This is a genomic window from Ramlibacter sp. (assembly GCF_035548915.1).
GTDB lineage: Bacteria > Pseudomonadota > Gammaproteobacteria > Burkholderiales > Burkholderiaceae_C > Ramlibacter.
Map to the genome: position 1 here is coordinate 1 of NZ_DASZSE010000005.1, position 105,525 is coordinate 105,525.

Consider the following 105,525-nt stretch of genomic DNA (forward strand, 5'->3'; position numbering starts at 1 on the left):
GCCGCGCTCATCGCGCAGCCCTACCGGATTCCTGTCGCCGAACGGTCTCGCGGCCCCGCGCCGCAACTTGCTGCGTGTTTGGCGCGCACGCCAAACACTCCGCGCGAACAAGCGGCGCGAGCATGTCCACGTACGCCCGGCGCGATACGCGCTGCGCGCTCTCGTCGCCGTGCTGGCCGCAAGACCGTTCACCGACAGCGCCTGTGCTTTATTGCGCGCCGCAGCCCGGCCGCACGCGGCGTTGCAGATGCACAGGGGCATGCCACCGGTGGTGTGCCACGGTCTCACAGCAAAGCTGCGTGTGGGCGGGCTGCGGCGCGCGATACAGCACAGGCGCCTGCGGCGGGGGTGCCCCGCGCCCCCGCGCGGCGGCGCGAGCGCTGCAGGCGCGTATCGCGCGGCGCGTACGTGTTCTGATTCGCGGCGCTTGTTCGAACGGAGAGTTTGGCGTGCGCGCCAAACTCGCAGAGAGTTGCGCCGCGGGGGCGCGGGGTCGCCCGGCGCAGGGGATCGAGAGTGTGGCGCGCAGCGCCGCACGAGCGACGCCGTAGCGCGCGCCGCGGCCCGCCCACACGCAGCTTTGCCGCGAGGTGGTGGAGAGCGAACGAGCCGAACGAGCCCAACGAGCCGAACGAACCGAACGAGCCGAACGAACCGAACGAGCCGCTACTTCCCCTGCTCGTTCCCGTACGTCTTCACCAGGTAGTCGACGATCTCGGGCATGTCCGCATCGTCGATCGGCGCCTTGAACACCGCCTTCATGCGCTTCACCATCGCATCCCAGTAAGGACGCGCCGCGGTCGGCGGCTGGTAGAGCATGTATTCCGCCGAGTGGCACGCAACGCAGTTGCCCTGCGCCTTCACGTAGCCGGGCAAAGGACTCGCCTTCAGCTGCGCTCCGTCCGGCGGCAACTGGATCGTCTTGGCAGCAGGCACCGCCGCGACACTGAACGAGAAAGCAGCCGCGAAAAGAAGGTGCTTCTTCATCGTCATCCCCCTCACGCCGCCGTCACCTTCACCGACTCCACCACATTGCGCATGTAGCCCGCCGGCTGCCACAACGCCTCCATCGGCTGGCTCTGGCCCGAGCGGTTCCACGCGCGCACGCGCAAGTCGTGCGTGCCTCGCTCGGGCGTGAACCCGAACGTGAATTCGCGAAACGAATAGCGCCCCAAGTCCTGCCCAAGGCTCGCGCCACGCCAGGTCCGCCCGCCGTCGGCGGACCAGGCGACCTCGCGGATGCCCTGTCCGCCGTCGAAAGCGATGCCGCGCACGGTGTACACGCGCCCCGCATCGACGCGCTGCCCGTCGGCCAGCGACGTGATGAACGAACGCACGTTGAACCGTCCGATCGGCCGGGTGCGCGCGGGCGCGGTGCCGGGATCGATGCACGCGCAATCGTTGTCCGGGACGCGGTACGCCGGGTTCATCCAGAAACCGTCGAACACCTTGTCGACCACGTCGATCTGCGACAGATGCTTCACCCAGTAGGTGCCGTAGTAGCCCGGCACGACCAGCACCACCGGATAGCCGTTGAGCATCGGCAGATCGGCGCCATTCATCTGCCACGCGATCATCACTTCGCCATCCATCGCGTGATTCACCTCGAGGGCCTTCACGAAGTCGCCTCCACCCATCACGCCGTTGTCGAGACCGTCGAAGGTGACTTGCCGCGCGCTTTCCTTCAGCTCGGCGCGCGCGAGCACGTCCTTCAGCGGCACGCCGAGCCAGCGCGCATTGCCCATCGCGCCGTTGCCGAGCTGGCCGCCCGTCACCCGCGGCGCGAAGAGGCCCCGGCTGTTGCCCGAACACTGCTTGACCGCGACGTACTCCACCGGCTTGAACTGCGTCTTCAGCTGCTCCAGCGTCAGGTCGAACGACTTGCCGGCGGCCGGGCCTCCCACCTTGATCACATGGCGGTCGGCATCGACCGACGTCGGAATCGCGGCGTTGTGATACCGCACGAAGAACGCATCGTTGGGCGTGAGGAGGCCTTCGTTGAACACCTCGAACGGCGTTTCGAGCTGCGGCGGCCGCGAGGTAAGCACGATGAGCGGCCGCTTCTCGGGAAACGCGACGAGCCTGCGATGGCCGTTCACCATCGGCAAGTCGGTCTCCTGCGCCGCCGCGCGTGTTGCGAGTAAGAACGGCCCGCCGAGCGTGAGGAAGGCGGCCGACGAGCCGACGATGCGGCGGCGAACGGAATCGACGGATCCGGTGCGGTCCATGAAAGTCTCCTCCTGCAGTGCGTGCGTGCGTGCGATGCGAAGCGTTGCACCGCGCGCGCCCGCGCAGGTGAGGACTTACCCGAACCCGCCCGGAAACCAGTGGATCAGGGCCGACGTCAAGAGCACGTACCTCAGGAACTTCCCCACGAGCATGTAGGCCGTGCACGGCCAGAAGGCGAGCTTCAGCCAGCCCGCCACCGCGCACAGCGGGTCGCCAATGATGGGCACCCAGGCAAGCAGGCAGGCCTTCGGCCCCAGACGCTCCAGCCATTCGAGCGCCTTCGCGTGCGACTTCGAATGCCGGTACTTGTCGACGATGGCGTGCGCTTCGTAGCCCATCCACCAGTCGAGCATGCCGCCGAGCGTGTTGCCCGCCGTGGCCACCAGCACGGCGGGCCAGAAGAGGCCGGGGTTGAGCTGCAGCAGGCCGAAGAGCGCGGGCTCCGAGCCGATCGGCAGCAGCGTCGCGGAAATGAAGGCGGCGACGAAGAGCGTGCTCAGGCCGTATTCGGGCAGCGCGAGCAGCACGAAGAGCGACGTCATCCAGTTCGGCATCGGTTTGCGCAGTGTGCGGGAGTCAAGCCCCGCGAATATGTAGTCGCATACGCAATTTTTTATTTCAACGGCTGAAATCGCCCGGGCCTACAATCGTGCCTCATTTTTCAGCACAGAGGGATTCGAGGGCCATGCAGATCGGCGCGCACACTGCGACGAACAATCTGTTCGTCGCGCCGATGGCCGGCGTCACCGATCGTCCGTTCCGGCGGCTGTGCCGCTTGCTCGGCGCGGGCTACGCGGTGAGCGAGATGGTCACGTCGCGCCGCGACCTGTGGAATTCGCTCAAGACCTCCCGCCGCGCCAACCACGACGGCGAGCCGGGCCCCATCGCCGTGCAGATCGCGGGCACCGACGCGCCGATGATGGCCGAAGCCGCGCTCTACAACATCGATCGCGGCGCGCAGATCATCGACATCAACATGGGCTGTCCGGCCAAGAAGGTCTGCAGCAAATGGGCCGGCTCCGCGCTCATGCGCGACGAGCCGCTCGCACTCGCGATCGCCGAAGCGGTGGTGCGCGCATGCGAGCCGCACGGCGTGCCGGTGACGCTCAAGATGCGAACCGGCTGGTCGTGCGAACACCGCAATGCGGTCGCGCTCGCGCGCGCCTTCGAGTCCGCCGGCGTGCGCATGCTGGCCGTGCACGGCCGCACACGCGAGCAGGGCTACGGCGGCTGCGCCGAGTACGGGACCATCGCGGAAGTCAAGCATGCCGTGAGCATCCCGGTGGTGGCCAACGGCGACATCGATTCACCTCAAAAAGCGCGTGAAGTGCTGGCCGCGACCGGCGCCGACGCGATCATGATCGGCCGTGCCGCGCAGGGACGGCCGTGGATCTTCCGGGAAATCGCGCATTTCCTCGCGACCGGCACCGAGCTCGCACCGCCGCTCGTGGCCGAGGTGCGGAGACTGCTGCTCGATCACCTGGAGGACCACTACAGCCTGTACGGCGAATTCACCGGTGTGCGCAGCGCCCGCAAGCACATCGGCTGGTACGTGAAGGGGTTGCCCGGTGCGGCGCAATTCCGTGCACGCATGAACGCGATCGAGGACGCCGCGTCGCAGTGGGAGGCTGTGGCCGCGTTCTTCGATGCGCTCGGCACCGGATGCGACCGCATGCCGCGACCCGATCCCGGTGAGGAGACCGGGCAGCGAGAAGAAGAGGTAGCAGTATGAACAACGCAAAACCGCCGCAAGTTGCAAGGGCCCCCTCCGGGGGCGCCGCCGTACACGCAGTGACAAGCGTGGGGGCTCTATGAGCAAAAGGCACATCGAGGAATGCGTGAGGACGAGCCTGGAGGGCTACTTCAAGGACCTCCGCGGCACCGAGCCCGACGGCATGTACGAAATGCTCGTGAAGGTGGTCGAGCGGCCGCTGCTGGAAGTCGTGATGGCCAAGGCCGAGAACAACCAGTCGCGCGCCGCCGAATGGCTCGGCCTCAACCGCAACACGCTGCGCAAGAAACTGGTCGAACACAAACTCATCAAATGAACGCACTCCTTTCGGTCTCCGACAAAACCGGCATCGTCGACTTCGCGCGCGCGCTGCATGCGCTCGGCATCCGCCTCATCTCCACCGGCGGGACGGCAAAGCTGCTGGCCGAGCACGACCTGCCCGTCACGGAGGTCGCGGAGCTCACCGCGTTCCCCGAAATGCTCGACGGCCGCGTGAAGACGCTGCATCCCAAGGTGCATGGCGGCCTGCTCGCCCGGCGCGACCACCCGGACCACATGGCCGCGCTGCATCGCCACGCCATCTCCACCATCGACATCCTCGTCGTGAATCTCTATCCGTTCGAAGCCACGGTGGCCAAGCCCGGGTGCACGCTCGAGGACGCGATCGAGAACATCGACATCGGCGGGCCCGCGATGGTGAGAAGCGGCGCGAAGAACTGGAAAGACGTCGCCGTGCTCACCGACGCGTCGCAATACGACCGGGTGCTCGCGGAGCTGAAGACGGCGGGCGCCGTCTCGCGGACCACGAAGTTCGCGCTCGCCGTGGCCGCCTTCAACCGCATCAGCAACTACGACGGCGCGATCAGCGACTATCTCTCGTCGCTGCAGGAAGACGGCACGCGCGCGCTCTTCGCGGGCCAGTCGAACGGGCGCTTCGTGAAGCTGCAGGACCTGCGCTACGGCGAGAACCCGCACCAGCAGGCCGCGTTCTACCGCGACCTGTATCCGGCGCCCGGCTCGCTCGTGACGGCCAGGCAATTGCAGGGCAAGGAGCTCTCGTACAACAACATCGCCGACGCGGATGCGGCATGGGAATGCGTGAAGGGCTTCGATGCGCCCGCGTGCGTGATCGTGAAGCACGCCAATCCCTGCGGCGTTGCGGTGGGCCGCGATGCGCTCGACGCGTATTCGAAAGCCTTCAGGACCGATCCCACTTCCGCCTTCGGCGGGATCATCGCGTTCAACCGCACGGTGGACGCTGCGGCGGCGCAGGCGGTGGGCAAGCAGTTCGTCGAGGTGCTGATGGCGCCGGACTTCAGCGACGAAGCGCTCGAGGTGTTCAAGGCGAAGGCGAACGTGCGCGTGCTGCAGATTGCCTTGCCCGATGCGAACGGTGTCACCGACTGGGAGCGCGGCCGCAATGCGATCGATGTGAAGCGCGTGGGCTCGGGTCTTCTGATGCAGACCGCGGACAACCGCGAGATCACGCTCGCCGAGCTGAAGGTCGTGACGAAGAAGCAGCCCACGCGTGAACAGATGGAAGACCTGCTCTTTGCGTGGAAGGTCGCGAAGTACGTGAAGTCGAACGCGATCGTGTTCTGCAAGGACGGCATGACGCTGGGCGTGGGCGCGGGGCAGATGAGCCGCATCGATTCGGCACGAATCGCGAGCATCAAGGCGCACAACGCCGGCCTCACGCTTGAAGGATCGGCCGCTGCGAGTGACGCGTTCTTTCCGTTTCGTGACGGCCTGGACGTGGTGATCGACCACGGCGCGGGCTGCGTGATCCAGCCGGGCGGGAGCATGCGCGATGCGGAGGTGATCGCGGCGGCGGACGAGCGCGGCATCGCGATGGTGTTTACCGGGGTGCGGCACTTCCGGCATTGAGCCGTCATTCGCGCGTGACGCGTGCGCGCGGAGAGGATCTGAACTTTCAGTCAGATGCGTTGGATCGGCACGAGGCTCATACCTTCGTATGAATCGATAAGCCCATCAGAGCCCCTAGCATCGCGCCTTCCGATCAAAGGGGAGGCGACTCGTGCAACAACGAGCGAAGAGCGGCAGCGCCGCCGCATGGGCAGTTGCGTTCGCGTCGATGCTGTGGACGTGCGCGGCACACGGCCAGCAATGCCATCCGTATCAGGCGAGCGTTTCGTCGGGCTACTTCGGCGCTTGGGGTAACACGCCCGCGCAGGCTTGCCAATCCATCGTGGCGGCGATGCCGCATCCGAAGCTCACGAATGGAGGCGCAGTCTCGTCGGACGTGAGCTTCGCAGGCGTGCAGCAGACCGGCGCCACCTCGTACAACTGTCTGCTGCACGAGGAGTCGCACCGCGTGAGCGACGGGGCGGTGTTTCCGGGCGTGGACTTCGCACTCGATGGCGTGAGCGGGCCCGCGTGCAGCCTGAAGACGGCGGTCATCTCACTGGCAGGCGCCACGCGGACGAAGGCGCTCGCGGCGGGCCCCGTGCTGCCGCAGGTAGCCACCGTCACGCAGGACGGCGCGCCCGCGGTGGGCAAGACGGTGAGCATCGGCGTGCAATCGGGCGGCACCGTGACGGGCCTCACCGACGGCGCGGGCCAGATGCGCTTCACCTACATCCCGCCGCAGCGCCGCGCGCGGCTGGACCTGCTCACCGCCACGTGCGACTCGTGCGTGAACGTCGCGCAAGAGGCGATCGTGGTGGACAGCCCCGACATGTGCGAGCGCGGCGTGGGCAACCCGATCCAGCCGGGAAGTGGCGAGAAAGTGCAGACCGAGGAAGACTGGACGGATAACGCTGCGCATCCGCTCACCTTCATCCGCACGTATCGCAGCGGCGGCAACGTGACGGGGGCGGGCATCGCGAGCGCGCCGCTTTATCCCTCGCAGCTCAACGCAAGCATGGGCGGCGCACCTTGGAGCCACAACTTCGCGGGCCGGCTGGAGCTGAACGACCCCGATGCGGCGGTGCGGCTGGGCGACGGCAGCAAAGTGCTCTTGCGCCGCGACACGGCCGGGCTCTGGCGCGCGGACAACGTCCGGGACTTGCTCGTTCCAAACGATGCGGGCTACGCGTACGTGCGCGCCTCGGACGACACGCGCTGGCAGTTCGACCGCTTCGGTGTCCTGCAGGCGATCGTCGAGCGCAACGGCTGGACGATGGCGCTTTCGTACAACCCCTCGGGCCAGCTCGTCTCGGTCACCAACGCCGCCGGCCGCCAGCTCACGTTCGAGTACAACCCGCTTGGCCTACTCACCTTCGTGCACCCGCCCGATGGCGCCACGCTGCAGTACGGCTACGACAGCAGCCTGCGCTTGCGCGACGTGGTCTACATCGATGCACGCTCGCGCCAGTACGGCTACGACGACCGGCGCTGGCCCAACGCGCTCACCGGCATCGTCGACGAGAACAACAAGGCCTATGCCACCTTCACGTACGACGCGCAGGGCCGCGCGGTGAGCACGCAGCATGCCGGGGGAGCCTTCGGCTACACGGTGGACTACGGTGCATCGTCCGCTCCCACGGCGGTGGGCAGCCTCGCGCTGGGCACCTCGATCGATGCGAGCGTCTACCGAAGCGGCGCGCAAGTGACCGACCCGCTGGGCAACGTGCAGAGCTTCGGCTGGACCGGCGGCAGCGGCCGCATGGTCCTCACATCGGGCAGCGGCGCCTACGAAGGCAACACGGTCGCTTCGCGCACGCTCGACACCACGGGCCTGCCCACGCTGGAGAGCGACTACCTCAACGTCCAGACCCTTTACGGCTGGGACACCGCGCGGCAGTTGCCAGTCTCGACGACCGAAGCGGCCAACACGCCGCAGGCGCGCACCACGCAAATCCAGTGGCATCCCACCTATCGGTTGCCGCTACTCGTGAGCGAGGCGGGGCGCAGCGCGGCGTATCGATACGACGAGCGCGGCAACGAACTCGAACGCACGGTCACCGACACGGCCACGGGCCGGACACGCCGCTGGCGCTGGACGTACCACGCCAGCGGCCTCGTCGAGACCCTGACCGACCCGAGACAGGGCACCTGGTCCTATGGCTACGACGCAGCGGGCAATCGCACGAGCGTGAAGGACCCGATGGGCCGCGTGACGCTCGCCGAATACGACACGGCGGGTCGGGTCGTGAAGCAGACCGATGCGGACGGCCTCGTGACCGCCTACGGCTACGACCTGCGCGGCCGGCTGATCGCGCAGCAGCGCGCGGGCGAACTCACCCGATTCACCTACACGCCCGCCGGCCTGCTCGAAAGCGTGACGCAGCCCGATGGCTATCAGGTCGTCTACAGCTGGGACGACGCGCATCGCCTCGTCGCCGCCGCGGACAACCGCGATTCGGTCGTCGCCTACACCCTGGACGCCGCGGGCAACCGCGTGCACGAGGAAGTGCGCGATGCGGCGGGCAACATCGCGCTTGCCACGAGCCGAACCATCAACGCCTTGAACAAGGTGGCGATGCTCAAAGGCAGCCGGGGCTCCGGCGTGCAATTCGCCTACGACGCCAACGGCGAGCTCACCGGCGAAACCGACGCGCTGAATCATTCCACCATCGACACGCTCGATGCGCTGCGCCGCCCCGCGGCCACCCAGTATGCCGATGCTGGCACGACCCGTGCGCAGTGGAACGCGCTGGATCAGCTGGAGCAGTTCACCGATGCGCGCGGAGTCGCCACGCGCTACACGCGCAACGCATTCGGCGAAGTCCTCACCGAATCGAGCCCCGACATCGGCACGGTGCGATACACCCGAGACGATGCGGGTGACATCATCGCCATCGAAGATGCCGCCCACCAGACGACGCGCATCCAGCGCGACGCGCTGGGCCGACCCACGCGCCTCACCTACGGCGCCGACAACGAAATCCTGATCGGCTACGACGCGATGGGCCGCGCGGGCGGCTTCGACGATGCTTCGGGCAGCACGCGCTTCACCCGCGATGCGCTCGGGCGCATCACCTTCAAGTCGCAGACCGTGGCGGGCGACTCGCGGCAGTACGCGCTCGGCTACAGCTACGACCGAGGCGACTTGGCTAGCGTGACGTATCCGAGCGGGATGGTGGTGCTGTATCGCCGCGGCGCCGGGCGCATCGGCGGCATCGACGTGCAGATACCCGAACAGCAAGGGCGCAAGCGCTTTGTGCAGACGAGTGCGTTCGTCTCCGGCCTGGCCTACACGGCGTTGGGGCAGCCCAGGAGCTGGAGCTGGGCGAGTGGCGACAGCGCGACGCGGACGTTCGATGCCGATGGCCGGATGACGACGAGCGAGGTCGCCACGTTCGGCTACGACGATGCGGGGCGCATCACCTCGCTCACGCAGAACCTCTGGGCCACGCGCCCCACCGACACCACGCCGCAGCTGTATGAGCAGCCCGTGACCTGGAGCGTGGGCTACGACAGCCGCGACCGCATCACCAGCTTCACGCGCGCCGGGGCATCGAGCACCTACACCTACGACGCCAACGCCAACCGCCTGACGAGCGAGGAGATCACGGGCAGCGAAGTCGACCTGGAGGGCACCTTCGATCAGCCCGGCGTGGCGCGCATGGCCGGCCAGACGCTTGCGATCGAGCCCACGAGCAACCGGCTGCTGGGCTTCACACAGACGCTCACCACGATTCGCAACGGCCAGAGCACGGCCAGTTCCAAGACGAGCGTGGCCTACGGCATCGACGAGAACGGCTCGATCACGAGCGACGGGCTGCGCGGCTTCGGCTACGACGAACTGGGGCGCCTGAGCCAGGTGACAGCCATGCACGACGGCGAAGTGGCCGCGGTCGAGTACCTGTACAACGCGGCGAGCCAGCGCGTCTTCAAGAGCGAGCCGCGGGCCGAGCAGGCCAAGCCGGGCAAGGAGACGCTCGGGCGGCAGTTCATCAAGTGGGTGCAGTCCCATCTGGGATGGGTGTTCCCCGCGAGCGCAAAGAAGGCGGCGCTGGGCCGCGTGTTCGTCTATGGCGACGAACAGCTTCCGGGCTGGGCGCTCCTGGGCGAGTACGACAACGGCGGGGCCAACGCGAAGGACAGCATCGAGTACATCTGGCTGCCCACCGAAGATGGCGGCGCGCTGCCGGTGGGACTTGTCACGGGAGGCAAGCTGTACGCGATCCATCCGGACCATCTGGGAACGCCGCGGCTCATCACCGATGCGAAGAACAAGGCGGTGTGGCAGTGGCCTTACAGCGCGTTCGGCAGCAACCGGCCAACGGGGCCGCTTGCGAGAGCAGCGGGGGGCGAGCGCGGGGAGACGAGACTGAAGGCGACGTCACCCGGCGTGGAAACGAACCTGAGATTGCCGGGGCAGTACGGTGACTCGGAGAGCAATCTGTTCTACAACGGGTTCCGCTACTATCAGCAAACACAGGGGAGATATTCGCAGGCGGACCCGGCGGGTCTGAATGGTGGGAAGAATCGCTTCATCTACGCAGGTGGGAATTCGATCTCGTATATCGATCCTACTGGGAAAAATGCCGTAGCCGGCGCGGAATTCGGAGCAGAGACTGGATTCGCTATTGCTGGTCCGCCAGGCGCGGTTGCGGGGGGAATTCTTGGAGCGATAGGCGGCTATGTGGTTGCCGATCATCTTGGCAATCTGATCTTCAATCGTCCGAAGAATCCACCTGACATTGGGCCTCCCAATGGTTGGATTCAAGGTCCGAGGCGAGGCCGGCAATACTGTCCTGATGGAACACCCCAATTCGACATCGACAAGCCGCACCAAGGCAATGAACAAGATCACGTCCACCAATGGCCGGGCGGTATTCGAGAGGAGCCGGGGCGGCCGGTGTCGCCGTGGCCACGTCAGCCGGCATCTGGTGCTGGAGGCTGACTCTGAATCGATGGAGGATGTATGAGATTTATCGAAAGCCGGCTGTTGGGAATCCAAATTGACGAAGCGGGTCGCGAGGTTGTGTTGTCATTCATCGACTCACAGGGCCGCAGGTTCGCTGTGCAGCTGCATGGCGTGGAAAGGCTGCTTGTCAGCGAGATGCGCCAGCAAAACGTCGTCGAGGCGGTGACGCAATGGAAGCGTGGAGGAAGCCCCGTCGGCTTGCGGGAGGCTGCCTTTTCCTTGATGACGGGTGTTGATGAGAAGGACTGTGCTCCGGAACTGGCGATGGTCGCTCGCGAGGTCGCAGACAGAGTGGTACGCGGCGACCTGGAGTTGATGGAGGTCAATGCAATATTCGGAGCACAAGTTCTAGCCTCGTTTGCTTCAATGCAGACTATCTGGTGCTGACGAGGGCGGAACCAGAGCGCCTTCAACAGCCAGCCGCGGGCGCATCGGGCCAAGGGCGGCCAGCTGTATGCGATCTACCCGGACCATCTGGGAACGCCGCGGCTCATCACCGATGCGAAGAAAAAGGCGGTGTGGCAGTGGCCTTGCAGCGCGTTCGGCGGCAACAGGCCAACGGGGCCGCTTGCGAGAGCAGCGGGTGGCGAGCGAGGAGAGACGAGGCTGAAAGCGACGTCACCCGGCGTGGAGACGAACCTGAGATTCCCCGGGCAGTACGGTGACTCGGAGAGCAATCTGTTCTACAACGGGTTCCGCTACTACCAGCAAGGGCTGGGACGCTTTCCGCAAGCCGATCCGACGGGCTTGGACGCTGGATTGAACCGTTTTGTCGCGTCATCGCGCTCCCAAACCGACCCATCCTCGCATTGCTTTCCTCGACTCCCCTTGATCGGCCGAAACTTGTCCGGCGCCGTGTCCGCATTGTCCGGATACGAGGCCTCACCACTGCTCTCGGAAAGCAACGGACCCACAATGGACCAACCGAGCCATCCTCCAATACCCGCCCCCGCGATGCCACCGACGATGGGAATCCGGTGACGGGTGCAATGGCTGGGGCTAGTGCGGGGGTCGTGTTCGACCCATTGGGTACCTGTCCAGCCATGGCGGAGATCAGTGGAAGCGCTGGCCAGACAAGAAATCCTGGGAACGTGGCAAAAGTCCCAACAGCGTTTGGCCTGATGGTCGTGTGAGGAAATAGCAATGACGCAGCTTAAGTTCGACGCCCTCTTCCGTGCCGCGTTGAAGGACTGGCCCGAGGCTCTGGACCTGACCGTCATCGAGACGGCCGACACTGAGCTCAGTCGTTACTCGATAAGAGGGCTCGGCCGGCAGGCCGAGGACATCGAGAGGCGCTACTTTGGGAAGAAAGACGAAGTGATTCGACGTGAGCTGCATTGGGCGTTGTATACCGTCATCCATGCGGCCGCGAGAAACATCACTAGCTTGCGCGTTACGGCCATACGAGCGGAGACGGTGCGTTCGACGTTTGAACGACGCCTGCGTACGGCTGCCGATGCCAAAGATGGTGAGTGGGAGGCAGCGGACTTCGCGCTCGTGAATCGATACTTCGAGGAGAACGCGCGATAGAAGACGATCATGTATTCGCCGATGGCGACGACCAGCGTCCGGCCGGGCTCTGCTGGGCGAATACGACAACTGCCCCGGCCTCTCCTGTGGACCACCCGGATCGAACTGGGTGGGATTCCGATTCGTCGCGAGCGAGGTCGCCAAGCTTGGCTACGACGACGCGGCGCGCATCACCGTGGCAAGATTCGACCTATGCCTAAATGGGAAGGTGCAAGACGAAGATTCGCACTCGCATACCCTCCGCTGCCAATGTTGATCAATATGGCAAATGAGATTGATCGCTTCGGCTCTCCCGTGCTCAAGCATCCCGAACTATTCCTGACGGCCAGCGCCCACGCAGGAATGACAACCCGACAGCTCAAATCGCCTTGAAGGCCTCGCGCGCCGCAGCGATGGTCGCTTTGGACTGAATCCTGTAGCGGGTGCGTGGGCTGGAACAGGCGCTGGCTCTGCATTTGGCCCCGTCGGAACGGTCGTTGGCGGCGTCGTTGGCGCCGGAATCGGCGCATGGATCGGCTGGAATGTGGTTGGCCCAATGCTTGCCAAGCCGCCTGACAATGCATATGACCCGAACGGATCGAAGGCGCCTGGTAAACCCGGTGAAGCTGAAGGCTTCAAAGACCCCAAGGCCGGAGAGAACTAGGTCCGAAATCCAAATGGACGCGGCTGGGGATGGCAAAGCGCGAATGGAGGCGTGTTGTGTCCCACCGGACCCGATTCGGGCTCGACCGGTGACGCGCATGGCGGGCCACACTGGGATGTCCAGTACCCAGGTGGCCGTTACGATAACATTTATCCAGGCGGACGTCGCCGTTTGGAAGACATGTGATCTTGAAGGTCGCGCTAACCAGCTTCTACTCGCGAGGGGATGAGCGCCGGTTGTTTTCGGGCTTCGAAGAGATACCTGCGATACGCAGCGTGCACGGAGTGGGCCGAGAACTGCTTCTCGAAATAGATTTGTCTCTACTTGGCAAGGAGGCTCTTCGCGAATTGGTTGCATTGCTTTGGCGTTATGGAATTCCACTGGCACCTCTGCGGGTTCTCTCGAGCAAAAAGAAGTTCAGTTGGCTCAACGATCATCAGGGGTATTGGTACGGCACGATGTTCGACGAAGCTGCAACCCGGCCTTTGCATGAAAAGGTCGCGGGCAAGTCTCGCGCGACCGCTCACGCTCGCAGTCGCTGAAAAGCAGGCCCCGCGGGCGCATCGGGCCAAGGGCGGCCAGCTGTATGCGATCTACCCGGACCATCTGGGAACGCCGCGGCTCTTGCATGCGCGCTATCACCGAGGAGCAGATCGGCGAGGAACCCTCTCAGCGCGGCGCGTCCTTGGACTGAGACTGATAGAACATGCAACACATACGTGATCTACCCTCAGGTGGCTGGGATTTGAACGGTTACTTCGCATACCTCGAAGCCATCAAGCAGCAATTGCCCGAAGAGGTGTACGCGTTCGCGTCGTACAGAGGAAATTACGACCTGACCAATCATCAGAGTCTGCACGATGCATGGCTTCAGAGCATCTGTGTGCTGGAGCCAGCCGAGGGGGAGCGTGCTGAGATTCGTCGCTTGGAGATTCAATGTCGCTTTCTTGGTCCTTATCACGACAGGATCATTGAACTGACATATTCGGATGTGCGCTGGTATTCCTTGAGGCATTCGTTGGGTGGGGAAGCGAGGTCCGCGAATTCCAGAGGGCACGGCGATATGCTCATTCACGAGATCAGGCTTGGACAAGACTGCATCGTTCACGAAATGAACTTCTCCGACGGTGCGGTGTTCGAAATCGGCTTCGCCGGCTTCGAGCACACCGTAACCCCTCGTGTATGACCCTACCCGGACCATTTGGGAAGATCCCGATTACGAAAATCTCATCAACTCAATCAGTCCGACCTGTGCGTGGTACTCGAATGCCACGTCGCCTGCCTGGGATGCCGGGAACTAGAAGTTGATTGTCGACTCGTTGGAGCCGATCCCCGCGATGGATCGCCTGAAGCATCTGGAGCTGGATCACATGCGCCCCCCACGCAGGAATGACAACCCGACAGCTCAAATCGCCTTGAACGCCTCGCGCGCCGCCGCGATGGTCGCTTCGACATCCGCATCCGAATGCGCGGCGCTCACGAACCCCGCTTCGTACAGCGCCGGCGCGATGTACACGCCTCGATCGAGCAGGCCGTGGAAGAAGCGCCCGAATCCCGCCGCGTCGCTCTTCATCACCTGCCCATAGTTCTGCGGCAGCTCCTGCAGCAGGAAGAAGCCGAACATCCCGCCTTCCGAGTCACCGCTGAACGCAACGCCCGCTTCGGCCGCCGCGGCTTTCAAACCGGCCATCAGGGCTTGCGTGCGAATTCCAAGCGCGTGAAAAAATCCTGCTTTGCCGATTTCTTTCAGAGTGGCCAGCCCGCAGGCCGTCGCAACGGGATTGCCGCTCAAGGTGCCCGCCTGGTACACCGGCCCCGTGGGCGAGAGCTGCTCCATGATCGCGCGCGGCCCGCCGAACGCGGCAAGCGGCATGCCCCCGCCGATCACCTTGCCGAGCACCGTGAGGTCGGGCCGGAAGCCCGGGAGTTGCGCGGCGTACACACTCGCGGCGCCGCCCATCGCCACACGGAAACCGGTCATCACCTCGTCGAGCACCAGCAGCGCGCCATGCTGCGTGCACAGTTCGCGGCAGCGCTGCATGAAAGGCAGGCTCGCGCGCACGAAATTCATGTTGCCCGCGATCGGCTCGATCACGACGCAAGCGATTTCGCGGCCGTACGCCGAGAACGCCTCCTCCAGCTGGCCCACGTTGTTGTATTCGAGGACGGCCGTGTGCTGCACCACCTCCGCCGGCACGCCCGCCGACGTCGGATGGCCGAAGGTCGCGAGTCCCGAGCCGGCCTTCACGAGCAGCGCATCGGCGTGCCCGTGGTAGCAGCCTTCGAACTTCACGATGCGGCTGCGCCCGGTCGCGCCGCGCGCGAGACGGATCGCGCTCATCGCCGCCTCGGTGCCCGAACTCACGAGCCGCACCATCTCCACCGCAGGCAGATGCCGCACGATTTCCTCGGCGAGTTCGATCTCGCGCTCGGTCGGCGCGCCGAACGAAAATCCCTCGGCCGCGGCGCGCTGCACGGCGTCGAGCACCGCCGGATGCCCATGGCCGAGGATCATCGGCCCCCAGGAGCCGATGTAGTCGATGTAGCGCTTGCCGTTCGCATCCCAGATGTAGGGGCCGGCCGCGCTCGCGATGAAGCGGGGCGTGCCGCCCACCGCGCGAAAGGCGCGCACGGGCGAGTTCACGCCGCCCGGGATGAGAGCGCGCGCGCGTTCGAAGAGGGCGGCGTTGCGATCAGTGCTTGGTGTCATGGGCAGGCAGGTCGAAGCTTGCGGGGGTGGCGTCCGTCGCGGCGGATTCGCCTGCTGAGTCCTCGTCGTTGCTTTCGGGCTGGGCCCAGAACATGCGGTCGGGGATCACGTGGCCCATGCCCGGGCGGAACCCACCGTCGAGGCAGCGATCGAGATACGCGAGCGCTTCGGTCGCGGCGGCGGCGAGGTCGGTGCCGCCCGCAAGCAGCGCCGCGAGCGCCGCCGACAGCGTGTCGCCCGCGCCGGAGAACATCGCATCGAAGCGTTCGAACTTCTGGCCGCCCATCACGGCCTGCGGCGTGGCGAGCACGTTGTCCACGAACTGGTCGGGCAGGGGCACGCCGGTCACGAGCGTATAGGGCACGCCCATTTCGGACGCGGCCTTCGCGATGTCGCGTGGCGTCGGGCTGCGCTCGGCGCTCCACTCGGGCAGGAGCCACCGCCAGAGCGTGCTGTGGTTGCCCACGAGTACCGTGGTCTGCGGCAGCATGAGTTCGCGAAACGCGTCGAGATAGAGATCGGCGAGGCCCTCGTCCCACCACGAGAGGGCGGGCATGTAGGCGATGAGGGGCACGTCCGCATAGTCGGCCGCGATCTCGGCCACCGTGCTCACCGCCTCGGGGCTGCCGAGAAAGCCGATCTTGAACACCTGGATCGGCACGTCCTCGAGGATCGTGCGGGCCTGCTGCGCCACGGCTTCCTCGTCGAGCGCGAAATGATCGAACGCTTCGGCCGTGTCGCGCACGTAGGCGCCTGTTGCAATCGGCAACGGATGCGCGCCGACCGACGCGACCGCGGTGATGTCGGCGGCGAGGCCGCCCGCGCCGCTCGGGTCGTTCGCGTTGAAGACCATGACGCATGCCGGCCCCGAAGGCTCGGATGCGTCGTCATCGGGATCCAGCGTTTCGGTGGGAATATTGGGGTTTGCCATGAGGGCCTGGAGTCGCTCTCGCCCGCGGGATGGCGGTGCGGCAATCGTGGCGCAGGGGGCCCGATACAATCGTTGCATTCTATGCGAAGGCCCTTTAAGCTGTGACCGAAACCAAGACCAAGACCTGGATGTGTCTGATTTGCGGGTGGATCTACGATGAGGCCGCCGGCGCTCCCGAGCATGGCATCGCGCCCGGGACCCCATGGGAGCAGGTGCCGATGAACTGGACATGCCCCGAATGCGGCGCCCGCAAGGAAGATTTCGAGATGGTTGAGATTTGACGCGTGGGGGTCGCGAAGAAGCCGGACGCCTCCCCGCGCACGAGCGGCACTGAATCGAGGAGCAGCGTCAAGTGGGCACGACAGGATTGAAGGTGTTGGTGATCGACGACAGCAACACCATCCGGCGTAGCGCGGAAATCTTCCTGAAGCAAGGCGGCCACGAGGTCATGCTGGCCGAGGACGGTTTCGATGCCCTCGCCAAGGTGAACGATTACCAGCCCAACCTCATCTTCTGCGACATCCTGATGCCGCGTCTGGACGGCTATCAGACCTGCGCGATCATCAAGCGCAACGCGAAATTCGCGAACACTCCCGTGGTGATGCTGTCGTCCAAGGACGGCGTGTTCGACAAGGCGCGCGGACGCATGGTGGGCTCGCAGGATTACCTGACGAAGCCGTTCACCAAGGACCAGCTCCTGCAGACGGTGCAGCAGTTCGGCGCTGCGAAGTAGGCGCGCACAAAGAAATGGAAGGAGTGAAGAAGATGGCGATCAAGAAGGTGCTCGTCGTGGACGATTCGAAGACGGAGCTCATGTTCATGACGGACCTGCTGCAGAAAAACGGGTTCGCCGTGCGCACGGCCGAAAACGCCGACGACGCGTTCAAGCGCCTGGCCGAGGACAAGCCCGACCTCATCCTCATGGACGTGGTGATGCCCGGGCAGAACGGCTTTCAGCTCACGCGCGCGATCACGCGCGACCCGAAGTTCTCGGACGTGCCGATCATCATGTGCACGAGCAAGAACCAGGAGACCGACCGCGTGTGGGGCATGCGCCAGGGCGCGCGCGACTACATCACGAAGCCGGTCGACGCCGACGAGCTGATGGCGAAGATCAAGGCGCTCGGCTGACCGCCGCCCCGCCCGTCGACGCCGATCCCCGCCGCAAGCAGTACCCCGACGACACCATGGCCAACCGCGAAGCGCTTCGAGAACTCCAGAGCCGGCTCGCGAGCCGGCTGCAGGCGGCTCGCGCCGAGGGCGTGCAGGCCTCCTGGCTCGCCGTCGAGGCGGCCGGCCGCAAGTACCTGTTTCCGCTCACGCAGTCCGGCGAGATCTTCCCGTTCACCTCGACCCTGCCCGTGCCCTATACGCGCGACTGGTTCCTGGGCGTGGCCAACCTGCGCGGCGGCCTCTACGGCGTCGTGGATCTGGCGAGCTTCGTGGGCGGCCGCGCTCCGGTGCAGCGTTCCGATGCCGGCCGCGCCGAGTCGCGGCTCGTCGCGCTCAACGCGATGCTCGAAGTCAACTGCGCGCTCCTGATCGACCGCCTCGCGGGGCTGCGCAATCTCGACGCTTTCACCGCCTCGGGCGAGCCGCCCGAGGGTTCACCCGAATACTTCGGCAGCGGCTACACCGATGCCCATGGCGCTTACTGGCAGGAAATCAATCTGCAGGCGCTCGCGCAGCAACCCCGCTTTCTCGCCATCAGCGCTGCATCGTGACCGCGGCAGCGCGCATCCGCATTCGTCCCCGTTGAGGCTTGCATCATGTCCGTCGTTGATTCATTGAAGAACCTGTTCTCGAAGAAGCGTACCGAGCCCGACACGCAGGACGGGCTCAGCATGGCTTCGCCCGATGCCTCGATGCTCGATCCGCACGGGGTCGCGCAGATGGGCAGCACGCAGGGCATCGCCGCGCTCCCCGAGGCCTCGCCCGGTGCGGACGGCATGAGCGACGATTCGCTCTCGCCGGAGGTCGACGAGGCCGAGCTCATCTCGTTTCCGCTCCTTGGGCGGCGCAGCATCGCGACGCACCAGCGCATCCTCTTCACGCTGCTTGCCCTCTCGCTCGGTGTGCTGGGGTCGGTCGCCATCCTCGCGATCAACCAGGCCGACAAGGTGGCGCACGAGCTCGGCGGCACCGGCCAGTCGCTCATGCAGTCCCAGCGTCTCGCGAAGTCGGTGTCGCAGGCCCTCGTGGGCTCGCCCCAGGCCTTCCCCGACGTGCGCGAAGCGTCCGACGTGCTCGCGAAGACGGTGCGCGGCCTGAAGACCGGCGACGAGGCGCTCCAGCTGCAGCCCGTGGCGCCGGAACTGCAGGAAGACGTCGACAAGATCATGCCCATGATGGAGCGCGCGGAGAAGAACGCGAACACCGTGATGGGCCAGCAGAAGATCCTGACGCAGGTGGGCAGCGCCCTGCGCACGATCAACCGGCAGTCGTCGGACCTGCTGGAAATCGCGGAGACGGTTTCGTCTCTGAAGCTCCAGCAAAACGCCGCGCCGGCCGAGATTTCCGCGGCGGGCCAGCTCGTGATGCTCACGCAGCGCATCGGCAAGTCGGCCAACGAATTCCTCACGATGGAAGGCGTGTCGCCCGAGGCGGTGTTCCTGCTCGGCAAGGACTTGAACTCGTTCAAGGAAATCGCGCAGGGCCTGCAGGACGGCAGCCCCGAGCTGCGCCTCACGGGCTCCAAGGACCCGCAGACGCGCGAGCGGCTCGATGCGCTCATGAAGCTCTACGAGCAGACCCGCACGCAGGCCGGCGCCATCCTCGGCAACCTGCAGGGTCTCGTCTCCGCGCGCGAAGCGCAGTCGGCGATCATCCAGGACAGCGAGCCGCTGCGAAAGGCGCTGGAAGACCTGCAGGCGAAGCTCTCGCTGCAAACGGGCCTCGGCGCCGGCTCGCTGATTGCCCTCATCGTGTCCTCCGCGTTCGCGATCCTCTGCGCCGTGGGCCTCGCCTACGTGCAGCTGCAGGACTCGCGCAAGCGCCAGGAAGTGGCCGAGCAGCAGCGGCTGGAAGCCGAGCGGCAGGAGCAGGAAGCCAAGCGCGTGAACGACGCGAACCAGGCGGCCATTCTGCGGCTGATGAACGAACTGCAGTCGGTGGCCGAGGGCGACCTCACGCAGGAAGCCACCGTGACCGAAGACATCACCGGCGCCATCGCCGACTCGGTGAACTACACGGTGGAGGAACTGCGGCAGCTCGTGGGCGCGGTGCAGACCACGGCCACCAAGGTGGCGCAGACGACGGCGCAGGTGGAGTCGACCTCCACCGAACTGCTCGCGGCGTCCACCGAACAGCTGCGCGAGATTCGCGAAACCGGCCAGTCGGTGCTCGACATGGCGACCCGGATCAACCAGGTGTCGGGGCAGGCGCAGGAATCGGCCCAGGTGGCGCGGCAATCGCTGAAGGCCGCCGAAACCGGCCTGCAGGCGGTGCAGAACGCCATCGGCGGCATGAACGCGATCCGCGACCAGATCCAGGAAACTTCCAAGCGCATCAAGCGCCTCGGCGAATCGTCGCAGGAGATCGGCGAAATCACGGAGCTGATTTCCGACATTACCGAACAGACCAACGTGCTCGCCCTGAACGCCGCCATTCAGGCGGCGTCGGCGGGTGAAGCGGGACGCGGCTTCTCGGTGGTGGCCGAGGAAGTGCAGCGCCTCGCCGAACGCTCCGCGGATGCGACGCGCCAGATCTCGGCGCTCGTGAAGGCGATTCAGACCGACACGCAGGATGCGGTGGCCGCCATGGAGCGCTCCACGCAGGGCGTGGTGGAAGGAGCCAAGCTCTCCGACAACGCGGGCACGGCGCTCACCGAGATCGACCAGGTGTCCAGACGCCTTGCCGACCTCATCGAACAGATTTCGAGCACCGCGGCGAAGGAAGCCGAATCGGCGAACGTGGTGGCGGGCAACATCCAGCACATCTTCGCCGTGACGGAGCAAACGGGTGAAGGCACGCGCTCGACGGCGCAGCAGGTGCGCGAGCTCACGCGCATGGCCGAGGAACTGCGTCAATCCGTGGCCCGTTTCAAGATCGCCTGATCCCTCCAGTCGCGGGGAAAGATTCATGGAAGCAGCCCAAGACCTCGATCTCGCGACCAACGACCTCGGGCCGCTCGCCTGGGTGCTGGAGGAGTTGCGCAAGTCGCTCGAGTCGGCTTCGTCGGCGCTCAGGCGCTTCGTGCGCGACGCCGCGCTCGCGCGCGGGCAGGACATGGCCTCGGTGGACGCGGGGCAGTTGCGCATCGCGCGCCAGCACATGCACCAGGCGGTGGGTGCGCTCGAAATGGTGGGCCTCGCCGCGCCCGCGCACGTGCTGCGCTGCATGGAAGCGGCGGTGCAGAAGTTCGTCGAACGCCCCGAGCTGTGCACCGAGCCCGCCGCGCAGAAGGTGGAGCGCGCGGGCTTCGCCCTCACCGAATACCTGGAAGCCCTGCTGCTCGGCAAGCCCGTGTCGCCCGTGTCGCTCTTTCCGCAGTACAAGGAAGTCCAGGACACGGCCGGCGCCGACCGCGCGCACCCGGCCGACCTGTGGCTGATCGACTGGCGCTGGATCGATCCGCCCGCGCCCGCGGCCGCCCAGGCGGTGGTGTACGACCCCGCCGTGCGCGCGAAGATGGACCAGGCGGTGCTGAAGATCGTGAAGTCCGCCGACGCGCAGGCCGCGCGCGAGCTCTCCGACACCTGCCTGCAACTCGCCGAGACGCAGACCGCGCGCCAGCCGAAGGTGTTCTGGAAGATCTGCGCGGCCTACTTCGAAGCGATCGCGCAGCGGCTGCTTCCCGCCGATGTCTATGTGAAGCGCGCGGCATCGCGCATCCTGCTGCAGTACGCGTCGCTCGCCAAGGGCGAGCAGGGCGTGTCGGACCGTCTCGCGCAGGACCTCGTCTTTTTCTGCGCGCAGGCGGCGGCGCCGAACCCCGCGTCGAACGCGCCCGTGCTCGCGGCCGTGCGCGAGGCCTACGGCCTCACCCGTCACGTGCCGGTGGACTACAGCACGAGCCCCTTCGGCCGGTTCGACCCGGTGTTGCTCGGCCAGGCGCGCAAGCGCATCTCGGCGGCGAAGGAAACGTGGTCGGCGCTATCCGGTGGCGACGCGAACAAACTGAAGGGCGTGGCCGACCAGTTCAACCTGGTCACCGACTCGCTCGCGAAACTGCATCCGCCGAGCGCGCCGCTCGCGCAGTCGCTGATCGCGGCGATCGAATCGGTAACCCGATCCGGCCGGCCGCCTTCCACCGAGCTCGCGATGGAGGTGGCCACCGCCATCCTCTACCTCGAAGCCGCGTTCCAGGACCTCGATCCGAACGACTCGCGGCTTGCCACGCGCACCGCGCGGCTCGCGGAGCGGCTCGACGGCGTGCGCCAGGGCGGCCAGCCCGAAGCGCTCGAGCCGTGGATGGAGGAGCTCTACCGGCGCGTGAGCGATCGCCAGACGATGGGCAGTGTCGTGGGCGAGCTGCGCAGCACGATGTCGGAGCTCGAAAAGCTCCTCGATCACTTCTTTCGCAATCCGGCCGACAAGGCGCATCTGCGCGAGGCGCCGAATCATCTCGCGCAGATGCGCGGCGTGCTGTCGGTGCTGGGGCTCGATCAGGCGGCGAACGCGGTTCAGCGCATGCGCGAAACGGTGGAGGAGATCATCGTCACCGAAGTGGACGAGGCGCGCGCGCGCGCCGCGGGCACGTTCGACAAGCTGGGCAACAACCTCGGTGCGCTCGGCTTTCTGATCGACATGCTCAACTACCAGCCGGCGCTCGCGAAGAAGCTCTTCGTCTACGACGACAGGGCCGGCGAGCTGAGGCCGCTCATGGGGCGCGGTGGCGCCCCTGCGCAGGAACACCCGGGCGAACCTGCCTCCGACAGCGCGCTGTCGCAGGAGGTGATGTCGGTCGTCACCGAGGCGAAGCAGTCCGGTTTCGGCGAGCTCGACGATCACCTGAGCGAGAAGCTCGGCACGATCGCGACGCACGCCGCGCTCGAAGACAACCGCGGTGTCGCGCGGGCCGCGCGCGAAGCGGCCGCGGCGGTGTCCAACCAGGACGCCGAGGCCGCCGCCGCGGCACTCCAGCATCTCGCCGCCACGGCAAGCAAGCCGCCCGCGCCCGAAGCGGTGGCGGCACCCACGCCGATGCCCGCGTCGCAGGACGAAGGCGACGACGAGCTGCGCGACATCTTCCTGGAGGAGGCGCGCGAAGTGGTCGGCAACGGCCGTGCCGCGATCCAGGCGCTGGCCGTCGCGCCGAGCGACGTCGGCGAAATGACGACGCTGCGCCGTGCGTTCCACACGCTCAAGGGCAGCTCGCGCATGGTGGGCCTCAACGAATTCGGCGAGGCCGCCTGGTCGATGGAACAGGTGCTCAATACGTGGCTCGCGGATCAGAAGCCCGCCGATGACGACCTGCGCGCGCTGGCGGATGCCGCGCTCGAGGGCTTTGGCCGCTGGATCGAAGACATCTCGCGCCACACCGATGCCGGGTGGAAGGCTGCCATGTTCCGCGGCGCCGCCGAGGCGATGCGGGTCGACCAGCGGCTGGTCGCGTTGTCGCTTCCGGGTTCCGGTGAAGCCGCGATGCCGGCCGCCGTGGAAGAAAGCGTCGACGTTCCGGCGCCGGAAATCGCCGAAGCCGCGCTGCCGTTCCTCGAAGTGACGCAGCAGCCGGCTGAAGAACCGCAGTCGGAGCCGGCCATCGACCTCGCGTTCGAGGTGCCCGACGCCGCGACGCCGCCGCAGGAAACCGAGCCCGAGGAATTGCCTGCGGACTTCGAAGTCGAGCTGAGCGCGCTGCCGCCCGCCACCGAGCCGGCCTCGCCGCCGCAGGAAATCGCGGGCATCGATTTCGACAGTCTGTCGGAAGTCGCGGGCCTCGCGTCCGACCGCGGCTTCGAAGCGGTGGAGCTGCCGCCGCAGGCGCCGGCCGACGCGCCCGTCGACTTGAGACACGACAATGAGGTCTCGGCTGAATCGAGTGAAGCGCAGCCGAGTCACGAAGAAGACGAAGCATCCGTCCAGACGGGGCAGGAGCCCGCGCGGGACGATCAGGTCAAGGTGATCGGCAGCCTGCGCATCGGCATCCCGCTTTACAACGTCTATCTGAACGAGGCGGACGAATGGTCGCGCCGGCTCGTCACCGAAGTGGGCGAGTGGGCGCTCGAGCTGAACGAGCCCGTGCGGGAGTCCACCGTCGGCTGGGCGCACGCCCTTGCGGGGAGTTCGGCGACGGTGGGTTTCCACGCGCTGTCCGACATCGCCCGAGCGCTCGAAAGCGCGCTCGGCCATGCGCAGATGCTCGCCTACGGGACGCCGCAGCAGGCCCAGGCATTCACCGCGGCGGCCGATGAGATTCGCCGCCTCCTGCACCAGTTCGCCGCGGGCTTCCTGAAGGAGCCGGACCCGCAGGTCGTGCGCGCGCTGCACGCGCTGGACGAACTGGACATCCCGCTGCGCGAGGAGCGTCCGCGCGACCTCATGGAGGACGCCGCAAGCGAGCTGGCCGCCATCGAGGTTGCTGAATCGCCCGAGATGCGGGTCGAGATGCAGCCCGAGCCGCAACCCGAGCCGCAACCTGAACCCGAGCCGCAACCCGAGCCCGAGCCCGAAGCGTTCGCGGCCGAACCGATTCAGCCGACGGCGGCATCCGTGGCCGCCCCCGTGGCGAGTCAGGCCGTTGTTCCCGCTCCTGAAATGCCCGCCCCCGCCGCAGCATCGATGCACATGGCGCCGCTCGCGGGCGAGGAAGAGGACATCGACGTTGCCGACGTCATCGACCCCGACCTGTTCCCGATCTTCGAGGAAGAAGCGGCGGAGCTGATGCCGCACCTGGGCGGCGTGCTGCGGCAGTGGCATGCGCGCCCCGAGAACCGGTCCGCGCGCGACGAAGCGCTGCGCGCGCTGCATACGCTGAAGGGCAGTTCGCGCCTGGCGGGCGCCTTGCGGCTCGGTGAGATGGCGCACCGGCTCGAGTCGCAGATCGAATTTCTCGGCGCCGAGGACGTGAATCCGACCGACCTCGAGGACCTGCTGCACCGCTACGACACGATGCAGGCGCGCTTCGACGCGATGCGCGCCGTGGGTGCCGGCGCCGAAGCGCCCCTGGTGCTGGTGGCGCAGCCCGAAGCCGCGGTGCGCGAAGCGCCGCGCGAACCCGAGGCGCCGCTGCCCGAGCGGCTCGACGCCGTGGCGGCGCAGGATACGCAGCCGCGGCCGCTTCGCGTGAAGACGGCGCTTGCGATGCCGGCCACGCTTGCGGTGACGCCGACGCGCGCGGGGGCCAACCAGGCGGTACGCGTGCGATCGCAACTGCTCGACCGCCTCGTCAATCAGGCCGGCGAAGTGATGATCACGCGGTCGCGGCTGGAGGAGGAATTGCGCCAGCTGCGCGGCTCGCTGCAGGACCTCACCGGCAACCTCGATCGTCTGCGCACGCAGCTGCGCGAGATGGAACTGCAGGCCGAGTCGCAGATGCAGTCGCGCCTCGCGCAGGCCCGCGACACGGCCGCGAACTTCGACCCGCTCGAATTCGACCGCTTCACGCGCGTGCAGGAACTCACGCGCTTCATGGCCGAGTCGGTGAACGACGTGGCGACCGTGCAGCGCAACATCCAGCGCGTGGTGGAAGCCACCGAAGACGACCTGATCGCCCAGGCTCGGCAGACGCGCGAGCTGCAGCGCGACCTGCTGCGAACGCGCATGGTGGAGTTCGAAGGCATCTCCGACCGCCTCTACCGCGTGGTGCGCTTAGCCGCCAAGGAAAGCGGCAAGCAGGTGAAGCTCGACATCGAAGGCGGCTCCATCGAAATGGACCGCGGCGTGCTGGACCGCATGACGCCCGCGTTCGAACACCTGCTGCGCAACTGCGTGGCGCACGGCATCGAGTTGCCGCAGGTGCGCGCGGCGAGCGGGAAGGACGCGTCCGGCAGCATCGTGATCAGCCTGCATCACGAAGGCAACGACGTGTCGGTGGAGTTCAGGGACGATGGCGCGGGACTGGACCTGCCGCGCATCCGCGACAAGGCGCTGCAGCAAGGCGTCATCTCCGCGGATCAACAGCTCACCGATGGGGAGGCGGCCAACCTCATCTTCCTGCCGGGGTTCACCACGGCGTCGCAGGTGACGGAGCTCGCGGGCCGCGGCATCGGCATGGACGTCGTGCGCGCCGAGGTGAGCGCGCTGGGCGGACGCATCGAGACGGTGACGCAGGCCGGCCACGGGACGAGCTTCAAACTCGTGCTGCCGCTCACGACCGCGGTGACGCAAGTCGTGATGATCCGCTGCGGCTCGCTTTCGATCGGCGTGCCCGCCAACCTGGTGGAGATCGTGCGGCGCGCGACCGCGAAGGAAGTCGAGCGCGCGTACGAGACCGGCACTTACGATTTCAGCGGCGAGCCGTTGCCCTTCTTCTGGTCCGGCGCGCTGCTGCAGTCCTCCCCGAGGAGCCTGGAGCCGATCGCCAAGACACTTCCCGTCATCGTCTTTCGCTCCGCCGCGCAGCGTGTCGCGGTGCACGTGGACGAAGTGCTGGGCAACCAGGAAGTGGTGGTGAAGAATCTCGGGCCGCAGCTCTCGCGGCTGCCCGGCCTCGCCGGCATGACCGTGCTCGCGTCGGGCGCCGTGGTGCTGATCTACAACCCGGTGGCGCTCGCACAGGTGTACGGCGATCAGGCTCGCCAGCTCAGTGCGGAGAAGCCGGCCGAAGGTGAAGCGGCGGCCTCGGCGCGAATGGCGCCGATCGTTCCCGTTGAACTCGTGCCGCAGCCGCCCGCGATTCCGCTGGTGCTCGTCGTCGACGACTCGATCACGGTGCGCCGCGTGACGCAGCGCCTGCTGCAGCGCGAAGGCTATCGTGTGTCGCTCGCGGCCGACGGCCTGCAGGCGCTCGAGCGGCTCGCGGAGGAGCGGCCCGCGGTGGTGCTGTCGGACATCGAGATGCCGCGAATGGACGGCTTCGATCTCGCGCGCAACATCCGCAACGACAAGACATTGCGCGATCTGCCGATCATCATGATCACTTCGCGCATCGCCGAGAAGCATCGCGAGCACGCGAAGGAGCTCGGCGTGAATCATTACCTCGGCAAGCCGTACTCGGAAGAAGAACTGCTCTCGCTCGTGAAGCACTACAGCACGGCGGCGGTGACGGCGGGCTGAGCGGCATCGCGACCGGCGCGCGCCGCGCCGACCACCTCATGACGACGACGTGCGCGGCCGCGCCGCGCGCGGCCGTGTCCCTTTCCGGCCGCCTCCCTTTCCTTCTGCCAGGGCGAGCGCATCGCCGCTAAAGCCCGCCGGTGTCCCCGGGGGCATTTGCCTTTGACCGGAATCAAGACGTATAATGGTCCGACCACTTCTTGATGTTGGTCTGACCAATGTCAAGACATCCAAGCATTCGCAAGGGCATCTCAAGTGATGGCTTCCGCTTTCCCCTCTGTCCTCGTCGTGGGCGGCGGCCCGGTCGGGCTCGCGCTGGCGGGCGATCTCGGCTGGCGCGGCGTCCACTGCACACTCATCGAAAAGGGCGACGGCACCGTCGGCCAGCCGAAGATGGACATGGTGGGCATCCGCTCCATGGAGTTCTGCCGTCGCTGGGGCATCGTCGACTGGGTCGAGGCCGCCGGCTACAACCGCGACTATCCGCAGGACTGCGCCTGGGTCACGAGCCTCAACGGCTACGAATTCGGCCGCGAATACTTTGCCTCTCCGAGCCAGGAACAACCCACGGCCCATAGCCCGCAAAAGCGCGAGCGGTGCCCGCAGAACTTCTTCGACCCGGTGCTGCAGCGATTCGCGCGGCGTTCCCCGACCGTCTCGCTTCAGTTCGACACGGAACTCGTCGGATTCGAAGACAAGGGCGACCGCGTCGAAGCGACGGTGCGCGACGTGCGCACGGGCGAGACGCGCACGATCCGCGCTTCCTACCTCGTCGGCTGCGACGGCGGCGCGAGCCAGGTGCGCCAATCGCTCGGCATCGACATGGTAGGCGACGCCGTACTCACCTACACCACGAACATCATCTTCCGCTGCGATGGCCTCGGGCAACTGCACGACAAGAAGCCCGGCTACCGCTTCATCTTCATCGGACCCGAAGGAACATGGGCCACGCTCGTGGCGATCAACGGGCGCGACCAGTGGCGCTTCTCGCTGATCGGCGACGCGCAACGGCGCACGCTCACCGAGGCCGAGGCGCGCGCCGCGATCGTCCGCGCCGTGGGCAAGCCGTTCGAATTCGAGATCCTCTCCATGCTGCCGTGGGTGCGGCGCCAGCTCGTCGCGCGGCACTACCGCAAGGGTCGCGCCTTCATCGCGGGCGACGCTGCGCATCTCACCTCGCCCACGGGCGGATTCGGCATGAATACCGGGCTGCTCGACGCGGTGAATCTTTCGTGGAAGCTCGCCGCCGCCGTGCAGGGCTGGGGCGGCGAACACCTGCTCGACAGCTACGAGATCGAGCAACTGCCGGTCGCGGTGCGCAACGTCGGCGAAGCCACCGAGAACCTGAGGCGCATGCTGTCGCCTCGCATTCTGCGGCCCGACCCCAGGGTGTTCGAAGGCGAGGGCCCCGAGGCGGACGCGGCGCGCCTTGAATACGGCGAGCGCTACACGGAGATGATGCGGCGCGAATGGTTCTCCGTCGGCGTGCATCTCGGCTACGTGTACGAAGGCTCGCCGATCGTCGTGCCCGACGGCACGCCGCGGCCGCCGCTGCAGACCTCGACCTACACGCCCACATCGCGGCCGGGCTCGCGCGCGCCGCACGTGTGGCTCGGCGAAGGCAAGTCGATCCTCGACCTCTTCGGCAAAGGCTTCGTGCTGCTTCGCTTCGGCGAAGGCGCCCCGGGCGTCGAGGCATTGGAACGCGCGGCCGCGAAAGTGGGCATGCCGCTTCGAGTCGTCGACATCGCCGACGAAGCCGCGGCGCGTCTTTATGAACGGCGTCTCGTGCTCGTGCGGCCCGACGGGCAAGTCGCGTGGCGCGGCGATGCGATCCCCGAAGACGCCGCGACGCTCGTGGACACGGTGCGCGGCGCGATCGCGGGCGTCGCGCCCGAGGTTTCCTTCGAAGCCGTGATCGCGGAGGCTTGAACGCCAATGGCCGAACACCACACCTCATCCGACGAAGCGGCCCGCCGCGCGCTGAAGGAAGACCTCGCTCGCTTCAACTGCCGCGTGCACCAGCTGGACGATCCGCCGCTTTTCACGCGCACGCCGCAGTCGGCGATGCAGACCGTGCACTGGAAGTGGACCGATCTCGAGCCGCTGCTCGAGCGGCTCGGACGCCAGCTCGCGCTGGAGCCGGGCGGCAATCGCCGCACGCTGCGCCTGCACAACCCGGGCCTCGACTACGGCACGACGCACACGTTCTGGGGCTCGATCCAGGTGATCCTGCCGGGCGAAATCGCGAGCAACCATCGCCATACCGCGAGCGCCTTTCGCTTCATCATGAAAGGCGGCGGCGCGACGACCACGGTGAACGGCGAACGCTATCCGATGAACGAGGGCGACCTCGTGCTCACGCCCAGCATGTCGTGGCACGACCACGAGTACCGCGGCCGCGAGCCGATGATCTGGCTCGACGTGCTCGACATCTCGCTCATGCGCTCGATGCACGCGACCTTCTTCGAAGGATCGAAGGAGCTGCAGCAGAAGGTGGCCGACGTACCCGACAGCTCGTGGCGCCGCTACGGCAGCGGCCTCATGAGCCCGCCGGGCGAAACGCCCGCACGCCGGGTCAATCCGCTGCTTGCCTATCCGCGCGCGATGGCCGAGGAAGCGCTCGACCAGGCCGCGGGACTTCCTGCCGACCCCTTCGACGACGTGATCCTCGAATACCGCAACCCCGTGACCGGCGGCCCGGCGATGACCACGATGGGCATGCGCCTGCAGAAGCTGCGCGCCGGCGTGCGCACGCGTGCGCGCCGCCACACCGGCAGCAAGCTGTACTACGTCGTGCGCGGCAGCGGCACGACCGTCGTCGACGGCCAGGCCTACGACTGGAACACCGGCGACTTTCTCGCCGTGAAGCCCTGGGCCTGGCACGAACACGCGAATCGCGGCACGCAGGACGCGGTCGTCTTCCAGGTGAACGACATCCCGGCGATGTCCGCGCTCGGCTACTACTTCGAAGAAGCGCTCGCGGACAACGGCGGCCACCAGCCACTTTCCTGATCTCCCCATGAAGATTGCTTCGTTCAACGATTTCCGCGTCGGCGTCGTCGATGGCACCGACCTCTACGACATGACCGGCGCGTTGCCGGAATTCCTCGCCGAGCTGCCGCGCCAGCGCGTGAACTGGCTCGTCGCGAACTGGGCGCGCGTGCAGGCTCGCTTTGCGCAATACCGCGAGACCGGCGCGCCGCTGCCGCTTGCGAATGTCACGCTGCTTGCCGCCAACCCGGCGCCGCAGCACGTGTTCGCGGCGCCCGCGAACTATCGCAAGCACATCGGCGAGCTCGGCGACCGCGCGGTGACGAAGGCCGGCCGCACGGCGCGCGAGCAGGGCTTTTTCCTGAAGGCGCCCGGCTCGCTCGTCGGCGCGGGCGGCGCGCTGCTGCTGCCCAAAGGCTCCGATCGCCGGTTCGATCACGAATCCGAACTGGCCGTGATCGTCGCCAAGGAAGCGCGCAACGTGCCGCGCGAGCGGGCGATGGAGTACGTCTTCGGCTATTCGTGCCTGATCGACGCCACGATGCGCATCGAAAAAGGCGTGGCCGAGGAAGAACGCTCCATGCGCAAGTCGTTCGAGAGCTTCACGCCGCTCGGCCCCTGGATCGTGACCGCCGACGAAGTGCCGTCGCCCGGCACGCTCGCCAACCGCCTCTGGGTCAACGGCGAGCTGAAGCAAAGCGCGAACACGAGCGAGATGATCGTGGGCATCGGCGAACTCGTCGAACTCGTCTCCTCGGTGCTCACGCTGCAGCCCGGCGACGTGATCGCGACGGGCACGCCCGAAGGCGTGGGCCCGTTCGCGCCCGGCGACGAAGTGCGCATCGAGATCGAAGGCGTCGGCGCCATGACGCTTCCCGTGCGCGAGTGCGAAGTGCGCTCGCCGCGGCCCTACTGAAGGCACGAGGATGCGCCGCATTCCGGCCGCCTTCATCCGAGGAGGCACGAGCAAGGCACTCGTCTTCCACGAGCGCGATCTGCCGCGCGACCGCGCGGCGTGGGACGACATCTTCCTGAAGGCCATGGGCACGCCGGACCGCTACGGCCGCCAGCTCAACGGCATGGGCGGCGGCGTCTCGTCGCTGTCGAAGGTGTGCGTGGTGGGCCCGCCGACCGTCGAAGGCGCGGATGTGGACTACACGTTCGTGCAGGTGCAGGTGAAGGAAGCCGCGCTCGACTATCGCGGCAACTGCGGCAACATGTCCTCGGCGATCGGCCCCTTCGCGGTGGACGAAGGCCTCGTGGCTGCTCCGCCCGACGGGCCCACGTGCGTGCGCATCCACAACACCAACACGCGCAAGATCATCGCGGCGCGATTCGACGTGCGCGATGGCCGAAGCGTGGAGAGCGGCCCGCTCGCGATTCCCGGCGTGGACGGCACGGGCGCGCCGGTGCGGCTCGAGTTCCGGCAACCGGGCGGTGCGTCCACGGGGAAGCTGCTTCCCACGGGACGGCCGACGGACACGCTCGTTCTGGACGACGGACGCCGCGTCACGGTGTCGCTCGTCGATGCCGCGAACGCCTGCGTCTTCGTCGATGCTGCCGACGTCGGCATCACCGGCGCGGAGTCTCCCGACGAGATCGGCGCGAACGCCGGCCTCATGGCCACGCTCGCGCAGCTGCGCCTCTCGGGCTCCGTCGCGATGGGGATCGCACCCGACCCCGAAGCGGCTGCTGCCGTTCGCATGATTCCGCTCATCGCGGCGGTCGCGGCGCCGATCCGCACGACGACACTCGACGGCGCCACGATCGAAGCGCATGAAGCGGATCTCGTCGTTCGCATGCTCTCCAACGGCCAGCCGCATCGCGCGCTGCCGCTCACCGGATCGCTGTGCGCCGCCGTCGCGATGCAGATCGCCGACAGCGTTCCCGGAAGGCTCGCGCGCCGCGAACGCGATGCCTCCGCGCTGCGGATCGCGATGCCTTCGGGCGTGCTCACCGTGGCGGCGGATGTCCGCCGCGAAGGCCACACGTGGCACGCGCTCAGCGGCTCATTCCTTCGCACCACCCGGCGTCTTTTCGACGGCCACGTCTACGCCTGACGCGGCCGTCACATCTTTCCTGAAGCAACTCCCATGAAATTCATCTCCGCAGTCACCGCCGCCGTCCTGGCCGTCGCATCGATCACCACTCATGCGCAGCAGCCCGCTGCCGGCCACTACCCGGCCAGGCCGATCACCATCATCGTTCCCTTCGCCCCCGGCGGCGGCATCGACGTGCTCGTGCGCGCGATGGCGCCGAAACTCACCGAACGCTGGAAGCAGCCGATCGTCGTGGAGAACAAGGCCGGCGCCGGATCGAACATCGGCACGTCGCAGGTGGCGCGCGCACCCGCGGACGGCTACACGCTGCTCGCCACCGTGAACCAGACGATGGTCGGCAACCGCTTCCTCTACAAGAACCTGCCCTACGACCCCGACAAGAGCTTCGAGCCGGTCACGATGATGGTGAAGGCCGACCAGCTGATCGTCGCCAATTCGAAGCTGCCCGCCAATACGCTGAAGGAAGTCGTGGCGCTCGCGCACAAGGAACCGGGCAAGCTCAACTACGGCTCGTTCGGCAACGGCAGCCAGCCGCACCTGCTCTTTTCCGTGATCAACGATCGCGAGAAGACCGACCTCACGCACATCCCGTACAACGGCATCACGCCGAATCTCACGGCGCTCGCCGCCGGCGACGTGCAGCTCGGTGCCGCGAGCGCGGGCGTGATCGCGCCGCTCGTGCAGTCGGGCAAGATCAAGCCGATCGCGGTGGCGGGCGACGCGCGGGCGCCGCAATACCCGAACGTGAGCACCACGACCGAGCAGGGCTTTCCGTACGCGAAGGTGTCGATCTGGTACGGCCTCTTCGCACCCGCGGGCACGCCGCCCGAAATCGTGAAGGAGATTCGCGCGGCCGTGCACGACGTCCTCTCCGACCCGAAGTTCGTGGAGCAGCAGGTCACCGCGCGCGGACTGAACGTCGTCGCGGGCGACGGCCGGCAGCTGCGCGAGGCGATCGCGAAGGAATCCGAAGTCACCGCGGCCATGATCAAGGCCGCGGGCGTGGTCGCGGAGTAAGCGTTCGTGGCCGCCACCGCACGCGTGTTCGAAGGCATCTCCGAGGACATCCGCGCGCGCGTGGCGCGCGGCGACTTGAAGCCGGGAGACAAGCTCAGTTCCGAACGCGACCTCGCCGAGAGCTACGGCGCATCGCGTTCGGCCGTGCGCGAGGCGCTGCGCAGCCTCGAGCGCGGCGGCGTGATCGAACTGCGCAAGGGCCCGCGCGGCGGCACCTTCGTGCGCAAGGCCGACACGGGGCTCGTCACCGCGTCGCTGGGCGACGCCATCAGCTTCGGCGGCGTCTCCATCGCAAGCCTCACCGAAAGCCGGACGATCGTGATGACGGCGGTCGTGCGGCTTGCCTGCGAGCGCGGCACGGAGGCGGACTTCGACCGGCTCGACGAAAGCATCTCGCTCACGGAACGACTGGGCAGCGAGGAGCAGCTCGAAGCGCGCCGCGTGCAGTTGCTCGACTTCTACCGGCTTCTCGGCGAAGCGGCGCGCAACGAAGTGCTCGTGATCCTCGTGTCCGCGTTGACGGACCTCGTGCTGAGGCTCATGGCGCAATACCGCGTGGGCCCGCGAGCGACGACGGTGCAGACGCATCGCAAGATCGTGAAGTGCCTGCGCCGCCGCGCCGCGGACGAGGCCGTCGCGCTGATGGCCGGGCACCTGGACAAGCTGCACGCCTACTTCCGCAAGTCCGCGATCGAAGCGGGCGCGGCATCGGCGTGAGAGCGTGCGAGGAGACATCGATGACGACCGCCGCGAACCCGGGTGCGCTCCTGCGCACCAAGCTGAATGAACGCAGGGGCCTTCTCGTGCCCGGCTGCGGCAACGCGCTCGCCGCGCGCGTCATCGAATCGCTCGGCTTCGAGGCGGTGTATCTGAGCGGCGCCGGCCTCACGAACAGTTTTTACGGCGCTCCGGACCTCGGATTCATCCATCTCGGCGACGTCGCGCAGCACACGGCGGCCGTGCGCGACGCGGTGCAACTGCCCCTCATCGTCGATGCGGACACGGGCTTCGGCAACGCGCTCAACGTGCGGCAGACGGTGCGCACGCTGGAGCGGGCGGGGGCGAATGCGATCCAGCTCGAAGACCAGGTGAGCCCGAAGCGCTGCGGCCACTTCTCGGGCAAGGCGGTGATCGATGCCGGGGAGATGTCGGGCAAGGTGAAGGCGGCGGTGGATGCGCGAGCCTCGGCCGACTTCCTCGTGATCGCGAGGACGGACGCATGCGCGGTGCACGGCATCGAAGACGCATTGGCGCGCGCCGAGCGCTACGCGCAAGCCGGCGCCGACGTCACCTTCGTCGAAGCGCCGACGGGCATCGAGGAGCTGCGCCGCATCGCGCGGCTGCCTTGCCCGCAAGTGGTGAACATCGTGATCGGCGGCAAGACGCCGGCGCTTGCCGCCGAGGAGTTCGGCCGCATGGGTTTCGCGCTGGTGCTCTATGCAAATGCCGCGCTGCAAGGCGCGGTGCGCGGCATGGTGGATGCGCTCGGGCGGCTGCGGCGCGACGGCATCCTCGCGGAAGACCCCGCGGTGGTCGCGACGTTCGCGCAGCGGCAGGCGCTCGTGCAAAAGGACCTCTTCGACGACCTGGAGCGGCGCTACGCCGGCTGAAGAGTATCGCAAGTGACATTCGTTCATCGGAAGGAGACAAGGCAATGCAAGTGATCATCGTCGGCGCCGGCCTGGGCGGCCTCACCGCGGCCGCGGCGCTCGCCGCGCGCGGCATCGAATTCACGCTGCTGGAGCAGGCTTCGCAGCTCGGCGAAATCGGCGCGGGCGTGCAGCTCGCGCCCAACGCGCTCAAGGTGCTGCGCGCGCTCGGGCTGGAACAACGCGCCGCCGAAGTGGGTTTCGAGCCCGGAGCGCACGTGATACGCAACTGGAAGACATCGCAGGTGCTGGCGCGCACGCCGTACAAGGGCGTGCTCACGGACATCTTCGGCGCGGCCTACTACGGCTATCACCGCGCGGACCTGCACGAGATCCTGCGCAGCGCCGTTCCGGCCGGCGCCATCCGGCTTTCGGCCCGTTGCACCGGTGTGCGCACGGAAGGCGACCAGGCGATCGTCACCCTCGCCGACGGCAGCGAACTCGCGGCCGATGCGGTGGTCGGCGCGGACGGCATCCATTCGGCGGTGCGCGGAAGCCTTTACGGCGCGGAGGCGCCGCGCTTCACCGGCAACGCGTGCTGGCGCGGCATGACGCCCGCATCCGCCTTGTCGCCGGGACTCGTCGACCCGGACATGACGGTGTGGTTCGGCCCCGGCGCGAGCGTCGTGCACTACTACATCCGCGGCGGCACGATCGTGAACTGGGTCGCCGCGTTCGAGTCCGACGCGTGGGCCGAGGAGTCCTGGAACGCGGAGGGGCGGCGCGAGGAGATGCTCGAGCGATTCGCCGACTGGCATCCGACGATCGTGTCGCTGCTCGCGAATTCCGACCGCTACCTGAAGTGGGGACTCTTCGACCGCGACCCGCTTTCGCAATGGAGCCGCGGCCGCGTCACGCTCATGGGCGACGCGTGCCATCCGATGCTGCCGTATCTCGCGCAGGGCGCGTGCATGGCGATCGAGGACGGCTACGCCGTCGCCGATGCGCTCGACAAGGGCCGCGGCGACGTGGTCGCCGCGTTGCAAGCCTACGAGCAGGCGCGGCGCGAACGCACGGCGCGCGTGCAGTTGCTCGCCCGCGCACGTTCGGTGGACAACCACCTGCGCGACGAGGCCTCGATCCGCGCGCGCGATGAGCGCTTCGCGAAGATTCGCGAGCAGCAGGGCAACGGCCGGCATTCGTACGGCATCGAGTGGATCTACGAGCACGACGTGACGCGTGCGTGAAACGAACCATCCGAAGGAGACAGCCATGACAGCTTCTTTCACACGCCGCGCCGCGCTCGCTGTGGCGGCAGGCGGCATCGCGCTCGCGCCTTTCGCCTCGCTGGCGCAGCCCGCCTGGCCGCAGCAGCGGCCGATCCGGCTCGTGATCCCGTATCCGCCGGGGGGCCTCGCGGACAGCTTCGCGCGTGCGCTCGCTGAAGGGCTGGGCGAGCGTCTCAAGCAGTCGGTGGTCGTGGACAACAAGCCGGGCGGCAGCCTCATCATCGGGACCGACGCGGTCGCGAAGTCGCAGCCCGACGGGTACACGCTGCTGCTCGGAAGCGTGTCGAGCCTCGCGATCAACACGGGCGCTTTCAAGAAGCTGCCCTACGATCCGGTGAAGGATTTCGCGCCCGTGTCGCTTACGTTCCGCACGCCGCTCTTCCTGATGGTGGCGCCCTCGGTGCCCGCGAACAACGTGAGGGAACTGGTCGCCTACGCGAAGGCCAATCCCACCGCGCTCAGCTACGCGTCCCTCGGCTACGGCAGCTCGCTGCACCTCTCCGGCGAATTGTTCAAGACGCTCGCCAACATCGACATCGCGCACGTGCCTTACAAGGGGACGACGAGCGCCATTCCCGACTTGCTGACCGGCCGCGTGAGCATGATGTTCGACGGCGGCGCGCTCTTGCCCCAGGCGCGCGAAGGCAAGGTGAAGATGATGGCGGTGACCAGTGCGAAGCGCGTGCCCGCGCTGCCGGAGGTGCCCACCATGGAAGAAGCCGGCGTGCCCGGATACGAGATGGACTTCTGGTTCGGCATCGTGGCGCCCGCCGGCACGCCGGCCCCGATCGTGGAGCGCCTGTCGCGGGCCATCGCGGAGGTCGAGGCGCAGCCTGCGTTCCGCGCACGCCTCGCGGCCTTCCCGGTGCAGTACGAGACCACCACGCCGCAGCAGATGTCCGATACGCTCAGGCGCGACATCGGCGTGTGGCAGAAGTATCTGCACGACTACAAGGTGGAGCCGCAGTAAGGGCCAAGGGCGGGAGGGCCATCGCGCGTGAATGGGATAGAGTCCCGTTCATGCTGCCCCGCGTCAACCTGGTCCGCACCGACGATGCGGACTACCTCCTTTTCTCCACGAACGATGTCATCTCGCGTGGCATCCATGAGAGCGGCGCCTGGGAGCCGCATCTGCTCACGATCGCGAACGCCTTCGTCTCGGGGGTCGAGCGTCCGCTCGTGTTCGACATCGGCGCCAACCTGGGCGGCTTCGCGGTTCGCGCGGCGAAGATGATCCAGCAAAGCGGCGGCTCGGTGTGGGCCTTCGAGCCGCAGCGGATCGTCTACTACCAGCTGTGCGGCAACATCTTCCTGAATCGGCTGGACAACGTCGTCGCGTACAACTATGCCGTGGGTGAAACGGATGCCACGCTCGAGCTGCCCGTTCCCGACTACGCACGGCTGTCGAACGTGGGCGGCTACTCGGTGGAGGCGAAGTGGCGGGAACTGAACGGCACGCAAGGTTTCATGACCGCCGCGACCGAAGCCGTGCGTTGCGTGTGCCTCGACAATCTCGCGGTGCCGAGAAGAGTGAACTTCATCAAGCTGGATGTGGAAGGGCTCGAGCTGCAGGTGCTGCGTGGCGCGGCGAAGTTTCTCGCCGCGCAAGGCTATCCGCCCATCTTCTTCGAAGTGTGGGACACGCCGTGGTTCGCCGAAGGCAAGAAGGCGTTGCTGGACTACGTGCTCGGCCTCGGCTACGAGGTGACGCCGCTGCCCCAGTACGATCACGTCGCGCAGCATCCGGCGCATCCGGTGCGCATCGAATTCACGAAGCAAAGCGAGACGAGCGTGAACATGCGGCGGGTGCGCTGAAGCGATCGCCTGTCCTGTCGCCAGACCTCAACCGAACCCCAGTTCCTCCGCCGCCTGCTGCACCTTGCGGATGAACTCCTCCATCACCGGGGGATGTTCCTCGTGCGCGCGCGTCACGAGGCTGGTGGGCGCGAACAGGATGTCGTCCTTCAGCAGGACGAGCTTGCTGCCGCGCTCGCCATGGCGAGCGAACGATCGCGGCAACACGCCCACCATGTCGCTGCCGGCAACGAGGTCCGCGACCTTCTCGAGCGTCGTGCATTCCACCGCCGCTTCCGGCCGGAGCGCGCCGTGCGAGGTGAAGAGCCCGTCCACCATCGCCCGCATCGGCGTGCCTCGTTCCGGCAGCACCCACGACGCGTTCGAAAGGTCGTCCCACATCCGCCGCGTCCGCCTGCGATCCAGCGCGTGCCCGCGCCGGATCACGACCGCGAACGGCTCGGAGTAGACCTTCACGATGCGCACGCCGACAGCGCGGCTTTTCTCCTGCATGCGCGCGAAGGTGAGGTCCAGTTCGTTGCGCTCCACCGCGTCGAGCAGCTGGTTCGTCGCCGCTTCGCGGATCGTGATGCGCACGCGCGGATGCGCCTGCAGCATCCTGTCGATGCTGCGCGTGAGCAGGCCCGGCGCGAGCGAAGGCAGCACGCCCAGGCGGATGTGGCCTTCGCCGCCCGCGCGCACGAGCGCGAGCTCCTGCCCCATCCGCTCCAGGTCCGCCATCAGCACGCCGACGTGGCGACGCATCACTTCGCCTTCCGCCGTGAGCCTCATGCCCCGGCGGTCGCGCACGAAGAGCTTGCCGCCGAAGAGTTCCTCCACTTCCTGGATGAGCTTGGTGGCCGCGGGCTGCGTGATGTGGCACAGCTGCGCTGCCCGGCGCAGCGTCTGCTGCTCGGCTACATGCCGAAAAAGTTCCAGGTGCTTGAGCCTCAGGCGCGCGGCGACGGAAGACATCTGCATGGTGATAACCCAGAGGAATCGAACGAGCAATATTTTTGATTATCGGGAAAGTCTCGTCCGGCGCACACTGGGCCACCCGATTCGAGGAGACAAACCGATGACTGCAGTCGTTCGCGGATTCGTCGCCGCGTTGCTGGCGCTGGCGCCCCTGTTCGCATTCGCCCAGGAGAGCTGGCCGTCGCGCCCCATCACGATCGTGGTTCCCTATGCGCCCGGCGGGGTGACCGATGCCATTGCGCGCGTGATCGCGCCCGAGCTCGGCGCCTCGCTCGGCCAGACGGTGATCGTCGAAAACCGCGCGGGCGGCAACGGCCTCATCGGCACCGATTTCGTGGCGTCGGCCAAGCCGGACGGCTACACGCTCGTGATGATGATCGATGCGAACACCATCGCGCCGTCGCTCTATCCGAAGCTCAATCACGATCCGCTCAAGAGCTTCGCGCCCATCACGCTGCTTGCGAAGGCGCAGCAGATCATCGTCGCGCATCCGAGCTTCGCGCCCAACGATCTGAAGAGCCTGATCGAGACCGCGAAGGCGGCGCCCACGCCGATCTTCTATGCCTCGGCGGGCAACGGCACGTCGCACCACCTCGGCATGGAGCAGCTCAAGATGCTCACGGGGATGAAGCTGCAGCACGTTCCGTACAAGGGCGGCGGGCAGGCGATCGTCGATCTGCTCTCGGGCCAGGTGAAGGTGGGGATCATCGGCATTGCGCCGGCGCTGCCGCACGTGAAGGCGGGCAAGCTGAAGGCGATCGCCGTGACGGGGCGACAGCGCTCTCCCGTGCTGCCCGATGTTCCCACGGTGCAGGAGCAGGGCGTCGCGGGCTTCGAGAGCTTCAACTGGTTCGGCCTGCTCGCGCCGGCGGGAACGCCGCAGGCGATCATCGCGCGACTGCACGACGCAACGCTGAAGGTCATGACCAACCCGGCGCTCGTGCAGCGCTTCGCCGCGATGCCGGTCGAAGTGTCGACGAGCGCGGCGCCCGCCGACTTCGCGCGCTTCCTCGCGGAGGACGTCGCGAAGTGGCCGCCCATCGTGCGCGCGGCCAACGTGAAGCCGGACTGAGAAGACCATGCCCGATCACTTTCTCTTCACGCCCGGACACGAGGCGTATCGGGCCCGCGTGCGCGAATTCGCCCGGACCGAACTCGCACCGCGCAGCAGCGAATGGGACCGCGCGGCCGTGCTGCCGCGGGAAGCCCTGCGTCTGCTGGGCGATCACGGCCTGCTCGGCATCGTCGCGCCGCGCTCGCGCGGCGGCGAGGAACGCGACTACGTGAGCCTCGGTATCGCCATCGAGGAGATCGCGGCGGCGGACGTGAGCTGCGCGCAGATCGCGTGGATCCAGAACACGATCGGCCACTTCTTCCCCGGCTGGGGCGAGGACACGTTGCGCGCGGTGCAGCGCGGAGAAGCGGCGATCGCGCTCGCGACCTCCGAAGAGGATGCGGGCTCCGACGTGTCGGCGATGAAGACGACGGCCACGCTCGACGGCGACGAGTACGTGATCGACGGATCGAAGATCCACGTGAGCCTCACGCCCGGAGCGAGCGTGCTCGCGGTGTCCTGCCGCATGCCCGCACCGGACGGCCGCCGCGCGATCGGCATGCTGCGCGTGCCGGCGGACGCGCCCGGCGTGACGATCGCGCCGATGGAGCAGATGGGCGCGCGCGCGCACAGCCTGGGCGCGGTGCGGCTCGATCGCGTGCGGGTGCCGTGCACCGCGACGCTGGGCGCTCAGAACGAAGGCAAGGCCCTCATGTACGCGCGGTACAACGTGTCGCGCTGCCTGTCGCCGCTCGCAGCACTCGGTGCGGCGGGCGACGTGCTTCGGCGCACCATGGATTTCGCGCGCGGCAAGGTCGTGTTCGGCCGGCCGATCGCGATGAACCAGTCGGTGAGTTTCCCGCTCGTGGAGCACCAGGCCAAGGTCGAGGCGGGGCGGCTGCTTTGCTATCGCGCGTTGTGGATGAACGACCAGGGCCTGGATGCGAGCACCGAAGCCGCGATGGCCAAATGGTTCGGCATCGGCGCGGGCATCGATGCCGTGAAGGACTGCCTGCCGCTCTGGGGCGCGAACGGCTATCTGAAGGAGTTTCCGATCGAACAGAAGCTGAGGGACGTGCTCTCGCTCAATTTCACGGGCGGCACGCTGAACATCATGCGGGTGCTGCTGGTGCGGCAACTGCTCGGCGCGGATTTCGCGGGGTTGAGGGCATGAACGCGAAACCACCCTTGTCGGGCTATACCGTGCTGGAGCTCGGCTCCACGGTGGCAGGACCCTTCTGCGGCCGGCTGCTCGCCGATTTCGGCGCGGAGGTGATCAAGGTCGAGCCGCCCGAAGGCGATCCGGTGCGCGCGATGGGCTCGCACGTCGACGGCAAATCGCTCTACGCCGCGAGCATCCTGCGCAACAAGAAGCTGATCTCGCTCGACCTGCGCCAGCCGGAAGCGCGCAGGATCGTCGCGCGGCTGGCCGAACGCGTCGACGTTCTCGTGGAGAACTTCCGTCCCGGCACCCTCGAGAAATGGGGGCTCGGCCCCGATGCGCTGCACGAACGCAATCCGGGGCTCGTCGTCGTGCGCATCAGCGGCTTCGGCCAGAGCGGGCCGTATCGCGACCGACCCGGCTATGGCTTTCTCGGCGATGCGGTGGGTGGCATGCTGCACATCAACGGCTATCCGGATCGCGCGCCCGTGCGCGCGGCGGTGCCCGTCACCGACATGACGACGGGGATCTATGCGGCGTTCGGCGCCGTGATGGCGCTGCTGGCGCGGCAGTCGAGCGGGCGCGGGCAGGTAGTCGATGCGGCGCTGTACGAAACCGCGTTCAGCCTGATGGAGTCGCACGTGGCACCCTACGAATTGCTCGGCAGGATCGCGATGCGCGCGGGCTCGCGGCTGCCCGGCAGCACGCCGAACAATCTCTATCCGACGCTCGACGGCCACTACATCGCCATGGCCGCCGCGAGCGACTCGGTGTTCCGGCGCCTCGCCACGGTGATGGGCCAGGAGGCGCTCGCGAGCGACGAGCGGTTCGCAACGGGCCTCGCGCGCGTCACGCATCAGGACGCGCTCGATGCGATCCTCGCCGAATGGACGCGCGGCTTTCGGCTCGCCGAGCTCGAACGGCTGCTGCAGGACAACGACGTGCCCGCTTCGAGGATCTTCACGATGGCAGACGTCTTCGAGGACCCGCACTACGCCGCCCGCGGTACGATCGTGCGGCCTTCGGGCGGCGAGTTGCAGGGGCCTGTTGCCATGCCCGTGCCGGTTCCGCGCCTGTCGGGCACCCCGGGTGAAGTCCGCCATAGTGGCGGATGCCTGGGCCAGGATACCGAAGAGGTGCTGCGCGAGAAGCTGGGTCTGAGCGAGAGCGAACTGGCGGCGCTGAAGGAATCCCGGGCGATTCACGTCGGAGCGAAGTGATGGACCGATTCACGGCCTACCGGGTCGAGAAGAACGACAAGGCCGTGTCGGCCTCGTTCGTGGAAATGGATGAAGCTGCCCTCGACGCGGGGGAGGTGGACGTCGACGTCCGCTACGCGAGCATCAACTTCAAGGACGCGCTCGCCGCAGCGGGCCGCATGCCGGTGATCCGCCGCTTTCCGTGCATCGGCGGCATCGACGCGGCAGGCGTGGTGCGTGCGTCGCGCTCTGCGCGATTCGCGGCGGGCGATCCGGTCATCGTGCACAGCCATGGATTCGGCGTTTCGCATCACGGCGGCTATGCGCCTCGCGCGCGCGTGCCGGCCGACTGGGTGAATGCCGTGCCGAAGGGCTTGTCGCTCCTGCAGGCGATCACGATCGGCGTTGCGGGCTACACGGCCGCACTCGCGGTGGAAGTCATGGAAGCGAACGGCCTTGCGCCTTCGAAGGGCAAGGTGCTCGTCAATGGCGCATCGGGCGGCGTGGCCAGTGTGGCGATCGATCTGCTCGCGCAGCGCGGCTTTCACGTAGTGGCCGCAACGCGCAAGGCGCAAGAAAGCGGCTATCTCCGCGAGCTGGGCGCGGCGGAAGTCATCGACCCCGCGTCGCTCACGGTGCCGAAGCGGCCGCTCGAATCCGCGTTGTGGCACGGCGCGGTGGATTCGCTCGGCGGCGCCGCGCTGTCGGGGTTGATCGCGACCATGTCCAAGGATGGCGTGATCGCGAGCATCGGCAACGCGATGGGCGTGGAGTTCAGCACGACGGTGATGCCGTTCATTCTGCGCGGCGTGCGGCTCGTCGGCGTGAATTCGGACAACGACGTGGACGTGAGGGAGCATCTCTGGCGGCGCCTCGCGAGCGACCTGCGTCCGCGGCATCTGGACCGGATCGCGCAGGTGCGGCCGTTCGCGGAGCTGCCCCGGTGGATCGACGCGGTCGTGAATGGGCGGGCGAAGGGGCGCACGGTGATCGAGATGCCGGGTTGATTGGGCAGCGCGTCGTGTGCGCATGCAGGAGTCTGTTCGATTCCTTGTGCTTGCATGACGACGAAAGCTCAGACGAGCCCCAGCACCCACCCGGCCGCTGCCGTGACGATCACCACCACGAAGGGCGACACACGCGCGACGGCCAGCAGCCCGAAAGCGGCCAGCGCGAGGCCGAAGTCCGCTCGCGTGTGGATCGCACTCGTCCACACCGGGTCGTAAAGCGCCGCGCCGAGAATGCCGACGACCCCCGCATTGACACCCGCCATCGCCGCGCGGACCCGATCGCGGCGGCGCAGGTCATCCCAGAACGGCAGTGCGCCCGCGATGAGCAGCCAGCCGGGCAGAAAGATCGCGACGAGAAACACGAGCCCGCCCTGCCATCCGCGAAGCGCGCCCTGCATCACCGTGCCGAGATAGGCCGCGAAGGCGAAGAGCGGCCCGGGCAGGGCCTGCGCCGCGCCGTAGCCCGCGAGGAACTGCTCGTTGCTCACGCCGCCCGTCGGGACGACCGCCGCCTGCAGCAGCGGCAGCACGACGTGGCCGCCGCCGAAGACCAATGCGCCGGCGCGATAGAACCCGTCGATCCCTTGCAGCGGAACCGACCCGGTGAGCCGGGCGGCGATGGGCAGCCCGACCAGAAGCGCGACGAATGCGATCAACGCAACAGCGCCTGCGCGACGCGAGGCGCCGAATCCTTCGCGGCTTTCGTGCGCGAGGGGTGCGATGTGCAGACCATGAAGACCGGCCAGCGCGCAAGCCGCTATCGCGCCGACTTGCGCCACCGGCGTCGGCAGCACGAGCGTCAACAACGCGGCGCCCACCGCGAGCGCGGCGCGCGGCCGATCGGGACAAAGCGTTCGGGCCATCGCCCAGACCGCCTGCGCGACGACCGCCACGGCGACGACTTTCAGCCCGTGGACTGCCGCGCTTTGCGCGAGCGCGCCGAAGCGCGTCATGCCGTAGCCGAACGCGATCATCAGCAAGGCGGACGGCATCGTGAAGCCGAGCCACGCGCCCAAGGTCCCGCGCCAACCCGCTCGCAGCATGCCGATCGCCATGCCGACCTGGCTGCTCGTCGGGCCGGGGAGGAACTGGCACAGCCCGACAAGATCGGAGAAGCCTCGGTCATCGAGCCATCGGCGGCGTTCGACGAACTCCGCGCGGAAGTAGCCCAGGTGCGCGATGGGCCCGCCGAAGGACGTGAGCCCGAGGCGAAGGAAGACGAGGAAGACTTCCGCCGCGCCGCGCGCGCGGCGCGCTGCCGGTGATTGCGACGACCCCGTGCCGGCGCGGGCAGGCGAAGTCACTTCCCCGTCCACCGCGGCGCGCGCTTCTCGTTGAACGCGGCCATGCCTTCGCGCGCGTCCTCGGTCATCGCAAGGGACACGATCTGGCCTTCGGTGTAGGCCAGCGCTTGTTCGAACGACATGGCTTCGATCGCGTGCATCGCATACAAGCCCCGCCGCACCGCCGTCGGCGAGACCTCCGCGAGCTTGTCGACGAGCCACTGCACCTTGGCATCGAGTTCCCCGGGCGCGACGGCGTAGTTGACGAGGCCGCTTTCCAGAGCCTCCTGCGCGCCGAACATCTCGCCCGTGAGCGCCCATTCGCGGGCCTTGCGCCGCGGCACGACGCGCGTGAGCAGGCTCATCACCTGCATGGGAAACACACCCACTTTCACTTCGGGCAGGCCGAACTTCGCCTCGGTGCTCGCCACCGCGATGTCGGCCATGCACAGCAGGCCCATGCCGCCCGCGACGCACGTGCCTTGCACGCGCGCGACGATCGGCAGCGTCGCGCGCTGGGAATCGCGCAGCATGTCCGCATAGTCGAGGTTGGAGCGCGAGAGGTCGAAGGCGAAGCCGCCGCCGGGGTTCAGGTCGGCGCCCGCGCAGAAGGCCTTGTCGCCCGCGCCGGTGAGCACGATCGCGCGGACCTGCGGTTCTTCGTGCGCCCTGCGCAGGCCTTCCCGGATACCCGCGATCACCTCGGCGTTGAGCGCATTGCGCCGCTCGGGCCGATCGATGGTGATCCAGAATGCGTGGCCGCGGACTTCGTGTGCCACGACGGCGTCGGGGCTCGCGCTCATCGGGACTGTCTCCTCGTCTTGCTAGGAATCGCCGGGAAGCGACTGCGACAGTATCGCCCACACTTCGCGCGCCTGCGCCTGCACTTCACGCGGTGCGGGTGGAAGCGGCAGGCGGCATTCGCCGACGTTTTGCCCCAGCACTCGCAGCATCGCCTTGATCGACATCGGGAACACCGATTCGTCGGTATTGGCGAACCGGAACGAGGGGATCATCGCCGCGTTGACGCGCCGTGCCTCGTCCACGTCGCCGCGGCGCCACGCGGCGAACATCTTCTGCAACCACGGGCCCGTCCAGTGGGCCGTCGTGCTCACGACGCCGACGGCGCCGACGGACAGGAGCGGCAAGGTCATCGCGTCGTCGCCGGAGTACAGATCGAATCGTTCGCCCGCCTGGGCGACGAGCGCGGCGGCGGCCGGCGGATCGGCCGTGGCGTCCTTGAATGCGACGATGTTGGGCACTTCGCGAAAGAGGCGCAGCAGCACGTCTTCCGCGATGCGCCGGCCCGTGCGCAGCGGCACGTCGTAGAGCATCACGGGCAGATCGGTCGCGGCGGCGATCGCGCGAAAGTGCGCTTCGATCCCGGCCTGCGGCGGGCGGCTGTAGTAGGGCGACACCGCGATCACGCCCGCGGCGCCCAGCGGCTTCGCCAGGCGCGCGAGCTCCACGCTGTGCCGCGTGTCGTTCGTGCCCATTCCCGCGACCACGGGAATCGTCACGGCCTCGGCCACGGCCGCGACGAGGTCCTGCCGCTCGGCGTCGTTCAGCACCGTGCCTTCGCCCGTCGTCGCGGCGATCACGAGGCCGTCGTTGCCGTGGTCCGCGAGCCAGCGCGCCAGGCGCCGCGCCGCGTCCAGGTCCAGGCGGCCGTTCGCATCGAACGGCGTGACCATCGCGCTCATCACCGAGCCGAAATACCGGGGCTTCGAGCTCGACGGTTCGTTGCCGAAACCGCGCGTCGCGTGCGCGTTCGAATCCTTCTGCGATACGGCGATGCTCATGGACGCATCATCGCGCAGTTCGGTAGGGCTCCTCGAAGTCCAGGAAGTCTTTTTCGGCGAGCGCGTCGTCGACCCACGCCTTCACGCCCGGCAGTGCGCACACGCGGCGGATGTAGTCCGTGACATGGCCGGGCACCGGCAGCGCGTAGTTCTTCAGCCGGAAGCACACGGGCGCGTAATACGCATCGGCCGCGCTGAATTCACCGAAGAGCATCGGCCCGCGATGCTCTTCCAGGAGCTCGGTCCACATCTGCACGATGCGCTGCACGTCCGCGCGCACCTCCGGCCGGTCGCGCCAGACGATGGCGCCCGCCTGCGGCAGCGACGCTTCGATGTTCATCGGGCAATGCGTGCGCAGCGCCGAGAAGCCCGCGTGCATTTCGGCGCAGATGCTGCGCGCGCGGGCGCGCGCCTTCGCGTCGGCGGGCCATACGTTCTTCTGCGGGAACTTCTCGTGCAGGTACTCCGCGATGGCGAGCGTGTCCCACACGAGGAAGCCGTCGTCCGCGAGCGCGGGCACGCGCCCGGCCGGGTTCACTTCGAGGATCGCCTGCTTGAAGTGCGAGTCGCCGTCGAAGGCGTCGAAGCGGATCTTCACCTCTTCGAACGGGATGCTCGCCTGGCGCATGAGCACCCAGGTGCGCATGGACCAGGACGAGTAGTTCTTGTTGCCGACGTAGAGAGTGAGCATGGCGGTCTCCGGCTTCGCGTGGGATGAGTCGGAGCTCATCCTAATGGCGCCGGCGGCCGCGATTGATGCAAAAAGGACCGTCGATTGATGAGTGCGGCGGGACCGGCCCCCGGTCTTCAGTCGAGATCGCAGCAGGCGCCGAGCTTGGCGAAGCAGTTGACCAATCCATTGCCCAGGCGGCTTGCGCCGTTCCCGATGGCTTGGCAGGCACTGCTCAGACCGTTGCACACCATCTGCCAATAGGCGAATCGGCCGGCCAACTCCGCCACTTCGTCGCCTCCACCGCTGCCACTGCCGGAGGACCGTCGCCGCTGAGCGGTCGCGGCCGGAGCCGAGGCGTTTTGCGCTGGCTGGGGATTCGGAGATGAGACTTGCGACGGGGCCGCGAAGACGACCGGTTGTACGGATTGTGAGTTTCGCGGCGTCCCCGGCTGGAGGCCCATCTCAACAGCATGGGAAGGAAGTGGCCCTCCCGCTCTGATCTGCGGAGCGTCTTCGCCCGATGGGGACGCGGACTTGGCGGGTCGAGAAGCGAAGCCGGCTCGAGCAGCCCACGCTGGGATGTCCGAAGGTGGAACGGAAGGCACGACGGGAGAGGCGACGGGAGGCATGATGAAAAGTCCTTGTGACGGAGTGAGGGAAAGCGATTCAGGCGAGATTGGCGATGCCGAATCCGTCGGCGGGCATGTCGGCATCGCTTGCGCAAAAGAACTCGTCAGGCCAGCGCGCCACCTGCGCGGCGAACTCGTCCATGACGGGGACAAGCCCCGGCACGTGGAGGCGGGCCAGCGGGATCAGGCGGTGGAGATGAATCTCCCCCGTTTCTGCGATCAGGTTGAAGGCCGCGCCGCCTTCATCCATCATCCGGTAGTTGGCGGCCAGCAGGCCCGCGAGGACTTCGAAGGCCTTGTCCTGAGGCGGAACGCCGAATTTCACGAGCATCGACATGCTGTCGTGGCCGCGCCGCTTGCGTTCGATGAAGCTGAAGTCGGTCTTGCGGTAGGTGATGGTGAAGGCCCGCTCGCCGTTTTCGTCGGCCAAGAGCGGCGGCGGCTCGAGATCGAGCGTCGCGCAAAGCTGCGCGCAGCAGTCGTCGAAGTTCGCGGCGGCCATGCATCACGTCCTGGATGAAGATGGCTCAGCATAGTCAGCGTCGTCGCCCCTGGGCAGTATGCTTTGGTCGAGGCTGCGCTGCGGACGCCCCTTGCGAGTCGATTGTCTCGACCGGCTTTCGAGTGAAGACTGAAATCTCTGTCTTCAGCCCGCCCGTGGCCTCACGAGTCGGCGGGAGGCAGCTGCCCGCGCTCACGCCGCCGCGCGAACCAGCGCTTGATCGGCCCGTCCATCGAGAGAATCGCAAGCCCCACCGCTGTGGTGACGACGGCCGACGCCTCGCGCCCCAATCCCACCGCAACGCCGATCGCAGTGGTCATCCACAGACCCGCCGCGGTCGTGAGGCCATGCGGCCGCTCGTCGCCCTGCGCCTTCAGGATCTCCCCCGCGCACAGCAAGCCCGCGCCCGCGAGCAGCCCCTGCACGAAACGGCCGAGCACGTCGTCGCCCAGGTCCGACTGGCGCACGATCGTCACGATCAGCGTGGCCGAGAGCGCCATCAGCATGTGCGTGCGGATGCCCGCGGACTTGCCTCGGATTTCGCGCTCCAGCCCCATGAGCCCGCCCAGCAGCGCGGCCAGGAACACGCGCACGACGAGCCGCACGAACTGCTCGGCATCGGCGAGGTCGCTGAACTCGCCTGCGAGCGTGTTCCAGATCGGCATGCGCGCCCCGCTCTTCAGGGGATGTCGCGATTCGGCGCGGGCTGCGCGCTGTCGCGCGGGCCGATGGTGGCGCCGAGCCGCTCCCTGATCGATTGCGGCTGGCCGGTGAGCAGAGCCGCATACATCGTCGCATTGGCGACCACTTTCTTCACGTAGTCGCGCGTCTCGGTGAAGGGCACGGATTCGGCCCACGCCGCGGCGTCCATCACGGGGCCGTTGCGCCATGCGCGCGGACGCGTCGGCCCCGCGTTGTACGCGGCCGCCGCAAGCGGCATCGACCCGTCGAAATCGTCGAGCACGAGCTTGAGGTACCCGGTGCCGATCGCGATGTTGGTGTCGCGGTCGTGCAGTTGCTCCGGCGTGAAGCCCGTGAGGCCGATCTTGCGCGCGGTCCAGCGCGCGGTCGCGGGCATCACCTGCATGAGGCCCGCGGCGCCGACCGCCGACCGCGCATCCATCACGAAGCGGCTTTCCTGCCGGATGAGGCCGTAGACGTACGCGGCATCGAGCCCGATCTCCTGGCTGCGCTGCACGACGGCGTCGCGAAACGGCATCGGGAAGCGCTGCTGCACGTCGAACTCGCCGCGCGTGCGCTCGCTCGTGTTGATGCAGCGGTCCCACACCTCGCGGTCGCACGCGAGCTGCGCCGCGGCGAGCAGCTCGCGCTCGGAAAGCCCACCGGTGCGATGCAGATTGGTGGTGTAGTTCCACTCGCGCACGCCCTCCGGGCGCAGACCGAGCGAGATCGCGTAGAGCGCCCGGTTCAGGCCCGGATCGAGCCGCGCGGCTTCCTTCTCCGCATCCGTGAGCGCGGCGGGCTTCACCGGCACCGCGACCTTCAGGCCGAGCTCCTCCATGGCAAGCATCTCGTAGAAACCGCGGGGCGATGCGATCGATTCGAGCAGCTTCACGCCATCGGCCTTCTGCGACTGCGTCCTCGCATGGGCCAGTACGGCGCGCGCCTTCCAGTAGACCCACGCGGGCTCCTGGCGCGTCTCTTCGCTCATCGCGTTCACCGCGGCCAGCACCTGCGGCCAGTTCGGCATGCGGCCGGCGCGCAGCGCGGCGCGCACCTGCCACTGCAGCAGATCGTCGTTCAGGTTCGCGGCGCGGCTCACGTGCGCGAAATAGTCCGCCGCATTCGGGTTCATGCGCTGCGCGGCCACCTTGCCGATCACGCCCCAGATCCAGTCGCGCTCCTCGGGCTGCATCTGCGGGCCCCACTTGTTGTCCAGCTGGTAGGCGGCGCTTTCCACGTCCGTCGTCGCGAGCTTCACGAGGGCAAGCCCGATCATCTCGCGCCGCACGCGCGACGCCGCGACCACTTTGCTCGTGAGGAAGCGGCTCGGATGGCTGTTCACTGCGTCGAGCTGGTCGACGGCGTCGGGCGCGACCATCGCGACCGCCGTGGCGGCCATGCGCGGCCGGTTCGCCTCGATCGCGAGGCGCGCCTTGTGCCAGGCGTCGGCCTGGGTCATCCGCTTCGGGCCGGTGCCGTCGGCGATGAGTTGCTTCGCCGCGAGCGTGCAGCCGTCGTCGTCCTCGCGCTGCGCGAACCAGTTGCGGCGCACCTCGTCCGTGAGGCCCGGCACGGCCCCGTCGGTGAGGTGCTTCACGAGCAGCGCGTAGCAGCGCACCTGCCGGTCGTCGTTCATGCGGAATTTCGGGTACTCCGCGGCGAACGCATCCCACTGGCGCCGCTGCCCGAGCACGAGCAGCCAGTCGTTGCGCAGGCGGTCTTCCTGGTAGGTGCCGGGATAGCGCGCGAAGAAGTCCTGCACGTCGGCGTTGCTTGCGGTGTCCAGTCGGGCGCGCAGCTCCCAATAGGCCGCCCAGGGTTCGAGCGCATGCCCGCGCGCCTGGGGCAGCAGCTGCGCGAGGCGCGCGCGGTTGCCCTGGCGGAAGGCGTCGCGCATGTCGACAAGCAGGTCGTCTCGGGGCTGCTGCGCCTGCACGGACGCGGCCACGAGCGTCGCGGCCATCAGTGCCACAATCGTTCTGGGCTTCATTCTCGGGGGATTATGGATAACTACGAACAAAAAAGGGCATTGCGCAAGCGCCTGATCGAGCAACGCCTGAAGATGCCGGACCGCCTACAGCGCGCCGAACATCTCCAGAGCGTGATGCGCGTCTGGCTCGTCGGGCGCTCCGATACCGTGATCGGCGCCTACTGGCCGATCAAGGGCGAGTTCGATCCGCTGCCCGCGCTGCACCGCTGGAAGGAAGACGGCGAACTGCTGGACGAGCCGCAGTTGCGCCGCATCGGACTGCCGGTGGTCGACAAGCAGCATGGGACTCTGAAATTCCACGCCTGGTTCCCCGGCTGCCCGATGGAAGAAGACGCGTACGGCATCCCCAAGCCGAAAGACACGGAAGTGGTGGTGCCCACGCTGCTGTTCGTGCCGTGCGTGGGCTACGGGCTGGGCGGCTATCGCCTCGGCTACGGCGGGGGCTTCTACGACAAGACGCTCGCCGGGCTGCGGCCGAAACCGTACACGGTCGGCCTCGGCTACTCCAATGCCTTTCTCCTGGACTTGAAGCCCGAGCCGCACGACGTGCCGCTCGACGCCTTGCTGAACGAACAGGGCGTGGTCTGGCCCGTGGCGTGACGCTTTACAGCCTGATCGGCCGTTTCCTGCGCAGACACGGGTCGGCCTACGCCTCCTCGGCCCTGATGCTCGCGGGCATCGCCTGCCTGATCGTCTGGATTCCGCGGCAAGTCGGCCAACTCGTGGACCGGCTCGTCGCGCACGACCTCGCGGCCGCGGCGTTGTGGCGCGAACTCGCGCTCCTCGTGGGCGCCGGCGTCATCGTCTATTTCCTGCGCGTGGGCTGGCGTCTGCGGCTCTTCGCGGCGGCTTACCGGCTCGGAGTGGAACTGCGCGAGCAGCTCTATGCGCGGCTTTCGCTGCAAGGTCCGCAGTTCTTCCAGGACAAGCGCACGGGCGACCTGATGGCGCTCGCCACCAACGACATCGACGCCGTCGAAATGGCCGCGGGCGAAGCGATGCTGGCCGGCTTCGACGGCACGCTCACGCTGGTGCTGGTCGTGGCGATGATGTCCCTCGGCGTCGATGCCCGTCTCGCGGCCTGGGCCCTGCTGCCGTTCCCGTTCATGGCGTGGTCGTTCTGGTGGATTTCGCGGCACGTGCATTCGGCCTGGCGTGCCTCGCTCGACAGCTTCGGCCAGCTCAACGATCACGTGCAGGAGACGCTGGCCGGCGTGCGCACGGTGCGCGCCCTGGGATTGCAGGCGCGCAGCGCGGCGCAGTTTTCATCGCTGGCCAGCGCAGCGGCCGAGGCGAGCTTCGAAGCGCAGCGCTGGGAAGCGTCGTACGAACCGGCCGTGGGCTTCACCCTGGCGGCCGCCACCGTGATGACGCTCGGCGCGGGCGGCTGGCTCGTGTGGCACGAGCAGCTCTCGGTGGGCCAGCTGACGAGCTTCAGCCTCTACCTCGGACAGCTGATCTGGCCCATGTTCGCCGCGGGCTGGGTGCTCTCGCTGCTCGAACGCGGCAAGGCCGCATGGGGACGCCTGCAGCCGGTGCTGGATGCGCCGCTTTCCATCGACGATCGCGGCACGGTCGAGAAGGTCTCGCCGGGCGTGCTCGCGGTGAGCGACGTTCGCTTCAGCTATCCCGGCCAGGCGCGGCCCGCGCTGGACAACGTGTCGCTTCGGCTCGAGCCCGGCCGCACCCTGGGCCTGGTCGGCCCGACCGGCGCGGGCAAGTCCACGCTGCTGCGCCTCTTGCTACGGCACTACGCGCCCACGGCCGGCCGGCTGCAATGGAACGAGGTCGACCTCGCGGACTACACGCTCGACGCATTGCGCTCGGCTGTCGCGTGGGTGCCGCAGGAGGCCTTCCTCTTTTCGGCATCCGTCGCGGACAACATCGCGCTCGCGAAGCCGCACGCCACGCGCGAAGAGGTGGTCGAAGCCGCGAAGCTCGCGGCGGTGCACGACGACATCCTGCGCCTGCCGGGCGGCTACGAGACCCCGGTGGGCGAGCGCGGCGTGACGTTGTCGGGCGGCCAGCGCCAGCGCGTGGCGATCGCCCGCGCATTGCTTGCGGACGCGCCGCTGCTGCTGCTGGACGACGCGCTCTCCGCGGTCGACACCGACACCGAAGCGCGCATCCTCGCGCACCTGCGCGGGCAGCGTGTCGGCCGCACCGTGATCGTCGTGAGCCATCGCCTGAGCGCGGTGGCCGACGCCGACCGCACCCTCGTGCTGCGCGACGGGCACCTGATCGAAGAGGGCCGCCACGACGAACTCGTGGCGCGCAACGGCTGGTACGCGCGGCAGTGGCGCTATCAGCAGCTGCAAGCGAGTCTCGATGCCGGCTGATTCGCTCGTCTCCGCCGTCCTGCCCGTCGAAAAGGTGGAACGCCGACGCACCATCGGCAACGCGGCCGCGCTGCTCGTTCGCGCCGCGGCGCCGGAGCGCGCGCAGCTCGTGCGAGGCGTGCTCTGGCTCGTCGTGGCCGCGCTGCTCGAAGCCTCGGGCCCGCTGATCGGCAAGACCTTCATCGACAACTACCTGCTGCCGCGCCATGCCGTGCCGATCGCGATGGGCGCATTGCTCGCGGGCGCGCTTCTCGCCGGGATGGTGTCGAGCTGGCTGCGCTACCGGCAGCTCACGCGGCTCGCCGGTCTTGCGATGCGTTCGGTGCGGCGAATCCGCGAGGACGTCTACGAGCACGTGCTGCGCCTGCCGATGAGCTTCTTCGACCGCGCGATCACCGGCCAGCTCGTGAGCCGCGTGACGAACGACACCGAGGCCGTGAAGCTGCTTTACGTGCAAGTGCTTTTCGTGATGCTCGACAGCGTGATCGTCCTTGCGGGCGCGCTGGTCGCGATGCTCTGGCTCGACTGGCGGCTCATGCTGATCGTGGCGACACTGGTGCCCGCCGTCGTGCTGATCGTCACGCTCTACCAGCGCCTTTCCGCGCCTGCCGTCACGCGGTCGCGCGAGCTGCGCAGCGAGCTGAACGCGCAGATGGCCGAATCGATCGCCGGCATGGCGGTGCTGCAGGCAAGCAACGCCACCGCGCGCTTCAACCAGCGCTTCGCGGGCGTGAACGAGGCGCACTACCTTTCACGCCAGCGCGAACTGCGCGCGAACGCGTGGCTGCTGCGGCCCGTGCTGGACATGCTCAACGTGCTGCTGCTTGCCATCGTGATCGCCGTGTTCGGCGCGCGCGGCAGTGCCCTGAGCGCGATCGAAGTCGGCGTGCTCTACGCGTTCATCAACTACATCGCGCGCGTGGTCGAGCCGCTCATCCAGATCACCATGCAGTTCTCCCAGCTGCAGCAGGCGATGGTGGGCGCGGCGCGCGTTCACGTGCTGCTGAAGGAAGCGCAAACGCCCGTCGCCGCGGAGCACGGCCTCGTGACGCAAGGCGGCATCGCCATCGAAGGTCTCGATTTCGGCTACCTCCCCGGCCAGACGGTGCTGCATTCGTTGAATCTCGCGATTGCGCCGGGCAGCTTCCACGGCATCGTCGGGCACACGGGCAGCGGCAAGAGCACGCTTTTGTCGCTCTTGCTGCGGTTCTACCCGGCGCCCGCGGGCAGCATCCGCATCGACGGCACGCCGGTGGAGGCGATCGGCGAGGCGCACTTCCGCGACGCCGTCGGGCTCGTGCCGCAGGAGCCGTTCCTGCTCGCCGCGAGCGCGCGCGAGAACATCGCGATGGGGCGGCCCCTTTCGGATGCGCAGGTCGAAGCCGCCGCGCGCGCCGCGCACATTCACGATTTCCTCCAGTCGCTCGAACGCGGCTACGACACGCCGCTCGGGGAAGGCGGAGCGCGGCTTTCGGTCGGGCAGAAGCAGCTCCTCGCGATCGCCCGGGCGCTCGCGGGCGCGCCGCGCATCCTCTTGCTGGACGAGGCGACTTCGCATATCGATTCGGAGACCGAGCAGGTCGTGCAGCGCGCGCTGGCCGGATTGCGCGGCAAGGTGACGATCGTCGCGATCGCGCATCGCCTCTCCACGATCCGCGATTCGGATCGCATCGTGGTGCTCAATCACGGGCGCATCGCGGAGCTCGGCACGCACGCGCAGCTGATGGCGACTGAAGGCGGCATCTACCAGCGGCTCTATCTGCTGCAGCAGCTGGAGCAGCTGGAGCAGGAAGAGGCGGAGGATGCGCGGTAGCGCTCAATCCAGATCGTCGATCGTGTCCGGGTCGGGCACTTCACCGATCGTCTGGCGCGTGATCTTGCTTTGCGCCATCAGCCACTCGCAAAACGACTTGATCTCCGGCCGCTGGCTGCTGCGCGGCCCGACGATCAGCCAGTAGGCCATCGGCGAATCCAGGCGCTGCTTCGGCAACGGCTCGATCAGGTCGCCGTTCGCGAGCGACTCCGCCACGAGCGGCAGCCGCGCGAGCACGATGCCCTGGCCGGTGAGCGCGGCTTGCACCATCTGGTAGGCGTAGTTGAAATAGAGCCAGCGCTTCGGCTGCAGCTTCGCGAGGCCGTGCTCGTCGAACCAGCGCCGCCACGAGAGCCATTCGAGGTGCGTCTGATGCGCGTCGCCCGCTTCGATGAGCGCGAACTGCGTGATGTCCGCGGGCCTGCCGATCTGCGGGCCGGACTTCAGCAGCCACGGACTCGCGACCGGTGTCAGCTGCTCGCCGAACATGCGCACCGCGTTCGCAGGCATGGTCGCCACCGGACCGTAGCGCAGCGCGAGGTCCACATCGGCGATCTCGAGGTCCACGGCCGCATCGTTCGCGTCGATGCGGATGTCGATCTCGGGGTTGTCGCGCTGGAAAGCCTCCAGCCGCGGGATGAGCCACATCGAGGCGAAGGAGGCGAACGTGGTGAGGGAGACCGAACGCCGCCCCGCGCTCTGGCGAATCTGCCGCACGGCATTGTCGATGCGCGGCAGCGATTGCGAAACGGCCATGAGCAGTTGCGCGCCCGCGCTCGTGAGTTCCACCGCCCGCGTGTGGCGAAGAAAGAGGCTCACGCCCACTTCCTCCTCGAGCGACTGGATCTGCCGGCTCACCGCGGACTGGGTGAGCGCCATTTCGTCGGCCGCCGCGCGGAAGTTGAGATGCCGCGCCACCGCCTCGAACGCCCGCAGGTGCCCGGCCGACACAGGACGGGTGCGCAAATGGGTCTGAGAGTGCTGCATGTCGATGTCAGGCGGTGACAGGAGGGCTTCGTGGATTGATGCAATTACAGAATCAATAGCGTAGCCCGATTTCATTGGACCGGCAAGCGAGCGTGACGCATCATTCGATTCCGTAAACGCAAGAGAGCCTCGTGGAGAAAGCCATGCTGCAACACACGCCATCCCTCGCTTCCCTCGCCTGCGACGGTTGCGCTGCCAGCTTGCCCGGCACCTGGAAACTGGGTGCGGGCCGGGCTGTCACGCTGCAGCCGGCCGAGGATGGGCTGATGCGCGTCTCGCACGGGCGCATCTGGGCCACGTACGACGGCCCGCATCGCGGCGCGCTCAACGACTTCGGCGACTACGTGGTGGGCGCCGGAGACCGCCTCTGGGTGCGCGCGGGCCAGCGGCTCGTGATCCAGTCGTGGGAGCGCCAGTCGCCTGCCTACTTCTCTTGGGACCCGGTGGTGCAGACGCGGCCGGTGCGCGAGATCAGCTTCGCGCCGGTGATGCAGCCGCTTGCGGACTTGCGGCTCGCGCTGTCGATCGGTCTGCGCGCGAGCGGCAAGCTCGCGTCCGGGATCGCACGTATCGCTCGCGACTGCGTGATGCCGCGGCGAAGCGGGGCGTGCGTGAACGGGGCGTGACGCGCGGGCGGCTGTTCAACAATCCGTAATCCATTACGGATCGGTAAAATCGGTCCCTGCAATTCACGCACGCAGGAGACCCGATGTCCAAAGCTTTCGCGAGCCAGGCCGACCTCACCGACAAGACGATCACGTTCGCTCAACTGTCGCCGCATTGCTGGGCCTACACGGCCGAGGGCGACCCGAACAGCGGCGTGATCATCGGCGAGAAATTCATCATGGTGAGCGATGCGACGGCCACGCCCGCCATGGCGCGCGACCTGATCGAGCGCATCCGCACCGTGAGCGACAAGCCGATCAAGTACGTGCTCCTCACGCACTATCACGCGGTCCGCGTGCTCGGGGCGAGCGCGTTCTTCGCCGAAGGCGCGAGCGAGGTGATCGCGAGCCGCGGCACCTGGGAGTTGATCGCCGAGCGCGGCAAGGAAGACATGCAGTCGGAGATGGACCGCTTCCCGCGCCTTTTTCGCAACGCCGAGAGCGTTCCGGGGCTCACGTGGCCCACCCTGGTCGTCGACGGCAAGCTCACGGTGGACCTCGGCGGCGTGACGGTGCAGGTCTGGTCGCCGGGCGCGGGGCACACGCGCGGCGACACGATCGCCTGGGTCGAGACGGAGAAGGTCCTCTTCTCCGGCGACCTCGTGGAATACAACGCGGGCGTCTACACGGGCGATGCGCATCTCGAGGAATGGCCGGCCACGCTGCAGGCGCTGCGAGCGCTGGGTGCCGAAGCGCTCGTTCCGGGGCGCGGCGAAGCGCTCAAGGGCGCGGCCGCGGTCGAAGCCGGCATCGCCTACACGCAGCGCTGGGTGGAGACGCTCTATCGCTGCGCGAAGGAGGCCGCCGCGGCCGGCATGGATCTGAAGGCCGCGATGGCGCACACGCGCAAGGCGATGGACCCTCTCTTCGGCCACGTGTTCATCTACGAACACTGCCTGCCGTTCGACGTGAGCCGCGCGTGGGACGAGGCGCGCGGCATCGCGAATCCGCGCGTATGGACCGCGGAGCGGGACAAGGAGATGTGGGCGTCGCTGCAGTCGTAGTCGGTGTCCGACAGCATCGAAACGAACGGGACGACAGCCCTTCGGCGGGGCGGTTTCTAAGCTGGGCCGATCAGCCAAGGAGACGCCCGATGCATCCCGAAGACAAACCCACGCCCCGCGTCCTGCAGCCGCAGCAGCAGCAGCCCGCTCACGACAGCGACGCCGGCCAGCAGCGCGAGGGATCGACCGATTTCCAGTCCAAGCCCGCGGGCAGCAGCAGTGAGGGTGGCCAGGGCAGCCAGGGCGGCGAGGTGGAAGGCGAGGGCAGCTACAGCGCCACCCGCGACTATCAGAAGAACATCAAGGACTATCTCGACCACGCCGATGTGAAGTCCGACGCCGAGGCGGCCAAGCCGCGTTCCGAAGAGGAAGCGCGCGAGATGGACGAAGCCGAACGCGAAGGGAAGTCGCACTCCAAGGGCGAGCACTGAGCGGGGGCGCCCCCGGGCGCGGGCGCGGCGCCGATAATCCCCGTGTGACATCCAGCCACAGGGGACGAACCATGCCACCCGTCGACGTCGTGATCATGGCCGCGGGCAAGGGCACGCGCATGAAGAGCGCGAAGCCCAAGGTGCTGCACCGGCTCGCGGGCCGCCCGCTGATCGAGCACGTGCTCGAAGCCGTCGCCCTCCTCGGCGCCCGGCAGGTGGCCGTGGTGACCGGCCACGGCGCGCAGGACGTGGAGGATGCGCTTGCGCGCGGAGCCGACCGCGCGAAGCGGCCGGCTCCCGCCTTCGTGCGGCAGGAGCCGCAGCTCGGCACCGGGCACGCCGTGATGCAGGCGCTGCCGCTGCTCGAGGACGACGGCGTCACGCTCGTGCTGAACGGCGACGTGCCGCTCGTGGAGCCCGGCACCTTGCAGGCGCTCGTGGACCGATGCGGCCCGAGGCAGCTCGTGCTGCTGAGCGTGGTGCGCGACGACCCCACCGGCTATGGCCGCATCCTGCGAAGCGGCGAGGCGGTGTGGGGCATCGTCGAGCAGAAGGACGCGAATGAAGACGAGCTCTCGATTCGCGAGGTGTACACCGGTGTGCTCGCCGCGCCGACGGCGCTGCTCAAGCGCTGGCTGCCCCGCATCGGCAACCGCAACGCACAGGGCGAGTACTACCTCACCGACGTGGTGAAGATCGCGTCGGAAGACGGCGCGGACGTGGTTGCGCTGAAGGCCGCCGACTTGCTGCAGGTCGAAGGCATCAACAGCCCGCATGAGCTGGCGGCGCTCGAGCGCGCGCATCAGCGGCGCAAGGCGCATTCGCTCATGGATCGCGGCGTGCGCTTCGCGGACCCCGAGCGGTTCGATCTGCGGGGCACGCTCGAATGCGGGCAGGACGTGGAGATCGACGTCAATTGCCTCTTCGAGGGCGACGTATCGCTCGGCGATGGCGTTCGCATCGGCGCGAACTGCGTCGTCGCCAATGCGCGCATCGAAGCCGGTGCGGTGATCCATCCGTTCACGCACATCGACGGCGAGCGCAGTGGGGTCGTGGTGGGCGAAGGCGCGCTGGTCGGCCCCTTCGCGCGGCTTCGTCCCGGCGCGAACCTCGCGGCACAAGTGCACGTGGGCAACTTCGTCGAGATCAAGAACTCCACGCTCGGCCACGGGGCGAAGGCCAACCATCTCGCCTACCTGGGCGATGCGACGGTCGGTGAGCGCGTGAACTACGGCGCGGGAAGCATCACGGCCAACTACGACGGGGCCAACAAGCATCGCACGGTTGTCGAGGCCGATGCGCATATCGGCAGCAACTGTGTGCTCGTGGCGCCGGTGAGCATCGGCGAAGGCGCAACGGTCGGCGCGGGCTCGGTGATCACGAAGGACGCGCCGGCCGGCAAGCTGTCGGTGGCGCGCGGGCGCCAGGTCACGATCGAGGGCTGGAAGCGCCCGGCGAAGGGCGGGTGAGCGGCGGCGTGGACGCCCGGGCGGTCGGCCGCCCGAGGGCGATCCTCGGATCGAACTTGGCCCGCTTCACCGAGAAGAACGCCTTCACGTTTCGCACGTTCGCATCCTGCGTGAAGAGCCGCTTCGCGAGCGCGAGGTAGCCGGGCATGTCGGCGACGTGCACGATCAGCACGAAGTCGGGCCCCGGAGAGACGCGGTAGCACTGCTGCACCTGCGCATCGGCGATCGCGCGCGCCTCGAATGCTTCCATCGCCTCGGCGTCCTGCCGATCGAGCGAGACCTCGACCACCGCATCCAGCCCATGGCCCACGAGTTCGGCAAGCCGGCCGGTGTGCAGGAGGGCGGTGTGGCGCTCGATGAGGCCCGCTTCCCGCAGCCGCTTCACGCGGCGCAGGCAAGTCGGCGGCGAGATGTGCACCCGGGCGGCGAGCTCCTGGTTGGTGAGCGAGGCGTCGTGCTGGAGCAGGTCCAGCAGCCGCAGGTCGATCTCGTCCAGTGCAATATCTTTCGGATTTTCCATCTCAAGGAAATCTTATTTCATGAGTAGCCTATCATGAAATTAAATTCCAATTAATTCAAAATTAAGACTGCCAATTGCACACCCTCGCCCCTACATTCCTTCTCATTCGAAGGAGCTTTCCATGTGCGGCATCGTCGGTGCGGTCTCCACCCGCGACATCGTTCCCATCCTCGTCCAGGGCCTGCAGCGGCTGGAATATCGCGGCTACGACTCTTGCGGCGTCGCGGTGTACGACGGCGGCCTGAAGCGCGCGCGCAGTGTGTCGCGCGTGGCCGAGTTGCAGGCGCAAGTCGCCGATGAACACGTCCATGGCACCACGGGCATCGCCCATACACGCTGGGCGACGCACGGCGCGCCCGCGGTGCACAACGCGCATCCGCACTTCAGCCACGGGCCCGGTCACGACGCGCCGAACGGGCCGGGGCGCATCGCGCTCGTGCACAACGGCATCATCGAGAACCACGACGAGCTGCGCGCCGCTCTCCAGGCGAAGGGCTACCGTTTCGCGAGCCAGACCGACACGGAGGTGATCTGCCACCTGATCGACAGCCACTACGACGGCGACCTGTTCGAGGCGGTGAAGGGTTCCGTGCAGCAACTTCAAGGCGCCTATGCGATCGCAGTGTTCTGCAAGGACGAGCCGCATCGCATCGTCGGCGCGCGCGCGGGCTCGCCGCTCGTGCTCGGCGTGGGCGAGGACGGCGAGAACTTTCTCGCGAGCGACGCCATGGCGCTCGCGGGCGTCACCGACCGGATCGTGTACCTGGAAGAAGGCGACGTCGCCGACCTGCAGCTCGGCAAGTACTGGATCGCCGATCGCAACCACAAGACGGCGACACGGCCCGTGAAGACAGTGCAGGCGCACACCGGCGAGGCCGAGCTGGGACCGTACCGGCACTACATGCAAAAGGAAATCTTCGAGCAGCCGCGCGCCATCGCCGATACGCTCGAGGGCGTGCAGGCGATCACGCCCGAACTCTTCGAAGCATCGGGCAATCACCCGGCCGGTGGCGGCGCGTATCGCGTGTTCAAGGACATCGAGTCGGTGCTGATCCTCGCCTGCGGCACGAGCTACTACAGCGGCTGCACGGCGAAGTACTGGCTGGAGAGCATCGCGAAGATTCCGACGCAAGTCGAGATTGCGAGCGAATACCGCTACCGCGACAGCGTCCCGAACCCGAAGTCGCTCGTCGTCACCATCTCCCAGTCGGGCGAGACGGCCGACACGCTCGCCGCCCTGCGCCACGCGCAATCGCTCGGCATGGAGCAGACGCTCACCGTGTGCAACGTCGCGACTTCCGCGATGGTGCGCGAATGCCGCTTCGCCTATCTCACGCGCGCGGGCGTGGAGATCGGCGTGGCCTCGACCAAGGCGTTCACCACGCAGCTCGCGGGGCTGTTCCTTCTTGCGCTCGCGCTCGCGCAGGCCAAGGGGCGGCTCACCGAAGCCGAGGAGGCCATGCATCTGAAGGCGATGCGTCATCTGCCCAAGGCGCTCGCGGCCGTGCTGGCGCTGGAGCCGCAGGTGATCGGCTGGTCGCAGGACTTCGCGGGCAAGGAAAACGCGCTCTTCCTCGGGCGCGGCCTGCACTATCCGATCGCGCTGGAAGGCGCGCTCAAGCTGAAGGAGATCAGCTACATCCACGCCGAGGCCTACCCCGCCGGCGAGCTGAAGCACGGCCCGCTCGCGCTCGTGACGGGCGAGATGCCGGTGGTGACGGTCGCGCCCAACGATGCGCTGCTGGAAAAGCTGAAGAGCAACATGCAGGAGGTGCGCGCGCGCGGCGGCGTGCTCTACGTGCTGGCCGACGCCGACTCGCGCATCGAGACGAGCGAAGGCATCCACGTGATCCGCATGCCAGAACACTACGGGCCGCTCTCGCCGCTGCTGCACGTCGTGCCGCTGCAGCTGCTTGCCTATCACACGGCGTGCGCGCGCGGCACCGACGTCGACAAGCCGCGCAACCTCGCCAAGAGCGTGACCGTGGAGTGACTCAGGCGGCGCGCGAGTAGATCACGCCCCAGTTCACGAGGGTCGCCGCGAGCTTGCCTTCGGCATTGCAGAAGCGCGCGAGTGCCTTGTGCATCTCCGTGCGATAGCGCTCCATGTCGGCCGTCACCTGTTCGAACGCGTCCTCGTACAGATACGACAGCTGATTCCTGAAGAGGTAGTCGACGTCGAAGCTCACCGAGGCCGTGAGGCGCAGGCGGTCGATCTCGCGAAAGCCCAGGGCTTCCATCCGTTCGGCGCCTCCGAGCCCCTGGAAGCCCTGTCCCGGGCGGCGGCTGAAGCCTTCGTTGAATTCGGCAAGCGCCCGGGCATAGGGCTGGCCGTCCATCCTGAAGAGCGTGTGGGTCACGAGGATGGCGCCGCCGGGCTTCAGATGGTCGTCGACAAGCTCGCGCAGCTTGGGCGGCTTCAGCCACTGCACCGCCGATCCGATCACGAAGTGGTCGGCGCGCTCGGCCAACGCGAGCGGCTCGCCGTTGAGGTCGTGCCGGAGGTACGAGACGTTCGGCCGCTCGATCCGGTGCTCCAGCATCCGCTCGGAACCATCCACCGCCACGATCGACTTGCACAGCCGCGAGAAGCCGCTTGCGAGTTCGCCGCGGCCGCAGCACAGATCGAGCAGGACCGTCTCGGGCGTCAGGCCGAGCTTCTGGGCCGCGGCGTCGAAGAACGACGCCTTGTAGGGCGGCCGGAACCGGTAGAACTGCGCGATCCGTGAATGGGCTTCGATCGTCATGGGCAGGAGACTATCCGAGAACCGCCGCCACCATGGATGAGCTGCCGCGCGATCGCTGCCGGTGGCGTCCCATCCCCCATTCGGGGTGAACAATCACGTAACAGTTGGTTCGAGGACGGCCGTTTTCTTGGATGCGCGGCCGAACGCTGAAATACTTCAGTCCATGACGGTTGCCGCTGCCCAGCCCCCGGAAGACAGGGCCGCGTCCTCCCAGGCGGCCGCGGAGGCGGCGCGCTATGCGCTCCTGCGGCGCCTCGCGCCTTCGATGCGCCATCACCTCGTGGTCAACCTGCAGCCCATCGGCATGATCTACGAGGTCATGGAACGCAGGCTGCGCTCGCCCGAGCCCGATCTCGCGAGCGTTCACGACAGCGCGCACAAGATCAACGGCTTCGCCCGGGCCGCGCTCGGCTCGTGCCTGGACGTCGTGAGCTGGCTCGCGCCGGAAGACGGCGCCGTCACGCACGTGGCCGATGGCGTTCGCGAATGCACGAGCCTCCTTACCACGGGCCTCAGTTTCCGCGGCTTCGTGCTGCGCAACGACGTGACGCCGTTCGAAGGCGAAGTGCCTCGCGCGGCCATCCGCAATCTGCTGACGGCCGCGCTCATCCATGTCACGGACGAGCACGCCGGCCCCGCCGAACTCGTGCTCACGGCGCGGGCGGCGTCCGAGGGCGCGCAACTCGTCCTCGCTTTGCACGCGACGCCCGGCGAAAAGGGCTTCGCCGGCGAAAGCACGTATCGCCCGATCGCCTGGTCCGACGTCGAGGCACTGGCCGCGGCCGAACGCGTGCAGCTCGAGCGCGATGGCGCCGAACGCGTGCTGCTGACGATCCCCTGGGCCCGCGCCTGATCAGCCCCGCTCGAAGCCGAGCTTCTTCATCGCGGCGGTGAGGCTTGCGCGGCTCGCCTCGTAGTCCTTCCAGGGTTCGTTGCCTTGATCGAGGCGCGTGTGCACGGTGCCCACGGTCCAGTGCGCGCCGCTCTTCAGCTTCGCGAGCTCGTCCCAGCGCACCGGAACCGATATGCCGAGTCCGGGCCGGGCTCGGGCCGACCAGGCGCACGCCGTCGTCGCGCCATAGCCGTTGCGCAGGTAGTCGATGAAGATGCGGCCCACGCGGTTTTTCGCGCCGCTCCTGGCCACGAAGCGGTCCGGCAGCGTGCGCGCGAGGTGCTGCACGATGGCCTGCGAGAAATCCTTCACCGTGTCCCAGTCCAGGCGGCGCTTCAACGGCACCACGAGGTGCAGGCCCTTGCCGCCGCTCGTCTTGAGGAAGACGGGCAGCCCGAGCTCGTCCAGGAGTGTCCGCACGAGCGAGGCCGCTTCCTGGATCTGCGGCCACGCGACGCCTTCGCCGGGATCGATGTCGAACGTCATGCGGTCGGGCCGGTCGATCGCCGGCAAGGTGCCGTTCCAGGTGTGCACTTCGATCATGTTCATCTGCGCGGCCGAGAGCAGCCCTTGCTCGCTCACGATTTCGAGCATCGAAGGATGGCCCGGAAAGATCGAGGGATCGAGCTGGCGCACGCCGGCCATCTTGTAGCGGTCCAGGTGCTTCTGGAAGAAGAGCTCGCCGCCGATGCCTTCGGGCGCGCGCACCATCGCGATCGGGCGGCGCTTCAGGTGCTCCATCATGAGCGGCGCGACGAGCGCGTAGTAGCGCACGAGCTCGATCTTGGTGAGGCCGGTCTGCGGATCGACCACGCGGTCCGGGCTGCTCACGCGCAGTGTGGAGGGCAGGGCAACCTTCGCCGCTGTCGCGGCCGGCCCGTGGTTCGCGGCCGCGGCCGGTTTGTCGGGCGGCGCTTCGTGCTGCGCCTCCTCACGCCCGATCGCCTTCGCCGGCTTGTCGGTGCGCAGCCCCTGGAACACCGAATGACGGATCCGCCCGTCGCGCGTCCACTCGCCGAAGGACACTTCGGCCACGAGCTGCGGCTTCACCCAATGCGCCTTGCGCGGAATTTGCGAGCCGGCGGTGAAGGGCGCCTTGTCCGCGGCAAGTGCGTCGAGCCGTTCGCGCAGATCGCGAAGCGTCTTTTCGTCGAATCCGGTTCCCACGTTGCCGGCGTAGCGCAGCTTGCCGCCTTCGTGCACGCCGAGCAGCAGCGAGCCGATGCCCGTGCGCGCGCCCTTCGGATCGGTGAAGCCGCCGATCACGAATTCCTGCCGCAGGCTGCACTTGAGCTTGATCCAGTCGGAAGACCGGCGTGAGACGTAGGCCGAGCCGCGCCGCTTGCCGATCACGCCTTCCAGCCCGAGGCGGCAGGCGGATTGCAGTACCTGCTTGGCGGGTGCATCGAACTCTTCGCTGAACCGGACCTTGTCGTGCGGCTTGCGCCCGACGATCCGCTGCAGCACCCGGCGGCGCTCTTCCACCGCGACGTTGCGCAGGTCGTAGCCCGCGCAGTAGGGCAAGTCGAAGAGGTAGTAGACGATGTCGCCCGTGCGCGCGCTGTCGAAGGCGCCCTGCAGGGCCTGAAAGTCGGCCGTGCCTTTCTCGCCGGGCATCACGATCTCGCCGTCGTACCAGCCGTCGGGCAGCTCCATCGCCTCGAGGGTGCGCGCAAGCGTTGCGAGCTTGGCAGTCCAGTCGTTGCCGTTGCGCGTGATGAGCCGCACGCGGCCGCGTTCGGCGCGCGTGAGCATGCGATAGCCGTCGAACTTGATCTCGAAGAGCCACTCGCCGCTCTCATGAGGCGCTTCGTCCAGGAGCGTCGCGAGTTCGGGGCGCAAGTCGGCGGGGAGTTTCGATGCGACGGCGCCCGCGGGCGGTCCGGATGCTTCGGACGCGCGGTCGCGGGCGACCGAGGCTCGGCCCCGGGAGGCGCGGGGGTTCGCAGTGCCAGTCTTGGCGCTTCCCGAGCGGGCCGCGGCAGGCCGGTCGGCGAGCCGCTGCACGCTGTCGGGCATTTCGTCGACCACGCTGAATTCCACCGCGGACCGCGCGAATTCGTCGCGCTCCTTGATCAGAAGCCACGGCGTGCGCTTCTCGTCGTCGCCGCGGCCGTGCATTCGCACGAGCGTCCAGTGGCCTTGCAGCTTGTGCCCTCGCAATTCGAACTTGAGCTTGCCTTCGCGGTAACCCTTCACCGGATCGCCGACCGGCATCCACGTGCCTTTGTCCCAGATGATCACCTTGCCCGCGCCGTAGTTGCCGGGCGGGATCGTGCCCTCGAAGCGGTTGTACGCGATGGGGTGATCCTCGGTCGGCATCGCCATGCGCTTGTCGCGCGGATCGAAGCTCGGCCCCTTGGGCACGGCCCAGCTCTTCATCGTTCCTTCGAGCTCGAGCCGGAAGTCGTAGTGCAGCCGCGTCGCCCAGTGCTTCTGGATGACGAAGCTGCGCTCCTTTTCGTTCGCGACGCCACCCCGGGAGGGTTCGGGGGTGGCGTCGAAGTGCCGCTTCTCGCGATAGAGTCGAAGCGGGTCCTTGTCCATTCGAAATGCGGTTGCGCTCGCGCGCGTCGTCGTTCGTCGTTCGTCTTTCGCGTCAGCCGGCGGCGCGCGCCTGGTCGCGCAGCATGCGAATCTGGTCGTGATTGCGCGTGACGCCCTGCATCTGGCGCTCGACCACTTGCCTCACGTGCGCCGGCAGCGGTTTTTGCAGCGCCTTCGCATAGCGCGCCTTCGCATTGTCCTCGCCGCGCTCCGCTTCCTCGAGCACCGCCTTGTCGTCGTAGCTCGTGAGCTTCGCCTTCACGGCGACCCAGCCGCGGTGCATCGCGCCCATCGCGCTGCCGCCCGCTTCGGGCTTGCCGCCGCACTGCCGGATCAGCTCGTTCAGCTCCTGAGCGCCGGCGCGGCAATCGTCCGCGCGCTGCAGGAAGGTCGTCTTCAGGTCGGAGCGCTTCGCCTGTTCGGCGCATTCGCGAAAGCCGTACTCGCCGTCCTTGCAGCATTCCACGAGGTCCTGCAGCACGTCCACGACGTCGTCCGCGTCGCCGCTCGCGTTGCCCGCGGTCTGCATCGAGCCGACGGCCCCCGCCGTGCCGGTGCCCGCGGCACGATCGGAGAAGCTGCGGCCGGTGTTGTCGAGCGTGCGGTAGTACGCCACGTCGACGCGGTCCCACGCGGCGCGCGCGGCCGGGCTCGCGCGTGTCCAGTCGAGCGTGGAGCCGCCGCGCGACGCTTCCCATTCGCTCGCAAGCCGCGGCTCGACGCTCGTCCAGTCGCTTTCCTCGTAGCGGGTGCGGCCCGTCACGCCGAGGCGGTAGGCCGGCCCGTAGTCGTCGAAGCCGAGCCCCGACTCGTAGTACGGTTCGCGCGTGTAGGTCTCGCGCCAGTAGGCTTCCTCGGCCGTGGGATTCACGCGTTCGGCGGCGGCCTTGCCGGCCATCGCGCCGATCACGGCACCCGCGACACCGCCCACGGCCATGCCGAGCGGCCCGCCCACGCCACCGATGGCGGCACCCGCGGCCGCGCCGCCGGCCGCGCCCACGCCCGTGCCCACCGGGTGCGCGCCCGGCTCGCCCGTGATCGGGTCGCGGTTCATGTCTTGTTCTTCACGTTCTTCAGCAGCCATGTGAGTCGAGCTCCTTCGAGAAAATAGGAAATGGGATTGGCTCTCGCGATCTTCGTGCGCGAAGCGCGTCGCGCCGATGAGGCAAAGGCCCACACCCCCTGTAGGAATCCGCGCGCGCGGCGCTGCGCTGCGCGGCGCGCGGTCCCGGCGCCGCGCACAGCGGGACACTGCGCAGTCCTACAGCCGCGGTGGCGCCGCGGGTGCACCCTTCGCTCACCGGTGGCGCCATGAAATATTCCCTGCGCAAGACCCCGTCGCATCTGCATCTCGGCTACAAGTACGGCGAGGCCGGCGGGGGCGTGCTCGGACGCAACATGTCGCTCACCATCGAAGGCCGCGAACTCACGCTCGACGTCGACCTCGAAGCCAACCTGCGCGCGCGCAACAAGAGCTCGCCCTGGTACGTGAGCGCGATGTACCTCGCGCGCAATCCGCACAAGCTGAAGTCGCTGCAGTGCCCCGACAACCTCGTGCGCGCGAGGCTCATCCGCGCATGGGAGCAGGTGTCGCATCCGGTGCTGCGCGTGCGGCTCGACCTCGGCGGTCACGGCCGCTTCGTCTACGACGTGTCGCCCCACTCCCTCTTCATGGGCGGTGTGCAGCTCGACGTGCGCGACTTTCGCGAGGAACACGACGGCGACCTGCCCCCCGTGGGTCCGAGCGGCGCCCAACCCCACTCCCATCGTCACCACGCATGACCAGAAAATCGCTCCTGCGGCGTCTCTTCGAATTCGGTGCGGCCTGCGTGCTTGCCGCGGGCACGCTCACCGCATGGGCCGACGATCCGGCCGCGCTGCGCGCGAAATACGACGCCATCCGCGGCGAACTGCGCAGCAACCCGTACGGCAGGCCGATGTACGTCGAATCGAGCGAGGGCGACCGGTCGCTGCGCGGCGACGTGTACGCGGTGCTGGACCATCCTTTCGACACGGTGAGCCGGGCCATGAAAGACCCCGCGCAGTGGTGCGACATCATGATCCTGCCGTTCAACACGAAGTACTGCCGCGCGCAGGACGCGGGGCATGTCGCGATGCGGATCGGCCGCAAGTACGACCAGCCCGTGGAGCAGGCGTATCGCCTCGACTTCGCGTATCGCAACCTGGCGGCGTCGCCCGAGTTCTACGAGTCGCACCTCGCCGCGCCGCAAGGTCCGGTGGGCACGCGCGACTACCGCATCACGGTGTCGGCGATACCGCTGGACGGCGGCCGCACCTTCATGCATCTCGGCTACTCGTACGGCTACGGCACCGCGGGGCGCTTCGCGATGCAGATGTATCTCTCCACCGCCGGGGCCGACAAGGTCGGCTTCAGTGTGGCGGGGCGCGATCCGGGCGGGCGGCCGCAGTACATCGGCGGCGTGCGAGGCGCGATCGAGCGCAACGTGATGCGTTACTACCTCGCGATCGATGCGTATCTCGATTCGCTGGAAAGCCCGAAGGCGCAGCAGGTCGACCGGCGCATCAACACTTGGTTCGACGCCACCGAGCGCTACGCGAGGCAGCTGCACGAGATGGACCGCTCGACCTACGTGTCGATGAAAAAGCAGGAGTACGAGCGGCAGAATTCGCTCGCGCTGCAGTAGCGCCCGTCGCGCGTCACCTGATGCCGGCCGCGGCCCTCAGTGCCTGCGCCTTGTCCGTGCGCTCCCACGTGAACTCGGGCTCCTCGCGGCCGAAGTGGCCGTAGGCCGCCGTCTTCTCGTAGATCGGGCGCAGCAAGTCGAGCATCTGGATGATGCCCTTCGGCCGCAGGTCGAAGTGATCGTGCACGAGCGAGGCGATCTGGTCGTCGGGGATCGCGCCCGTGCCTTCCGTGTAGATCGTCACGTTCATGGGCTTGGCCACGCCGATGGCATATGCCACCTGGATCTGGCACTGGCGCGCGAGGCCGGCGGCCACGATGTTCTTCGCGACGTAGCGCGCGGCGTACGCGGCCGAGCGGTCCACCTTCGACGGGTCCTTGCCCGAGAACGCGCCGCCGCCGTGCGGGCAGGCGCCTCCGTAGGTGTCCACAATGATCTTGCGGCCCGTGAGGCCGCAGTCGCCCTGCGGACCGCCGATCACGAAGCGGCCGGTCGGGTTGATCAGGTACTTCGTGTCCTTCAGCCACTCCTTCGGAAGCACGGGCTTGATGATCTCCTCGATCGCCGCCTCGACGAAGGCGGGCTTCATCTGCTTGCCGTCGCTCATGTCGGGGCTGTGCTGCGAGGAAAGCACCACCGTGTCGATGCTGTGCGGCTTGCCGTCGACGTAGCGCATCGTGATCTGGCTCTTGGCGTCCGGGCGCAGGAAGGGGAGGCTGCCGTCCTTGCGCTTTTGCGCCTGGCGCTCCACGATGCGGTGCGCGTAGTAGATGGGCGCGGGCATGAGCACGGGCGTCTCGTCGCAGGCATAGCCGAACATCAGGCCCTGGTCGCCCGCGCCGATGTTCAGGTAGTCGTCGCTCGCGTGGTCCACGCCTTGCGCGATGTCGTTGCTCTGCTTGTCGTAGGCGACCAGCACCGCGCAGCCCTTCCAGTCGATGCCGTATTCGGTGTTGTCGTAGCCGATGCGCCGGATGGTGTCGCGCGCGACCTGGATGTAGTCGACGTGGGCGTTGGTGGTGATTTCGCCCGCCAGCACCACGAGGCCGGTGTTGGTGAGCGTCTCGGCCGCCACGCGGCTGCGCGGGTCGACGCTGTAGATCGCATCGAGGATCGCGTCGGAGATCTGGTCGGCCACCTTGTCGGGGTGACCCTCCGAAACGGATTCGGACGTGAAGAGGAAGTCGTTCGCCATTGAATACACTCCGCGGGTTGCACTGAAGGCGCGTTGCCTTCCGCCGGAGCTTGGGGCGAACGCTTTAGCAGGATTTTCTGAGTCGCCCTGCAAGTAGTTCCATAACTCGGCGACGTCCAAATTCTAACCACAGTGAAGCTTCTCTTCCGCTCGCTCGCGCGATGGCCCCTTTTCCTGCTGCATCTGCTGGGCGCGGCCGCGGGTTGGTCGGCATTTCTGTTGTCGCCCACCTACAGGCGGCGGTTTCTCGGCAACGTCCGGCAGGCCGGTTTTCGCTTCTCCGACGTCCGCCGGGCGGTGGGCGAGGCCGGACGGATGGCGCTCGAAATCCCGCGCCTGTGGCTCGGCGCGCCGGTGGCGGTCAACTGGGAGGGCGACCGGCTCATCGAGGAGGCGCTCGCCGTCCGCCGGGGCATCCTCTTTCTCACGCCGCATCTGGGCTGCTTCGAGATCACCGCGCGCGCCTATGCCGAGCGCTTCGGGCCGATCACGGTGCTTTACCGGCCGCATCGCAAGGCGTGGCTGCGCGACCTCGCGGAGACGGCGCGGCGCGGCGGCCATCTCGACACCGTGCCCGCGACGCTCGCGGGCGTGCGGCGCATGCTGCGCGTGCTGAAGGACGGCGGCGTGGTCGGCCTCCTGCCCGACCAGGTGCCGCCCGAGGGATTCGGCGCCTGGGCACCTTTCTTCGGGCGCGATGCGTACACCATGACCCTGCCGTCGCGGCTCGCGTTGCAGACCGGCGCACTGCTGCTGGCCGCCTGGGGAGAACGCCTGCCGCGCGGCGCGGGCTATCGCATCCACCTGAGGCCGTGGCCGGATGCGCTGGCGAGAGACCCCGCGGCCGCGGCCGCTCAGGTGAATGCGGGGATGGAGCGGCTCGTGCGCGAAAGGCCCGAGCAGTATCTGTGGGGCTACGCCCGTTACAAGACGCCCAGGCATGAGACCGCGCCGTGATCTCGTACCTGGGCATCCTCTTCATGAAGGCGATCGCGCCGCTGCCGCTGCGCTGGTTGCGCGCGGGCGGATGGATGCTCGGCCTGCTCCTTTACACGGTCGTCGTGCCGCGCAGGCGCGTGGCCCGGCGCAATCTCGAACTCTGCTTCCCGAAGCTTTCCCCCGCCGAGCGCGAAAAGCTGCTGCGACGGCACTTCGTCCGCTTCGCGCAGGCGTGGCTGGACCGCAGCTGGATTTGGCACGGAGACCCCGAGATCACCCGTCGCCGGCTTCTGCTCACCGGGGCGCTTCACGAACTGGCCGGCAACGCACCCACCGTGATCTTCGCACCGCACTTCGTGGGCATGGACGCGGGCTGGACGGCGCTCACGCAGCAAGTCCCGCGCAGGTTCGTGGGCATCTACACGCAGCAGGCGAACAAGGTGCTGGATGCGTGGGCGCTCGCGGGGCGCAACCGCTTCGCGTCGGGCCGTCCGTTCGGGCGCGCGCAGGGCGTACATGCGCTCGCAAGCGCATTGCGCCGCGGGGAAGTACTCTACCTGCTGCCCGACATGAACTTCGGTGCGGAGGAATCGATCTTCGTCCCGTTCTTCGGCATCCAGGCGGCCACGCTGCCATCGCTCTCGCGCTTTGCGCGGCTCGGCAAGGCCAAGGTGGTGCCGGTGACGACGTGCATGACACCGGCGGGCTACGAGGTGCGGGTGCTCGATGCATGGACGGCGTTTCCGAGCGGGGACATTCCCGCGGACACCGCGCTCATGAACGCGAGGCTCGAGAACTACATCGACACCATGCCCGACCAGTACTACTGGGTGCACAAGCGGTTCAAGTCGCGGCCGGAGGGCGAACCGGGCGTGTACTAGCGGCGCGCCGTGGCCGCTTACGCGGGCCCGCGTTCCAGAAAGGCCGAAAGCCGCTCCATCACGAAGCCCGGACGTTCGTGAACGATCCAGTGCGTGGCGCCGGGAACCTTTTCGAGCGTGAGGCGCGACACGTAGTCCTCGAGACCGTCCACCAGTTCCGGCGGCAGTGCCGCATCTTCCATCGCCCACAGCACGAGCGTCGGGATGTCCACCGTGAACATCGAGCGCGGCAGGTCGATCGCGGCGGCACCCGGGTCGCCGGGGCGCGGCGGCCGCAGAGGCGATGCCCGGTAGTAGTTGCAGCCGCCGGTGAGGCTGAGGTCCCACACCTCCCGATAATTGCGCCGCAGTTCTTCGGTGAGCCACTGCGCGCCGCCGAACCGCGTGAAGAACTCGAAGAGACGCCGGTAGCCGTCTTCTCGCAACAGGGCCTCCGCATCGGGCCGGATCAGGAAATTCATGTACGCGCTGGCCTCCTGCTGCCGGGGGTTGCCCTTCAGCTCGCGCAGGAACGTGCCGGGATGCGGCGAATTCACGATGGCCAGACGCTTCGTGAGCTGCGGCATCGCATTGGCGACCATCCAGGCCACGGCGCCGCCCCAGTCGTGCGCCACGAGCATCTCGAGCGGCGCGCCTTCGATCGCGATCAGCGCCGCGATGTCCTTCGCGAGCTCTTTCGCGCGGTACGCCGCCACTTCGGCCGGCTGGCTGGATCGTTCGTAGCCGCGCAGGTTGGGCGCCACGCAGCGAAAGCCGCGGGCTGCGAAGTGTTCGAGCACGTCGTCCCAGATGAACGCCGCCTCGGGGAAACCGTGCAGGAACATCAGCACGGGGCGCCCCCGCTCGCCGGCCGCGCGGCAGGAGAGTTCGATGCCATGGGGCAGGGCTTGCTGGAACGTTTCGATCACGGCGCCTCGCTCGGGTGCGTCCACTGCCAGAGGAGGAGGGCAGTGTCCTCCACGCCCTGACGCTTCAGGGCGGAGAAGAGTTTGACGGTACCGCCCGCGGTCTGCAGTCGCGCAATCGACAGCGCCTTGTTCGCTTCGGCCCGGTTCAGCTTGTCGGCCTTGGTGAGCAGCACGAGGAGGGCCAGGCCCTGCTCGATGCGCGGGCGGATCACCTCGAGCAGGATCTCGTCGAGCTCGGTGAGGCCGTGCCGCGGATCGCACAGCATGACCACGCCCCGCAGGTTCTCGCGCGTCACGAGGTAGTTCGCCATCACCTGTTGCCAGCGAATCTTGTCTTGCCTCGGCACCGCCGCGTAGCCGTAGCCGGGCAGGTCGGCCAGCACGGCGTCGACTCCGCCTTGCTTGCCGAGCGCAAAGAGATTGATCGCCTGCGTGCGGCCGGGCGTCTTCGAGGCGAACGCGAGGCGCTTTTGCTGCGTGAGCGTGTTGATGCAGGTGGACTTGCCCGCATTGGAGCGGCCGACGAAGGCCACCTCCGGGAATTCGTGCGGTGGCAAGTGCTCCAGCCGGGGCGCGGTCGTCATGAAGCGCGCCGTGTGCAGCCATGCGAGGGCCTGCGCGGCGGCGGAAGGAGGTGGGGCGCTCGAGGCCGTGGGTCGGGTCATGGTGGGAGCGGCATTGTAGAATCCCGGGGTTTTGCGCCAAAGAAACCGAACAGAACAGAGACCCCATGAAGTCGCACGTTTTCCTGCTGCTCGCCCAGGCGCTCGCCCTTGCGATCGCCATTCCCTGCGCTGCCGCCGCTGCCGAGGGGCAGGCCGCACCGGGTGCGCCCGCCACTGCCGCCGCGCAGTTCAAGCCGGACGCCGCGCAAGGCTCCGCTAAGTTCACCGCCGTGTGCGCCGCCTGCCACGGCGCCGACGGCAATTCGGGCACGCCCGCCAACCCCAAGCTCGCGCAGCAGCATCCCGAGTACATCGTGAAGCAGCTGCAGGAGTTCAAGGCGGGCAAGCGCCAGAACCCGATCATGCAGGGCTTCGCCTCGCAGCTCACGGACGCCGACATGAAGAACATCGCGGCCTTCGTGGGCGGCCAGAAGGCCAAGCCCGGCTTCGCCAAAGACAAGGAGCTCGTCTCCGCCGGAGAAAGCATCTACCGCGGCGGCATCGCCGACCGCCACGTGGCGGCCTGCGCGGGCTGCCACAGCCCCAACGGCGCCGGCATCCCCGCGCAGTACCCCCGTCTTTCCGGCCAGCATGCCGACTACATCGCCGCGCAGCTGAAGGCTTTCCGCGACGGCAACCGCAAGAACAGCCCGCAGATGATGGCCATTGCCGCCCGCATGAACGACAAGGAAATTTCGGCGGTGGCAGACTACATCGCCGGCCTGCGATAGCCCTTGAACTAACCGCCGGGAACAGACTCCACAGGAAGGCGGGTGCCTCGCGAGCGAGGCTCCCGCCTTTTTCACTTTCCGATTCCGAATTTCCGACCCCGTAACGCCCGATGACCGCCGCCACACAGGGCCTTCGCCTGAAGACCGGCTCGCAGACGCTGCGCTCGGTGCTGGAGCTCGGGTCGTCGATGCGGTTCGCGATCTCGCTGCTCACGGTGATCTGCATCGCCTCCATCATCGGAACGGTGCTTCGCCAGCAGGAGCCGGCGGGCAACTACGTCGACAAGTTCGGACCGTTCTGGGCGGACCTCTTTCTTACCGCGCACCTGAACGCGGTCTACAGCGCGCCCTGGTTCCTGCTGATCCTCGCGTTCCTCGTGGCGAGCACGTCGCTTTGCATCGCGCGCAACGCGCCCAAGATCGTCGCGGACCTGCGGTCGCTGAAGGAAGACATCCGCGAACAGAGCCTGAAGGCCTTCCACCATCGCGCGCACGCGATGCTGCCGGGCGAGGATGCCGAAGCGGCCGCGCGCCGCATCGGCAACCTGCTCGCGGCAAGCGGCTGGAAGGTGCGCCTGCAGCAGCGAGACGGCGTTTCCGCGGGCTGGATGGTCGCCGCGCGCGCGGGCGCGGCCAACAAGATCGGCTACCTCGCCGCGCACAGCGCGATCGTGCTGGTCTGCCTGGGCGGCCTTCTGGACGGTGACCTGATCGTGCGCGCGCAGATGCTCGCCGGCGGGAAGACGCCCTACCGCGGCAGCGGGATGATCGCGGACGTGTCGCGCGAACACCGGCTCGGAAGCCGCAACCCGACCTTCCGCGGCAACATCCTCGTGGCCGAGGGCACGCAGTCGTCGACAGCGATCCTCAGCCAGTCCGACGGCGTGCTGCTGCAGGAGCTGCCCTTCTCGATCGAGCTGAAGAAGTTCGTGGTCGAGCACTACTCGACCGGCATGCCCAAGCTCTTTGCGAGCGACATCGTCGTGCACGACCGCGAGACGGGCGAGGCCGTGCCGGCCCGCGTGGAAGTGAACAAGCCCTTCAGCTGGCGCGGCATCGACATCTACCAGTCGAGCTTCGACGACGGCGGATCGAGCGTGAAGCTCGAAGCCGTGCCGATGGACGGCAGCGGCAAGCGCTTCGAGATCGAAGGCACGATCGGCGGGACGTCGCAGCTCACCAAGGGGCAGGGCAACGGCGCCGAGAAGATGACGCTCGAGTACACGGGTCTGCGCGTGATGAACGTGGAGGACCTGGGCGGCGCCGAGCCGCAACGCAACGACGTGCGCAAGGTGACCGGCCGCAAGACGCTGCGCAACGTCGGCCCGAGCGTGAGCTACAAGCTGCGCGACGCGGCGGGTCAGGCGCGCGAATTCAACAACTACATGCTGCCGGTCGATACCGGCGAGGGCGTGCCGGTCTTCCTGCTGGGCGTGCGCGAGAACCCGGGCGACGCCTTCCGCTACCTGCGCGTGCCTGCCGACGAGCAAGGCAGCATGGAAGGATTTTTCCGCCTGCGTGCGGCGCTGGCCGATCCGGCGCTGCGCGAGGAAGCGGTGAGGCGCTTCGCGCAGAAGGCGACGGACGCGTCGCGGCCCGAGCTCGCGCGGCAGCTCGCGGAGTCCACGGGCAAGGCGCTCGGTCTTTTCGCCGGCGCGGAGACGTTGCCGGGCAAGGCGGTGGGCGGCTTGCAGGCCGTATCCGATTTCCTCGAGGCGAAGGTGGCCGAGGGCGAGCGCGCCCGCGCGAGCGAAGTGCTGGTGCGCATCCTGAACGGCGCGCTCTTCCAGCTCGCGCAGATGAGCCGCGAACGCGCGGGGCTCAAGCCGCTCGAGCCCAACGATGCCACGCAGCGCTTCATGACGCAGGCCGTGCTCGCGCTGAGCGACATTCACGCCTATCCCGCGCCGGTCGCGTTCCAGCTCAAGGATTTCAAGCAGGTGCAGGCGAGCGTGTTCCAGGTCACGCGTTCGCCCGGCCACTACGTCGTCTACCTGGGGTGCGCCTTGCTGATCCTCGGGGTTTTTGCCATGCTGTACATCCGCGAGCGGCGCCTGTGGGTGTGGCTCGGCGTGCGCGACGGCACGACCGAAGCGACGATGGCGCTTTCGACCAATCGCAAGACGCTCGATACCGACCGTGAATTCGCGCGGCTGAAACAGGCCCTGATCGGGGTGAATGCATGAATACCGCTACGACAACCAATCCCGCGACCCAGCTCACGACCCATCCTGCGGCCGCCACGACCTTCGCGCTGAACGAGGGATTCCTTTCCGGCCGCCGCCTGGGCGACTGGCTCTTCGCGCTGCTCGTGCTCGCGGGCGCCGTGTTCGCGTTCGCGCGCTACGGCCAGTTCATGGACGTGTACGAGAAGGGCATCCTTGTCGCGGCCGTCCCGGCGGTGACGTGGCTCGCGTGGTTCTGGCGGCCCGCGCGCACGCTCATGCTGTGCGCGGCGGGCTTCGCGCTGCTCGGCATCTGGGCCTACCAGGGCGACCTCGCTCGCGCGGACAACGTGTTCTGGCTGAAGTACTTCCTCGCGAGCCAGTCGGCCATCCTCTGGATGGGCATGCTCTTTTTCATGAGCACGGCGTTCTACTGGCTCGGCATGTTCACGACCGCGCAGTCCCAGGCGATGGAGTCCATCGGATCGCGCCTCGCGTACGTCGCGGTGGCGATGGCACTGATCGGCACGCTCGTGCGGTGGTACGAAAGCTACCTGATCGGAGCGGACATCGGCCACATCCCCGTGAGCAACCTCTACGAGGTTTTCGTGCTCTTCTGCTGGCTCACGACCGGGTTCTATCTGTATTTCGAAGATCGCTACGGCACCCGTGCGCTCGGGGCTTTCGTGATGCTCGTCGTGAGCGCCGCGGTCGGCTTCCTGCTCTGGTACACGATGGACCGCCAGGCGCAGGAGATCCAGCCGCTCGTGCCCGCGCTCAAGAGCTGGTGGATGAAGCTGCACGTGCCGGCCAACTTCATCGGCTACGGCACCTTCTCGCTGTCGGCGATGGTGGCTTTCGCCTATCTCATCAAGCAGCAGGCGGGCGAAGTGCGCTGGCATCGGCTCGCGCCGCTGTGGGTGCTCGGTGTCGTGCTTTGCACGCTGCCCATCGTGTTTCGCAAGACCGTGCAGACGGGCGCTTCGTACTGGGCTGTGTACTTCGGCATCTCGGCGCTCGTCGTGGGCGGCATCCTGTGGGGCCGCAAGCGCATTGCCGAGCGGCTGCCCGCGCTCGAAGTGCTGGACGACGTGATGTACAAGGCGATCACGGTGGGCTTCGCCTTCTTCACGATCGCGACCGTGCTGGGGGCGCTCTGGGCCGCCGAAGCCTGGGGCGGTTACTGGAGCTGGGATCCGAAGGAGACGTGGGCGCTCATCGTCTGGCTCAACTATGCGGCCTGGCTGCACATGCGCCTCATGAAAGGCCTGCGTGGCACCGTCTCGGCCTGGTGGGCGCTCGTGGGCCTGGCGGTGACGACTTTCGCCTTCCTCGGCGTCAACATGTTCCTTTCGGGCTTGCACAGCTACGGCGAGCTGTAAGAAAACCGGCGCTCGCGCCGACCCAGCGGCAGTTGCAGGAGAGACGTCCATGCTCATCAAGACCGATCGCGACGGGTTCGACCATTCCGTGCCGAGCGAGATCACGCCGCAGGCGGTGTATCGCGGGCGGCGCGACATGCTCCGGTGGATGGCAACGGGCGCCGCCGGCGCGGCGCTCGCGTCGTGGGCGCAGCGGGAGGCATTCGCGCAGGCGCAAGTGCCCCGGCCGGGCAAGCTCGCGCCGCTTGCCGCAGCGAAGTCCGCCGTGGCGGGCGCGGTGACGATGGAGAAGCTCACCGACTACAAGGACGCGACCTCCTACAACAACTTCTACGAGTTCGGCACGGACAAGGAAGACCCGGCGGAACACGCGCACACCCTCAGGACTTCGCCGTGGACGGTGGAGGTGAGCGGGCTCGTGAAGAAACCGGTGAAGCTGTCCATCGAGGACTTGCGGCGGCTCGCGCCGCTCGAGGAACGCATCTATCGCCTGCGCTGCGTCGAAGGCTGGTCGATGGTGATCCCCTGGGTAGGCTATTCGCTGTCGAAACTCGTGGAGCGCGTGGAGCCGCTCGGCGCTGCGAAGTTCGTCGAGTTCACGACGCTCGCCGATCGCGACCAGATGCCGGGCGTGCGCTCGCGCGTTCTCGACTGGCCCTACGTCGAAGGCTTGCGCATGGACGAAGCGATGCATCCGCTCACGCTGCTCGCACTCGGGATGTACGGCGAGGTGCTGCCCAACCAGAACGGCGCGCCGGTGCGCGTCGTGGTCCCGTGGAAGTACGGCTTCAAGAGCGCGAAGAGCCTGGTGCAGATCCGCTTCACCGACAGGATGCCGGGGACGGCGTGGAACAAGGCTGCGGCGAACGAGTACGGCTTCTATTCCAACGTGAATCCGAACGTGGACCATCCGCGCTGGTCGCAGGCGACGGAGCGGCGCATCGGGGAAGATGGCCTCTTCGCGAAGCGCCGCAAGACATTGATGTTCAACGGCTACGAGGCGCAGGTCGGCCAGCTCTATGCGGGCATGGACCTGAAGAAGAACTACTGAATCGACAGGCTGGATTTTCCAGGCATCGCGCTTCATGACACGCCTGCAACGGATGCTCCAGCACGCCATCGCGAAGCCGCTCGTGTTCGCGCTTGCGCTGCTGCCCCTCGCCTGGCTTCTTTACGGCGCGGTCACGAACCAGCTCGGCGCCAATCCGGCCGAGCACCTCACGCGCTCCACCGGCGACTGGACGCTGCGGTTTCTCTGCATCACTCTCGCCGTGACACCGCTGCGCGTCACGCTCCGCGTGCCCGCGCTCGCGCGCTTTCGCCGCATGTTCGGGCTCTTCACTTACTTCTACGTCGTGCTGCACCTGCTGTGCTACAGCTGGTTCGACAAGGGGTTCGACGTGGCCGACATCGCGAAGGACATCGGCAAGCGGCCGTTCATCCTCGTGGGCTTCAGCGCCTTCGTGCTGCTCACCCCGCTGGCCGCCACTTCCTTCAACCGCGCGGTGAGAGCGCTGGGCGCAAAGCGCTGGCAATCGCTGCATCGCCTCGTCTACGCGATCGCGGGGCTCGGCATCCTCCATTTCTTCTGGATGCGCGCGGGCAAGCACAACTTTGCCGAGGTGGCCGTGTACGCGGCGATCCTCGCGGTGCTGCTCGGCTGGCGGCTCGTGCGCTTCATGAAAGCGCGCATGCGGCTCAGGGGGCCAGCTTTTCCTTGAGCATCAAGTCCGCGGGCGTTTCGCGCTCGCGGATCACGTGCGCCTGGCCGCCATCCACCAGCACTTCGGCGGCGCGGCCGCGTGTGTTGTAGTTGCTCGCCATGCTCATGCAATACGCGCCCGCGGACATCACGGCGAGGAATTCGCCCGGCTGCGCGGCAAGCTCGCGGTCGCGCGCGAGCCAGTCGCCGCTTTCGCACACGGGGCCGACGATGTCGTAGGTGTGCGCCTCGCGCGAGGACTCCGCGAGCGGCACGACGGCGTGATAGGCCTGGTACATCGCGGGGCGCGGCAGGTCGTTCATCGCGGCGTCGACGATGCAGAAGTTCTTCTGTTCGCCGGGCTTCAGATAGAGCACTTCGGTCACGCAGACGCCCGCATTGCCGACGAGCGAGCGCCCGGGCTCGATCATGAGTTCGCGGTCGCCGAAGCCGCGCTCGTCCACGCGTTCGAGCAGCGAGCGCCACAGTTCGTCCGCTCGCGGCGGCTGCTCGCCGGCATAGGAGATGCCCAGGCCGCCTCCGAAGTCGATGTGGCCGAGTCGGATGCCCGCGCGTTCCACTTCCTCCACGAGATCGAGGATGCGGTCCATCGCGTCGAGATAAGGGTCGGTCTCGGTGATCTGCGAGCCGATGTGGCAGTCGATGCCGGCGATCGAAATCCCCGGCAGTTCGGCCGCGCGCCGGTAGGCGTGCAGTACGCGTTCGTGTGCCACGCCGAACTTGTTGCTGCGCAGGCCGGTGGAGATGTAGGGGTGCGTCTTCGGGTCGACGTTCGGATTCACCCGGATGCTCACGGCCGCCGTGCGGCCCATCTCGCGCGCGACTTCGCTCAGTACCTCGAGTTCGGCTTCGCTTTCGACGTTGAAGCAGCCGATGCCCGCTTCCAGCGCGCGCCGCATTTCGGCGCGGGTCTTTCCGACGCCGGAGAAGATCACGTCGCGCGCGTCGCCGCCGGCGGCCAGCGCGCGTTCCAGCTCGCCGCCGGAGACGATGTCGAAGCCGCATCCCGCGCGCGCGAACACCTGCAGGATGCCGAGCGACGAGTTGGCTTTCATCGCGTAGAAGATGCGCGACTTGCGTCCCGCGAAGCCGCGCCGGTAGGCCGCGAGCGAGGCGAGCATCGCGGCTTTCGAATACACGAAAAGCGGTGTGCCGTGGCGCCGCGCGAGGTCTTCGAGCGCGACGTCTTCGCAGTGGAGGCGGCCCGAGCGGTACGCGAAGTGCGGCGAGCCGGGCAATGCGGCGCTGCTCACTCGCGGCCTCCCGGCGTGGCAGTGCCGGTGGGCGGCGCGGATGCGGGCGGGACGGGCGTGTTCAGAGGGGGCGGCAGCAGTGTGTCGGGGCGGGGCGTGAGTGTTTCGATCACCGTCGCACGGCCGGTGGCCGCTTCGCCGGTGGGCAGCACGAGCGGGCCTTTCTGGCCGCAGGCCGGGAGCATCGCGACCATGCCAGCCGCGAGGGCAAGCCGTCGCGCCGGTGCGCTGACTAGAATCTTTGCCAATGCCATGAACATCGAACGATTGTAATGACCGACCTCGAATACCTCGACCGTGCGGAAGCGCTGCTCGCGCGAGTCGAAGCGCGCTGCGACGAGATCGACGAATCGACCGACGCCGACGTCGACTCGCAGCGCGTGGGTGGCATGGTGACGCTCACTTTTCGCAACGGCACTCAGATCGTCATCAACTTGCAAAGGCCGCTGCACGAGGTGTGGATGGCTGCCAAGGCCGCGGCGTATCACTATCGATTCGATGGCGAGCGGTGGATGGACACCAAGGGGCATGGCGGGGAGTTCTATGCCGACCTCTCGCGCGAAGCGAGCACGCAGGCCGGGATGGCGATCGAGTTCACTGCCGCGTGACGGCCTGGATGGCGCGCCAGGCCGGGCCGCAAGACGCGGCGTGGATGCGCTGAGACACGTCACCGGTGTGTGCCGTGTTCCCTCCCCGGCGTCGCAATGCTGGACCGCATAGCAGGTGGTGTGGCAGGGTCTCACAGCAAAGCTGCGTGTGGGCGGGCTGCGGCGCGCAATAAAGCACAGGCGCCTGCGGCGGGTGTGCCCCGCGCCCCAGCGCGGCGACGAGAGCGCTGCAGGCGCGTATCGCGCGGCGCGTACGTGTTCTGGCTCGCGGCGCTTGTTCGAACGGAGAGTTTGGCGTACGCGCCAAACTCGTAGGGAGTTGCGCCGCGGGGGCGCGGGGTCGCCCGGCGCAGGGGATCCGGTAGGGCTGCGCGAAGCGCAGCACGACGGACGCCGTAGCGCGCGCCGCGGCCCGCCCGCACGCAGCTTTGCCGCGAGGTGGTGGAGTGTCAGCGGGTGGTGAGGCGTGAACGCCGAGGAGGGGGGCTCTGGATTCCCGCCTGCGCGGGAATGACGGCGTTTGCAGGTGGCAATGACGGCGTTGCAGGTGGCAATGACGGCGTTTGCAGGCGGGAATGACGGCCCGCGTGCACGAATGACGGCGTGCAGGCGGCGATCGCGGCGTTGCGCGCACGAATGACGGCGTTTGCAGGCGGCGCTAACGGCGCTGCAGGCAGCTATGACGACTCGGCGCCCCTAATTCCTGAACAGATCGAGAATGCTGCGCCGCTCCTCGCCGGGCGTGCGCGGGGGCGGCATCCCATCCGAATTCATGAGGCTCCGGTCCACCGCAGGCGACCCCGGCGACGCCTCCCCCTGCGGCCCACGACGCGCCGCCGGATTCACGCTTCCGCTCGGCACGGTGACATTGCTGCCGCCACCGCCCGCATCCGGTGGCATTCCCGGCACCACACCCGGCGCTCCCGCCTGATCCAGACCCAGGCTGCTCACGCCCGCGCCACGCGCATACTCTTCGTAGTACCACTCGCCACCGAGGTTCACCACGCCTTCGGGCGGCGTCGGCTCCATTACCGGCACGCCCTTCAGGGCGGTCTGCATGAAGTCGATCCACACCGGCAGGCTCAAGCCCCCACCGGTCTCACGGTCCCCCAGCGACTTGGGCTGGTCATATCCCATCCATACGATCGCAACCAGCGTCGGATGGAAACCGTTGAACCACGTGTCGATCGAGTCGTTCGTCGTCCCCGTCTTGCCGTAGAGGTCGGGGCGCTTCAGCGTCGCCTGCGCCCGGGCCGCGGTGCCCGACCGCGCCACTTCCTGCAGGAGGCGGTCCATCACGAAGGCGTTGCGCGCATCGATCGCGCGCACCGACTCGTTGGGCAGCGGCGGCTGGCTCTCCACAAGCACCTTGCCCTTCTGGTCCGTGATCTTCGTCACGAGCCACGGATTCACCCGATAGCCCCCGTTGGCGAACACCGAATAGCCGAGCGCCATCTGCATCGGCGTCACGGAGCCGGCACCCAGCGCCATCGTGAGGTAAGGCGGATGCTTGTCCGCGTCGAACCCGAAGCGCGTGATCCAGTCCTGCGCGTTTTGCGTGCCCACCGCCTGCAGGATGCGGATCGACACCATGTTCTTCGACTTGGCGAGCGCCATGTGCAGCGGCATCGGGCCCTCGAACTTGCCGTCGTAGTTCTTCGGCTCCCAGGGCTGGCCGCCCGTCACGCCCGCATCGAAGAAAAGCGGCCCGTCGTTCACGATGGTGGTGGGCGTGAAGCCCTTTTCCAGCGCCGCCGAATAGATGAAGGGCTTGAAGCCCGAGCCCGGCTGGCGCCACGCCTGCATCACGTGGTTGAACTTGTTCTTGCCGAAGTCGAAGCCGCCCACGAGCGCGTGCACCGCGCCGTCGCGCGGGTCGACCGCGACGAATGCGCCTTCCACTTCCGGCAATTGCGTGATCTCCCAGGTGTCCTTGGGCGTCTTCATGACGCGGATCACCGCGCCCCGGCGAATCTTGATCTTGGGCGGCGCCTTGTCCGACAGGCCCGACTGCGCGGGCCGCAGGCCGTCGCCCACGATCTCGAAGCGGTCGCCGCTGCTGCGCACGGCCACGATCTTCTTCGGGCCGGCTTCGAGCACCACGGCCGAGAGCACGTCGCCGTTGTCCGGGTGTTCGGCGAGCGCGTCGTCGATGGCGTCGTCCACCTGCTTCGGGTCGGTGGGCAGGTCCACGAACTCCTCGGGGCCGCGGTAGATCTGCCGCTTCTCGTAGTTCATGATGCCCGCGCGCAGCGCCTTGTACGCGGCTTCCTGCTGGTCGGCGTGAATCGTCGTGTAGACGTTCAGGCCGCGCGTGTAGGTTTCGTCGCCGTACTGCGCATACACGAGCTGACGCACGGTTTCGGCGATGTACTCGGCGTGCACGCTCAAGGTCGGCAGGCCGCTTCTCACCTTGAGCTCCTGCTTTTTCGCCTCTTCGGCCTGCTCGGACGTGATGAAGCCGTTGTCCTGCATCCGCTCGATGATGTACTGCTGGCGCGCGCGCGCGCGCGACGGATTCGTGATCGGGTTGTACGCGGACGGCGCCTTGGGCAGCCCCGCGAGCATCGCCGCCTCGGCGATGGTGAGGTCCTTCATCGGCTTGCCGAAGTACGCCTCGGACGCCGCCGCGAAGCCGTACGCGCGGTTGCCGAGGAAAATCTGGTTCATGTAGATCTCGAGGATCTGGTCCTTCGTGAGCAGGTGCTCGAGCTTGAACGTCAGCAGGATTTCGTACAGCTTGCGAGTGAAGGTCTTCTCGGAGGAGAGATAGACGTTGCGCGCCACCTGCATCGTGATGGTCGAGGCGCCCTGGCTCTTGATGTGGCCCACGTTCGCGAAGATCGCGCGCACGAGCCCCTTGTAGTCCACGCCGCTGTGCTCGTAGAAGCGCGAGTCCTCGATGGCGAGGACGGCTTGCTTCATCACCTTCGGAATCTGGTCGATCGGCGTGAGGTTGCGCCTTTCCTCGCCGAATTCCCCGATCAGGACGCCGTCGACCGAATAGATGCGCATCGGCAGCTTCGGCCGGTAGTCGACCAGCTCCGAAATGTCGGGCAGATTGGGATACGCCACCGCCAGCGCGACGCCCGCGATCGTGGCGAGCGAGACGACGCCCGCGAGCGCGAGCCCGCCGGCCCAGAAGACGAGGCGCAGCAGCACTCGCTGCCAGCCCGGCATCGCCGCTTTCGGCCCGCCTGCGTTGTCGGAAGAAGGTTCAGAGGACATAAATCTCCACGGGCCGCCCTGACGCGGCCATTATAGGAAGGGGGGGTTGCCCGGCCGTGGCGGTGAAAACGGCCGCGCCGTCGTCGGTTTTTGGCAACGCTTCATTGTCGGGCGAGGGGAAAAATCCTTTGTGGGACAAGGACGTTACTGCTAGCATTGAAGTGGAATCTTAAGTTTTGTTACCGCCCCTTGAGCGGCGATTCAGGAGACGGGCTTGAGTGCTCTCGGTTCATTGTTCAGCCGCCAACCCGCGCCGCTGCTCGGCCTGGACATCAGCTCGTCCAGTGTGAAGCTCGTCGAGCTCGGCCGCGACAAGGAAGGCAACTTCGTGCTCGAGCGCTGCGCCATCGAGCCTCTCGAGCGCGGCTGGATCACCGACGGCACGGTCGACAAGTTCGATGAGGTGGCGGAAGCCATGCGGCGGGTCGTGAAGAAAAGCGGCAGCCGGACGAGGAACGTGGCGATGGCGCTGCCGGCCTCGGCCGTCATCACCAAGAAAATCATCCTGCCCGGCGGTATGACCGAACAGGAGCTGGAAGTTCAAGTCGAAACGGAAGCCAATCAGTACATTCCGTTTTCGCTCGACGAGGTGAGCCTCGACTTCTGCGTGATCGGTCCGAGCCCGTCCTCGCAGGGCGACGTCGAAGTGCTGATCGCCGCCTCCCGCAAGGAAAAAGTGCAGGACCGCCAGGGCCTCGCCGAGGCCGCGGGGTTGAAGCCCGTGATTGTCGACGTCGAATCATACGCGTCGCGCCTGGCCGCCGGCCGCCTCATCCAGGCGCTGCCGAATCAGGGCACCGACCTCATGGTCGCCCTCTTCGAAGTCGGCGCTTCCACGACCAGCATGCAGGTGCTGCGCAACGAGGAAGTGCTCTACGACCGCGACCAGGCCTTCGGCGGCGCGCAGCTCACGCAGCTCATCGTGCGCCAGTACGGTTTCTCGCAGGAGGAGGCCGAGGCGAAGAAGCGCAACGGAGACCTCCCGGAGGACTATGACAGCGGCGTGCTCAAGCCGTTCGTGGAAAGCATGGCGCAGGAGATCGCGCGGGCGCTGCAGTTCTTCTTCACGAGCACGCCGCACAACCGCGTGGACTACATCATGCTCGCGGGCGGCTCGGCCGCGCTGCCGGGCCTCACCGAAGCGGTCACGGCACAGACCTCCTTCACCTGCAGCCTGGCCGATCCGTTCCAGGGCATGCACATCGGCGAGAACGTGCGCGAGAAGAAGGTGAAGCGTGAAGCGCCTTCGTACCTCACTTCGTGCGGGCTCGCCATGCGGAGGTTCATGCAGTGATCCTGATCAACCTGCTGCCCCACCGGGAAGCGGCGCGCAAGCGCAGGCAAGAAGCGTTCTTCGTCTCCCTCGGCGCCTCCGCGCTCGCGGGCGGCCTGATCGCGGGCGGGATCTTCCTGTGGTATGCCGCGCAGATCTCGGCGCAGGAAAACCGCAACGCGCTCCTGAACAACGAGATCAAGCGGCTCGAGGCGCAGATCAAGGACATCGCGAACCTGCAGCAGGAAATCGCGGCGCTTCGCGCGCGCCAGCAGGCGGTGGAAGACCTGCAGGCCGACCGCAACATGCCCGTGTACCTGCTGAACGAACTCGTGAAGCAGCTGCCCGACGGCGTGTACATCACCAAGCTCAAGCAGGAAAACCAGATCGTGACGCTCGACGGCGTCGCGCAGTCCAACGAGCGCGTGTCGGAGCTCTTGCGCAACATGGGCAACAACAGCCCCTGGCTCACGCGGCCCGAGCTCGTGGAGATCGTGGCCGCGAATATTTCGCTCGCGGGCAGCCGCGAGCAGCGGCGCGTCTCGAACTTCACGATGCGCGTGAAGCTGCTGCGGGCAAGCGAAGTGCAGAAGGCCGCCCCGGGCGCGAGCGGCGCTTCCATGCCGGCGAACGCCGCGAGCGCCGCGGCCGGCGCATCCCAGCCCGTGAAGGTCTCCGCAGCTGCCGAGAAGCCGGCGAGCGGGGCGCAGAAACCATGATGGCCTCCCGCCGTCCAGCCACCACGGATTGACCCCATGGCCACCAAGTCGCTTCCCAAGATGGACTTCAACGCGATCGGCGAGAAGATCCAGTCGCAGTTTCGCGGCCTCAATCCGAACGACCCCGCGTCCTGGCCGATCATCCCGCGCGCCGCGATCTGCCTCGCGCTCGCGATCGGCATCGTGGTGGTGCTTTGGTTCGTGTGGCTGAACGGCTCGGCCGACCAGCTCGAGGCGGAACAGAAGAAGGAACTCGCGCTGCGCGAGGATTACAAGAAAAAGCTCACGCAGGCCGTGAACCTCGATGCGCTCAAGAAGCAGCGCGAGCAGGTGCAGCAGTACGTGACCCAGCTCGAAAAGCAGCTGCCGAGCAAGGCGGAAATGGATGCCCTGCTGTCGGACATCAACCAGGCGGGGCTCGGGCGCAGCCTGCACTTCGAGCTGTTCAAGCCCGGGCTCGTGAGTGTGAAGGAGTACTACGCGGAACTCCCGATCGCGCTGAAGGTGACGGGCCGCTATCACGACGTCGGCGCGTTCGCTTCCGACATCGCCCACCTCTCGCGCATCGTCACGCTGAACAACCTGAGCATCGGCCCGCCGCCCGGCGCGACGGCGATCAAGGACCCCGACCAGCTCGTCCTGGAAGCGACGGCCAAGACCTTCCGCTACCTCGACAAGGACGAAGTGGCGGCCCAGGCGAAGGCCACGGCGTCGGGAGCGAAGAAATGACGCGCCGGATGTGGCCTGCCCTCGTGCTGGCGGCAGCGGCGCTCGCGGCTTGCGAGTCGTCCGATCAGAACGAACTGCAGGCCTGGATGACCGAGCAGCGGGCGCAGACGCGTCCGCAGGTGACGCCGATCCCGGAGCCGAAACGCTTCACCCCCCAGGAATACACCGGAGAGAGCTCCACCGACCCGTTCAGCAGCCAGAAGCTCGCGCAGGCGCTCAAGCGCGAATCGGCGCAGAGCTCCGCGAGTGCGGCGCTGATCGCGCCCGAACTCACGCGCCGCCGCGAGCCGCTGGAAGCCTATCCGCTGGACACGATGACGATGGTCGGCAGCCTGGTGAAGCAGGGCCAGCCGGTGGCGCTCGTGAAGGTCGACAACCTGCTGTACCAGGTGCGGCCGGGCAACTACCTCGGCCAGAACTACGGGCGCATCGTGAAGGTGGGCGAAAACGAAGTCGTGCTGCGTGAACTGGTTCAGGACGCGGCGGGCGAATGGGTGGAGCGCACTGCGACACTGCAACTGCAGGAGAACCAACAGAGGGCCTCGAAATGAACAAGTACAACCCCGTGCACTGGCGCCGCTTCCTTTCGTCGTTGTGCGTGCTGGCGGCAGCCGCGTTCGCGCTTCCCGCGCTCGCACAGCCGGTGGTGGAGAACGTGTCCGGCTCGATCCAGGGGGGCACCGAGGTCATCCGGGTGGACTTCTCGCAGCCGCTCACGGCGCTGCCGAGTGGCTTCTCGATCCAGTCGCCCGCGCGCATCGCCATCGACGTGCCCGGCGCCACGAACGGCATGGGCCGCAACGCGGTGGACGTGAACCTGGGTAACCTGCGTTCGGTGAATATCGTGCAGGCGGGCGACCGCACGCGCCTCGTGCTGAACCTGAAGACGGCCACGGGCTACAAGGCCCAGTTGCAAGGCAAGTCGCTGCTCGTGGCGCTCGACACGGTTGGCGTTGCCGCGCCGCAGCCCGCCGGGCCCGCGGCATTCGCCGAGAGCCGCAACCGCGAGGCGCAGCCGCTGCGCGACCTCGACTTCCGCCGCGGCCCGGACGGCTCGGGCCGCGTGATCGTGGACCTGCCGAGCAACCAGGTCGGCGTGGACATCCGCCAGCAGGGCCAGCAGCTGGTCGTCGAATTCCTGAAGTCGACGCTGCCCGAGGGCCTGCGCCGCCGGATGGACGTGGGCGACTTCGGCACGCCGGTGCAAAGCGTGACCACCACGCAGGCGGGCGACCGCGTGCGGATGGTGATCGAGCCGCGCGGCGCGTGGGAACACAGCGCCTACCAGAGCGACAACCAGTTCGTGGTGGAGGTGCGCCAGCAGAAGATCGACCCGGGCAAGCTCACGCAGGGCCCGGGCTACTCGGGCGAGAAGCTCTCGCTCAACTTCCAGAACATCGAAGTGCGCTCGCTCCTGCAGGTGATCGCGGACTTCACGAACTTCAACGTGGTGACCTCCGACTCCGTCACGGGCGCGGTGACGCTGCGCCTGAAGGACGTGCCCTGGGATCAGGCACTCGACATCATCCTCGAGGCGAAGGGCCTCGGCATGCGCAAATCCGGCAACGTGTTGTGGATCGCACCGAAGGACGAGATCGCGGCCAAGGAAAAGCTCGAGCTCGAGTCGCGCGCCGCGATCCAGAACCTGGAGCCGCTGCGCACGCAGGCGTTCCAGCTCAACTACACGAAGTCGGCCGACATCGCCGCGCAGCTCACGAGCGGCACGGGCCAGGCGCGCATCCTCTCCACGCGCGGCAGCGTGATCGCCGAGGCGCGCACCAACCAGCTCTTCGTGACCGACGTGCCCTCGCGGCTGGAACAGGTGCAGTCGCTCATCACCAAGCTCGACGTGGCCGTGCGCCAGGTGCTGATCGAAGCGCGCATCGTGGAAGCATCCGACACGTTCGGCCGCAACCTCGGCGCGCGGCTGGGCGGCAGCGACCTGCGCGGCATCCGGGGCGGCGATGCGGGCTATTCGATCGCCGGCACCAACCGCATCACGATCGGCGGCTCCTACAACGCAGTCTCTGCCCAGACCGGCGAGACCATCGGCACCGCGCTCGATACGACCAGCACGTCGTTCGTGAACCTGCCGGCCGTCGGCCTCTCCGGCTTCAACCCGGCGTCGTTCGCCGTCTCCATCTTCAGCGCCGCGGCCAACCGGTTCCTGGACCTGGAACTCTCCGCGCTCGAAGCCGACGGCAAGGGCAAGCTCGTCTCGAGCCCGCGCGTGGTGACGGCCGACCAGACCAAGGCGCTCATCGAGCAGGGCACGGAATTCCCGTACCAGCAGGCGACTTCGAGCGGCGCGACCGCAGTGGTGTTTCGCCGCGCCACGCTGAAGCTGGAAGTGACGCCGCAGATCACGCCCGAGGGCAACATCATCCTCGATCTGGACATCAACAAGGACAGCCGCGGCGAGACGACCGCGGCGGGTATCGCGATCGACACCAAGAAAGTGAAGACGCAGGTGCTGGTGGAAAACGGGGGCACCGTCGTGATCGGCGGCATCTTCGAGCTGGTGGATACTTCCTCCACCGCGAAGGTGCCGGTGCTCGGCGACATCCCGCTGGCTGGCAACCTGTTCAAGAACACTCAGCGCAGCGTGAGCAAGCAGGAAATGCTCGTGTTCATCACACCGAAGATGATTTCCGACCGCAACGCCGCGCGCTGATGCATCAACCGTGAGTAGTCGTACCGTAGACGAGGGGTTATTTCGATGATTCGCTATTTGCAATTGCTGGGAGGCGCGCTGCTGGCCGCCGCGTTGGTCGCCTGCGGCGGCGGAGGGGGCAGTGCGGGAACGCAGGGCAACGGCAGCACCTCGAACACGACGACGCCGACCGTCGCCGACTTCACCGTTTCTTCCGACAAGTCGGTGCTCAATACGAGCGGCACCGACATCGCGACGATTACCGTGGTCGCGGTCGACGCGAGCCGCAACGTCGTGCCCAACGCGCCCGTGTTCGTCACCGTGGACCACAACGGCGTGTTCACGCCGGGCGGGACGGTGACCGATTCCACGGGCAAGTTCACGGGCACGCTTTCGATCGGCACCGACACGAGCGAGCGTGACATCACGGTCACCGTCACGATCAAGAGCATCGTGAAGACGCTCACCGTGCACGTGTCCGCGAGCAACACCGACTTCGCGATGTTCCTCGACAAGTCGACGATCGCGAACGCGGGCTCCGACTCGGCGACGCTCACGGTGGTCGCGCTCGATTCGGACCGCAACGTGGTGCCGAACACGCCGGTGTCGGTGACCGTGAACAACAACGGCGTGTTCACGCCGACGGCCGGCGCGCAGACCGACGGCACGGGCACGTACAAGGGCACCGTCACGATCGGCTCCGACAAGCGCGACCGCGACATCACGCTCACCGTGACCGTGGCGGGCAAGGTGAAGTCCACCGTGGTGCACGTCGCGGGCAGCCGGCTCACGGTGCAGGCCGCGCCGAGCGCGCCTTCGCCCGGGCAGACGGTGACGCTCACTCTCTCGCTCACCGACTCCGCGGGCGCGCCGCTGGCGAGCACGGCACTCACGGTCGGCGGGACGATCCCCGCGCTGCAGGGCCGCGTCCTCACCACGGCGGCAAGCGGGCTTGCGACGACGACTTTCGCCGCGCCCACCCAGGCGGGCTTCTACACCATCAATGCGAGCGGCAATGGCACGTTCTCGTCCGACTACCAGCTGCAGGTGTTCAGCAACCAGGTGGACCCGGCAACGATCCCGCCGGGTGTCACGCCGTCGCTCTCGGCATCGCCGAACGTGCTGTCGGTGAACTCACCGGGGTCCACGACGAACCGCACGACCCTGCGCTTCCTGTTCCTCGATTCGAACAACCAGCCGATCCAGAACGTGCGCGTGCACTTCGTGGACACGACTCTCGGCCTTGCGAAGGTGGGGGCGCAGATTTCGAGCGGCGACACGACGCTTTACACGGACGCCGGCGGCACGGTGACGACCGAATACATCTCGGGCCAGAACTCGAGTCCCACCAACGGCGTGACGGTCAAGGCCTGCTACAAGGCGACCGACTTCACCTCCGTGAACGATTGCCCGGCGTCGGTGACGGCCAGCCTCACGGTGGCGGGCCAGGCGCTGTCGGTCTCCGTCGGCGACGACAACCTCCTCACGAAGAGCGCGAGCCAGGTCACCTACATCAAGAAGTTCGCCGTGACGGTGGCGGATTCGGCCGGCCGTGCCGTGGCGGACGCGCCGGTGGACATTTCCGTGGACATCACGCATTACGGCAAGGGCCAGTTCGTCTACACCACGAACCTCGGCGGCTCCTACGAGTACCTCGACAGCACCGGCACGACTTCCGTGGACCCGCTCACCGTCGTGCCGCTCAGCCTGACCGGCGCGTATCCGTCGATGAGCACGGACCCCAACGGGGTGCCGCCCCAGCGGGTCTGGTGCCCGAACGAGGACACGAACCGCAACGGCAACGTGGACCCGGGCGAAAACGTGAACGGCAGCGTGGACAGCAACAACCAGCCCACGCTCGAGCCGCGCAAGAGCGACATCGTGATCAGCTACGACGTCCCGACGGTGACCAAGACCGATTCGAGCGGCGTGCTGATCATCCGGGTGGAGTATGCGCAGCGCTTCGGCACCTGGCTCGCGTACAAGGTCCGCGTGACGGCCAACGTGGCGGGCTCCCAGGGCATGGCCGAACGCGAATTCGTGACGGACGTGCAGCAAAACGACGTCGAGAACGGCTCGTTCCGCACGCCGCCGTACGGCACCCATTCCTGCCTGGATCCGAACTGACGCGCGCGATGTGATCCTGATCCTGGTCGGGATGCCCGGCAGCGGCAAGTCCACTGTCGGGCGCCACCTGGCGCGCCGGCTGCACCTGCCGTTCCACGACAGCGACCACGTGATCGAGCAGCGCATCGGCTGCTCGATCGCCGAGTACTTCGAACGCGAAGGCGAGGCAGCCTTCCGCGACCTCGAGGAAGAAGTGCTGCGCGAACTCACCGCGTCGGGCGACGCGGTGATCTCCACCGGTGGCGGTGCCGTGCTGCGGCCGGCCAACCGCGCGCTGCTGCGCGAAAGAGGCCAGGTCGTCTACCTGCGATCGTCTCCGGAAGAAGTGTTCAGGCGCGTGCGCCACGACACGCGCCGGCCGCTGCTGCAGGTGGCCGACCCGATGGGGCGGCTGCGCCAGATGCATGCCGAGCGCGACCCGCTCTACCGCGAGACGGCGCACTTCGTGATCGAGACCGGGCGGCCTTCGGTGCCGACGCTCGCGAACATGGTGGTGATGCAGCTCGAGCTCGCGGGAGTGCTGCCCGAGCGACCTTAAACTCGGGACATGGCTTTCTCATTTCCCGCCCGCGAATCCGCGCGGGTGACCATCGAGCTCGGGGCGCGCAGCTACGACATCGTGATCGGAACCGGCCTGCTGGGCGACCCCCACACGTGGTCCGGCCTGCCCGTGGGAGCCACGGCGCTCGTCGTCACGAACACGACCGTGGGGCCGCTGTATGCCGGCCGGCTGGAAGCGGCGCTTCGAGCGCACTTCAAGGCGGTCCATACGGTGGTGCTGCCCGACGGCGAGGACCACAAGGACTGGCCGACCCTTCAGCGCATCTTCGACGCGCTGCTTGCGAACGGCTGCGACCGCAAGACCATCGCGTTCGCCCTGGGCGGCGGCGTGGTGGGCGACATGGCCGGCTTCGCCGCGGCTTGCTACATGCGCGGTGTGCCCTTCGTGCAGGTGCCCACGACGCTCCTTGCGCAGGTCGACTCCTCTGTCGGGGGCAAGACCGGCATCAACCATCCGCTCGGCAAGAACATGATCGGCGCGTTCCATCAGCCGCTGCGCGTGGTGTGCGACCTCGACACGCTCGACACGCTGCCGCCACGGGAACTGAGCGCGGGGCTCGCCGAGGCGATCAAGTACGGGCCGATCGCCGACATGGAATTCCTCGGGTGGCTCGAAGGCCGGATCGATGCGCTCCTCGGACGCGACCGCGAGGCGCTCGCGTACGCGGTGCGCCGCAGCTGCGAGATCAAGGCGTCGGTCGTGGGGCATGACGAACGCGAAGCGGGGCTGCGCGCGATCCTCAACTTCGGCCACACGTTCGGTCATGCCATCGAAGCGGGCCTCGGCTTCGGCCAGTGGCTGCACGGCGAAGCGGTGGGATGCGGCATGGTGATGGGAGCCCGGCTGTCCCAGCGCCTCGGGCTCGTCGACGAAGCGTTCGTCGCACGGCTTGCTTCGATCGTTGCGCGCGCGGGGCTGCCGACGAGCGGCCCCGCTCTCGGCGCCGACCGCTACCTCGAGCTGATGCGCGTGGACAAGAAAGCCGAGGCCGGCCAGACGCGCTTCGTGGTCATCGACGAGCCGGGGCGTGCCGCCGTGCGAACCGCGCCCGACGCGATGGTTCGCGACGTGCTGGCCGCCTGCACGCGCTGACCGCGATGGCGCTCGCCGCGTACGCGTGCGATCCGGCCCGCTCGCGCGGCAGGCGGCATCCGGAGCCGCCCGCACCCACGCGCAGCGACTTCCAGCGCGACCGCGACCGCATCGTGCACTCCACGGCGTTTCGCCGCCTCGTCTACAAGACGCAGGTCTTCCTGAACCACGAAGGCGACCTGTTTCGCACGCGTCTCACGCACTCGCTCGAAGTCGCGCAGCTCGCCCGCTCGATCGCGCGGCCGCTCGGCCTGAACGAGGACCTGGTCGAGGCGATCGCGCTCGCGCACGACCTCGGCCACACGCCGTTCGGCCACGCCGGGCAGGACGCGCTTCACGAATGCATGCGCGAACAAGGCGGCTTCGAGCACAACCTGCAGAGCCTGCGCGTGGTCGACGAACTCGAGCAGCGCTACCCCGCCTTCGACGGCCTGAACCTCACGTTCGAAGCGCGCGAGGGCATCCTGAAGCACTGCTCGCGTCGCAACGCGCAGGCACTCGAACGGCACGAGCCCGGCGGCGTGGGGCGCCGCTTCGTCGACGGCACGCAGCCGGCGCTCGAAGCGCAGCTTGCCAATCTCGCCGACGAGATCGCGTACAACGCGCACGACATCGACGACGGCGTGCGCTCCGGCCTCATCGCGCTGGATCAGGTGCGCGAAGTCGAGCTGTTCGATGCGCATTGCCGCGAGGCGCTGCGCGACTGGCCGTCGCTGCAAGGCAGGCGGCTGCTGTACGAGGCGATCCGCCGCATGCTGAGCGAGCAGGTGTACGACGTGATCGATGCGACGCGCGGAGCGATCGAAGAAGCCAGGCCCGCGGATGCGGATGCGGTGCGCGGTGCACGGCCCCTGGTGCGCTTCAGCGATGCGGCGACGCAGCGCTCGGCCGCGCTCAAATCGTTCCTGCTGCGAAATCTCTATCGCCACCCGCAGGTGCTCGCGAATACCGCTCAGGCGCGCGAAGTCGTGCGCGAACTGTTCGCCGCCTACATGAACGATCCGCTCGCGATGCCCGGCGACTTTGCCACGCGCGGCGATACGGCGCGCGCCGTGGCCGACTACATCGCCGGAATGACCGACCGCTTCGCGCTTCGCGAACACGAACGCCTCACGGGCCGGCGACTGCTCACCGCATGAAGCGCATCGACCCGGCGCTGGTCGTGTTGCTCGCGGGGGTGAGCGCGGCGCTGCACGTCGGAAAGCTTCCGCCCGCCATTCCCGTGCTGCGCGAGGCGCTCGGGGTGAGCCTCGTCGAAGCCGGATTTCTGCTGTCGCTCGTGCAGTTCGCGGGCATGTCGCTCGGCGTCGTCGCGGGGCTGCTCACCGATTCGCTCGGACCGCGACGCACGATGGTGGCCGGGCTTGCGATCCTCGCCGTGGCGAGTATCGCGGGGGGCGAAGCCACGAGCGCCGGTGCGCTGCTCGTCCTGCGGGCGTGCGAAGGATTCGGCTTCCTGCTCGCGTCGATTCCGGCGCCGGGTCTGATCCGGCGCCTCGTGCGGCCCGCGCGCGTGAGCCGCATGCTGGGATGGTGGGGCGCCTACATGCCGCTCGGCACGGCGGCCGCGCTGCTGGTGGGGCCTGCCGTGATGTCGACGGCCGGGTGGCCGTGGTGGTGGCGGTCGCTCGGGCTGTTTGCCGGGGCGATGGCTGCCTGGCTGTGGTTCGCGGTGCCGCCGGCGTGCGACGTGCCGCAGCAGGCGTCGCAAAGCGGCGACACAGCGGGACGCCTGCGGCTCACGCTCGGGTCGCCGGGCCCCTGGCTCGTTGCGCTCATCTTCGCGACCTACTCCTCGCAGTGGCTGGCGGTGATCGGCTTCCTGCCCGCGATCTACGCGAATTCCGGCGTGACGGGTAGCCTGAGCGCGGTGGCAACGGCCGTGGCGGCCGGCGTGAACATGATCGGCAACATCGCGGCCGGGCGTTTGCTGCACCGCGGCGTGAGAGGGCAGCGGCTGCTCTATGCGGGCTTCGGCGCGATGGCGGCCGGGGCGATGCTCGCGTTCGGGCCATGGGCCGATGCCCTGCCGGCCCATGCGGCCGCGATCTTGCGTTACGGGGGCGTGCTCCTCTTTTCCATGCTGGGGGGCATGGTGCCGGGCACGCTCTTTTCGTTCGCGGTGCGCGTCGCGCCGGCCGAGCGCGCGGTGTCGACCACCATGGGCTGGATCCAGCAGTGGTCCGCGATCGGCCAGTTCGCGGGGCCCCCGGTGGTGGCGTGGCTTGCCAACCGCACCGGCACGTGGAGCTGGACATGGCTTGCGACGGGCGGCTGCGCGCTGGCGGGCGCGATCCTCGCTTGCGTGCTGGCGGCGCAACTGCGCTCCCCACGCGGATGATGACCGGCGCGCCCGGCGCCTCTAGAATCGGTGCGAACGGTTCCCGATGTTGCAGGCACCATGAGCTTCCTCAACCAGCTGAAATCACAGGCGCATAGCCTCCAGAGCCAGCGCACGGCCAGCGAGGCGGACCTGGAGCTGAACACGGCTGCCACCGAGAAGGCGTGCCGCGTCGTCTTCGACTACTTCCAGGACCTCGCGCGGCAGCTGAACGTGATCCAGCCGGCGGGCCCGGCGTTCACGCTCGATGGCAAGACGCCTTGGCCGCAGATGAAGCTCACCGAATTCCGGGCCGACGCGCGCAAGAAGATGCTGCGCGATCACGAGGTGTTCGATTTCATCGCGCTCGGCTGGCAGGTGCTGCCGCAAGTGGGCAAGCCCGTGGGCGGCGTGGTCTCGGTGAATTTCCCGCCCGACTTGCAGCGTGTGCAGGATCGCATCGCGCTCGGCGTGGTGGAGCACGAGCGCAAGGAAATCCGCCATCCCGAGACGAACAAGCTGCAGGCTTACGTGTTCGAGTACGTCACGCACTCGCGCGCGAGCGTGACCGCGACGCCGGAGCACGACAAGGGCGAAATCGAATTCCGGCTCGTGAACACGGCCGGCTTCGAACTCGTGAAGACGTCGTGGCCGGCCGTGCGCCTCAACCAGGAAGTGCTCGACGAGCTTGCGAAGCGCATCGTCTCGCAGCCGAGCCGCTTCGTCTGATCCGGCCGCGGCAAGCAAATCATGAAAGGCGTGGAGCCGGGCATCCGGCCCGGGCAATCGACCGAGCTGCTGAAGGAGCTGCACATCCTCACGCGCGACGGGCGCATGAACCAGGATTCGCGCCGGAAGCTGAAGCAGGTCTACCACCTCTACCAGTTCATCGAAAAGCTGCTGCTGGAGTTGCCCGATTCGCCGCAGGGGCCCACGCTCGCCGACCATGGCGCGGGCAAGTCGTACCTGGGATTCATGCTGTACGACCTCTTCTTCAAGCCGCTTGGCAAGGGCCGGATATGGGGCATCGAGAGCCGGCGCGATCTGGTGGAGAAGTCGCGCGAGCTCGCCAGCCGGCTTGGCTTCGAGCGCATGAGCTTTCTCGACGTGAGCGTGGCGGACTCGATCGCAGCGCGGGAGCTGCCGGAGCGCATCGACGTCGTGACAGCGCTGCATGCGTGCGACACGGCCACAGATGACGCGATCGCATTCGGGCTGGGCAAGCATGCGCATTCGATGGCGCTCGTGCCGTGTTGCCAGGCCGAGGTGGCGGCGTGCCTTCGCCAGGACAAGGCGCTTGCTCTGTCGCGTACGCCGCTCGCGGAACTCTGGCGGCATCCGATCCACACGCGCGAGGTGGGCAGCCAGCTCACGAATGTGCTGCGGTGCCTGTACCTGGAAGCCATGGGCTATCAGGTGACGGTGACCGAGCTGGTCGGCTGGGAGCACAGCCTGAAGAACGAGCTCATCGTCGCGAAGCGCGTGGGGCATCGCAAGGCGAGTGCCGCCGCGCGGCTTCGCGCTTTGCTCGCGCAATTCGGGTTGCAAGGCCTCGAGGCGCTGCGGTTTCCGGGGCTTCCCGCTGCGGCGCCTGCCGATGCGCTGGCCGGTTAAGCCGACGGGGGGTCCTTTGCGCGGGTGCGGCTCACGGCGGTGAGGATGCCGATCCCGAGCAGGATCACGACGCCGATGATGATGTACAGCTGCGGCACGCCCGCGACCACGCAGGCCCAGGCGACGCCGGCGATGAAGATGATGAAGCCGAACATGTAGAGCGCAAACGACATCGCTTCTTCTCCCTTTGCCTTTCGAGGATGAGCGCATGATGCTCGGCCGGCTCGCTGGAGCTTGTCGGAGAGAGCGCCAATTCCGAGTCCGCCATAATTGGGGTCAGATTCCAATTATTTGCACGAATGGCTCGACTTGCCCGGCTCACGGTGCCCGGTTATCCGCATCACATCATCCAGCGCGGCAACAACCGGCAGATCATCTTTCTCGATACCGCCGACTACGAGCAGATGCTCGCGCTGCTGCAAGAGCACGCGAGGCAGACCTTGGTGGCGGTCCATGCCTACGTGTTGATGAGCAATCATCTGCATTTGCTCGCGACTCCCGAAACCGCGGAAGGCATCCCGCAGCTCATGCAATCTGTCGGACGACGTTACGTGAGGTACTTCAACGACCGGCACGGCCGCACCGGGACTTTGTGGGAGGGGCGGTACAAGTCCACGCTGATCCAGGCGGAACAGTATCTGCTCGCTTGCATGGTCTACATCGACCTCAATCCCGTGCGAGCCGGCATGGTGCAGCACGCCATGGACTACCGATGGTCGAGCCACCTTCACTATGTGGGCCGCCGGGTCGATCGGCTCGTCACGCCGCATCCGTTGTATTGGGAGCTTGGCAACACGCCCTTCGCGCGGGAGGCGGCCTATTCCCAGCTTGTCGAGGCCGGCGTCGCGTCCGACCAGCAGCGTGCACTGACAGATGCAACGCTGAGCGGCTGGGCGCTCGGGTCGCCGGACTATGTGGCGCAGTTGCAGCGTCGAACCACTCGCCGAGTGATGAAGGGCCAGTCGGGGCGGCCGGTGCGCAAGTCGCACTAATGTGTCCCTCATTTACGAGAATAGATGGTTCAGCGAAGATAATTGGAATCTGACCCCCATTATTTTCTTGGCTGAGCATGTTGCGCTGCAGTATTCTCGGGTTTTCCCGAGAACGAACTGCAGGAGCAGCCTATGACGTCGGCCGCCGAGATCTCGCATCTACAAGAACACGGTCTGTATTCCTCCGCCAACGAGCACGACGCATGCGGTGTCGGCTTCGTGGCGCACATCAAGGGGGACAAGAGCCACGGCATCGTGCAGCAGGCGCTCAAGATTCTCGAAAACCTCGACCACCGCGGCGCCGTCGGCGCGGACAAGCTGATGGGCGACGGCGCCGGCATCCTGATCCAGATGCCCGACGCGCTCTACCGCGAGGAGATGGCGAAGCAAGGCGTCGAGCTGCCGCCGGTCGGTGAATACGGCGTGGGCATGATCTTCCTGCCCAAGGAACACGCCTCGCGCCTCGCCTGCGAGCAGGAACTCGAACGCGCCATCAAGGCCGAAAACCAGGTGCTCCTCGGCTGGCGCGACGTGCCTGTGGACCGCGACATGCCGATGTCGCCTGCCGTGCGCAAGAAAGAGCCGATCATCCGACAGGTGTTCGTGGGCCGCGGCACGGACGTGATCGTGCAGGACGCGCTCGAACGCAAGCTCTACGTGATCCGCAAGACGGCGAGCGCCGCGATCCAGAAGCTGAAGCTCAAGCACTCGAAGGAATACTACGTCCCGAGCTTTTCCAGCCGCACCGTCATCTACAAGGGCCTCCTCCTTGCCGATCAGGTCGGCGTCTACTACAAGGACCTGCAGGATGCGCGCTGCGTCTCCGCGCTGGGCCTCGTGCACCAGCGCTTCTCTACCAACACCTTCCCCGAGTGGCCGCTCGCGCACCCGTACCGCTACGTCGCGCACAACGGCGAGATCAACACGGTCAAGGGCAACTACAACTGGATGCGCGCGCGCGAAGGCGTGATGTCGTCTCCGGTGCTGCTCGCCGACCTGAAGAAGCTCTACCCGATCAGCTTCCCCGACCAGTCCGACACCGCCACCTTCGACAACTGCCTGGAACTCCTCACGATGGGCGGCTACTCGCTCGCCCACGCGGTGATGATGATGATCCCCGAGCCGTGGGAGCAGCACACGCTGATGGACGAGCGGCGCAAGGCGTTCTACGAGTACCACGCCTCGATGCTGGAGCCATGGGACGGCCCCGCCTCGATCGTGTTCACCGACGGCCGCCAGATCGGCGCCACGCTCGACAGGAACGGCCTGCGCCCCTCGCGCTACTGCGTGACCGACGACGATCTCGTCATCATGGCTTCCGAATCCGGTGTGCTGCCGGTGCCGGAAAACAAGATCGTGCGCAAGTGGCGCCTGCAGCCCGGCAAGATGTTCCTGATCGATCTCGAGCAGGGCCGCATGATCGACGACGAGGAGCTGAAGGCGTCGCTCGCCAACTCCAAGCCGTACAAGCAGTGGATCGAGAACCTGCGCATCAAGCTCGACGACCTCACGGACACGTCGGGCACCGCGCCGCACAACGACGTGGACCTGCTGGACCGCCAGCAGGCCTTCGGCTTCACCCAGGAGGACGTGAAGTTCCTCATGTCGCCCATGGCGCAGGCGGGCGAGGAAGGCGTGGGCTCGATGGGCAACGACAGCCCGCTTGCCGTGCTCTCGGACAAGAACAAGCCGCTTTACAACTACTTCAAGCAGCTCTTCGCGCAAGTGACGAACCCGCCGATCGATCCGATCCGGGAAGCCATCGTGATGTCGCTCGTGTCGTTCATCGGTCCGAAGCCGAACCTGCTGGACATCAATCAGGTGAACCCGCCGATGCGGCTCGAGGTGAGCCAGCCGATCCTCGACTTCGCCGACATCCAGAAGCTGCGCGAGATCGAGAAGCACACGCACGGCAAGTTTCGCAGCTACACGCTGGACATCACGTATCCGCTCGCGTGGGGCCATGAAGGCGTGGAGGCGCAGCTCGCGTCGCTCAACGCGGAGGCCGTGGATGCGCTGAAGTCCGGCAAGAACATCCTCATCGTGAGCGACCGCGGCGTCGGCCCGGGCAAGGTGGCGATTCCCGCGCTGCTCGCGCTCTCGTCGATCCACCAGCACCTGATCCGCGAGGGCCTGCGCACGACCGCGGGCCTCGTCGTGGAAACGGGCAGCGCGCGCGAAGTGCACCACTTCGCGGTGCTCGCGGGCTATGGCGCCGAGGCGATCCACCCCTACCTCGCGATGGAAACGCTGGTCTCGATCCACCAGGACCTGCCCGGCGACCTGAACCCGGACAAGGCGATCTACAACTACGTGAAGGCGGTCGGCAAGGGCCTCGCGAAAGTCATGTCGAAGATGGGCGTGTCGACCTACATGTCCTACTGCGGGGCGCAGCTCTTCGAAGCCATCGGCCTGAACAGCGACACGGTGGAAAAGTACTTCACGGGCACCGCGAGCCGCGTGGAAGGCATCGGCGTGTTCGAGATCGCGGAGGAGGCGATCCGCATGCACCGCTCGGCGTTCGGCGACGACCCGGTGCTCTCCACCATGCTCGACGCGGGCGGCGAATACGCGTGGCGCACGCGCGGTGAAGAACACATGTGGACGCCCGACGCGATCGCGAAACTGCAGCACAGCGCGCGCGCGAACAACTGGAACACGTACAAGGAATACGCGCAGATCATCAACGACCAAAGCCGCCGCCACATGACGCTGCGCGGCCTGTTCGAATTCCGTATCGATCCGGGCAAGGCCATTCCCGTCGACGAGGTCGAGCCCGCCAAGGAGATCGTGAAGCGCTTCGCGACCGGCGCGATGTCGCTCGGATCGATCTCCACCGAAGCGCACACGACGCTTGCAATCGCCATGAACCGCATCGGCGGCAAGAGCAACACGGGCGAAGGCGGCGAGGACCCGGCGCGCTACCGGCAGGAACTGAAGGGCATCCCGATCCAGACCGGCCAGACGCTTGCGCAGATCATCGGCCGCGACGTGGTCGAAGTGGACCTGCCGCTGCGAGAGGGCGATTCGCTGCGCTCGAAGATCAAGCAGGTGGCTTCGGGGCGCTTCGGCGTCACGGCGGAATACCTCGCCTCGGCCGACCAGATCCAGATCAAGATGGCGCAGGGCGCCAAGCCCGGCGAGGGCGGGCAGCTGCCCGGCGGCAAGGTGTCGAAGTACATCGGCCGGCTGCGCTATTCGGTGCCGGGCGTGGGCCTCATCTCGCCGCCGCCGCATCACGACATCTACTCGATCGAAGACCTCGCGCAGCTGATCCACGACCTGAAGAACGCCTCGACCCATTCGTCGATCAGCGTGAAGCTGGTGTCCGAAGTGGGCGTCGGCACCGTCGCCGCCGGCGTTGCGAAGTGCAAGGCCGACCACGTGGTGATCGCCGGCCACGACGGCGGCACCGGAGCTTCCCCCTGGTCGTCGATCAAGCACGCCGGCTCGCCGTGGGAAATCGGCCTTGCGGAAACGCAGCAGACGCTCGTGCTGAACCGGCTGCGCGGACGCATCCGGGTGCAGGCCGACGGGCAGATGAAGACCGGCCGCGACGTCGTGATCGGCGCGCTCCTCGGCGCGGACGAATTCGGTTTCGCGACGGCGCCGCTCGTGGTGGAAGGCTGCATCATGATGCGCAAGTGCCATCTGAACACCTGCCCGGTCGGCGTGGCCACGCAGGACCCGGTGCTGCGCAGGAAATTCGCGGGCCGCCCCGAGCACGTCGTCAACTACTTCTTCTTCGTCGCCGAGGAAGTGCGCCAGATCATGGCGCAACTGGGCATCCGCAAGTTCGACGAGCTGATCGGCCGCGCCGACCTGCTCGATACCCGCAAGGGCATCTCGCACTGGAAGGCGCGCGGGCTCGACTTCACGCGAATCTTCGCGCTGCCCGACGTGCCGGCGGACGTCGCGCGCTTCAACTGCGAACAGCAGGATCACCGCCTGGACAAGGCGCTCGACCGCATCCTCATCGAGAAATCGCGCCCGGCCATCGAGCGCGGCGAGAAGGTGCAGTTCATCGAGGTCGCTCGCAACGTGAACCGCTCGGTGGGCGCGATGCTCTCCGGCGCGATCACGAAGGCGCATCCGCAGGGCCTGCCGGACCACACGATCTTCATCCAGATGGAAGGCACGGGCGGGCAGTCGTTCGGCGCTTTCCTCACGAAGGGCGTCACGCTCTATCTGATCGGCGACGCGAACGACTATACCGGCAAGGGCCTCTCCGGCGGGCGCGTCGTCGTGCGTCCCTCGATCGATTTTCGCGGCGCCGCCACCGAGAACATCATCATCGGCAACACGGCGCTCTATGGCGCCACGAGCGGCGAGGCGTTCTTCAGCGGCGTGGCGGGCGAGCGATTCGCGGTGCGACTGTCCGGGGCGACGGCAGTCGTCGAGGGCACGGGCGACCACGGCTGCGAATACATGACGGGCGGCACGGTGGTCGTGCTCGGCAGGACCGGCCGCAACTTCGCGGCGGGCATGTCCGGCGGCATCGCGTACGTCTACGACGAGGACGGCCAGTTCGCGAGCCGCTGCAACACGGCGATGGTGTCGCTCGAGCGCGTGGGCACGACGGCCGAGCAGCGCTCGGACGCCGGCAAGACCAAGCTGCACCACGACCAGACCGACGAGGCGCTTTTGAAGAAGCTGCTCGAGGACCACAACCGCTGGACCGGCAGCCGCCGCGCGCGCGAACTGCTGGACAACTGGGCGGCCGCGCGCCAGAAATTCGTGAAGGTCTTCCCGAACGAATACAAGCGCGCCCTCGCGGAGATGTACGAGCGCGAAGTGGAGCTCGCGAGCACGGGCAACAACGCACACGTGGCGATGAAGCACGAGCCGGTGGTGGCGAAGTAATCGGCAAAAAGGGGATTCGAGCAATGGGCAAAGTCACCGGCTTCCTGGAATTCGACCGCATCGAGGAGGGCTACCGCCCCGTGGGCGAGCGCGTGAAGCAGTACAAGGAGTTCGTGGTCGGACTCACCGACGACCAGGCCAAGGTGCAGGGCGCGCGCTGCATGGATTGCGGCACGCCGTTTTGCAACTCGGGCTGCCCGGTCAACAACATCATCCCGGACTTCAACGACCTCGCGTACCGGCAGGACTGGGCGAATGCGTTCGCGGTGCTGGATTCGACCAACAACTTTCCGGAGTTCACCGGCCGCATCTGCCCGGCGCCTTGCGAGGAGGCGTGCGTGCTCAACGTCAACGACGAGCCGGTGGGCATCAAGTCGCTCGAACACGCGATCATCGACCGCGCGTGGGAGCACGGCTGGGTGAAGCCGCGCGTGGCGCGCATCCGCACCGGCAAGAAGGTGGCGGTGGTCGGCTCGGGACCGGCGGGCATGGCGGCCGCGCAGCAGCTTGCGCGGTCCGGCCATGACGTGACGCTCTTCGAGAAGAACGACCGCATCGGCGGGCTGCTGCGCTACGGCATTCCCGACTTCAAGATGGAGAAGCATCACATCGACCGCCGCGTCGAGCAGATGAAGGCCGAAGGCGTGGTGTTTCGCACCGGCGTGATGGTGGGAAAGCTCCCCGAAGGCTCGAAGGTCACGAACCTCGCCAAGACGAGCGTGACGCCCGCGGAGCTGGACAAGGAGTTCGACGCGATCCTGCTTGCCGGCGGCGCGGAGCAGTCTCGCGACCTGCCGGTGGCGGGGCGCGAGCTGGACGGCATCCACTTCGCGATGGAATTCCTGCCGCAGCAAAATCGCGTGAACGCCGGCGACAAGGTGAAGGGCCAGATTCGCGCGGACGGCAAGCACGTGATCGTGATCGGCGGCGGCGACACGGGCTCCGACTGCGTGGGCACGAGCAACCGCCACGGCGCGAAGAGCGTGACGCAGTTCGAGCTCATGCCGATGCCGCCCGAGCACGAGAACAAGGAACTCACCTGGCCCTATTGGCCGTACAAGCTTCGCACGTCGTCGTCCCACGAGGAAGGATGCGAGCGCGAGTTCGCGATCGCCACGAAGGAATTCCTGGGCGACAAGGGCAAGGTCACCGCGCTGAAGACAGTCCGCGTCGAGTGGAAGGACGGCAGGATGGCCGAGGTCGCCGGCAGCGAGCAGGTGATGCCCGCCGACCTCGTGCTGCTCGCGATGGGCTTCGTGAGTCCGGTGCAAAGCATCCTCGAAGGCTTTCGCGTGGAGAAGGACGCGCGCGGCAACGCGAAGGCCACGACCGACTTCAACGGCGGCTACGCGACGAACGTGCCGAAGGTGTTCGCCGCCGGCGACATGCGCCGCGGACAGTCACTCGTGGTGTGGGCGATCCGCGAAGGCCGCCAGTGCGCCCGTTCGGTCGATCTGTTTTTGATGGGTTCGACCAACCTGCCGCGGTGAGATTTAGTGGTGCGCCGAGCTTCGCAGCTCCCGCGCCGCTCATTCCCGCGGACGCGGGAATCCAGATTTTAGAGCGGTTCAGATTTACTCGGAATCGTCATGCGCGGGCTTGACCCGCGCATCCATCAAGAGAAAGATTCTTCTCACGAGGATGGATTGCCGGGTCAAGCCCGGCAACGACAATGTATTTCAAACAAATGGTGATGCTCTGGTTCTGGGTGCCCGCTTTCGCGGGGGCGAGCGGAGGAGGACAGGCTCAACGACGAGCCACGCCACTTACCGCGGAAAGAAGAAGAAGAACGGCGGCGGCTGTTGCGAGCGCCGGTACTGCGCTTCGCGCTGAGCCGCCTGCGCATCGCGCTGAGCCTGCATTTGACCCGACGAGCGCGGCGCACGCGGCCGGGTGGCGCTTGGCGTATTTGGGTGCTGGGCGGACGCCACCGCTGCAGCGCGTGGCGGCTGCGGCCGCTCGGCCACCATCGGCGTCATGGGCAACGTCGTGGTCGCCACCACCGGATCGGCGCCGACCGGCATGGGTACGCGGCGCGGCCAGGCATAATCGTCCGCGCGGCCGGCCGGGACCGGCAGCGCTTCGCCACGGATCAGCACGCGCGAGGCGACCGCATCGGCGAGCGACTGCCGCGCGCCATTTGCTCCCGCGAGCTCTTCACTTTCGGACGGTTCGTTTGCCGCGTTGAGCGGGATCACCGGCCCTGCCAACGGACGTTGCGTCACGTTGCTGCCCGGCGCAGCCACCGTGGGCTGGCTCGCCGCCGGATCGACCGGCAACGCGATCGCCACCGGCCCGGTCGGCGTCATGGCGCGGCGAATTTCCTTTTCGAGATAGTGCGCA

General features: G+C 67.4%; 90 protein-coding genes and 1 pseudogene. 64 read left to right on the forward strand and 27 right to left on the reverse strand.

What is annotated here, in order from left to right:
- Positions 1-666: 666 nt before the first annotated feature.
- The 3 genes from VHA82_RS00780 to VHA82_RS00790 form a co-directional block, all read right to left on the reverse strand.
- Positions 667-987, reverse strand: coding sequence for a cytochrome c (locus VHA82_RS00780; RefSeq protein WP_325539262.1), 321 nt, complete (start codon positions 985-987; stop codon positions 667-669).
- Between the two features lie 11 nt (positions 988-998).
- Positions 999-2,228 (reverse strand): molybdopterin-dependent oxidoreductase, encoded by a 1,230-nt coding sequence (locus VHA82_RS00785; protein WP_325539264.1) that lies wholly within the window; start codon positions 2,226-2,228, stop codon positions 999-1,001.
- 75 nt (positions 2,229-2,303) lie between these two features.
- On the reverse strand, positions 2,304-2,783 hold the full coding sequence (locus tag VHA82_RS00790; RefSeq protein WP_325539266.1) for a YqaA family protein: 480 nt from the start codon (positions 2,781-2,783) through the stop codon (positions 2,304-2,306).
- Positions 2,784-2,914: 131 nt separating this feature from the next.
- Here VHA82_RS00790 and dusB point away from each other — a divergent pair, with 131 nt between their 5' ends.
- From dusB to VHA82_RS00830, 10 genes and pseudogenes are all read left to right on the forward strand, one after another.
- Positions 2,915-3,961 (forward strand): tRNA dihydrouridine synthase DusB, encoded by a 1,047-nt coding sequence (gene dusB, locus VHA82_RS00795; protein ID WP_325539268.1) that lies wholly within the window; start codon positions 2,915-2,917, stop codon positions 3,959-3,961.
- Positions 3,962-4,040: 79 nt separating this feature from the next.
- Entirely contained in the window at positions 4,041-4,277 is a 237-nt protein-coding gene (locus tag VHA82_RS00800; RefSeq protein ID WP_325539270.1) for a Fis family transcriptional regulator, read from the forward strand.
- Positions 4,274-5,848: a bifunctional phosphoribosylaminoimidazolecarboxamide formyltransferase/IMP cyclohydrolase gene (gene purH, locus VHA82_RS00805; protein WP_325539272.1), complete on the forward strand. Its 1,575-nt coding sequence runs from the start codon at positions 4,274-4,276 to the stop codon at positions 5,846-5,848. Before VHA82_RS00800 ends, purH begins: the two co-directional genes overlap by 4 nt.
- Positions 5,849-5,999: 151 nt before the next feature.
- Positions 6,000-10,775 (forward strand): RHS repeat-associated core domain-containing protein, encoded by a 4,776-nt coding sequence (locus VHA82_RS00810; RefSeq protein ID WP_325539274.1) that lies wholly within the window; start codon positions 6,000-6,002, stop codon positions 10,773-10,775.
- A 21-nt stretch (positions 10,776-10,796) separates the two neighbouring features.
- Positions 10,797-11,186 (forward strand): hypothetical protein, encoded by a 390-nt coding sequence (locus VHA82_RS00815; protein WP_325539276.1) that lies wholly within the window; start codon positions 10,797-10,799, stop codon positions 11,184-11,186.
- 240 nt (positions 11,187-11,426) lie between these two features.
- Positions 11,427-11,780: an RHS repeat-associated core domain-containing protein gene (locus VHA82_RS25230; protein ID WP_414708607.1), complete on the forward strand. Its 354-nt coding sequence runs from the start codon at positions 11,427-11,429 to the stop codon at positions 11,778-11,780.
- A 162-nt stretch (positions 11,781-11,942) separates the two neighbouring features.
- Positions 11,943-12,329, forward strand: a complete 387-nt coding sequence (locus VHA82_RS00820; RefSeq protein ID WP_325539278.1) for a hypothetical protein — start codon at positions 11,943-11,945, stop codon at positions 12,327-12,329.
- A gap of 658 nt (positions 12,330-12,987) precedes the next feature.
- Positions 12,988-13,158: pseudogene (locus tag VHA82_RS25235) on the forward strand (polymorphic toxin type 37 domain-containing protein); the annotation flags it as partial.
- 2 nt (positions 13,159-13,160) lie between these two features.
- A complete protein-coding gene (locus VHA82_RS00825; protein WP_325539280.1) occupies positions 13,161-13,514 on the forward strand; it encodes a hypothetical protein in 354 nt (117 codons plus the stop codon).
- 164 nt (positions 13,515-13,678) lie between these two features.
- A complete protein-coding gene (locus VHA82_RS00830; protein ID WP_325539282.1) occupies positions 13,679-14,158 on the forward strand; it encodes a hypothetical protein in 480 nt (159 codons plus the stop codon).
- A gap of 219 nt (positions 14,159-14,377) precedes the next feature.
- Here the strand turns inward: VHA82_RS00830 and hemL are convergent, their stop codons facing one another.
- Both hemL and thiD read right to left on the reverse strand, forming a co-directional pair.
- Positions 14,378-15,682 (reverse strand): glutamate-1-semialdehyde 2,1-aminomutase, encoded by a 1,305-nt coding sequence (hemL, locus tag VHA82_RS00835; RefSeq protein ID WP_325539284.1) that lies wholly within the window; start codon positions 15,680-15,682, stop codon positions 14,378-14,380.
- Entirely contained in the window at positions 15,666-16,613 is a 948-nt protein-coding gene (gene thiD, locus VHA82_RS00840; RefSeq protein WP_325539286.1) for a bifunctional hydroxymethylpyrimidine kinase/phosphomethylpyrimidine kinase, read from the reverse strand. Before thiD ends, hemL begins: the two co-directional genes overlap by 17 nt.
- Positions 16,614-16,741: 128 nt before the next feature.
- On the opposite strand from thiD, the gene VHA82_RS00845 reads away from it, so the two are divergent.
- The 16 genes from VHA82_RS00845 (at position 16,742) to VHA82_RS00920 (ending at position 37,535) form a co-directional block, all read left to right on the forward strand.
- Complete coding sequence (locus VHA82_RS00845; RefSeq protein WP_325539434.1) at positions 16,742-16,894, forward strand: rubredoxin; 153 nt, start codon at positions 16,742-16,744, stop codon at positions 16,892-16,894.
- 71 nt (positions 16,895-16,965) lie between these two features.
- Positions 16,966-17,346, forward strand: a complete 381-nt coding sequence (locus VHA82_RS00850) for a response regulator (protein WP_325539288.1) — start codon at positions 16,966-16,968, stop codon at positions 17,344-17,346.
- A 32-nt stretch (positions 17,347-17,378) separates the two neighbouring features.
- Positions 17,379-17,744 (forward strand): response regulator transcription factor, encoded by a 366-nt coding sequence (locus tag VHA82_RS00855; RefSeq protein WP_325539290.1) that lies wholly within the window; start codon positions 17,379-17,381, stop codon positions 17,742-17,744.
- A gap of 56 nt (positions 17,745-17,800) precedes the next feature.
- Positions 17,801-18,337, forward strand: a complete 537-nt coding sequence (locus VHA82_RS00860) for a chemotaxis protein CheW (RefSeq protein WP_325539292.1) — start codon at positions 17,801-17,803, stop codon at positions 18,335-18,337.
- A 45-nt stretch (positions 18,338-18,382) separates the two neighbouring features.
- Positions 18,383-20,668 carry a methyl-accepting chemotaxis protein gene (locus VHA82_RS00865; protein WP_325539294.1) on the forward strand — a complete coding sequence of 762 codons (2,286 nt, stop codon included), beginning with the start codon at positions 18,383-18,385 and terminating at the stop codon, positions 20,666-20,668.
- 25 nt (positions 20,669-20,693) lie between these two features.
- On the forward strand, positions 20,694-26,771 hold the full coding sequence (locus tag VHA82_RS00870) for an Hpt domain-containing protein (protein ID WP_325539296.1): 6,078 nt from the start codon (positions 20,694-20,696) through the stop codon (positions 26,769-26,771).
- A 258-nt stretch (positions 26,772-27,029) separates the two neighbouring features.
- The gene (locus VHA82_RS00875) at positions 27,030-28,703 is read left to right on the forward strand and encodes an FAD-dependent oxidoreductase (protein WP_325539298.1); all 1,674 of its coding nucleotides are present in this window, start codon (positions 27,030-27,032) and stop codon (positions 28,701-28,703) included.
- 6 nt (positions 28,704-28,709) lie between these two features.
- Entirely contained in the window at positions 28,710-29,786 is a 1,077-nt protein-coding gene (locus VHA82_RS00880; RefSeq protein WP_325539300.1) for a cupin domain-containing protein, read from the forward strand.
- 7 nt (positions 29,787-29,793) lie between these two features.
- A complete protein-coding gene (locus tag VHA82_RS00885; RefSeq protein WP_325539302.1) occupies positions 29,794-30,681 on the forward strand; it encodes a fumarylacetoacetate hydrolase family protein in 888 nt (295 codons plus the stop codon).
- Positions 30,682-30,691: 10 nt separating this feature from the next.
- Positions 30,692-31,825: a 2-methylaconitate cis-trans isomerase PrpF family protein gene (locus VHA82_RS00890; protein ID WP_325539304.1), complete on the forward strand. Its 1,134-nt coding sequence runs from the start codon at positions 30,692-30,694 to the stop codon at positions 31,823-31,825.
- Positions 31,826-31,858: 33 nt separating this feature from the next.
- Positions 31,859-32,842 carry a tripartite tricarboxylate transporter substrate binding protein gene (locus VHA82_RS00895; protein ID WP_325539306.1) on the forward strand — a complete coding sequence of 328 codons (984 nt, stop codon included), beginning with the start codon at positions 31,859-31,861 and terminating at the stop codon, positions 32,840-32,842.
- A gap of 6 nt (positions 32,843-32,848) precedes the next feature.
- Entirely contained in the window at positions 32,849-33,559 is a 711-nt protein-coding gene (locus VHA82_RS00900; RefSeq protein ID WP_325539308.1) for a FadR/GntR family transcriptional regulator, read from the forward strand.
- A gap of 20 nt (positions 33,560-33,579) precedes the next feature.
- Positions 33,580-34,452 carry an isocitrate lyase/PEP mutase family protein gene (locus VHA82_RS00905; protein ID WP_325539310.1) on the forward strand — a complete coding sequence of 291 codons (873 nt, stop codon included), beginning with the start codon at positions 33,580-33,582 and terminating at the stop codon, positions 34,450-34,452.
- Between the two features lie 44 nt (positions 34,453-34,496).
- A complete protein-coding gene (locus tag VHA82_RS00910) occupies positions 34,497-35,678 on the forward strand; it encodes an FAD-dependent monooxygenase (protein WP_325539312.1) in 1,182 nt (393 codons plus the stop codon).
- 25 nt (positions 35,679-35,703) lie between these two features.
- Positions 35,704-36,690, forward strand: coding sequence for a tripartite tricarboxylate transporter substrate binding protein (locus tag VHA82_RS00915; protein WP_325539314.1), 987 nt, complete (start codon positions 35,704-35,706; stop codon positions 36,688-36,690).
- Between the two features lie 50 nt (positions 36,691-36,740).
- Positions 36,741-37,535 carry an FkbM family methyltransferase gene (locus VHA82_RS00920; RefSeq protein WP_325539316.1) on the forward strand — a complete coding sequence of 265 codons (795 nt, stop codon included), beginning with the start codon at positions 36,741-36,743 and terminating at the stop codon, positions 37,533-37,535.
- A 27-nt stretch (positions 37,536-37,562) separates the two neighbouring features.
- Here VHA82_RS00920 and VHA82_RS00925 read toward each other — a convergent pair whose 3' ends face one another.
- Entirely contained in the window at positions 37,563-38,495 is a 933-nt protein-coding gene (locus VHA82_RS00925; protein ID WP_325539318.1) for a LysR family transcriptional regulator, read from the reverse strand.
- A gap of 97 nt (positions 38,496-38,592) precedes the next feature.
- Between VHA82_RS00925 and VHA82_RS00930 the strand changes: the two genes are divergently transcribed.
- The 4 genes from VHA82_RS00930 to VHA82_RS00945 are packed head-to-tail and all read left to right on the forward strand — an operon-like array spanning position 38,593 to position 42,914.
- Complete coding sequence (locus VHA82_RS00930; RefSeq protein ID WP_325539320.1) at positions 38,593-39,564, forward strand: tripartite tricarboxylate transporter substrate binding protein; 972 nt, start codon at positions 38,593-38,595, stop codon at positions 39,562-39,564.
- 7 nt (positions 39,565-39,571) lie between these two features.
- The gene (locus VHA82_RS00935) at positions 39,572-40,720 is read left to right on the forward strand and encodes an acyl-CoA dehydrogenase family protein (RefSeq protein WP_325539322.1); all 1,149 of its coding nucleotides are present in this window, start codon (positions 39,572-39,574) and stop codon (positions 40,718-40,720) included.
- Entirely contained in the window at positions 40,717-41,928 is a 1,212-nt protein-coding gene (locus VHA82_RS00940; RefSeq protein WP_325539324.1) for a CaiB/BaiF CoA-transferase family protein, read from the forward strand. Before VHA82_RS00935 ends, VHA82_RS00940 begins: the two co-directional genes overlap by 4 nt.
- The gene (locus VHA82_RS00945; protein WP_325539326.1) at positions 41,928-42,914 is read left to right on the forward strand and encodes an acryloyl-CoA reductase; all 987 of its coding nucleotides are present in this window, start codon (positions 41,928-41,930) and stop codon (positions 42,912-42,914) included. The genes VHA82_RS00940 and VHA82_RS00945 overlap by 1 nt, the downstream gene beginning before the upstream one ends.
- Positions 42,915-42,982: 68 nt before the next feature.
- Here VHA82_RS00945 and chrA read toward each other — a convergent pair whose 3' ends face one another.
- From chrA to VHA82_RS00985, 8 genes are all read right to left on the reverse strand, one after another.
- On the reverse strand, positions 42,983-44,221 hold the full coding sequence (chrA, locus tag VHA82_RS00950) for a chromate efflux transporter (protein ID WP_325539328.1): 1,239 nt from the start codon (positions 44,219-44,221) through the stop codon (positions 42,983-42,985).
- The gene (locus VHA82_RS00955; RefSeq protein WP_325539330.1) at positions 44,218-45,003 is read right to left on the reverse strand and encodes an enoyl-CoA hydratase/isomerase family protein; all 786 of its coding nucleotides are present in this window, start codon (positions 45,001-45,003) and stop codon (positions 44,218-44,220) included. Before VHA82_RS00955 ends, chrA begins: the two co-directional genes overlap by 4 nt.
- A gap of 21 nt (positions 45,004-45,024) precedes the next feature.
- The gene (dapA, locus tag VHA82_RS00960) at positions 45,025-46,002 is read right to left on the reverse strand and encodes a 4-hydroxy-tetrahydrodipicolinate synthase (RefSeq protein WP_325539332.1); all 978 of its coding nucleotides are present in this window, start codon (positions 46,000-46,002) and stop codon (positions 45,025-45,027) included.
- Between the two features lie 7 nt (positions 46,003-46,009).
- Positions 46,010-46,693: a glutathione S-transferase family protein gene (locus VHA82_RS00965; protein ID WP_325539334.1), complete on the reverse strand. Its 684-nt coding sequence runs from the start codon at positions 46,691-46,693 to the stop codon at positions 46,010-46,012.
- Between the two features lie 116 nt (positions 46,694-46,809).
- Positions 46,810-46,962, reverse strand: coding sequence for a hypothetical protein (locus VHA82_RS00970; protein ID WP_325539336.1), 153 nt, complete (start codon positions 46,960-46,962; stop codon positions 46,810-46,812).
- A 379-nt stretch (positions 46,963-47,341) separates the two neighbouring features.
- Positions 47,342-47,806 carry a CesT family type III secretion system chaperone gene (locus tag VHA82_RS00975; RefSeq protein WP_325539338.1) on the reverse strand — a complete coding sequence of 155 codons (465 nt, stop codon included), beginning with the start codon at positions 47,804-47,806 and terminating at the stop codon, positions 47,342-47,344.
- Between the two features lie 161 nt (positions 47,807-47,967).
- Positions 47,968-48,471: an MgtC/SapB family protein gene (locus VHA82_RS00980; protein WP_325539340.1), complete on the reverse strand. Its 504-nt coding sequence runs from the start codon at positions 48,469-48,471 to the stop codon at positions 47,968-47,970.
- Between the two features lie 14 nt (positions 48,472-48,485).
- Positions 48,486-50,480 carry a lytic transglycosylase domain-containing protein gene (locus VHA82_RS00985; RefSeq protein ID WP_325539342.1) on the reverse strand — a complete coding sequence of 665 codons (1,995 nt, stop codon included), beginning with the start codon at positions 50,478-50,480 and terminating at the stop codon, positions 48,486-48,488.
- A 12-nt stretch (positions 50,481-50,492) separates the two neighbouring features.
- On the opposite strand from VHA82_RS00985, the gene VHA82_RS00990 reads away from it, so the two are divergent.
- From VHA82_RS00990 to VHA82_RS01000, 3 genes are read left to right on the forward strand one after another with little or no spacing between them, the layout of a single operon-like run.
- Positions 50,493-51,080: a 5-formyltetrahydrofolate cyclo-ligase gene (locus tag VHA82_RS00990; protein ID WP_325539344.1), complete on the forward strand. Its 588-nt coding sequence runs from the start codon at positions 50,493-50,495 to the stop codon at positions 51,078-51,080.
- The gene (locus tag VHA82_RS00995) at positions 51,077-52,819 is read left to right on the forward strand and encodes an ABC transporter ATP-binding protein (protein WP_325539346.1); all 1,743 of its coding nucleotides are present in this window, start codon (positions 51,077-51,079) and stop codon (positions 52,817-52,819) included. The genes VHA82_RS00990 and VHA82_RS00995 overlap by 4 nt, the downstream gene beginning before the upstream one ends.
- The gene (locus VHA82_RS01000) at positions 52,809-54,632 is read left to right on the forward strand and encodes an ABC transporter ATP-binding protein (protein WP_325539348.1); all 1,824 of its coding nucleotides are present in this window, start codon (positions 52,809-52,811) and stop codon (positions 54,630-54,632) included. The genes VHA82_RS00995 and VHA82_RS01000 overlap by 11 nt, the downstream gene beginning before the upstream one ends.
- A 3-nt stretch (positions 54,633-54,635) precedes the next feature.
- Here the strand turns inward: VHA82_RS01000 and VHA82_RS01005 are convergent, their stop codons facing one another.
- Complete coding sequence (locus VHA82_RS01005; protein ID WP_325539350.1) at positions 54,636-55,619, reverse strand: LysR substrate-binding domain-containing protein; 984 nt, start codon at positions 55,617-55,619, stop codon at positions 54,636-54,638.
- 143 nt (positions 55,620-55,762) lie between these two features.
- On the opposite strand from VHA82_RS01005, the gene VHA82_RS01010 reads away from it, so the two are divergent.
- The 4 genes from VHA82_RS01010 (at position 55,763) to glmU (ending at position 59,188) form a co-directional block, all read left to right on the forward strand.
- Positions 55,763-56,245 (forward strand): DUF2917 domain-containing protein, encoded by a 483-nt coding sequence (locus VHA82_RS01010; RefSeq protein ID WP_325539352.1) that lies wholly within the window; start codon positions 55,763-55,765, stop codon positions 56,243-56,245.
- 83 nt (positions 56,246-56,328) lie between these two features.
- The gene (locus tag VHA82_RS01015; protein WP_325539354.1) at positions 56,329-57,288 is read left to right on the forward strand and encodes an MBL fold metallo-hydrolase; all 960 of its coding nucleotides are present in this window, start codon (positions 56,329-56,331) and stop codon (positions 57,286-57,288) included.
- A gap of 89 nt (positions 57,289-57,377) precedes the next feature.
- A complete protein-coding gene (locus tag VHA82_RS01020; RefSeq protein ID WP_325539356.1) occupies positions 57,378-57,719 on the forward strand; it encodes a hypothetical protein in 342 nt (113 codons plus the stop codon).
- Positions 57,720-57,790: 71 nt separating this feature from the next.
- Positions 57,791-59,188 carry a bifunctional UDP-N-acetylglucosamine diphosphorylase/glucosamine-1-phosphate N-acetyltransferase GlmU gene (gene glmU / locus VHA82_RS01025; RefSeq protein WP_325539358.1) on the forward strand — a complete coding sequence of 466 codons (1,398 nt, stop codon included), beginning with the start codon at positions 57,791-57,793 and terminating at the stop codon, positions 59,186-59,188.
- Here glmU and VHA82_RS01030 read toward each other — a convergent pair.
- The gene (locus VHA82_RS01030; protein WP_325539360.1) at positions 59,148-59,708 is read right to left on the reverse strand and encodes an Lrp/AsnC family transcriptional regulator; all 561 of its coding nucleotides are present in this window, start codon (positions 59,706-59,708) and stop codon (positions 59,148-59,150) included. The genes glmU and VHA82_RS01030 overlap by 41 nt on opposite strands.
- 121 nt (positions 59,709-59,829) lie before the next feature.
- Here VHA82_RS01030 and glmS point away from each other — a divergent pair, with 121 nt between their 5' ends.
- On the forward strand, positions 59,830-61,701 hold the full coding sequence (glmS, locus tag VHA82_RS01035; RefSeq protein WP_325539362.1) for a glutamine--fructose-6-phosphate transaminase (isomerizing): 1,872 nt from the start codon (positions 59,830-59,832) through the stop codon (positions 61,699-61,701).
- A gap of 1 nt (position 61,702) precedes the next feature.
- Here the strand turns inward: glmS and VHA82_RS01040 are convergent, their stop codons facing one another.
- Positions 61,703-62,455, reverse strand: coding sequence for a class I SAM-dependent methyltransferase (locus VHA82_RS01040; protein ID WP_325539364.1), 753 nt, complete (start codon positions 62,453-62,455; stop codon positions 61,703-61,705).
- 163 nt (positions 62,456-62,618) lie between these two features.
- Here VHA82_RS01040 and VHA82_RS01045 point away from each other — a divergent pair, with 163 nt between their 5' ends.
- The gene (locus VHA82_RS01045) at positions 62,619-63,308 is read left to right on the forward strand and encodes a hypothetical protein (RefSeq protein ID WP_325539366.1); all 690 of its coding nucleotides are present in this window, start codon (positions 62,619-62,621) and stop codon (positions 63,306-63,308) included.
- Here the strand turns inward: VHA82_RS01045 and ligD are convergent, their stop codons facing one another.
- Positions 63,309-65,894: a DNA ligase D gene (ligD, locus tag VHA82_RS01050; protein WP_325539368.1), complete on the reverse strand. Its 2,586-nt coding sequence runs from the start codon at positions 65,892-65,894 to the stop codon at positions 63,309-63,311. It abuts the gene before it with no gap.
- Positions 65,895-65,946: 52 nt separating this feature from the next.
- Positions 65,947-66,948: a PA2169 family four-helix-bundle protein gene (locus VHA82_RS01055; protein ID WP_325539370.1), complete on the reverse strand. Its 1,002-nt coding sequence runs from the start codon at positions 66,946-66,948 to the stop codon at positions 65,947-65,949.
- A gap of 257 nt (positions 66,949-67,205) precedes the next feature.
- Here VHA82_RS01055 and VHA82_RS01060 point away from each other — a divergent pair, with 257 nt between their 5' ends.
- Together VHA82_RS01060 and VHA82_RS01065 are read left to right on the forward strand one after the other, a co-directional pair.
- On the forward strand, positions 67,206-67,676 hold the full coding sequence (locus tag VHA82_RS01060; RefSeq protein ID WP_325539372.1) for a hypothetical protein: 471 nt from the start codon (positions 67,206-67,208) through the stop codon (positions 67,674-67,676).
- The gene (locus VHA82_RS01065) at positions 67,673-68,560 is read left to right on the forward strand and encodes a hypothetical protein (RefSeq protein WP_325539374.1); all 888 of its coding nucleotides are present in this window, start codon (positions 67,673-67,675) and stop codon (positions 68,558-68,560) included. The genes VHA82_RS01060 and VHA82_RS01065 overlap by 4 nt, the downstream gene beginning before the upstream one ends.
- 13 nt (positions 68,561-68,573) lie before the next feature.
- Here the strand turns inward: VHA82_RS01065 and metK are convergent, their stop codons facing one another.
- On the reverse strand, positions 68,574-69,755 hold the full coding sequence (metK, locus tag VHA82_RS01070; protein WP_325539376.1) for a methionine adenosyltransferase: 1,182 nt from the start codon (positions 69,753-69,755) through the stop codon (positions 68,574-68,576).
- A 132-nt stretch (positions 69,756-69,887) separates the two neighbouring features.
- Here metK and VHA82_RS01075 point away from each other — a divergent pair, with 132 nt between their 5' ends.
- Positions 69,888-70,712 (forward strand): lysophospholipid acyltransferase family protein, encoded by an 825-nt coding sequence (locus VHA82_RS01075; protein ID WP_325539378.1) that lies wholly within the window; start codon positions 69,888-69,890, stop codon positions 70,710-70,712.
- Positions 70,709-71,575, forward strand: a complete 867-nt coding sequence (locus VHA82_RS01080) for a lipid A biosynthesis acyltransferase (RefSeq protein ID WP_325539380.1) — start codon at positions 70,709-70,711, stop codon at positions 71,573-71,575. The genes VHA82_RS01075 and VHA82_RS01080 overlap by 4 nt, the downstream gene beginning before the upstream one ends.
- Positions 71,576-71,592: 17 nt before the next feature.
- Here VHA82_RS01080 and VHA82_RS01085 read toward each other — a convergent pair whose 3' ends face one another.
- Together VHA82_RS01085 and yihA are read right to left on the reverse strand one after the other, a co-directional pair.
- Positions 71,593-72,483: an alpha/beta hydrolase gene (locus VHA82_RS01085; protein WP_325539436.1), complete on the reverse strand. Its 891-nt coding sequence runs from the start codon at positions 72,481-72,483 to the stop codon at positions 71,593-71,595.
- Positions 72,480-73,148: a ribosome biogenesis GTP-binding protein YihA/YsxC gene (yihA, locus tag VHA82_RS01090; RefSeq protein WP_325539382.1), complete on the reverse strand. Its 669-nt coding sequence runs from the start codon at positions 73,146-73,148 to the stop codon at positions 72,480-72,482. The genes VHA82_RS01085 and yihA overlap by 4 nt, the downstream gene beginning before the upstream one ends.
- A gap of 65 nt (positions 73,149-73,213) precedes the next feature.
- Here yihA and VHA82_RS01095 point away from each other — a divergent pair, with 65 nt between their 5' ends.
- The 5 genes from VHA82_RS01095 to VHA82_RS01115 all read left to right on the forward strand — a co-directional run bounded on the left by VHA82_RS01095 (position 73,214) and on the right by VHA82_RS01115 (position 79,147).
- Positions 73,214-73,879: a c-type cytochrome gene (locus tag VHA82_RS01095; RefSeq protein WP_325539384.1), complete on the forward strand. Its 666-nt coding sequence runs from the start codon at positions 73,214-73,216 to the stop codon at positions 73,877-73,879.
- A gap of 110 nt (positions 73,880-73,989) precedes the next feature.
- The gene (locus tag VHA82_RS01100; RefSeq protein ID WP_325539386.1) at positions 73,990-76,065 is read left to right on the forward strand and encodes a cytochrome c biogenesis protein ResB; all 2,076 of its coding nucleotides are present in this window, start codon (positions 73,990-73,992) and stop codon (positions 76,063-76,065) included.
- The gene (ccsB, locus tag VHA82_RS01105; protein ID WP_325539388.1) at positions 76,062-77,426 is read left to right on the forward strand and encodes a c-type cytochrome biogenesis protein CcsB; all 1,365 of its coding nucleotides are present in this window, start codon (positions 76,062-76,064) and stop codon (positions 77,424-77,426) included. The genes VHA82_RS01100 and ccsB overlap by 4 nt, the downstream gene beginning before the upstream one ends.
- 49 nt (positions 77,427-77,475) lie before the next feature.
- Positions 77,476-78,477: a protein-methionine-sulfoxide reductase catalytic subunit MsrP gene (gene msrP, locus VHA82_RS01110; RefSeq protein ID WP_325539390.1), complete on the forward strand. Its 1,002-nt coding sequence runs from the start codon at positions 77,476-77,478 to the stop codon at positions 78,475-78,477.
- A 34-nt stretch (positions 78,478-78,511) separates the two neighbouring features.
- The gene (locus VHA82_RS01115) at positions 78,512-79,147 is read left to right on the forward strand and encodes a sulfite oxidase heme-binding subunit YedZ (RefSeq protein WP_414708608.1); all 636 of its coding nucleotides are present in this window, start codon (positions 78,512-78,514) and stop codon (positions 79,145-79,147) included.
- On the opposite strand, the gene lysA is transcribed toward VHA82_RS01115, so the two are convergent.
- Together lysA and VHA82_RS01125 are read right to left on the reverse strand one after the other, a co-directional pair.
- The gene (gene lysA / locus VHA82_RS01120; RefSeq protein ID WP_325539392.1) at positions 79,125-80,402 is read right to left on the reverse strand and encodes a diaminopimelate decarboxylase; all 1,278 of its coding nucleotides are present in this window, start codon (positions 80,400-80,402) and stop codon (positions 79,125-79,127) included. The two genes, VHA82_RS01115 and lysA, sit on opposite strands and share 23 nt — an antisense overlap.
- Complete coding sequence (locus VHA82_RS01125) at positions 80,399-80,596, reverse strand: lipoprotein (protein ID WP_325539394.1); 198 nt, start codon at positions 80,594-80,596, stop codon at positions 80,399-80,401. Before VHA82_RS01125 ends, lysA begins: the two co-directional genes overlap by 4 nt.
- Before the next feature lie 78 nt (positions 80,597-80,674).
- Here VHA82_RS01125 and cyaY point away from each other — a divergent pair, with 78 nt between their 5' ends.
- Positions 80,675-81,010, forward strand: coding sequence for an iron donor protein CyaY (gene cyaY, locus VHA82_RS01130; RefSeq protein WP_325539396.1), 336 nt, complete (start codon positions 80,675-80,677; stop codon positions 81,008-81,010).
- Positions 81,011-81,706: 696 nt separating this feature from the next.
- Here cyaY and VHA82_RS01135 read toward each other — a convergent pair.
- Positions 81,707-84,190: a penicillin-binding protein 1A gene (locus VHA82_RS01135; RefSeq protein WP_325539398.1), complete on the reverse strand. Its 2,484-nt coding sequence runs from the start codon at positions 84,188-84,190 to the stop codon at positions 81,707-81,709.
- A gap of 262 nt (positions 84,191-84,452) precedes the next feature.
- Here VHA82_RS01135 and VHA82_RS01140 point away from each other — a divergent pair, with 262 nt between their 5' ends.
- From VHA82_RS01140 to VHA82_RS01195, 12 genes are read left to right on the forward strand one after another with little or no spacing between them, the layout of a single operon-like run.
- Positions 84,453-85,532, forward strand: a complete 1,080-nt coding sequence (locus tag VHA82_RS01140; RefSeq protein WP_325539400.1) for a pilus assembly protein PilM — start codon at positions 84,453-84,455, stop codon at positions 85,530-85,532.
- A complete protein-coding gene (locus VHA82_RS01145) occupies positions 85,529-86,230 on the forward strand; it encodes a PilN domain-containing protein (protein WP_325539402.1) in 702 nt (233 codons plus the stop codon). Before VHA82_RS01140 ends, VHA82_RS01145 begins: the two co-directional genes overlap by 4 nt.
- Before the next feature lie 36 nt (positions 86,231-86,266).
- Positions 86,267-86,959, forward strand: a complete 693-nt coding sequence (locus VHA82_RS01150) for a type 4a pilus biogenesis protein PilO (RefSeq protein WP_325539404.1) — start codon at positions 86,267-86,269, stop codon at positions 86,957-86,959.
- On the forward strand, positions 86,956-87,510 hold the full coding sequence (locus tag VHA82_RS01155) for a pilus assembly protein PilP (protein ID WP_325539406.1): 555 nt from the start codon (positions 86,956-86,958) through the stop codon (positions 87,508-87,510). Before VHA82_RS01150 ends, VHA82_RS01155 begins: the two co-directional genes overlap by 4 nt.
- The gene (gene pilQ, locus VHA82_RS01160; protein WP_325539408.1) at positions 87,507-89,633 is read left to right on the forward strand and encodes a type IV pilus secretin PilQ; all 2,127 of its coding nucleotides are present in this window, start codon (positions 87,507-87,509) and stop codon (positions 89,631-89,633) included. The genes VHA82_RS01155 and pilQ overlap by 4 nt, the downstream gene beginning before the upstream one ends.
- Positions 89,634-89,678: 45 nt before the next feature.
- Positions 89,679-91,739: a hypothetical protein gene (locus VHA82_RS01165; RefSeq protein WP_325539410.1), complete on the forward strand. Its 2,061-nt coding sequence runs from the start codon at positions 89,679-89,681 to the stop codon at positions 91,737-91,739.
- 10 nt (positions 91,740-91,749) lie between these two features.
- A complete protein-coding gene (locus tag VHA82_RS01170; protein WP_325539412.1) occupies positions 91,750-92,277 on the forward strand; it encodes a shikimate kinase in 528 nt (175 codons plus the stop codon).
- A 9-nt stretch (positions 92,278-92,286) separates the two neighbouring features.
- Entirely contained in the window at positions 92,287-93,393 is a 1,107-nt protein-coding gene (gene aroB / locus VHA82_RS01175) for a 3-dehydroquinate synthase (protein ID WP_325539414.1), read from the forward strand.
- Positions 93,394-93,398: 5 nt separating this feature from the next.
- Entirely contained in the window at positions 93,399-94,532 is a 1,134-nt protein-coding gene (locus VHA82_RS01180; RefSeq protein WP_325539416.1) for a deoxyguanosinetriphosphate triphosphohydrolase, read from the forward strand.
- On the forward strand, positions 94,529-95,734 hold the full coding sequence (locus tag VHA82_RS01185) for an MFS transporter (RefSeq protein WP_325539418.1): 1,206 nt from the start codon (positions 94,529-94,531) through the stop codon (positions 95,732-95,734). The genes VHA82_RS01180 and VHA82_RS01185 overlap by 4 nt, the downstream gene beginning before the upstream one ends.
- Positions 95,735-95,794: 60 nt before the next feature.
- Complete coding sequence (locus VHA82_RS01190) at positions 95,795-96,442, forward strand: hypothetical protein (protein WP_325539420.1); 648 nt, start codon at positions 95,795-95,797, stop codon at positions 96,440-96,442.
- Positions 96,443-96,463: 21 nt separating this feature from the next.
- Positions 96,464-97,327 carry an SAM-dependent methyltransferase gene (locus VHA82_RS01195; protein ID WP_325539422.1) on the forward strand — a complete coding sequence of 288 codons (864 nt, stop codon included), beginning with the start codon at positions 96,464-96,466 and terminating at the stop codon, positions 97,325-97,327.
- Here the strand turns inward: VHA82_RS01195 and VHA82_RS01200 are convergent.
- Positions 97,324-97,500 (reverse strand): hypothetical protein, encoded by a 177-nt coding sequence (locus tag VHA82_RS01200; RefSeq protein ID WP_325539424.1) that lies wholly within the window; start codon positions 97,498-97,500, stop codon positions 97,324-97,326. The two genes, VHA82_RS01195 and VHA82_RS01200, sit on opposite strands and share 4 nt — an antisense overlap.
- Before the next feature lie 126 nt (positions 97,501-97,626).
- Here VHA82_RS01200 and VHA82_RS01205 point away from each other — a divergent pair, with 126 nt between their 5' ends.
- From VHA82_RS01205 to VHA82_RS01215, 3 genes are all read left to right on the forward strand, one after another.
- Complete coding sequence (locus VHA82_RS01205) at positions 97,627-98,319, forward strand: transposase (protein ID WP_325539426.1); 693 nt, start codon at positions 97,627-97,629, stop codon at positions 98,317-98,319.
- Positions 98,320-98,451: 132 nt separating this feature from the next.
- On the forward strand, positions 98,452-103,182 hold the full coding sequence (locus tag VHA82_RS01210; protein ID WP_325539428.1) for a glutamate synthase-related protein: 4,731 nt from the start codon (positions 98,452-98,454) through the stop codon (positions 103,180-103,182).
- A 23-nt stretch (positions 103,183-103,205) separates the two neighbouring features.
- Positions 103,206-104,672 (forward strand): glutamate synthase subunit beta, encoded by a 1,467-nt coding sequence (locus VHA82_RS01215; protein WP_325539430.1) that lies wholly within the window; start codon positions 103,206-103,208, stop codon positions 104,670-104,672.
- Positions 104,673-104,948: 276 nt separating this feature from the next.
- Here the strand turns inward: VHA82_RS01215 and VHA82_RS01220 are convergent.
- Positions 104,949-105,525, reverse strand: a 577-nt coding sequence (locus tag VHA82_RS01220) for a hypothetical protein (protein WP_325539432.1), incomplete at its 5' end; no start/stop codon positions are given.

Bases quoted from the DNA above. Each gene is read 5' to 3' on its own strand.
- VHA82_RS00780 (WP_325539262.1), bottom strand. From the start codon at position 987: ATGAAGAAGCACCTTCTTTTCGCGGCTGCTTTCTCGTTCAGTGTCGCG.
- VHA82_RS00785 (WP_325539264.1), bottom strand. From the start codon at position 2,228: ATGGACCGCACCGGATCCGTCGATTCCGTTCGCCGCCGCATCGTCGGC.
- VHA82_RS00790 (WP_325539266.1), bottom strand. From the start codon at position 2,783: ATGCCGAACTGGATGACGTCGCTCTTCGTGCTGCTCGCGCTGCCCGAA.
- dusB (WP_325539268.1), top strand. From the start codon at position 2,915: ATGCAGATCGGCGCGCACACTGCGACGAACAATCTGTTCGTCGCGCCG.
- VHA82_RS00800 (WP_325539270.1), top strand. From the start codon at position 4,041: ATGAGCAAAAGGCACATCGAGGAATGCGTGAGGACGAGCCTGGAGGGC.
- purH (WP_325539272.1), top strand. From the start codon at position 4,274: ATGAACGCACTCCTTTCGGTCTCCGACAAAACCGGCATCGTCGACTTC.
- VHA82_RS00815 (WP_325539276.1), top strand. From the start codon at position 10,797: ATGAGATTTATCGAAAGCCGGCTGTTGGGAATCCAAATTGACGAAGCG.
- VHA82_RS00820 (WP_325539278.1), top strand. From the start codon at position 11,943: ATGACGCAGCTTAAGTTCGACGCCCTCTTCCGTGCCGCGTTGAAGGAC.
- VHA82_RS00830 (WP_325539282.1), top strand. From the start codon at position 13,679: ATGCAACACATACGTGATCTACCCTCAGGTGGCTGGGATTTGAACGGT.
- hemL (WP_325539284.1), bottom strand. From the start codon at position 15,682: ATGACACCAAGCACTGATCGCAACGCCGCCCTCTTCGAACGCGCGCGC.
- thiD (WP_325539286.1), bottom strand. From the start codon at position 16,613: ATGGCAAACCCCAATATTCCCACCGAAACGCTGGATCCCGATGACGAC.
- VHA82_RS00845 (WP_325539434.1), top strand. From the start codon at position 16,742: ATGTGTCTGATTTGCGGGTGGATCTACGATGAGGCCGCCGGCGCTCCC.
- VHA82_RS00855 (WP_325539290.1), top strand. From the start codon at position 17,379: ATGGCGATCAAGAAGGTGCTCGTCGTGGACGATTCGAAGACGGAGCTC.
- VHA82_RS00860 (WP_325539292.1), top strand. From the start codon at position 17,801: ATGGCCAACCGCGAAGCGCTTCGAGAACTCCAGAGCCGGCTCGCGAGC.
- VHA82_RS00865 (WP_325539294.1), top strand. From the start codon at position 18,383: ATGTCCGTCGTTGATTCATTGAAGAACCTGTTCTCGAAGAAGCGTACC.
- VHA82_RS00870 (WP_325539296.1), top strand. From the start codon at position 20,694: ATGGAAGCAGCCCAAGACCTCGATCTCGCGACCAACGACCTCGGGCCG.
- VHA82_RS00875 (WP_325539298.1), top strand. From the start codon at position 27,030: ATGGCTTCCGCTTTCCCCTCTGTCCTCGTCGTGGGCGGCGGCCCGGTC.
- VHA82_RS00880 (WP_325539300.1), top strand. From the start codon at position 28,710: ATGGCCGAACACCACACCTCATCCGACGAAGCGGCCCGCCGCGCGCTG.
- VHA82_RS00885 (WP_325539302.1), top strand. From the start codon at position 29,794: ATGAAGATTGCTTCGTTCAACGATTTCCGCGTCGGCGTCGTCGATGGC.
- VHA82_RS00890 (WP_325539304.1), top strand. From the start codon at position 30,692: ATGCGCCGCATTCCGGCCGCCTTCATCCGAGGAGGCACGAGCAAGGCA.
- VHA82_RS00895 (WP_325539306.1), top strand. From the start codon at position 31,859: ATGAAATTCATCTCCGCAGTCACCGCCGCCGTCCTGGCCGTCGCATCG.
- VHA82_RS00905 (WP_325539310.1), top strand. From the start codon at position 33,580: ATGACGACCGCCGCGAACCCGGGTGCGCTCCTGCGCACCAAGCTGAAT.
- VHA82_RS00910 (WP_325539312.1), top strand. From the start codon at position 34,497: ATGCAAGTGATCATCGTCGGCGCCGGCCTGGGCGGCCTCACCGCGGCC.
- VHA82_RS00915 (WP_325539314.1), top strand. From the start codon at position 35,704: ATGACAGCTTCTTTCACACGCCGCGCCGCGCTCGCTGTGGCGGCAGGC.
- VHA82_RS00920 (WP_325539316.1), top strand. From the start codon at position 36,741: ATGCTGCCCCGCGTCAACCTGGTCCGCACCGACGATGCGGACTACCTC.
- VHA82_RS00925 (WP_325539318.1), bottom strand. From the start codon at position 38,495: ATGCAGATGTCTTCCGTCGCCGCGCGCCTGAGGCTCAAGCACCTGGAA.
- VHA82_RS00930 (WP_325539320.1), top strand. From the start codon at position 38,593: ATGACTGCAGTCGTTCGCGGATTCGTCGCCGCGTTGCTGGCGCTGGCG.
- VHA82_RS00935 (WP_325539322.1), top strand. From the start codon at position 39,572: ATGCCCGATCACTTTCTCTTCACGCCCGGACACGAGGCGTATCGGGCC.
- VHA82_RS00940 (WP_325539324.1), top strand. From the start codon at position 40,717: ATGAACGCGAAACCACCCTTGTCGGGCTATACCGTGCTGGAGCTCGGC.
- VHA82_RS00945 (WP_325539326.1), top strand. From the start codon at position 41,928: ATGGACCGATTCACGGCCTACCGGGTCGAGAAGAACGACAAGGCCGTG.
- VHA82_RS00955 (WP_325539330.1), bottom strand. From the start codon at position 45,003: ATGAGCGCGAGCCCCGACGCCGTCGTGGCACACGAAGTCCGCGGCCAC.
- dapA (WP_325539332.1), bottom strand. From the start codon at position 46,002: ATGAGCATCGCCGTATCGCAGAAGGATTCGAACGCGCACGCGACGCGC.
- VHA82_RS00965 (WP_325539334.1), bottom strand. From the start codon at position 46,693: ATGCTCACTCTCTACGTCGGCAACAAGAACTACTCGTCCTGGTCCATG.
- VHA82_RS00975 (WP_325539338.1), bottom strand. From the start codon at position 47,806: ATGGCCGCCGCGAACTTCGACGACTGCTGCGCGCAGCTTTGCGCGACG.
- VHA82_RS00980 (WP_325539340.1), bottom strand. From the start codon at position 48,471: ATGCCGATCTGGAACACGCTCGCAGGCGAGTTCAGCGACCTCGCCGAT.
- VHA82_RS00985 (WP_325539342.1), bottom strand. From the start codon at position 50,480: ATGAAGCCCAGAACGATTGTGGCACTGATGGCCGCGACGCTCGTGGCC.
- VHA82_RS00990 (WP_325539344.1), top strand. From the start codon at position 50,493: ATGGATAACTACGAACAAAAAAGGGCATTGCGCAAGCGCCTGATCGAG.
- VHA82_RS01000 (WP_325539348.1), top strand. From the start codon at position 52,809: ATGCCGGCTGATTCGCTCGTCTCCGCCGTCCTGCCCGTCGAAAAGGTG.
- VHA82_RS01005 (WP_325539350.1), bottom strand. From the start codon at position 55,619: ATGCAGCACTCTCAGACCCATTTGCGCACCCGTCCTGTGTCGGCCGGG.
- VHA82_RS01010 (WP_325539352.1), top strand. From the start codon at position 55,763: ATGCTGCAACACACGCCATCCCTCGCTTCCCTCGCCTGCGACGGTTGC.
- VHA82_RS01015 (WP_325539354.1), top strand. From the start codon at position 56,329: ATGTCCAAAGCTTTCGCGAGCCAGGCCGACCTCACCGACAAGACGATC.
- VHA82_RS01020 (WP_325539356.1), top strand. From the start codon at position 57,378: ATGCATCCCGAAGACAAACCCACGCCCCGCGTCCTGCAGCCGCAGCAG.
- glmU (WP_325539358.1), top strand. From the start codon at position 57,791: ATGCCACCCGTCGACGTCGTGATCATGGCCGCGGGCAAGGGCACGCGC.
- VHA82_RS01030 (WP_325539360.1), bottom strand. From the start codon at position 59,708: ATGGAAAATCCGAAAGATATTGCACTGGACGAGATCGACCTGCGGCTG.
- glmS (WP_325539362.1), top strand. From the start codon at position 59,830: ATGTGCGGCATCGTCGGTGCGGTCTCCACCCGCGACATCGTTCCCATC.
- VHA82_RS01040 (WP_325539364.1), bottom strand. From the start codon at position 62,455: ATGACGATCGAAGCCCATTCACGGATCGCGCAGTTCTACCGGTTCCGG.
- VHA82_RS01045 (WP_325539366.1), top strand. From the start codon at position 62,619: ATGACGGTTGCCGCTGCCCAGCCCCCGGAAGACAGGGCCGCGTCCTCC.
- ligD (WP_325539368.1), bottom strand. From the start codon at position 65,894: ATGGACAAGGACCCGCTTCGACTCTATCGCGAGAAGCGGCACTTCGAC.
- VHA82_RS01055 (WP_325539370.1), bottom strand. From the start codon at position 66,948: ATGAACCGCGACCCGATCACGGGCGAGCCGGGCGCGCACCCGGTGGGC.
- VHA82_RS01060 (WP_325539372.1), top strand. From the start codon at position 67,206: ATGAAATATTCCCTGCGCAAGACCCCGTCGCATCTGCATCTCGGCTAC.
- VHA82_RS01065 (WP_325539374.1), top strand. From the start codon at position 67,673: ATGACCAGAAAATCGCTCCTGCGGCGTCTCTTCGAATTCGGTGCGGCC.
- metK (WP_325539376.1), bottom strand. From the start codon at position 69,755: ATGGCGAACGACTTCCTCTTCACGTCCGAATCCGTTTCGGAGGGTCAC.
- yihA (WP_325539382.1), bottom strand. From the start codon at position 73,148: ATGACCCGACCCACGGCCTCGAGCGCCCCACCTCCTTCCGCCGCCGCG.
- VHA82_RS01095 (WP_325539384.1), top strand. From the start codon at position 73,214: ATGAAGTCGCACGTTTTCCTGCTGCTCGCCCAGGCGCTCGCCCTTGCG.
- VHA82_RS01100 (WP_325539386.1), top strand. From the start codon at position 73,990: ATGACCGCCGCCACACAGGGCCTTCGCCTGAAGACCGGCTCGCAGACG.
- ccsB (WP_325539388.1), top strand. From the start codon at position 76,062: ATGAATACCGCTACGACAACCAATCCCGCGACCCAGCTCACGACCCAT.
- msrP (WP_325539390.1), top strand. From the start codon at position 77,476: ATGCTCATCAAGACCGATCGCGACGGGTTCGACCATTCCGTGCCGAGC.
- VHA82_RS01115 (WP_414708608.1), top strand. From the start codon at position 78,512: ATGACACGCCTGCAACGGATGCTCCAGCACGCCATCGCGAAGCCGCTC.
- VHA82_RS01125 (WP_325539394.1), bottom strand. From the start codon at position 80,596: ATGGTCGCGATGCTCCCGGCCTGCGGCCAGAAAGGCCCGCTCGTGCTG.
- cyaY (WP_325539396.1), top strand. From the start codon at position 80,675: ATGACCGACCTCGAATACCTCGACCGTGCGGAAGCGCTGCTCGCGCGA.
- VHA82_RS01135 (WP_325539398.1), bottom strand. From the start codon at position 84,190: ATGCCGGGCTGGCAGCGAGTGCTGCTGCGCCTCGTCTTCTGGGCCGGC.
- VHA82_RS01150 (WP_325539404.1), top strand. From the start codon at position 86,267: ATGGCCACCAAGTCGCTTCCCAAGATGGACTTCAACGCGATCGGCGAG.
- VHA82_RS01155 (WP_325539406.1), top strand. From the start codon at position 86,956: ATGACGCGCCGGATGTGGCCTGCCCTCGTGCTGGCGGCAGCGGCGCTC.
- pilQ (WP_325539408.1), top strand. From the start codon at position 87,507: ATGAACAAGTACAACCCCGTGCACTGGCGCCGCTTCCTTTCGTCGTTG.
- VHA82_RS01165 (WP_325539410.1), top strand. From the start codon at position 89,679: ATGATTCGCTATTTGCAATTGCTGGGAGGCGCGCTGCTGGCCGCCGCG.
- aroB (WP_325539414.1), top strand. From the start codon at position 92,287: ATGGCTTTCTCATTTCCCGCCCGCGAATCCGCGCGGGTGACCATCGAG.
- VHA82_RS01180 (WP_325539416.1), top strand. From the start codon at position 93,399: ATGGCGCTCGCCGCGTACGCGTGCGATCCGGCCCGCTCGCGCGGCAGG.
- VHA82_RS01185 (WP_325539418.1), top strand. From the start codon at position 94,529: ATGAAGCGCATCGACCCGGCGCTGGTCGTGTTGCTCGCGGGGGTGAGC.
- VHA82_RS01190 (WP_325539420.1), top strand. From the start codon at position 95,795: ATGAGCTTCCTCAACCAGCTGAAATCACAGGCGCATAGCCTCCAGAGC.
- VHA82_RS01195 (WP_325539422.1), top strand. From the start codon at position 96,464: ATGAAAGGCGTGGAGCCGGGCATCCGGCCCGGGCAATCGACCGAGCTG.
- VHA82_RS01200 (WP_325539424.1), bottom strand. From the start codon at position 97,500: ATGTCGTTTGCGCTCTACATGTTCGGCTTCATCATCTTCATCGCCGGC.
- VHA82_RS01205 (WP_325539426.1), top strand. From the start codon at position 97,627: ATGGCTCGACTTGCCCGGCTCACGGTGCCCGGTTATCCGCATCACATC.
- VHA82_RS01210 (WP_325539428.1), top strand. From the start codon at position 98,452: ATGACGTCGGCCGCCGAGATCTCGCATCTACAAGAACACGGTCTGTAT.
- VHA82_RS01215 (WP_325539430.1), top strand. From the start codon at position 103,206: ATGGGCAAAGTCACCGGCTTCCTGGAATTCGACCGCATCGAGGAGGGC.